At 37.6% G+C, this 115343-nt stretch carries 86 protein-coding genes, 4 tRNA genes and 6 rRNA genes (2 of these 96 cut by a window edge); 49 read left to right on the top strand and 47 right to left on the bottom strand.

Going from position 1 to position 115343, the window contains the following annotated elements; translation table 11 throughout:
- The 4 genes in view from LF887_RS23335 to LF887_RS23320 are tightly spaced (at most 16 nt apart) and all read left to right on the top strand, a layout consistent with a single transcriptional unit that may run on beyond the window.
- A protein-coding gene (locus tag LF887_RS23335) for an NHLP bacteriocin system secretion protein (RefSeq protein WP_236856631.1) crosses the window boundary here: on the top strand, positions 1-280 show its final stretch. 983 nt of this gene lie to the left of the window's left edge; only the last 280 of its 1263 coding nucleotides appear in the window; its start codon lies off the left edge, out of view; the stop codon is at positions 278-280.
- Positions 281-295: 15 nt separating this feature from the next.
- Positions 296-2488, top strand: coding sequence for an NHLP family bacteriocin export ABC transporter peptidase/permease/ATPase subunit (locus tag LF887_RS23330; RefSeq protein ID WP_236856630.1), 2193 nt, complete (start codon positions 296-298; stop codon positions 2486-2488).
- A 6-nt stretch (positions 2489-2494) separates the two neighbouring features.
- Complete coding sequence (locus LF887_RS23325; protein ID WP_236856629.1) at positions 2495-5407, top strand: NHLP bacteriocin export ABC transporter permease/ATPase subunit; 2913 nt, start codon at positions 2495-2497, stop codon at positions 5405-5407.
- Between the two features lie 16 nt (positions 5408-5423).
- On the top strand, positions 5424-6515 hold the full coding sequence (locus tag LF887_RS23320) for a DUF7005 family protein (protein WP_236856628.1): 1092 nt from the start codon (positions 5424-5426) through the stop codon (positions 6513-6515).
- 9 nt (positions 6516-6524) lie between these two features.
- Here LF887_RS23320 and LF887_RS23315 read toward each other — a convergent pair whose 3' ends face one another.
- Together LF887_RS23315 and LF887_RS23310 are read right to left on the bottom strand one after the other, a co-directional pair.
- Positions 6525-7271, bottom strand: a complete 747-nt coding sequence (locus tag LF887_RS23315; RefSeq protein WP_236856627.1) for a ThiF family adenylyltransferase — start codon at positions 7269-7271, stop codon at positions 6525-6527.
- A gap of 146 nt (positions 7272-7417) precedes the next feature.
- Positions 7418-8413 carry a helix-turn-helix transcriptional regulator gene (locus tag LF887_RS23310; protein WP_236856626.1) on the bottom strand — a complete coding sequence of 332 codons (996 nt, stop codon included), beginning with the start codon at positions 8411-8413 and terminating at the stop codon, positions 7418-7420.
- Positions 8414-8511: 98 nt separating this feature from the next.
- Here LF887_RS23310 and LF887_RS23305 point away from each other — a divergent pair, with 98 nt between their 5' ends.
- Positions 8512-10896: a TonB-dependent receptor gene (locus LF887_RS23305; RefSeq protein ID WP_236856625.1), complete on the top strand. Its 2385-nt coding sequence runs from the start codon at positions 8512-8514 to the stop codon at positions 10894-10896.
- Complete coding sequence (locus tag LF887_RS23300; RefSeq protein ID WP_236856624.1) at positions 10897-12066, top strand: PepSY-associated TM helix domain-containing protein; 1170 nt, start codon at positions 10897-10899, stop codon at positions 12064-12066.
- 205 nt (positions 12067-12271) lie between these two features.
- Here the strand turns inward: LF887_RS23300 and LF887_RS23295 are convergent, their stop codons facing one another.
- Entirely contained in the window at positions 12272-12901 is a 630-nt protein-coding gene (locus LF887_RS23295) for a helix-turn-helix domain-containing protein (RefSeq protein WP_236856623.1), read from the bottom strand.
- Between the two features lie 122 nt (positions 12902-13023).
- On the opposite strand from LF887_RS23295, the gene LF887_RS23290 reads away from it, so the two are divergent.
- From LF887_RS23290 to LF887_RS23200, 19 genes are all read left to right on the top strand, one after another.
- Positions 13024-13419: a YbjN domain-containing protein gene (locus tag LF887_RS23290; RefSeq protein WP_236856622.1), complete on the top strand. Its 396-nt coding sequence runs from the start codon at positions 13024-13026 to the stop codon at positions 13417-13419.
- Positions 13420-13438: 19 nt separating this feature from the next.
- Entirely contained in the window at positions 13439-14140 is a 702-nt protein-coding gene (locus LF887_RS23285; RefSeq protein WP_236856621.1) for a PspA/IM30 family protein, read from the top strand.
- A 3-nt stretch (positions 14141-14143) separates the two neighbouring features.
- Positions 14144-14800: a hypothetical protein gene (locus LF887_RS23280; RefSeq protein WP_236856620.1), complete on the top strand. Its 657-nt coding sequence runs from the start codon at positions 14144-14146 to the stop codon at positions 14798-14800.
- A gap of 116 nt (positions 14801-14916) precedes the next feature.
- The gene (locus tag LF887_RS23275) at positions 14917-16938 is read left to right on the top strand and encodes a flotillin family protein (protein WP_236856619.1); all 2022 of its coding nucleotides are present in this window, start codon (positions 14917-14919) and stop codon (positions 16936-16938) included.
- A 200-nt stretch (positions 16939-17138) separates the two neighbouring features.
- Positions 17139-21941: a DNA repair ATPase gene (locus LF887_RS23270; RefSeq protein ID WP_236856618.1), complete on the top strand. Its 4803-nt coding sequence runs from the start codon at positions 17139-17141 to the stop codon at positions 21939-21941.
- 292 nt (positions 21942-22233) lie between these two features.
- Complete coding sequence (locus LF887_RS23265) at positions 22234-23634, top strand: T9SS type A sorting domain-containing protein (protein WP_236856617.1); 1401 nt, start codon at positions 22234-22236, stop codon at positions 23632-23634.
- A 213-nt stretch (positions 23635-23847) separates the two neighbouring features.
- Positions 23848-24216 (top strand): hypothetical protein, encoded by a 369-nt coding sequence (locus LF887_RS23260; protein ID WP_236856616.1) that lies wholly within the window; start codon positions 23848-23850, stop codon positions 24214-24216.
- Positions 24217-24258: 42 nt separating this feature from the next.
- Entirely contained in the window at positions 24259-25674 is a 1416-nt protein-coding gene (locus tag LF887_RS23255) for a PLP-dependent aminotransferase family protein (protein ID WP_236856615.1), read from the top strand.
- 15 nt (positions 25675-25689) lie between these two features.
- Positions 25690-26169 (top strand): GNAT family N-acetyltransferase, encoded by a 480-nt coding sequence (locus LF887_RS23250; RefSeq protein ID WP_236856614.1) that lies wholly within the window; start codon positions 25690-25692, stop codon positions 26167-26169.
- Between the two features lie 325 nt (positions 26170-26494).
- The gene (locus LF887_RS23245) at positions 26495-27202 is read left to right on the top strand and encodes a response regulator transcription factor (RefSeq protein ID WP_236856613.1); all 708 of its coding nucleotides are present in this window, start codon (positions 26495-26497) and stop codon (positions 27200-27202) included.
- 3 nt (positions 27203-27205) lie between these two features.
- Positions 27206-28609: a sensor histidine kinase gene (locus LF887_RS23240; RefSeq protein WP_236856612.1), complete on the top strand. Its 1404-nt coding sequence runs from the start codon at positions 27206-27208 to the stop codon at positions 28607-28609.
- Between the two features lie 316 nt (positions 28610-28925).
- Entirely contained in the window at positions 28926-29420 is a 495-nt protein-coding gene (locus LF887_RS23235) for a hypothetical protein (protein WP_236856611.1), read from the top strand.
- Positions 29421-29448: 28 nt separating this feature from the next.
- Entirely contained in the window at positions 29449-30276 is an 828-nt protein-coding gene (locus LF887_RS23230; RefSeq protein WP_236856610.1) for a YoaK family protein, read from the top strand.
- Positions 30277-30595: 319 nt separating this feature from the next.
- Positions 30596-32383, top strand: a complete 1788-nt coding sequence (gene mutL / locus LF887_RS23225) for a DNA mismatch repair endonuclease MutL (protein WP_236856609.1) — start codon at positions 30596-30598, stop codon at positions 32381-32383.
- Between the two features lie 5 nt (positions 32384-32388).
- Positions 32389-33117 (top strand): rhomboid family intramembrane serine protease, encoded by a 729-nt coding sequence (locus tag LF887_RS23220; RefSeq protein ID WP_236856608.1) that lies wholly within the window; start codon positions 32389-32391, stop codon positions 33115-33117.
- A gap of 9 nt (positions 33118-33126) precedes the next feature.
- Positions 33127-34119: an endonuclease/exonuclease/phosphatase family protein gene (locus LF887_RS23215; RefSeq protein WP_236856607.1), complete on the top strand. Its 993-nt coding sequence runs from the start codon at positions 33127-33129 to the stop codon at positions 34117-34119.
- Positions 34120-34193: 74 nt separating this feature from the next.
- Positions 34194-35165, top strand: coding sequence for an endonuclease/exonuclease/phosphatase family protein (locus tag LF887_RS23210; RefSeq protein WP_236856606.1), 972 nt, complete (start codon positions 34194-34196; stop codon positions 35163-35165).
- 4 nt (positions 35166-35169) lie between these two features.
- On the top strand, positions 35170-35532 hold the full coding sequence (locus tag LF887_RS23205; protein WP_236856605.1) for a hypothetical protein: 363 nt from the start codon (positions 35170-35172) through the stop codon (positions 35530-35532).
- Between the two features lie 25 nt (positions 35533-35557).
- Positions 35558-35971 carry a hypothetical protein gene (locus LF887_RS23200; RefSeq protein WP_236856604.1) on the top strand — a complete coding sequence of 138 codons (414 nt, stop codon included), beginning with the start codon at positions 35558-35560 and terminating at the stop codon, positions 35969-35971.
- A 76-nt stretch (positions 35972-36047) separates the two neighbouring features.
- On the opposite strand, the gene LF887_RS23195 is transcribed toward LF887_RS23200, so the two are convergent.
- The 16 genes from LF887_RS23195 to mraZ form a co-directional block, all read right to left on the bottom strand.
- A complete protein-coding gene (locus LF887_RS23195; RefSeq protein ID WP_236856603.1) occupies positions 36048-37601 on the bottom strand; it encodes a GH3 auxin-responsive promoter family protein in 1554 nt (517 codons plus the stop codon).
- A 105-nt stretch (positions 37602-37706) separates the two neighbouring features.
- Complete coding sequence (locus LF887_RS23190; protein ID WP_236856602.1) at positions 37707-38117, bottom strand: BrxA/BrxB family bacilliredoxin; 411 nt, start codon at positions 38115-38117, stop codon at positions 37707-37709.
- Between the two features lie 451 nt (positions 38118-38568).
- Positions 38569-39015: a GatB/YqeY domain-containing protein gene (locus tag LF887_RS23185; RefSeq protein WP_236856601.1), complete on the bottom strand. Its 447-nt coding sequence runs from the start codon at positions 39013-39015 to the stop codon at positions 38569-38571.
- A 90-nt stretch (positions 39016-39105) separates the two neighbouring features.
- Positions 39106-41022, bottom strand: a complete 1917-nt coding sequence (ftsZ, locus tag LF887_RS23180; protein ID WP_236856600.1) for a cell division protein FtsZ — start codon at positions 41020-41022, stop codon at positions 39106-39108.
- Positions 41023-41112: 90 nt separating this feature from the next.
- Complete coding sequence (ftsA, locus tag LF887_RS23175) at positions 41113-42498, bottom strand: cell division protein FtsA (protein ID WP_236856599.1); 1386 nt, start codon at positions 42496-42498, stop codon at positions 41113-41115.
- Positions 42499-42582: 84 nt separating this feature from the next.
- Positions 42583-43554: a cell division protein FtsQ/DivIB gene (locus LF887_RS23170; RefSeq protein ID WP_236856598.1), complete on the bottom strand. Its 972-nt coding sequence runs from the start codon at positions 43552-43554 to the stop codon at positions 42583-42585.
- A 64-nt stretch (positions 43555-43618) separates the two neighbouring features.
- Positions 43619-44977, bottom strand: coding sequence for a UDP-N-acetylmuramate--L-alanine ligase (gene murC / locus LF887_RS23165; protein ID WP_236856597.1), 1359 nt, complete (start codon positions 44975-44977; stop codon positions 43619-43621).
- A gap of 76 nt (positions 44978-45053) precedes the next feature.
- A complete protein-coding gene (gene murG, locus LF887_RS23160) occupies positions 45054-46151 on the bottom strand; it encodes an undecaprenyldiphospho-muramoylpentapeptide beta-N-acetylglucosaminyltransferase (RefSeq protein ID WP_236856596.1) in 1098 nt (365 codons plus the stop codon).
- A 61-nt stretch (positions 46152-46212) separates the two neighbouring features.
- Positions 46213-47451: an FtsW/RodA/SpoVE family cell cycle protein gene (locus tag LF887_RS23155; protein WP_236856595.1), complete on the bottom strand. Its 1239-nt coding sequence runs from the start codon at positions 47449-47451 to the stop codon at positions 46213-46215.
- A gap of 75 nt (positions 47452-47526) precedes the next feature.
- Positions 47527-48852, bottom strand: coding sequence for a UDP-N-acetylmuramoyl-L-alanine--D-glutamate ligase (murD, locus tag LF887_RS23150; protein WP_236856594.1), 1326 nt, complete (start codon positions 48850-48852; stop codon positions 47527-47529).
- An 87-nt stretch (positions 48853-48939) separates the two neighbouring features.
- A complete protein-coding gene (mraY, locus tag LF887_RS23145) occupies positions 48940-50181 on the bottom strand; it encodes a phospho-N-acetylmuramoyl-pentapeptide-transferase (RefSeq protein WP_236856593.1) in 1242 nt (413 codons plus the stop codon).
- A gap of 38 nt (positions 50182-50219) precedes the next feature.
- Entirely contained in the window at positions 50220-51680 is a 1461-nt protein-coding gene (locus LF887_RS23140) for a UDP-N-acetylmuramoyl-L-alanyl-D-glutamate--2,6-diaminopimelate ligase (protein WP_236856592.1), read from the bottom strand.
- 56 nt (positions 51681-51736) lie between these two features.
- Positions 51737-53728 carry a penicillin-binding transpeptidase domain-containing protein gene (locus tag LF887_RS23135; protein ID WP_236856591.1) on the bottom strand — a complete coding sequence of 664 codons (1992 nt, stop codon included), beginning with the start codon at positions 53726-53728 and terminating at the stop codon, positions 51737-51739.
- Positions 53712-54077: an FtsL-like putative cell division protein gene (locus LF887_RS23130; protein ID WP_236856590.1), complete on the bottom strand. Its 366-nt coding sequence runs from the start codon at positions 54075-54077 to the stop codon at positions 53712-53714. The genes LF887_RS23135 and LF887_RS23130 overlap by 17 nt, the downstream gene beginning before the upstream one ends.
- Before the next feature lie 66 nt (positions 54078-54143).
- Entirely contained in the window at positions 54144-55037 is an 894-nt protein-coding gene (rsmH, locus tag LF887_RS23125) for a 16S rRNA (cytosine(1402)-N(4))-methyltransferase RsmH (RefSeq protein WP_236856589.1), read from the bottom strand.
- 47 nt (positions 55038-55084) lie between these two features.
- Positions 55085-55543, bottom strand: coding sequence for a division/cell wall cluster transcriptional repressor MraZ (gene mraZ, locus LF887_RS23120; RefSeq protein ID WP_236856588.1), 459 nt, complete (start codon positions 55541-55543; stop codon positions 55085-55087).
- 272 nt (positions 55544-55815) lie between these two features.
- On the opposite strand from mraZ, the gene LF887_RS23115 reads away from it, so the two are divergent.
- The 3 genes from LF887_RS23115 (at position 55816) to LF887_RS23105 (ending at position 57706) form a co-directional block, all read left to right on the top strand.
- Positions 55816-56577, top strand: coding sequence for an alpha/beta fold hydrolase (locus tag LF887_RS23115; protein ID WP_236856587.1), 762 nt, complete (start codon positions 55816-55818; stop codon positions 56575-56577).
- Positions 56578-56640: 63 nt separating this feature from the next.
- Positions 56641-57264 (top strand): ribosome biogenesis GTP-binding protein YihA/YsxC, encoded by a 624-nt coding sequence (gene yihA, locus LF887_RS23110; RefSeq protein WP_236856586.1) that lies wholly within the window; start codon positions 56641-56643, stop codon positions 57262-57264.
- On the top strand, positions 57257-57706 hold the full coding sequence (locus LF887_RS23105; RefSeq protein WP_236856585.1) for a GNAT family N-acetyltransferase: 450 nt from the start codon (positions 57257-57259) through the stop codon (positions 57704-57706). Before yihA ends, LF887_RS23105 begins: the two co-directional genes overlap by 8 nt.
- 128 nt (positions 57707-57834) lie before the next feature.
- Here the strand turns inward: LF887_RS23105 and LF887_RS23100 are convergent, their stop codons facing one another.
- The 12 genes from LF887_RS23100 to LF887_RS23045 form a co-directional block, all read right to left on the bottom strand.
- Complete coding sequence (locus LF887_RS23100; protein ID WP_236856584.1) at positions 57835-58734, bottom strand: hypothetical protein; 900 nt, start codon at positions 58732-58734, stop codon at positions 57835-57837.
- Positions 58735-58742: 8 nt separating this feature from the next.
- Entirely contained in the window at positions 58743-60083 is a 1341-nt protein-coding gene (locus tag LF887_RS23095) for a beta-carotene 15,15'-monooxygenase (RefSeq protein WP_236856583.1), read from the bottom strand.
- A gap of 6 nt (positions 60084-60089) precedes the next feature.
- Positions 60090-60497: a hypothetical protein gene (locus tag LF887_RS23090; RefSeq protein WP_236856582.1), complete on the bottom strand. Its 408-nt coding sequence runs from the start codon at positions 60495-60497 to the stop codon at positions 60090-60092.
- Positions 60475-60909: a DUF6804 family protein gene (locus LF887_RS23085; protein ID WP_236856581.1), complete on the bottom strand. Its 435-nt coding sequence runs from the start codon at positions 60907-60909 to the stop codon at positions 60475-60477. The genes LF887_RS23090 and LF887_RS23085 overlap by 23 nt, the downstream gene beginning before the upstream one ends.
- Before the next feature lie 55 nt (positions 60910-60964).
- Positions 60965-61471: an SH3 domain-containing protein gene (locus LF887_RS23080; protein ID WP_236856580.1), complete on the bottom strand. Its 507-nt coding sequence runs from the start codon at positions 61469-61471 to the stop codon at positions 60965-60967.
- 60 nt (positions 61472-61531) lie between these two features.
- On the bottom strand, positions 61532-62812 hold the full coding sequence (locus LF887_RS23075; protein ID WP_236856579.1) for a hypothetical protein: 1281 nt from the start codon (positions 62810-62812) through the stop codon (positions 61532-61534).
- A gap of 15 nt (positions 62813-62827) precedes the next feature.
- Positions 62828-63898, bottom strand: coding sequence for a type I restriction endonuclease (locus tag LF887_RS23070; protein ID WP_236856578.1), 1071 nt, complete (start codon positions 63896-63898; stop codon positions 62828-62830).
- Positions 63899-63901: 3 nt separating this feature from the next.
- On the bottom strand, positions 63902-64240 hold the full coding sequence (locus LF887_RS23065) for a YegP family protein (RefSeq protein ID WP_236856577.1): 339 nt from the start codon (positions 64238-64240) through the stop codon (positions 63902-63904).
- 130 nt (positions 64241-64370) lie between these two features.
- Positions 64371-65036, bottom strand: coding sequence for a response regulator (locus tag LF887_RS23060; protein ID WP_236856576.1), 666 nt, complete (start codon positions 65034-65036; stop codon positions 64371-64373).
- Between the two features lie 119 nt (positions 65037-65155).
- On the bottom strand, positions 65156-65818 hold the full coding sequence (locus tag LF887_RS23055; RefSeq protein ID WP_236856575.1) for a DUF5932 domain-containing protein: 663 nt from the start codon (positions 65816-65818) through the stop codon (positions 65156-65158).
- Positions 65819-65828: 10 nt separating this feature from the next.
- Positions 65829-67505, bottom strand: coding sequence for an ATP-binding protein (locus tag LF887_RS23050; RefSeq protein WP_236856574.1), 1677 nt, complete (start codon positions 67503-67505; stop codon positions 65829-65831).
- Positions 67506-67580: 75 nt separating this feature from the next.
- Positions 67581-67763: a hypothetical protein gene (locus LF887_RS23045; protein ID WP_236856573.1), complete on the bottom strand. Its 183-nt coding sequence runs from the start codon at positions 67761-67763 to the stop codon at positions 67581-67583.
- A 332-nt stretch (positions 67764-68095) separates the two neighbouring features.
- Between LF887_RS23045 and LF887_RS23040 the strand changes: the two genes are divergently transcribed.
- Positions 68096-68902 (top strand): hypothetical protein, encoded by an 807-nt coding sequence (locus tag LF887_RS23040; RefSeq protein ID WP_236856572.1) that lies wholly within the window; start codon positions 68096-68098, stop codon positions 68900-68902.
- 74 nt (positions 68903-68976) lie between these two features.
- On the top strand, positions 68977-70755 hold the full coding sequence (locus tag LF887_RS23035; protein WP_236856571.1) for a metallophosphoesterase family protein: 1779 nt from the start codon (positions 68977-68979) through the stop codon (positions 70753-70755).
- An 84-nt stretch (positions 70756-70839) separates the two neighbouring features.
- On the opposite strand, the gene LF887_RS23030 is transcribed toward LF887_RS23035, so the two are convergent.
- Positions 70840-71916: a phosphatidylinositol-specific phospholipase C1-like protein gene (locus tag LF887_RS23030; RefSeq protein ID WP_236856570.1), complete on the bottom strand. Its 1077-nt coding sequence runs from the start codon at positions 71914-71916 to the stop codon at positions 70840-70842.
- Positions 71917-72248: 332 nt separating this feature from the next.
- Here LF887_RS23030 and LF887_RS23025 point away from each other — a divergent pair, with 332 nt between their 5' ends.
- From LF887_RS23025 to LF887_RS23015, 3 genes are read left to right on the top strand one after another with little or no spacing between them, the layout of a single operon-like run.
- Positions 72249-74918: a SusC/RagA family TonB-linked outer membrane protein gene (locus LF887_RS23025; RefSeq protein ID WP_236856569.1), complete on the top strand. Its 2670-nt coding sequence runs from the start codon at positions 72249-72251 to the stop codon at positions 74916-74918.
- A 56-nt stretch (positions 74919-74974) separates the two neighbouring features.
- A complete protein-coding gene (locus tag LF887_RS23020) occupies positions 74975-75292 on the top strand; it encodes a hypothetical protein (RefSeq protein ID WP_236856568.1) in 318 nt (105 codons plus the stop codon).
- Positions 75293-75304: 12 nt separating this feature from the next.
- The gene (locus tag LF887_RS23015; protein WP_236856567.1) at positions 75305-77065 is read left to right on the top strand and encodes a RagB/SusD family nutrient uptake outer membrane protein; all 1761 of its coding nucleotides are present in this window, start codon (positions 75305-75307) and stop codon (positions 77063-77065) included.
- Positions 77066-77167: 102 nt separating this feature from the next.
- Here LF887_RS23015 and msrA read toward each other — a convergent pair whose 3' ends face one another.
- From msrA to LF887_RS22965, 10 genes are all read right to left on the bottom strand, one after another.
- Positions 77168-77722, bottom strand: a complete 555-nt coding sequence (msrA, locus tag LF887_RS23010) for a peptide-methionine (S)-S-oxide reductase MsrA (protein WP_236856566.1) — start codon at positions 77720-77722, stop codon at positions 77168-77170.
- A 289-nt stretch (positions 77723-78011) separates the two neighbouring features.
- Positions 78012-78980: an ROK family protein gene (locus LF887_RS23005; RefSeq protein ID WP_236856565.1), complete on the bottom strand. Its 969-nt coding sequence runs from the start codon at positions 78978-78980 to the stop codon at positions 78012-78014.
- A gap of 79 nt (positions 78981-79059) precedes the next feature.
- The gene (locus tag LF887_RS23000; protein WP_236856564.1) at positions 79060-80271 is read right to left on the bottom strand and encodes a PepSY-associated TM helix domain-containing protein; all 1212 of its coding nucleotides are present in this window, start codon (positions 80269-80271) and stop codon (positions 79060-79062) included.
- 51 nt (positions 80272-80322) lie between these two features.
- On the bottom strand, positions 80323-82437 hold the full coding sequence (locus LF887_RS22995) for a TonB-dependent receptor (RefSeq protein WP_236856563.1): 2115 nt from the start codon (positions 82435-82437) through the stop codon (positions 80323-80325).
- Entirely contained in the window at positions 82437-83636 is a 1200-nt protein-coding gene (locus LF887_RS22990) for a PepSY-associated TM helix domain-containing protein (RefSeq protein WP_236856562.1), read from the bottom strand. Before LF887_RS22990 ends, LF887_RS22995 begins: the two co-directional genes overlap by 1 nt.
- Positions 83637-83675: 39 nt before the next feature.
- On the bottom strand, positions 83676-85835 hold the full coding sequence (locus LF887_RS22985; protein WP_236856561.1) for a TonB-dependent siderophore receptor: 2160 nt from the start codon (positions 85833-85835) through the stop codon (positions 83676-83678).
- A gap of 36 nt (positions 85836-85871) precedes the next feature.
- Complete coding sequence (locus LF887_RS22980; RefSeq protein ID WP_236856560.1) at positions 85872-88055, bottom strand: TonB-dependent siderophore receptor; 2184 nt, start codon at positions 88053-88055, stop codon at positions 85872-85874.
- A 151-nt stretch (positions 88056-88206) separates the two neighbouring features.
- Entirely contained in the window at positions 88207-91281 is a 3075-nt protein-coding gene (gene secA, locus LF887_RS22975) for a preprotein translocase subunit SecA (RefSeq protein WP_236856559.1), read from the bottom strand.
- Between the two features lie 124 nt (positions 91282-91405).
- Entirely contained in the window at positions 91406-91627 is a 222-nt protein-coding gene (locus LF887_RS22970) for a DUF2795 domain-containing protein (RefSeq protein WP_002662059.1), read from the bottom strand.
- 136 nt (positions 91628-91763) lie between these two features.
- The gene (locus LF887_RS22965) at positions 91764-92792 is read right to left on the bottom strand and encodes a GDP-mannose 4,6-dehydratase (protein WP_236856558.1); all 1029 of its coding nucleotides are present in this window, start codon (positions 92790-92792) and stop codon (positions 91764-91766) included.
- A 90-nt stretch (positions 92793-92882) separates the two neighbouring features.
- Here LF887_RS22965 and LF887_RS22960 point away from each other — a divergent pair, with 90 nt between their 5' ends.
- Positions 92883-93680: a DUF2797 domain-containing protein gene (locus LF887_RS22960; protein WP_236856557.1), complete on the top strand. Its 798-nt coding sequence runs from the start codon at positions 92883-92885 to the stop codon at positions 93678-93680.
- Positions 93681-93717: 37 nt separating this feature from the next.
- A complete protein-coding gene (locus LF887_RS22955) occupies positions 93718-96372 on the top strand; it encodes a hypothetical protein (RefSeq protein WP_236856556.1) in 2655 nt (884 codons plus the stop codon).
- A gap of 113 nt (positions 96373-96485) precedes the next feature.
- Here the strand turns inward: LF887_RS22955 and LF887_RS22950 are convergent, their stop codons facing one another.
- The gene (locus tag LF887_RS22950) at positions 96486-96836 is read right to left on the bottom strand and encodes a hypothetical protein (protein ID WP_236856555.1); all 351 of its coding nucleotides are present in this window, start codon (positions 96834-96836) and stop codon (positions 96486-96488) included.
- A gap of 174 nt (positions 96837-97010) precedes the next feature.
- Between LF887_RS22950 and LF887_RS22945 the strand changes: the two genes are divergently transcribed.
- The 12 genes from LF887_RS22945 to rrf (LF887_RS22890) all read left to right on the top strand — a co-directional run bounded on the left by LF887_RS22945 (position 97011) and on the right by rrf (LF887_RS22890) (position 110503).
- Positions 97011-97205 (top strand): hypothetical protein, encoded by a 195-nt coding sequence (locus tag LF887_RS22945; RefSeq protein ID WP_047379954.1) that lies wholly within the window; start codon positions 97011-97013, stop codon positions 97203-97205.
- A gap of 120 nt (positions 97206-97325) precedes the next feature.
- A complete protein-coding gene (locus LF887_RS22940) occupies positions 97326-98372 on the top strand; it encodes a PA0069 family radical SAM protein (protein ID WP_236856554.1) in 1047 nt (348 codons plus the stop codon).
- Positions 98373-99124: 752 nt separating this feature from the next.
- Positions 99125-100641: ribosomal RNA gene (locus tag LF887_RS22935) — 16S ribosomal RNA — on the top strand.
- Between the two features lie 204 nt (positions 100642-100845).
- Positions 100846-100919, top strand: a tRNA-Ile gene (locus tag LF887_RS22930).
- Between the two features lie 87 nt (positions 100920-101006).
- Positions 101007-101080: transfer RNA gene (locus tag LF887_RS22925), tRNA-Ala, on the top strand.
- Between the two features lie 203 nt (positions 101081-101283).
- A 23S ribosomal RNA gene (locus LF887_RS22920) occupies positions 101284-104039 on the top strand.
- Positions 104040-104180: 141 nt separating this feature from the next.
- Positions 104181-104288, top strand: a 5S ribosomal RNA gene (gene rrf, locus LF887_RS22915).
- Positions 104289-105339: 1051 nt separating this feature from the next.
- Positions 105340-106856, top strand: a 16S ribosomal RNA gene (locus tag LF887_RS22910).
- Between the two features lie 204 nt (positions 106857-107060).
- Positions 107061-107134 (top strand) — tRNA-Ile (locus LF887_RS22905).
- Between the two features lie 87 nt (positions 107135-107221).
- Positions 107222-107295: transfer RNA gene (locus LF887_RS22900), tRNA-Ala, on the top strand.
- A gap of 203 nt (positions 107296-107498) precedes the next feature.
- Positions 107499-110254 (top strand): 23S ribosomal RNA (locus tag LF887_RS22895).
- A 141-nt stretch (positions 110255-110395) separates the two neighbouring features.
- Positions 110396-110503: ribosomal RNA gene (gene rrf / locus LF887_RS22890) — 5S ribosomal RNA — on the top strand.
- Together the 16S, 23S and 5S rRNA genes with 4 tRNA genes alongside form the textbook arrangement of a ribosomal RNA operon.
- A 552-nt stretch (positions 110504-111055) precedes the next feature.
- Here rrf (LF887_RS22890) and LF887_RS24495 read toward each other — a convergent pair.
- Positions 111056-111217, bottom strand: a complete 162-nt coding sequence (locus LF887_RS24495; protein ID WP_410680559.1) for a bacteriocin-like protein — start codon at positions 111215-111217, stop codon at positions 111056-111058.
- 227 nt (positions 111218-111444) lie between these two features.
- On the opposite strand from LF887_RS24495, the gene LF887_RS22885 reads away from it, so the two are divergent.
- Positions 111445-111717, top strand: a complete 273-nt coding sequence (locus LF887_RS22885) for a hypothetical protein (RefSeq protein WP_236856553.1) — start codon at positions 111445-111447, stop codon at positions 111715-111717.
- An 80-nt stretch (positions 111718-111797) separates the two neighbouring features.
- On the opposite strand, the gene LF887_RS22880 is transcribed toward LF887_RS22885, so the two are convergent.
- A complete protein-coding gene (locus tag LF887_RS22880) occupies positions 111798-112748 on the bottom strand; it encodes an isopenicillin N synthase family dioxygenase (RefSeq protein WP_236856552.1) in 951 nt (316 codons plus the stop codon).
- A gap of 84 nt (positions 112749-112832) precedes the next feature.
- Between LF887_RS22880 and menD the strand changes: the two genes are divergently transcribed.
- Entirely contained in the window at positions 112833-114509 is a 1677-nt protein-coding gene (gene menD, locus LF887_RS22875) for a 2-succinyl-5-enolpyruvyl-6-hydroxy-3-cyclohexene-1-carboxylic-acid synthase (RefSeq protein WP_236856551.1), read from the top strand.
- On the opposite strand, the gene LF887_RS22870 is transcribed toward menD, so the two are convergent.
- Both LF887_RS22870 and LF887_RS22865 read right to left on the bottom strand, forming a co-directional pair.
- Positions 114506-115132, bottom strand: a complete 627-nt coding sequence (locus LF887_RS22870) for an aminotransferase class IV (protein ID WP_236856550.1) — start codon at positions 115130-115132, stop codon at positions 114506-114508. The genes menD and LF887_RS22870 overlap by 4 nt on opposite strands.
- Positions 115116-115343, bottom strand: partial view of an aminodeoxychorismate synthase component I gene (locus LF887_RS22865; RefSeq protein WP_236856549.1) — the end only. It continues 750 nt past the right edge of the window; only the last 228 of its 978 coding nucleotides appear in the window; the start codon falls outside the window, past its right edge; it ends in the stop codon at positions 115116-115118. The genes LF887_RS22870 and LF887_RS22865 overlap by 17 nt, the downstream gene beginning before the upstream one ends.

Here is a 115343-nt window from a genome sequence, read left to right as displayed (position 1 = left end):
CTATGTCTCAGATTTCCCCATTACCCAGCAGGGAATGATGACTTCTGTGAAAAATGATCAGTTGGCCAAAGGATTATTAGCTTCAGGACCTCTGTTTGAAGTTCATGTAGAATTTGAAAAAGATCCTAATTCCTATAGTGGTTATAAATGGACTTCCGCCAAAGGGCCCAATGTTTCCATAAAAGAAGGAACTTCCTGCAATGGTAAGATTACAATAAATCAGGAACCGCCTGCTACCATTGTAGTTCCAGCGTTTAAAAAATTCTTTGATCTGTACTAAAATTGAATGTAAAAGATGGGTAACAAAACAAACTTTGTGATAGAAAAACAAGCAAGACCTGTAAAAGTTCCTACAGTTTTGCAGATGGAGAGTGTAGAATGCGGAGCCGCGGCATTGAGTATTATCTTAGGCTATTTCGGTAAATTCGTTCCCTTAGAGAAGTTGAGAATTGCCTGTGGAGTTTCCAGAGATGGGTTAAAAGCAACCAATGTCATAAAAGCAGCAAAAGAATATGGGCTGGAAGCAAAAGGATATGCCAAATCTATAGAAAAAGTAATGCAGGTCAAGACTCCGGCTATTATTTTCTGGAATTTTAATCACTTTTTGGTTTTAGAAGGCTTTACAAAAAATAAAGTATATCTGAGTGATCCGGCTCAGGGAAGATATCAGGTTACCCATGAAGAATTTGATGATGCCTATACAGGTGTTGTACTTACTTTCGAGCCTGGTGAAAACTTTGAAAAAGGGAATGAAAAAAGAGGACTGATGTCTTCTTTGGCGTCAAGGGTATCCAATTCCAAGTTGAGTATCATCTATCTTATATTGGCCAGCCTTTTTTTGGTTATTCCGGGATTGGTCATTCCGTCATTCATCAAAATCTTTATAGATAAATATTTGATCAACGGCTATTCAGGTTTTGTGATGCCTTTATTGCTGATTATGGGAGCCGTTCTGATAGTTAATTCTGCTTTGGTTTATATCCAGCAGTACTATCTTCTGAAATTGGAAACAAAATTGGCACTTACAACCTCCAGTAAATTTCTATGGCATGTATTTCATCTGCCCATTGCCTTTTTTACCCAACGGTATAGTGGTGAAATAGGAAATAGGGTTTCTCTGAATGATAAAGTTGCCAAGCTCTTAAGTGGAGATCTTGCCAATGCAGCCCTCAACATTATTGTCGTTATTTTTTATGCTATTTTAATGTTCTCCTATGACATTCCTCTGACCTTAATAGGAATATTTATGGCTGGCATTAATGTGGCCGTTTTAAGATACGTTTCCACAGCAAGAAAAGATGGTAACAGACGCTTAAGTAACGAAAATGGTAAATTGCTGGGAACCACCACATCAGGGATCAGTATGATAGAAACCCTGAAAGCTTCCGGAAGAGAAAATGATTTCTTTACCAACTGGATAGGATATCTGTCAAAAGTAATGAATGCTCAGCAGGAGTTAGGCTGGTTAACGATTAAGCTGAACGCAATCCCGCCACTTGTTACTTCCCTTACAACAACATTGATTTTAGGAGTAGGAGCATTAAGAATTATGGATGGAGAAATGACTCTTGGGGCTCTTGTAGCTTTTACCTATCTGATGAGTAACTTCATATCACCTGTTAACCAATTGATTTCTGTGGGGACCATGCTGCATGAAACTGAAAGTGATATGAACAGAATAGATGATGTAATAAACTATGAAGTAGATGATCAGTTTAAAGAAAATCAGGAAGGTGAATCCGTAGTTAGAGAAGAGATGAATAGTAAGTTGGTAGGCTATTTTGAAATGCGGGATGTTACATTTGGATACAATACTACAACGCCAGCCCTTATAGAAAATTTCAACTTAAAACTGAAGCCGGGGAGCAGAGTAGCTCTCGTAGGAGGATCGGGAAGTGGAAAGTCAACAGTCGCTAAAATAGCTTCAGGCTTATACAAACCCTGGAAAGGAGAGATCCTGCTCGACGGAAAAAATAAAGAAGAAATCCCAAGAAATGTAATTACTGAGTCATTAGCAGTGATTGATCAGGAAGTTCTTATTTTCAATGGGACCATCAAAGAAAATATATCCTTTTGGGATGCTACCATATCAGACAAAAGTATCATACAGTCTGCAAGAGATGCCGCCATTCATGATGTGATTGCCGCTAGGAATGATGCATATGACAGTACTGTTCTGGAAGGAGGGTCTAACTTTAGCGGTGGGCAGCGCCAGCGTCTGGAGATCGCAAGAGCATTGGCAACCAACCCTTCAATCTTAATAATGGATGAGGCAACCAGCGCACTAGACCCTACTGCTGAAAAGACGGTGATGGACAATGTCAAAAAAAGAGGCTGTACCTGCCTGATTGTAGCCCACAGACTAAGTACCATTATAGACTGTGATGAAATCATTGTAATGGAATACGGAAAAATAGTGGAAAGAGGAACCCATCATGAACTGATGAAACAAAATGGGGTCTACTCCAAATTAATTGAAACAAAATAAAATGCCATGCCTGTAAAAGAAAAGATATATATAAATGTTGAAAATCCTTTTACCCTGAATGATACTGACAAGTTTTGGATGGTACTTTCCGGTGAGGTAAATGTATTTTACACTAAAATAGACGAAAGCGGTAACTATTTGATTCCCTTAAAGCACTTTTATACCGTGCAGAAAGGAGAGATCTTATTTAGCTTGCTGACAGAAACCGCTACAGAAAATAACACAAGACTTATTGCGTTTTCAAATGATGCAAAACTATTGCCTATTGATAAAAGCAAACTCCTTGAGATGGATCATTTCTTTCTGAAGAATATGATGAATCAGTGGATTTCCAAAACCACTTCTGTAGTATGCAATGGCAACAGCCCAAGAGTTTATAAAGCTTTGGATGAGTATAAAGTGACCCTGTTAGAAAAAAACAGCATTGCTTTCCCTTCCAGTGGGATCAACTGGGTGCATATCCTGAAAGGAGAAGTCAATATTTATGCGGAAAGTACTAATATCAGCTATGATAAACTTCCCGGCTTTCTTACCCCTGTATCAAACAAACTATGGATAAAATCATTAAGTAATGATACCGAGATAAAAGTATTGAGTACAAGAGAGGTTCTTCAGGATGAGATCTATTTTTTACTTTCATTAACGAAGCTGGAAGAACATTTTTACACTCAGCTCAATGCGATTATAGATACTCAGAAACTGGAAGAAAGTAAGCATTTCCAGGAAAAGCGGGTAATAGAAGAAGAGAGTATTAGAAGTACTTTACAGAAAATAAGATCCATTGTAGCAGGCAATAATGAGAACACATATGCTAAAGCATCACAAATCTCCAATAGGAAGAATGTTCTTTTTTCAACCTGTCAGTTAATAGGAGAGCAGTCCGGCTTTAAAATGGACGAGCCTAAACACATAGAATCCTACGAAAATAGCGTTACCAATCAGCTTTATGCCATCGCAAAAAGTTCCAGAATACGAATTCGTAAAATAATTCTGAGAGGAACCTGGTGGAAAGAAGAAAACGGACATCTACTGGCATTCACCAAAAAAGATAAAACTCCTGTTGCTTTATTACAGGCGACCTCCAGCAGTTATATATTAAAAGACCTGTCAACCGGAATAGAAACAATCATCAATAATGAGATCGCAGAAACATTGGAACCTATAGGCTACATGTTTTTCTCAGGATTTGACGGGAAGATGACTTCCGTAAAAAAAGTAGCAAACTTTGCCATAAAGGGAGTAAAGAAAGACGCAAAAGTGCTTATACTAGCTGCTTTGGCAGGAAGTGTGATCGGTTTGCTGGTCCCTATATTGTCGGGAATGATGTATGATGACGTTATTCCTACAGCAGACAAGTCACTTCATACAGAGGTTTTTACCATTATGGTAATGATCGGTCTTGTCACAGCGGGATTACATCTCGCTCAGGGAGTATTACAATTAAGAGTAGAAACCAAGTCCAGTATCAATCTTCAGGCCGGCGTTATGGATCATATGCTGAGACTGCCAGTTACTTTCTACAAAAAATTTAGTGCAGGAGACCTTACAAACAGGGTGTTAAGCATAAATACAATACGTCAGATTGTTTCAAGCACCTTGATGACGGCAGTACTGAGTGGAGCATTTTCTTTTGTAAACCTTGGCCTTCTCTTTTATTATGACTCTAAATTGGCATGGATTGGAGTATGTTTAGGACTTATTGCTGTTGTTTTTATGATTACGATTGGCTGGCTTAAGCTGAAGTATGATAGAGAAGTATCTAAATATCAGGGAGAAATACAGGGGTTTCTGTTTGAATTTTTATCGGGGATTTCCAAAATAAGAATAACAGGAGGAGAAAGAAGAATCTTTACCCTTTGGGCTGACAAATTTTCTAAGTTAAAAAAATTAGGATTTGTCTCAGGAAGCTATCAGAACTTTGTTGAAACATTTAATGCTTCCTATCCTCTTTTGACAAGTATATTCTTTTTTTCTTTTCTTTATTATACCGTACTTAATTCCGATACAGCTACAACAATGCTGACGGTAGGAGCATTTATGGCATTCATTACGGCGTTCAACCAATTTTTGGGTGACAGTTTACGATTAAGCATGGCTTTGATTACTTCACTGAATGTGATCACTTTATATGAAAGAGTAAAACCTATTTTAGAAGAAGAAACAGAATCTGCAGACCAGAGCGTAGATCCGGGAGAACTCGCAGGAGATATCGAAATGAATTCTGTTTCATTCAGATACAACGAAGACCAGCCTTTAGTCCTGAATAATGTTACCTTTAAAATTAAGCCCGGCGAAATGGTTGCTTTTGTAGGTGCTTCCGGATCAGGGAAATCTACCATTATGAGACTGCTTTTAGGATTTGAATATCCCGAGCTGGGATCTATTTATTTCGATGGCGACTCTTTTGACTCTATGAACAAAGAATTGGTAAGAAGGCAGATAGGAGTAGTATTGCAAAACGGATCACTGATGTCAGGAAGTATTTACCAGAATATTGTAGGAAATTCAGAATTGACGTTAGATGATGCCTGGGATGCCGCCAGAATGGCAGGTATGGAAGAAGATATTAAACAAATGCCTATGGAAATGCACACGGTGGTAAGTGAAGGAGCAGGAACATTTTCAGGAGGGCAGAGACAGCGTCTGATGATCGCCCGTGCCATTGTTCATAAACCAAGATTACTGTTTATGGATGAGGCAACCAGTGCATTAGATAACAGAACCCAGAATATCGTTTCAGAAAGTTTGGATAAACTGCAGGCAACCCGTATTATCATTGCTCACAGATTAAGCACCATTAAAAATGCAGACCGTATCTATGTGATGGATAAAGGAACTATCGTAGAAACAGGCACTTATGAAGAGCTGATGGAGCTGGATGGTCTTTTCTCTCAATTGGCAAAAAGACAGATTGCTTAGTGCTAATATGAAAAAGATGGACGCATTGAAACAGGACAATGAACTTGAAACGTATTTTCAAAATAAATTTTCTTCAGAAGATATCAGTACCATATCCTCTGAAGAAAATTCTTGTGTAAAGTTTTGGGAAAACTACCTGGAAACTGGAAACTTTAGCGCATTTCATATTCTAAAAAACTTTTATCCTCAATTATGCTTTCCCATACAAACAGACATACATAAGACAGGAGACTATATCAATGCTGTTTTGAAAGGAAAAGATTCATACAGAACTCTGGAAGAAAAATTGGAACTGAACGATGCGGCTGGCTTAAAAATCAAAATACATAATAGTATTGCAGGAACAATCCCTGTAGTTTCAATAAATGACAATGACGATTTTACCACCCTCGTACAGAGTTTTCTCCATAAAAATAACCCAGCGCCAATACCCCAGTCTATGGGGGCTTTTCTGGCCAGTGGAATAAATAATTGGGCCAGAATTCATAATTTAAAAGAAAAGTGGATCGTAAATAACCCTCTGGGAAACTGGAACAGTGAATTCTCTGAAAATATTCTGCCCAATCCGGAAATGTACAAAGATAAAATCATCGTATTAAGTACAAAACCCTACAGCAATGTTCCCGCAGATCAATTAGGCCTTTTGCAGGAGAAATGGACGGCCTGTTCCTACACAATAAGACTGGAACATGAATGTACACATCTGTATACCTTAAAAAGATACGGGTCAGCTTCCAATAATCTACATGATGAGCTTATAGCCGATTATATCGGAATATGCAAAGCTTTTGGAAGATACAACAAAGAATGGATGCTTGCATTCATGGGCCTGGAAAACTATCCTCACTATAGAGAAGGAGCAAGATTAGAGAATTACCTTAAAAATATACAGATACATGAAGATGATTTCCAAAAGCTGACAGACACTATTAAAAATGCCATTGAAACCATTGCCCGCTTCGATGATGAATTGGGCCCTATAAAATCAGATAAAGATCAAATTGCGAGAATAGAATCCCTTTGCGAAACAGATCTTATTGATATAGCCTCCCAAGAGGGAGGCTATATGCTGGTGACGAAGTATAATGAAAAGGTTTTAAAAAGCTGATAAACTATTTTAATCAATAGTTGTTAAATAAAATTCCGGGAACTTTCTTATAGGCTTATTGGTCGCAATATTGAACGCTATCTTTACACAGCTTGCAGCACCCAGAGAAGAAGCAATAGCCAGCTGAGGTGGCGGAAGCCGTTTATTTTCGTTGAGATACTCATCAACGATATCTTCCAGCCATTTCTGAGGATGCCCCCAGTATCTCATGTGGCTGGATACATATTGTACAACACTCACCTCATTAAAAACTTCCTCATCTTTCTTTAAAGATTCTAATCCCATGCTTTCAGAGATTACCATAACCAGTGCGCCCCAGCCCAGATTATAAGGGTGTAGAACAGGAATATTCCTTTCCTGGCATATTTTGTCGAAAATAATCGGAATATCTGTGGAGAAGTCCAGAGCATTGATAGCAATGTCATGCTCTCCAATAATCTCCGACACATTATCCTGATTGATGAATTCGCTGTGGTACTTTATATTGGCATTTGGATTAATGCTTTTCAGCCGGTGGTATAAAGTTTCTGCTTTATAAGAAGAGATATCCTGATACGTATAATTTTGCCTGTTAAGATTAGACTGTTCAATAGTATCCCCATCTATCAGTGTAATGTTCTCAAAGCCAAAACGTAAGGCGCATTCCGCAATATTACTGCCAATACCGCATCCGGCTAGTAAAATAGAAAAATTTTTAATAATATTCTGTTCTTCTTCTTTTACATACAGCCTGTTTCGGGAATATTGCTCTTCCATTATTTTTAATTTATTACAAAAATAGAAGGATGCTCCATAATTGGGACTACACAAAAGTTTAGTTTTTATGATGGAATAGCAAAATAAAAGGAAAGTAACTGCTTTTAACACTTGACGTTTTCCTCAGGAACTAAAAAAAGGAATTCTTACAATAAATTTTTCTTACGATAATAACTAGGGCCTACTCCCATTTCGTTTTTAAAAGCGACACTAAAGGAAGATGGAGAAGCATAACCAAGATGATAGGCAATTTCTTTGATCGAAAAGTCAGCATTTTTCAGTAAATAGAGTGCTTCTTTCATTCTGAGTTTGGAAGCATAATGGAAAACACCCTCTCCGAACAATTCCTTAAATCCGGTTTTTAATTTAAACTCATTAATCCCAAATTTCAAAGAAAGCTGTTCTATTGTATAAAATGATTTCAGATTTCCTTCTACAAACTCTTTTACTTCCATCAGTTTGTGGATCTCCGTAGTACTTATAGACGTTTTGCTTTTCGGTGAGGTCGCCTCTTCTTCACTTTTTGCAAATTCGAAAATGAGTAGTAATAGGCTTAATATCCTGCTTTTGATATAATAATCCCGGTAAAAGCCCTCCAAAGTACATTTTTTTATCTCCAGCAAGATGCTCATCATCTGTGGAGTTATTGGAAGTCCTTCAGGGAAAAGGCTGGCAGATTTCTCCCGGTCTATTTTCCTGATAAAATCTTTTAATGCATCACTATTCTCTGCTAACTGATGAAAATAATCCTTGGCCACATAGATATCCAGGTTTTTATAACAGATTTCTTTTTGAAAATAAATTTCAACATCAGAATTCCCCTGGGTAAAGTAAATATAATGGTGAAACAGCTTATATTCTCCAATTCGTCCATTTACAGAATCTCTGATAACCTCTGAGCCGTCAAGAAAAAATGCGAGTTCTATATATTTTGACTCATCAGTACAGAATTTCATTGTATAGTCTTCATCATACGTAGATTTATACTCTTTTACCAGAAACTCATCTCCCTTATATAATGTAAGAGTTTCGAATGTTCCTACATCGTTAGTAAAGATTTCAGGCACTCCATTTCTGTGATCTTCACCAAAGAAGTCTAAAATTTGCCTCGCTATTGCATGGTCCGGTACGATCTCTCCCAAATTCTAAAGTATTAATCCCAAGCTCAAAAGTGTTTCCTGATGACAACACTTAATTTTGCCACCGTAAATTTAATTAAACTAATTCTAAATAACAATTTATGAAGAAGAACAGGCTTCTTTTCTCAGCATTATTATTTCCAGCTGCCATGTGGGCACAAAGTACAACACAGATTACCGGGAAAGTTTTTAATTCACAAAAGCAGCCCGTAGCGTCTGTGAAAGTCATTCTGAATAACGGAGAAGCAGAAACCTATACTGATGAGAACGGGATCTACAAATTCAATAATATGCCTGCTGGAAATTATATTCTTCAGGTAGATGATCCGGATGTGGCGAAAACCTATTCCTTTACCCTGAAAGAAAATGAAAATATTAGCCATGATTTTACACAAACTACAGATACTTATCAGATTGTTGGGGTAAATGTTATTGCAAATAGAAAAACCATACCTTCTTCTACTTTAAGATTGGGAGAAAACCTGCTCGTTACACCTCAAAATATTCAGGTGATTGATCAGCGTCTACTGAATGATCAGCAGATTCTGACAACAGCAGAAGGACTTAGCCGTAATGTAAGCGGAGTTCGTACCATTACCCATCAGGAAGAAGGAAGTGTAGGGATAGCAGTGAGAGGTTTTTCGGCTTCCAATCTTCGGAACGGAATGGATGTGAGCGGAAGCTTCGGGCCGCTTCGTGAAGATATGGCCTTCGTAGACCGTGTAGAATTTGTAAAAGGTCCTGCAGGTTTTATGATGGGAAATACCCAGCCGGGAGGGTTCTATAACATTGTTACCAAGAAACCGGTAGGAAGAGAAAAAGGAAACGTTCAGCTCACATTGGGCAGCAACAGTCTTTTCCGTGCCGCAGCAGATATCGAAAAAAAACTGAGTAAAGATGGTAAATTCTGGGGAAGACTTAACGTTATGGGAACCAAGAAGGGGTCATTCCAGCAATATGTGGAGCACGAACAATATGTGATCAATCCGTCCTTTAAATACATTGCCTCAGAAAATACCAATGTGACGCTGGAATATATATTATCCCAGAATAATTTTCAGGGAGGGTTCTCCAAATATGTATATGGAATAGAGGGTTTCAAAGAATTGAAAAGATCATTTTCATTCTCAGATCCCATTATGGACCCTACCCGTTCATGGGAGCATAATATCTACGGAACGATTAATCATAACTTTAATGATAACTGGCTGATCACGGGTCAGTTTGGGTATGTTCGTTCCCAGATGCAGGGAGAATCACTATATGCAAAATACAACACTATTGCTCTGGCTGATAATCCTGTAACAGGAAGGAAAAAAGGTGATGTAGACCGTGGGATCAGCGTTAATGATGCTTTGAATACCTCCACCATAGGTCAGGTATTTACCCGTGGAAAATTTTCAACAGGAAATATCAACCATAATATCCTTGCGGGGATAGATATGGGCAAAAAATTCTATGTAGCTGACTGGTCTGCGCTTCCACAGAATGTAGGACCTGTATTTAATATTTATAATCCGGTTTACGGTAATCTGAAAAAATCTGATCTTCCTGTGTATGACCGTTCTCAATCACTTCGTGAGCGAGGGGCCAATTATATTACAGATTATTCTTATACTTCATTTCATTTGCAGGATGAAGCCCGTTTTCTGGAAGATAAACTAAGAGTCGCCGCAGGATTCCGCTATACTTCTACTTCAAAAACCAGTGCTGCAGACAAAGGAGCAGAAGTTAAAAATACAGCGGTTACACCAAGAGTAAGCATTACAGGGCTGATAACCCCAACATTTACTCTATATGGATTGTACGATGAAAGCTTTCAGGAACAAACAGGAAAACTTCTTAATGGAAGTACGGCAGATCCTTCTTTTGGGAAGAATACAGAAGTTGGAGTAAAGAAAACCTGGTTCAACGGACAGCTGATGACCAATCTTACCTTCTATCATCTTACTAAAACCAATATGCTTACCTCTGCCGGAGTTGACAATCCGGGGCTTTTTGAACAATCAGGAAAAAGCGTCTCTAAAGGAATTGAATTTGACCTGAATGGGAATATCAGCAAAAATTGGAGTATCCTGCTTAATTACGCTTATACAGATGCTAAAGTGACAGAAGATAATGACCCTAAAAAAATAGGAGGGATGCTTTATGGAACAGCAAAGCATATTACCAACGCGTGGATCAAATATACAATTGCTAAAGGAGATCTGGAGGGGCTTGGCTTCTCTTTCGGTTATGAATATCAGGCCAAAAGAGCAGCATGGCCGGTAGTAACAGATCACCCTTATCTGCCGGATGATTACTTTACCCTGGATTTGGGAGTTTCTTATAAAAGAGACAGTTATCAGATTTCATTCCTCGTGAACAACCTTACAGACCGTTATAATTATGTTGGATTTTATCCTGGAGCATGGGGATATACCCACTACGGATGGCGTGCTACCAATCCGATTAACTTCAGACTGAATCTTTCATATAATTTTTAAATGAGTACCGGAAAATCCAAACCCAAAAAGAAAAATAACCGTAGTTTGTTCTACAGAATATCGGCCTGGCTGCATTTGTGGCTGGGGCTGTTTTCCGGAATTATTATTGTTATCATTTGTATTACAGGAGTTACATGGTCTTTTCGGGATGAGATCAAAGACTGGCTCAATCCTGACTTGAAAATTGAAGCTGCTCCGGGAAAACCAATGGCTAATCCTGCTGAACTTTACCTCACTGCTAAAAAACTTTACCCTGATCAGGAGATCTCGTTTATATGGCGTCCTACAGGAAAAGCAGCTATGGTAGGGTTTGGCAAAAGAAATCCCGGCTATGTCCTTCATTTGGATCCTTATACCGCCGAGGTGATCCGCAAACCAAGCTTTAAAGAAGAATTTGATTTCTTTGAATGGACTTTAAGGGGGCATCGCTTCTTGTGGCTGCCTTCCGAAATTGGCAGGCCGGTGATCAATTATTCCACCTTTATATTTTTTATCACCTTGCTGAGCGGATTAGTCTTATGGTGGCCAAAGAAATGGACAAAAGCAATGCGAAAGCAGAGCTTCTCTGTAAAATGGGACGCCAAGATCAAAAGACTGAACTACGACCTTCATAATGTTTTTGGATTTTATACCCTCATCATTCTTTTGGTAGTCTCTATGACAGGAATGTATTATGGGTTACCCTGGTTTAATAAGTTTCTTTATTTTACAACTTCTCTGGGCAAAACGGCAGATAAAGAACGTAAAGAATTAAAAAATATCACTTCCTATCAACCGGAAAAATTACCGGAATCCATATTGCTGGCCTGGGAAGATGCCATAGGAAGAGTAGAAGCAAAAGGATATTACCTTTCTGTTCCTAAAGATTCTGCAGAAACAATAGGCATTTACTTATATCCTTCACACCGTAAGTTTTACGATCTTCAGAGTTTCAGTTATGACAGAAATACGGGGGTGAGGCTTATTAATAATTCCGCATATGCCGCTCCATTTGAAAAGGCAGATTTTGCTACAAAGGTTCAGAAACTTAATTATGACCTTCATGTAGGATCAGCGCTTGGGGGAATTTGGGGAAGAATTTTATACTTTTTCATCACCATTATAGGGGCTTCTCTTCCCATTACCGGTTTTATGGTATGGTGGTTTAAGAAAAAGAAGAAAGGAACCTGACCTTATTTTAAGGTCCTGATTTAAAGCTTTTGTGAACGGTTCCTTATATAGAATTGTTAAGTTAGTTAAGTGTTTTTATCTCAATGGATTATGTTTTGTTGGCGTAGTCAGAACAGACAGGTTGTGAAAACAGATAACAACTATAAAAGACCTCTCAGTTATCGTTAATTGAGAGGTCTTTATTCATTTATAATGATCAAAAAATCTAGTCTTTTTTGATTTTGCTCTCCAGATATTTCAGACGCTCAAAAATATCTGCAAAAATATTCTTTTCGGCAGTAGAAACATATCCTACAATTTTATAAAGATCCTTTTCATTAGCTGTCAGATTCTGAAGCTCAGAAGCATATTGCAATTGCCCTTGAATATAGACCAAAAGATTATTGACAGGGTCTTTTTTCAGATCTGTTTTGTTCAGGAACAAAATATCTCCATATTGATACTGAGGCAAAAGTTTTGCTTCCGGAGTAAATTCATACACCATATCCACGGATGCTAATATTTTTTGCACAATTGCCGCGCCTGGAGTATCTTTTTCTAATTTATCTTGAGTTGCCTTGCTGTTTTGAATGGCTAATTCCGGGAACAGCATAAGCTGATCAATATCAGAAACACTTACTAACTGGTTTACCTGAAGCGTTTCAGTCAGTAACTTATCAAGATTAAGGTTGAAATGATTAGCTACCTTTAATATAGTTTCGATTTTTGGTTCGGCACGCCCTTCTTCATAAGAGCTTATTACACCTCTGTTGAGATCAAACAAGTCAGCAAATGCCTTTTGGCTCAGCCCTTTAACCTGTCTTATTTTCTTAATATTAGTTCCAAAGAAGCTCATCTTGTCTAATCGTTTTTGCAAATATAGAGAATCTGAAACAAATTATTGCTAATTATATTTGCAATTTGAGAATTTTATGCTATATTTGTGTAGAAGAAAATTGAACACAAAAACCAGCCATCATGAAAAATCAACTATTTAGAACGGTCAAAGAGTGGCTCTTAGATTATGAATTTAACATCACGTTGGAAGACGAAGCTCAGAGAATCTTAATTATTGAAAAAGAATCCAACGGGATAAAAAATATGATCCTTATTATATCAGATTCCATTCTGATCATGGAGCAGTTTCTTTTCGAAATAAAAAATCCATCCGAAAAAACATTCCTCAGACTGCTTCAGAAAAACAGAGATATTGTACACGGAGCATTTGTTTTGGATATTACCGGAAGGCGGGTTATTTTCAGAGATACCCTTCCAACCGATAATATGGCACAGAATGAGGTGATGGCATCCATCAATTCACTGGGAATTCTGGTAGGAGAGTTTACCAATGAAATGCTTGAAATGAGTAAGTAATTCACAAAAGATATTTAAAATGAACATTTTTAAAAGATTATTAACAATCGGAAAAGCAGAGGTCCATTCTGTGATAGACAACTTTGAGGACCCCATCAATTTAACAGAACAGGGAATCCGTGAAATGAAAGAACAGCTTTCAAAAAGCATTGAAGCCCTTGCTCAGCTTAAAGCATTGGCCATTCGTAAAAAGAATGAAGCCGAAACAGAAGAGCAAACCGCTGATGACTATTACAATAAGGCCATTGTAATCATTCAGAAAGCAGAAAAAGGTGAGGTAGAATCTCAGGAAGCAGACCGCCTTGCCAAAGAAGCGCTGAAAAGGCAGACGGCTTCACAGGAAAGAACCTCTGAACTGCGAAAAGAACACGAAAAACTTCATGGCGAATGTGAAAAGATGCAGGGAAACATTAATCAACTGAAATCAGGCATTACCAAATGGGAAAATGAGCTGAAAACCCTTAAGGCAAGAGTTCAGGTGAGCGAAGCAACGAAAGATATCAATCAGCAAATGACCCAGATGGATACCGGAAGCGCAGTGAGCATGCTTGAGAAACTAAAAGATAGAGTTGTACAACAGGAAGCCTTAGCGGAAGCCTATTCTGATCTTTCAAAATCAGGAAAGAGTATTGATGAAGAGATAGATGCCATTGTAAACAACAACGACTCCGCAGCTGAAGAAGCTTTAAACAGATTAAAAGAAACACTTAAAAAAGGCTAATATATGACCTTTCAGGAATTTTTGAATGTAGCATTTTCTCCGGTGAACACCATATTGAGTGTTCTTCTTGGACTCTCGGTGATCTATTGGTTATTTACCATACTTACAGGATTGGATATTGATGTGGGTATTCATTCTGATCTGGATGGCGGTGCAGATGTTCACACTCCGGAAGGGCATTTTCATGCTCCGGAACATGATCCTGCTGCATGGATGCACTTCCTGAAGTTTCTTAATCTTGACATTGTTCCGGTAACTTACTTCCTTACGTTGTCGTTACTGGTGACATGGCTGGCCTCATTTTATCTGAATTATTTCATTCCGCTTCCTACATGGGCAGGGTTATTGGCTCTGTTTCCAATGATGATTGCCGGAATGCTGATTACGAAAATGGTTTTGAAACCCCTAAATCCATTTTTTAAAGAGATTAATCATAAAGGAGAGTTGTCATATGCTTTTCTGGGAAGAGAAGGGCGATTGAAATCAAGTATCCAGGATGATAAAATAGGAATGATGGAAGTCTTTATCGGAAGCGATCCTATGACGCTGATGGTGAGAAGTAAAGACGGAACAAAACTGGAACACGGAACCCGTGTAATGATCGTAGATGAAGAACCCGAAAAGAGAATTTACTACGTTCAGCAGTCGATGAGATATTAAAAACTTTTAACCATGCTTTCTTTATTTTTAATCATGCTGAACTATATTTTGGAAATTTTTTTCCAATATTTTTAAAATAAAAAAACACATTCATATATCAATAAACTTATAAAACTATGAACTTACCATTAATTGCAGGAATTATAATTATAGCAGTAGCATCAATCGGATTGATTTTCTGGATCTTATCGATGTATAAAAAGACCGTTCAGGGAATTGTTATCTTAAGAACAGGATATGGGGGTACAAAAGTATTCTTTAATGCCGGAATTGTAATTCCCATCATTCACCGTATGGAATCTATGGATATTTCGGTGAAAAAACTGGAAATATCAAGAGAAGGAAGAGCAGGGCTGATCTGTAAAGACAATATGAGGGCTGATATTCAGGTAGCCTTCTTTATCCGTGTCAACAAATCGGTGGACGATATCATCAATGTTGCCCAGACAATCGGATGCCAGAGAGCTTCTGATGCCCAAACTTTAAGAGAACTTTTTGAAGCGAAATTTTCTGAAGCTCTTAAAACGGTAGGAAAGAAATTTGATTTCACAGAACTGTATGAAGCAAGAAGCGAATTTCGCCAGGAAATCCTTGATATCATAGGGACAGACCTGAACGGATATGTGCTGGATGACTGTGCAATAGATTACCTTGAGCAGACCTCTATTGATAAGCTGGATAAAGATAATATTCTTGATTCTGAAGGGATTAAGAAAATAACCGAACTTACTGCAACACAGAATATTAAAGCCAATCAGGTTCGTCGTGATGAAGAAAAAACGATTACGAAGCAGAACGTAGAAGCCCGTGAAGCCATTCTGGAGCTTGAAAAACAGTTAGCAGAAAAACAGGAATCTCAAAAAAGAGAAGTTGCCAATATTAAAGCACGTGAGAATGCCGAAATTTTAAAAGTAGAAGAAGAAGAGCGTCTGAGATATGAGACTGTTCGTATTGCTACAGAAGAAAAGCTACAGATTGCAGAAGAAAATAAACTCCGTCAGGTAGTCATTGCCGCTAAAAATAAAGAACGTGCTGATCTTGTAGAAACGGAAAGAGTATTAAAAGACAAAGCTCTTGAAGCTACAGAAAGAGAAAGAATTGTCTCTCTGGCACAGATTGAAAAAGAAAAGGCAATAGAGCTGGAGAAGAAAAGTATTCAGGATGCGATCCGTGAGCGCCTGACGATGGAAAAAACAGTGGTAGAAGAGCAGCAGGGAATCAAAGATCTTGAAGCTTTCAAAACAGCAGATAGAAACAAGCAGGTAGAAATTACCATAGCCACTCAGGAAGCAGAGAAAAAACTGATTGAAGAAACAAGAGCCGCAGAGTCAAGAAGATTGGCCGCTGAAAAAGATGCACAGAAATATGTGATTGAAGCACAGGCAAAAAGAGATGCTGCTGAAAAAGAAGCTGAAGCACGTAAGATTATAGCAGATGCTAAGGCGAAAGAAGAAGCTACTGTAGGATTGTCTGAAGCGCAGGTAATGCATGCTAAAGCAGATGCTGCAGAAAGACAGGGTATTGCAGAAGCAAGTGTGATTGAGAAAAAAGCTGATGCCAATAAAAAAGAAGGGATTGCCCAGGCAGAAGTAATCAAAGAAAAAGCATTGGCAGAAGCAGCCGGAATCACTGAAAAAGCCGAAGCAATGAAGAAACTGAACGAAGCTGGAAAAGACCACGAAGAATTCCGTCTTCAGCTGGCAAAAGAAAAAGATGTGGAACTTGCGCAGATCGCTATCCAGAAAGATATCGCAGAAGCCCAGTCTATGGTATTGGCTGAAGCCTTCAAAACTGCAAAAATTGATATCGTAGGAGGTGACAATACCTTCTTTGATAATGTAATACGTCAGGTTTCTGCAGGAAAAGGATTAGACAAATTTATCGGCCACAGCGAAAATGCACAGCTTGTAAAAGAAAACCTTCTGGGCAATGGTGAAAACATCATTGGAAAAGTGATGGGAATGGTAGATAAATACAAAATCTCTTCAGAAGATATCAAAAATATGAGCATCGCATCTCTGATATTTAAATTGAACGGAGTAGCCAGTCAGCAGGAAAAAGGAATTCTGGAAAAAGCTATGGATATGGCCAGACACCTGGGAGTGGAGAACAAACCGGTGAATAACAATCACGTTTAACGGGACAATACTTTGATGAGGATCAGGACTTATTTTATAATTAATAAGCAGCAGATTTATTATCAATAATATGAGAAACCTTATAGATCCTAAAAATCTGTAAGGTTTACATCACAATAACAAAAAACCATCGGACTCACTCAGGTTTTACACAAAGATCTGCTGTCATACGGCAGATAATGACAACTTAAATAAAAACGATGTCAGAACAACTTAATTCAGGAACTTACGAGATTATTCAAAATCGTCTGAATGAGCAGAAGAATGACCTTATCCAAAGACTTCAGCAGCTTAATGAAAGCCGTAAAAATATATTTGGAGGCGTAGACTTCTCTCTTATTGCCAACGAAAGAATTTCCACAGACCACAGCTGTATTGCCAAGGATATTTATTCTCTGGGTAATCAACTTATATTGGGTTCTAATGCTCACCTTGGCCTTCAGACTGAAATTAATATCTCGGATGTTTTTTCAATATATAAAATCAATAACAACAGGTTTGAACCTCAGGACTATGCATTGATTAATGATGAGGTTTTCATTGATGAATTTAAAAACCTCTACAAATATTACAGAAACACCTTCTTTGCCAGATTTACCTTTACAGAAAACTATCTGTATATGGTTTTTCAGCTTTCAGAAAGTACCACCGATATCAAGGCATTCAAATGGCTCATTAAAGAAAATCAGCTCATCTATGTAGATTCCAGAAGCGCTTCAGAAACCTCATATCCCCAGCAGCATGCCTTCGTATGGACAAGAGCTACAAGAGATATGCAGCGCTCAGGAAAACATCCCCATATTTCTCTGGCAGATAAAGTCTTTGTAGAAAGTATAGGTGGAGATATAACCATTAAAGTAGAAGATAATACCGATACAGGAAAAGGAATTTATTCCGAAGATGTTATTCATAAAGATCAGAACCTGGATGATGCGGAAATCTACTTCTGCGATCTGGATAATCTGGTCTTGTTTAAAATAAAACCCTACCAGGAAACAGAACGCTATTTCATTTATAACCATAAAGAAAAGACTGTTTCCAGAGCTGATGCACTGAAATATTCAGGATTGCTGCTGCCGGAAAGTCAGGGAGTATTATTCTCCAACGGATATGCTCTGCAGACGGGTGGCTTGAAAGTTATTTCTCAAGATCAGAACAGGCTCTACTACTTGAAAACAGTTATAGAGCCGAATGGTGAGAATTTTTTATACGTTTTCTATGATGATAAAACGAACAATTATCAGCTGATTTCCTATAATATTATTACTCAGACCATAGAAACACCGATTCGGTGCAGTGGGTTTACCTTTTTAGATAATGGTAAGCTGATCTACCTTCGTGAGAGTATTGAAACAACGAAAAACCACCTTGCCCAGATCTGGCAGACCCCTTTTTCCAAAGAATTGCTGCCTAATGCTGAAAAAACAGACAGCTTACTTTATAAAATAGGGAACAAAGATATTGTAAGGGTGATGGCTGAAAGCCAGGAGCTTATAACGCTGTTGAGTAAAAAAGATTCTTACAGCGGGCTGTATAGTGATATTGTAAAGCTTGCCACCTTTATCCTCGATACTTATTACTTTCTGGGTGAAGAAGAAGTTGAGAAGCTGGATCAGCCATTGAAGGAGATAAGAGGGATTGCCCATTCTGCGATCAATGAATATGAAAAGGTTACTGAACAGAGAAGAAATACAGAAGAAGCCTTAGAAAAAATCAAACATGCCTGTGAGAAAATCCTGGATGATACGAAAAGGCTTCATTATTCTCAGCTTACGGAATATATTGATGCCCTTTCGCAGATCAGAGCTTTAAGAGGAGAAGTTACAGGAGGCAGAGAGCTTAAATATGCTGATGCTGTATTGCTGGATACACTGGAAAAATCCCTTGCAGAGCGCTATACAGAACTTTCGAATGCCTGTGTAGATTTTCTTTTGCAGGATCAGGCGCTGCTTCCTTATGAAGAAAGAGCAAACAAAATATCAGAAGAGATCATTGCTTTGCAAAAAGCAGTTGATGCGAAAATCATTGAGGAGAATATTAATATATTGTCCGGGCAGCTGGAGCTGTTAGTAGATATTGTTAATAATCTTAAAATAGAGGATACTTCCCAGTCTACCCAGATCATTGAAAACATTTCCCTGATCTTTGCGAGGCTTAATCAGGAAAGACTTGAGCTTGGCAAAAGGAAAAGAGAGATCTCCGGAAAAGAACTCGCCTCAGATTTTCAGGCACAGATCACCTTATTCGATCAGTCTGTTATCAATTTCCTGGAACTTTCCCAGACCCCTGAGAAGTGTGATGAATACCTCACCAAACTTTCCATTCAGTTGGAAGAAATGGAAACAAAATTTATCGATTTCGAAGAATTTATCCAACAGATTGGGAATAAAAGAGAAGAGGTTTACGGGCATTTTCAGAATAAGAGAGTACAGCTTACAGAATCAAGAAACAAAAGAACCCAGACTCTTTTTGATGCTGCACAGAGAATCTTGAAATCCATACAGACCAAAGCAGAATCTTTTGACTCTGAAAATGAGATCAATGGCTATTTTGCATCGGATCTGATGGTAGAAAAAGTAAGAGACTTTTCAAGACAGCTTGCAGAACTTGAAGATTCTGCCAAATCTGAAGAAATTCAGACCCTTCTTAAAACTTCCCAGCAGGAAGCCGTAAGAAAACTAAAAGATAAAAAAGAGATCTATATTGATGGGGAAAACATCATTGCTTTAGGAGATTATAAATTTGCTGTCAATCAGCAGAAGCTGGATCTTACCCTTGTGCTGAGAAATGCACAGTATTATTATCATCTTACAGGAACAAGCTTCTATGAACCTTTGAACTTCAATACAGCAGACGAGTTCAAAGAAGTCTGGAATCAGGAGTTTGTTTCAGAAAACATAAAGGTGAAAAGGTTTGAATACCTCGCCTGGAATGTTTTTTCATCTCATAAAGAAAATGCTACAGAACAGCAGAACGAAAAGGCTGTACAGGAATTTACCGCAAGGCATTTTGGAGAAGGACTTGTAAAGGGAATTCATGATCAGGATGCACAGACTATTTTAACAAAGCTTCAGCAAATGTACAATGAGCTTGGACTGATGAGGTTTACAGCACAAGAAAGGTCATTGGGACAGCTTTTCTGGTTCTTTATGGAGAATGAAAGAAAAGAATATTATAACAGACAGTTTGAAGCTGCTGCTATTATTTCCCAATCGTTTGCTTCGAAAGAAGGATTTGAATATTTAAGCAGGGAATTGGCAAACGATATGAAGGCTTTTGTATCGGCACATGCTTTTTTTACCGAAGTAGATTGTATCAATGCTGCTCTATATCTGAAACAGGAGGACAAAGAAAACTTCCTGATTTCAGAAAAAGCGGCCACTTTATATGGTTTATTTTTGAAAGAGCTGAAAGAAAAAGGTAAAGATCTTGAATTTATTACCCAGTTGCAAGCTATGTATCAATTTCCTTCTGCGTGCTATTATATTGCTGAAAGTGCATTACAGGCATTTGACGCTGAAGCTGAAAGGAATGTCATACAGGAAACTGCAGGATTTATTATTACCCAGAAGTTTGATCCCAAAAATATCAAACGAACCTCTTATGAAGTGATACTAAAAGAATTGAAATCACTTGAAAAGGACACAGAATACCATCTTAACTATTTCGAATTTGTATCAAGGCTGAGTCATTTTAATACCGTTATAGTTCCAAAATATAAACGTCTTCAGGAATTGAAATACAGCTGGGTAGACGAAAAGAAAAAAGCATTGAAGCTGGATACTTTCAAGCCGCAGATATTAAGTTCGTTTGTCCGAAACAAACTGATCAATGATGTTTACTTTCCTTTAATAGGGGCTAATCTTTCAAAACAGCTGGGAACAGCGGGTTCAGATAAAAGAACAGACAGGATGGGAATGCTTCTTCTGGTATCTCCTCCGGGATATGGAAAAACTACCTTGATGGAGTATATGGCTGAACGTATGGGGCTGGTTTTCATGAAGATCAACGGCCCTTCACTAGGGTATGATATTGTTTCCACAGATCCTTCAGAAGCTAAAAATGCAGGGGCGAGACAGGAACTTGAAAAATTGAACCTCGCACTGGAAATGGGCGACAATGTAATGCTGTACCTGGATGATATTCAGCATTGTAACCCGGAATTCCTCCAGAAATTCATATCTCTTGCCGACGGGCAGAGAAAAATAGAGGGAATTTACAATGGAGAAAGTAAAACCTATGATTTACGTTCCAAAAGATTCTGTCTGGTGATGGCTGGAAATCCTTACACAGAAAACGGAGAAAAGTTTAAAATACCGGATATGCTGGCTAACCGTTCAGATACTTATAATCTGGGAGAGATATCAGGATCAAAAACCGACCTTTTTGACCTGAGTCTTATCGAGAATGCCCTGATGTCTAATGAGTATCTGACCAGACTGACCCACCCGGGAATGGAAAATCTATATGAACTCTATGAGTGTGTTGTAACAGATAATCCGGCAGATCATCTGAAGGGGAATTTCAGTTCAAACGAAATATCAGACTTCAGAGCAGTATTGAAAAATACCATTAAAGTAAGAGATATGGTTTTGAAGGTGAATAAAGAATATATTTCTTCCGCAGCGATGTCCGATGATTATAGAAATGAACCATCATTCAAGCTGCAGGGGTCTTACCGTAATATGAATAAACTTATCACACAGATTCAGCCTATTCTGAAAAAAGATGAGGTAATACAGATTGTATTAAACCATTACCAGAATGAGTCTCAAACCCTTACAACGGGAGCCGAGGCGAATATGCTGAAGCTTAAAGAGCTCTTTGGTACACTTTCCGAAGAAGAAACAGAACGCTGGAATGAAATCAAGAAAACATTTCTGAAAAATAAAACCTTAAAAGGTTTAGGAGAAAATGACAGAATGTCTCAGATTGTAGCTTTACTTGCACAGTTCGGTGATGGGCTGGAAGGTATTAAAGAAGCTTTAAAAAGAGTAGAATAATACTTTTAATATCATATAAATACTTTCAAACAGGCTGCTTCATACTAGGGAGCAGCCTGTTTTCTATTTCAAATCATGTCTTATATCCATGGGATCGGCTGATATAAGGGATGTGGAAACAGGCTCCTCCTTATTTGATAATAAACAAATTGTATAAAATAAATTTATTGGAATACTTTACACTAAAAATTAAAAAATTATAAATAAAATAATACAAATATTTATTAATTGTTAATTTAAACAACCGTTTTTCATATATTTGATTAATATAACCATGTAAAATCATATAATCATGAGGAAAATTTATTTTTTCTTGCTGTTGCTGGGTGCCTTACAGCCTGCATATTCACAAGCTAACTATTGTGTAAAAGATATTTCTATCACTAACAGTACAATTTCAATTTTCACTACTAACGGAGAAGTTTATACCTGGGGTGTTAATGATTATGGACAGGTAGGTACAGGAAGCACGCAGCTGCAAAGTTCTCCGTATTTACGTCCTGTAACACCAAATTTTGGTTCTATTTATCATTCATTAAGCCATACATTAGGATTAACTGATAATGGGAAGATATATGGGTGGGGTAGAAATACGAGGGGGCAGGTAGGAAATGGAACAATTACAGATATTTATACCCCTGTACAGATTGGTTCTGATACAGACTGGAAAAAAATGGTAGCAGGCCTCGCCCATACTATTGCGCTAAAAAATAATGGAACGCTTTGGGGATGGGGAAATAATTCTGCCTGTGAGCTCAGTATAACCTCTCCCAATCCATATCCTAATCAGTACTTTTCTCAGCCCGTCCAGATCAGTACAGACAACAATTGGATAGATATAACCGCAGGAGGGAGCAGAACTTTTGCGATCAAAAGTAATGGGACTTTGTGGGCAAGAGGTAGAAACGTACTTAATAGTCTAGGTCTTCAGTATGCTGAAAATGTGTGTGTTACAAACTTGTCTCAGGTGGGAACAGATACAAACTGGAAAAAAGTGGTGACCTCTTCTTTAGGTGATTTTACCCTTGCTTTAAAAACTAATAATACTTTATGGGGATGGGGTGACAATATAGCGGGTGGAGTAGGAAGTGGTACAAGTGTGCTTGTGCAAACCCCTGTACAGATAGGCACAGATACCTGGAAGGAGATCGCAACCGGACAGACCTATTCTGTTGGTGTTAAAAGTGACGGAACCTTATGGCAATGGGGAGAAGGATGCTGGGACAGCACTATCAACGTAATAGTCCCAACCAGTTCTCTTTCTCCGGTACAAGTGGGTAATGATTTTGATTGGGAAAAAGTATATGCGGGGCATTGTGTTTCAATTGCTCAGAAATCAGATGGTTCTGTTTGGGCATGGGGCGGGTATGGATACATTTGGAATAACGGAGCAGCTACTTCATCGGCACAGCCCCTCCTTATTTTTCAGTGTCCCAGAGCTTCTACTTCAGAATCGGCATATGAGTTATCTGATATTATTTTATATCCAAACCCTGCTTTTGATCAAATTTCATGGGCACAAAATATTTCAATTGAAAAAGTTACTATTTACGATATGAGTGGAAAACTGGTGCTATCACAAAGTGTGTATGCAAAGTCTGTCAATATTTCAAGTCTTACTACCGGAACTTACCTGATCAAATTAGAGTCTAAAGAAAAACAGATTTATAATTCAAAGTTTCTTAAAAAATAATGTTCTTTTTTTATTTAATGTAAATAATATCAATATTTTAAAACACTTCAAACAGGCTGCTTCATACTAGGGAGCAGCCTGTTTTCTATTTTAATGAAAGACGAGTTGTTTCCAGCCGATCAAATAATTTCTGTAACCATAATATTGTATACTTCTGTATCTGTGTCTTAATGAGGATACTTCATAATTTTGTTTAGCTAAAGAAGAAATAATATGGAAACAGTTGCACAACATCAGGAGATTCTTCAATATGCTGAAGCCTATATTTCAGACATATTGATGCTGAAAAATATTTTCCTGCAAACTCACGATGGGAAGAAAGTAAATCAGAATTTCGGACTTCCTTTTCTCTTGGCTAAAAAGGAAAATAAGACCATTGCATTTGCGAGTCTTGTCATGAATGGGAAAGGTTTGATCACTTTTAAGATTTATAACAAAATGGAAATGACGGATACAGAGATGGAAATTTTTTTTGCCCATACCGAAGTTTGTTTTAAAAAGAATAATAGCCCGAATTTCCGAAATCCGGAACAGTTGAAAAGCAGTATCAGCAGAATGGTAAGCTGGCTGAACCTTGAATAAAACAGGGATGAAAGTTGTACATTTACTTAAAACCATCATTTAATGTCTAAGGATGTCCTGTACCTTAAAATAGCAAACTCTGTCACAGAGCAGATTAAAAACGAAACATTACAGTTTGGAGACAGGCTGCCTTCACTCAGAAGCGCCCAGAAGCTGTACAATGTAAGTCTTAATACAGTAAAACAGGCCTATATGGAGCTGGAAAGCCGTTCCCTTGTAGAGTCACGTCCCAAATATGGATATTACGTAAGCCAGACCTCTCAGAGGAAACTAGCACTGCCTTCTATAGCCCAAATGAAAGTTTCAGAAGGTGAAAATACACCTGAAGACCTTATAGGAAAAGTATTTGGTACAATTGACGGAACGGATGTTACCCAATTTGCATTGGGAATTCCCGGAAAAAGCCTCCTTCCTGTGGCGAAGATGAAAAAATGTATGATTGATGTGGTGAAAAGGAAAAATGATAGCGGAACCAACTATGAGCCCGTACAGGGAAGTGAACAGCTTCGCCGCGAAATTGCCAAGTGGGCAATGGTGATGGAAGGAAAGATTACAGAAGATGACCTGGTGATTACTTCCGGGGCAATGAATGGGGTATACAATTGCCTGATGGCAGTCACCCAGCCCGGAGATTCTGTGGCGGTAGAAAGTCCCGTTTATTTCGGGATCCTTCAGGCTATCCATTTATTAGGATTGAAAGCTGTGGAAATTCCCACCCATCCTATTACGGGAGTAGATCTGGATAGTTTGAAAAAAGTGCTTCCGAAGCTTTCTGCATGTTGTTTTGTAGTGAATTATAACAATCCATTAGGGTTCCAGATGCCTGATGAAAACAAGAAAGAACTCGTGAAAATGCTTACCGAGCATAATGTCCCTCTGGTTGAAGATGATGTCTACGGAAATATTTATTTCGGTGCGGGAAGACCAAAACCTTGTAAATTTTACGACGAAGCAGGTATTGTAATGTGGGTAGGCTCAGTCTCCAAGACCCTGGCTCCCGGATTTCGTGTGGGCTGGGTGGCTGCGGGAAAGTTTAAAGAGAAAATTATCCGTCAGAAGCTGGTTCAGACGGTTTCCAGCCCGTCTTTGTTTTCAGATGTAATTGCTGACTTTCTTGCCCATGGAAGATATGATCATCATCTGAGAATGTTCAGAAAAAAGCTGTATGCCAATTATCTTCAGATTCAGAAGTCTGTAAACCTGTATTTTCCGGATAATACTAAGATTTCTGAACCAAAAGGAGGATTTATGCTTTGGCTGGAGCTGGACAAGAGAATTTGTACGGAAGACCTGTATGATGAAGCAGTAAGCCAGAAAGTAAACTTTGCACCCGGAAGAATGTTTTCACAATATAATCAGTACCAGAACTGTATGCGTCTGAACTATGCGCTGGAATGGACAGATCGTGTAGAAAGTGACTTGGAGAAACTGGGAAAAATGATAAAAAACAAAATTTAATAAACCTTAAGGACAATGAATGATATCAATAATGAAGTGAAAATTATAGCGTATGAACATCAGTATAAAGAAGCTTTCAAGACGTTAAATGAAGAATGGATCAAAACTTTTTTTGTAATGGAAGCAGGTGATTATAAATTGCTGGATCATCCTGAAGAGCAAATTTTAGAAAAAGGAGGGTATATTGCTTTCGCATTATTAAATAATGAACCCGTGGGAACATGTGCATTGGTGAAGGCTGGTGATAAACCTCTTACTTTCGAACTCTCAAAGATGGCAGTAAGCCCCAAAGCGCAGGGAAAAAAAATTGGATATCTGCTGGGAAATGCATTAATAGGGAAAGCGAAAGAGCTCAATGCGCAAAAAGTATTTTTAGAAACCAATTCTATATTAGTTCCTGCAATTAAATTGTATGAAAAGTTAGGATTTAAGCATATTCCGATTACTGATGCCGGATATGATAGGGTAGATGTACAGATGCAGTTGGATTTGTAATAAGTTGAAAAAATGCTTTTTTTAAGCGCAATAATAGGATTTTAAAAGGCAGGGAATCCACAAATTATTTTATTAGTGCATTCCTTGCCTTTATAATATAAGTTTTATTTCAGATAAAATATGTGTGTTAGTTTGTTGATTTTCAGTTGTGTTTTTGTATTTTCGATTCGTTAGATCGATGATTGGTTTCAAGTCGGGACTTTAAATTTTGAAAACGCAAACAATCCATTAGCAGGTTTCTTTTTTGTGGTTCTTAGCTGTCTTTTTCAGCTTTCCTCTCTCCAAGAAAAATTTTCCTATTTTTGTGAAACTCCTTATTTCATTTATGAAAAAAATTATTCTTATCGAAGATGAAACCAGTGTAGTTTCTTTTATTAAAAAGGGCCTTCAGGAAAATGGCTATGAAGTATCTGTGGCTTTTGATGGGCGTACAGGTGTACAGCTGGTACAGGCTAATGATTTCGATATGGTAATTTTGGATATTATGCTGCCGGAAATGAATGGGCTGGACGTCTGTAAAGAAATCAGGAAAACCAATGAGAGTGTTCCTATTTTATTTCTGACAGCCCTGGGATCCTCTGAGAATATTGTGCTTGGGCTGGAAAGTGGTGGTGATGATTACCTGGTAAAGCCATTCAAATTTATTGAATTGGTAGCCCGTGTAAAATCACTGTTGAGAAGAAGCCTCGGAAGTAATCCGCAGGAAATTGTAGAACCTGAACCGGATAATGAATATGTCTTTCAGTTTTCGGATCTGACAGTTAATGACTATACTAAGAAAGTAACCCGCGCCGGAGAAGATATTACGCTTACTTCTACAGAATATAAACTGCTGTTATATTTTCTCAATAATCCGGAAAAAGTAATCTCCAGAGCCGAAATTTTAGATGCTGTTTGGGGAGTAAACTATGAATTGGGAACCAATGTGGTGGATGTTTATGTCAATTATTTAAGAAAAAAACTGGATCATCAGGATGATAACAAACTGATTCATACCGTGATAGGAATGGGGTATGTTCTGAAAAAGAGTTAATGGATGTTTAATAAAGTGATTACAAATCAGACCAAAACGATGGTGCTTTTAATGTTGGTTTTCACCGCCATTATTCTCCTTTTCAGTGGGTTGGTCTATTTTTCAATCGTTAATTTCTCACATCAGAGGTTTTATGAACTTCTAAAGATCCGGACAGCAACCATTGTTCAGATCGAAAAAAGCAAAGACCATCTGGACCTTCCGGAAAACTATATTCTCAGCAGCCTGAATGATGAGGAACTTCCCATGGAAAAAGATTATGTTTTTGCCGTTCCTACAGATTCCAATTTTAAAAAAATATCCCAGGAAGTTCATATTCCCGATTATTTCTTTAAAAAGATCATCAAAGAAGGCGAATCCAATTACAATGACAAAGAATTCTATTATATAGGACAGAGTTTTAAATATGATGACAAAGACTATATAGCGATTGCTTCTGCCAAAAACCATTATGTAGTCTATTATCTGGGGTTTTTGAAAAGAACGCTCATCACCTGTATTGTGCTTTCCCTGTTCTTCAGTATGATCTTTTCTTTTTATCTCTCTAAAACATTATTTAGACCCATCTTGAAAATTACAGGAAAAGTAAAGGAGATAAGCTCAGAAAACCTTCACCTGAGATTGGAATCCCAGCCGGACAATAAAGAGCTGAATGAACTGGTGGATACTTTCAATGATATGCTAAACCGTATAGAAACCTCTTTTGAAACCCAGAATCACCTGATCGGAAATGTATCGCATGAATTGAGAACCCCGTTAACGTCCATTATGGGAGAGGCTGATGTGGCACTTTCTATCAGCAGAACTGCAGATGAATATAAAGAAACCCTGGAAATCATTCTGGATGAGGCTGAAAAGTTAGACAAAAAGATCAAGGCTTTATTAATGATTGCGCAAACCGGATTCGACGGGAAAATCCAGAAAATGGATAAAGTAAGGATTGATCAGTTACTGTGGGATGTTATTGAAACACTTAGAAAAATCGATTCCAGGAATAATATTTATCTGGATATCAGTATGCTTCCTGATAATCCTAAAAAACTGAAAGTGCAGGGTAATGAGCAGCTTCTGCATCTGGCAGTTGCCAATATCATCAGTAATGGCTGTAAATATTCTAATTTCCAGCAGGTTAAAGTTTCTCTCGGAGCTACCGATACAGATGTTTATATTATTGTAAAAGATAATGGAATCGGAATTCCGGAAGTAGAGATGAATAAAATCTACGATCCGTTCTTCAGGGCATCCAATACAAACAATTATGAAGGTTATGGAATTGGGCTTCCATTGGCAAGGAACATCGTAAGAATGCATCATGGCGAATTGATCGTGAGTTCAAACCAAAACCTCGGTACCACCGTACAGATGCGCTTCCCAAATTTCTATAGTACCCAGAGGGAGAATGTTTAATCGGTAAAAAGACCGTTTTATTTAATCATTTTGGTTATTTATTTGTCTTAAATGAACACTGGCTTTTTGCTTTTCCTTTATTCTCAAACAGGATACATTTCATTAATACAATAGGACTTACATAAAAATCTTATGGAGCAGATTCATCCATTTGTTCCTTTTCCTTTTTTACACATATTAAGTCCTCTTAACAATTTTCTAATCTCATTTTAATCTCTTTAATCACATTTTAATTCCATTCCAAAGATCCTCTAATCTGGTCGTTCTAGTTTTGTATCATCAAAAAAGATCAACACAATACAAAATAATAAAGAATATGGCTAAAACAATTTTAATTGCAACAGATTATTCTCTTGAGTCATTGAATATATTGAAAAAAGTGCTTAAAGGAAAAGATGCATCAGGAGATCAGAATCAATATAACATCCTTCTTACTTCAGGATATGATTCGGGAGATTCTATCAGAGATCTTTTATTCAATACCAAAACATCAGTTTTCAACAAGATCAGACCGGCAGAATTCTGTGATGCGTATGGAATTATTAAAAATAAATATCCCCACCTGATTAACAAAATCACCTGCGATGTTTTCACAGGAAGCTTTCAAAGAACATTCAATCAGTATGTAAAAGCTGAAAATATAGAAGAAGCCTATTATTCTTCATCTATTAAAAGCAAAGGAAAAGGAAAGTTTGACCTTATTCCTTATATCAAAAAAAGCAAAGAACTGCAGTCTCATGACATCACAGTAGAAGCAAGAGAAAAGCTTCCGGAAAGAGGAAGGCTGGCAGAGATCTTTGTAGAGGTCTAAAAGTGAATATAATTTAAAAAGATTAAAAATGTTAAGAAATTATAGTAACAGCAGGACACTGGGAGACAATATAAGATTGGGGACGCTGACTGCATTTACTGCAGGTACTATAAATATAGCATCCTTATTAATATTTCTCTCATTTACGTCAAATGTAACAGGACATTACGCTATTTTGGCCGCTGAGATCAGCAAAGGAAACTGGGCACAGGTTGGAGTAGTGGGAGTATGGATATTTTTATTCTTCTTCGGAAGCTTCCTGTCCAACTTTATTGTTATCAATTTTAATAAGAAAAGTAAATATTTTGCCCATTCGATGCCCATTGTACTGGAGATTATATGTCTTCTTTTTGTAGGAGTATACGGACAGCTTTATTACCAGAAAACATTGGCAGAAACCGAGTACCTGGTAGCCCTTATGTTATTTGCAACAGGACTTCAGAATGGATTAACGGCAAGTATATCAAACTTTTCTGTAAAAACAACCCACCTTACCGGAACTACAACCGACCTGGGAATTCTGGTGTCTATGTTTACCCAGAAGAGATATAGAAAAAACGGAGAGCTGATTGGAAGAGCAAAACTATTGCTGAGCATTATGATTTCCTATGTATTAGGTGCTGTATTTTCAGGATTGACCTATTACTATCTGGAATTCAGAGTCTTTTATGTTATCAGTATCTGTCTTCTGATCGTGATCGGATATGATGCTTATAAAATTCATATACGGCACTTCAACACAAAATACAGGTACAACAGGATTTATAGAAAACCAAACCTTTTTGCTTACCTCTATGAAAAGATCCATGGAATACCTAAAAGAGAAAAGAAAAGAAAACTTGTTTTTGATGAGTGATTAAATAAGAGTAAATCACTATAATTTTTGTATAAACTAGCTGTGAGCACCCTTATTTTATGATGGAATAGGGGTGTTTTTTTTGAAAATTAACTCCCAGATGGCTGAACTGTTATTATTTTATCTCCTTTTCAGGTAGGCAAAAAAGCCTGCCTCGTAATTAAATAAAGATTGTTGCTAAAGCCCTTCATTACAAACATTAAAAAAACCTGATGGGGATAAATAGGGTAAAATTGTTGATAATTAAATATTAAAACCCGGTTTTAATATTTTAATTCCCGTTTTCATTGACTATTTTTGTAAGTTGATTTACGTTTTTATGTCAGATATTATTCAGCTTTTACCGGATCATGTAGCTAACCAAATTGCAGCGGGAGAGGTGGTGCAGAGACCTGCATCCATCGTGAAGGAACTTTTGGAAAACGCTATAGATGCAGATGCTACAAGAATTGAATTGATCATCAGGGATTCCGGAAAAAACCTTATACAGGTGGTGGATGACGGGAAAGGGATGTCTGAAACAGATGCAAGAATGGCATTTGAAAGACATGCCACATCCAAGATTAAAGGAACGGAAGATATCTTTAAAATTGCAACAAAAGGGTTTCGCGGGGAGGCCTTGGCTTCTATTGCAGCAGTCTCTCAGGTTGAACTGAGAACGAAGCAGACAGCAGCGTCCATAGGAACCAATATTTATATCGAAGGCGGGGTTTTTCAGTTTCAGGACCCAATTCAGACAGCAGAAGGGTCAAACTTTTTGGTTAAAAATCTTTTCTACAACGTTCCTGCAAGAAGGAAGTTTTTGAAAAATAATAATGTAGAATTCAGACATGTAATTGATGAATTTCAGCGTGTTGCACTTGCGCACGAAGGACTGGAGTTTTCATTATTCCATGATGATGAGCCTGTTTTCAGACTGAGAAAAGGAAGTCAGATGCAGCGTATTGTGGATGTTTTTGGAAGAAAACTGCAGCCGCTTCTGATTCCTATCAAAGAAGATATTATCTGGTGTAAACTTCATGGCTTTGTTGCAAAACCTGAAGGAGCCAAAAAATCAAGAGGAGAGCAGTTTCTTTTCGTAAACGGAAGATATTTTAAAAGCCCACATTTCAATAAAGCAGTACAGGAAGCTTTTGAGGGGCTGCTTCAGCCCGGGTATGTGCCTTCGTTTTTTCTTTTTCTGGAACTTGATCCGGAGAAAATTGACGTTAATATTCATCCCCAGAAAACAGAAGTAAAGTTTGAAGATGAACATCTTATTTTTGCATTGCTTCGCTCTACTATCAAAAGATCACTGGGAATCTATAATGTATCTCCAAGTCTTGATTTTGACAGAGATCCTGAATTGGACGAGATGATGAACAAGCCTATTCCTAGTAAAGGAAACGGGGGTGGAAGCGGTATTATCAAAATGCCTGAAATCATCGTAGACAAAGATTATAATCCGTTTCTGGAAGAAAAAAATGTGCGTCCTGAAGAAATTCAGAACCTTACAGAAATGTACCATCAGAATATTACAGCAGAACCTTCAAAAATTAACTTGTTTGAAGATGAAGATTTTGATGAAGATCTGATGAGACTTCCCAACGGATACTGGCTTTTCAATAAGGGTGATATGACGCTAATGCTGGATCTTGGAAGAATGCACAGATTACTGGTGGCAGAAAACAATAAATCTACCAGAAAATCAAGCACCAACAGTCATGCACTTCTTTTCTCTCTGGAGTATCATATGAATGAGATCGAAAAAAATAAATACAATTCGATCAGAAAATATCTTCCGGAGCTTGGGTTTGACATGAAAATTGCTCATGAAAGTGTATTGAGAATAGATTCGCTTCCTGAAGGATTGAAAGAAACACAGGCAATGAAGTTTCTGGAGAACCTTTTTGAGATCCTGGAATATAAAACCGAGGACGAGTTTATGCATTATTACCATAATCAATGGAATAAAATGCAGTCTAAATCAAGATTTGACTTTATTTATAAAAAAGATGCGGAACAAGTTATCAAAGACTTTACAGCATTAGGCTTTCCGGAATTTCTGCCGGATGGTAAAAGATGCTTCTATGAAGTTCCGTTTAATGATTTTAAAAACAAATTTTAAAAAATATGTTTAACAATATACCGCCGATTACACGAAATATTATCATTATTAATGTAATAGTATTCATTGTTACCTCTTTACTTGGAAATCAGGTTATTGGTTATCTTGCTGGTTTTTATCCTTTTTCACCATTCTTCCACTCATGGCAGATTATAACCCATATGTTTATGCATGGGAGTATTATGCATATTTTATTTAATATGTTGACGCTCTTCAGTTTTGGTCCTATTCTGGAACAGACATTGGGAGATAGAAAATATTTGATACTTTACTTTGCAAGTGGTTTAGGAGCCTTTTTCCTTTTCAATCTATGGAATTTTGTAGAAGTTCAGAATATTTCCAATGAATTACAACAGTTGGGTTTAAATGTGAGTGCATACCTGTCCGGTGCAAGTGTAGAGTTTTCTGGAAGTGCTGATTCTGTTCTTAGGCAAAAAGAGCTATTAGGAAACTTAAAAGATATTGTGGCAACACCTATGGTGGGGGCTTCAGGAGCTATTTTCGGAATTGTAGCAGCATTTGCAACCCTATATCCGGATTCTAAAATCGGAATTATGTTTATTCCGGTTCCTATCAAAGTAAAATATCTGTTACCCATTATTGTTGTGGTTTCCGTATACCTGGGCGTTTCCGGAAACGGAGGGGGAATTGCTCATCTCGCTCACGTAGGTGGGGCTCTGGTCGGCTGGCTGCTGGCAAGAATATGGAAAAAACACCTTTACAGATTCAATTAAGAGTATATTGTGAAGATTTTTCGGCTCATACTACTGATCCTGCATCTGGGAATTCTGTTTCTGGTACTGTGTACTTTATTGAATGCTTACATTCCACCTAAAATTTTTCCGTGGTTTAATCTGCTTTCTTTAGGCTTCCCGATTCTTATTACTCTATATATTGTCTTAACGGTATTTTGGGTGTTAAGCTGGAAAAAAAGAGCCTTTGTATTCATGTTTGTGGGTTTGTTGTTTTTAAATCCTGTAAAACGCTGGGTTAATTATTCCTCTGATATAAAAAAGAGATCAGATCTTAAAGTGTTGTCTTTCAATACCAGAACGGGAGTGTATAAGAGGCAGGAAGTTGCTGATTATCTGAAATCTCATAAAGCAGATGTTGTTCTTTTGCAGGAAGATTCCGGAAACGGATATGAGTTTGAAGGTTATGATAAAATAAGCACCCCGGTAGGTCTTACGATTCTTACAAGGCATAAAATCATCAGTAAAAAAATTATAGATCCGCAGGTGGATGGTTTAGGATCTCCTGCTTTACAGGCGGACATCCAGATAAATGGTATAGTGTATCGGTTTATTGACGTTTATCTTGAGCCGTTCCGGTTTGAAAAAGAAATGATAAAGCTTGACGGAAATACTGATGCTGATGAAGAAAAGGTAAAAGATATTGTGAAAAAGCTTATTCCTACCTTTAAAAAACATCAGGATCAGGTCACACTGATCAGACAATTGGTAGATGACTCTCCATATCCTGTTATTTTAGCCGGTGATTTCAACTCAGTTCCGAATTCTTATGAATATTACCACTTATCCGAAGGGCTTGAAGATGCATTTCTGACTTCTGGAAAAGGAAGTGCTACCAGTTTTCATGATTATAAATTTCCAATCAGGATTGATTATGTATTTTCTTCAAAAGCATTGCATGCTGTTTCCTATGAAGTAGACCGCTCTGTCAGTCTTTCAGACCATTATCCGGTCATTGCAAAATTTTCAATAGAGAATAAATAATCACAAAAAGAGTTAAATTTTAACTCCTTGGTAGGGTTTTTGCTTAAAAATATCCGTACCAAGACCGTTTTTTCATGAAGTCGAATCAGATATTACTATTTATACATATCGCTGTGGGTGTTTTGCTGTTGTGCACACTCGGGAATGCATGGGTTCCGCCTAACCTTTTGGGTAGCCTTAACCTGCTTTCTCTAGGCTTTCCCTATCTGATGGCGGCACACTTGATTCTTACCGTGGTTTGGATCATTAAAAGACAGAAAATAGCTATTGCTTTTGTCCTGGGGACCTTTATATTCTACAATCCAATCCGTCGATGGATCAACTTTTCTCCCAAAACAGATAATGAAAAGACAATACGAGATATAAAAGTACTTACTTTTAATGTGAAATATGGAGAATATGGCTGGGATAAAGTAAAGAACTATATCAAAGAGCAAAATGCTGATATTATCCTGGTTCAGGAAAAAGATACCAATCGTGCTTTAAAGCAGGACCTTGTAAAATATCCTTCTGTTATTCTTAAAACAAAACATAAAATTGTAAGACAGGCCCAGCTGATTGATGAAAAAGCAAGAGGGAATTCCTTCTATGCTGATGTGGATATCAATGGGAAGATTATCAGAATTGTAAATGTGTACCTGGAGCCTTTCAGGCTTCATAAATCAATGTTTACAAAACTGGACGCTTTAGGTTTTGGTAATGTTTCTACTTTGCTTTCACATATGACTCCCACTTTTCAGGCTCATGAAGAGCAGGTAAAAAGAATCAGAAAAATAGTAGACCTTTCACCTTATCCCGTTATTTTGGCCGGCGACTTCAATTCCGTTCCCAATTCTTATGAGTATTACAACCTTGGGAAAGACCTTCAGGACGCCTTTTTGGTTGCAGGAAAAGGGAGTGCAAGCAGTTTTCATGATTATAAAGTGCCGTTGAGAATTGATTATATTTTTACTTCAAAATCAATCATCCCCTTAAGCTATAAAGTAGATCATTCTGTGGAATTATCGGATCACTATCCTGTAATTGCAGAATTTCTGCTAAATTAGTTCCATGAAAAATTTACTGTCTGCGATTTTTATTTTTACAATCCTTTTTTCTGCCTGCTCAAAGAAAGAGTCACCGGGTTTTAGTGCTGAACAGGACGTCAAAATTTATTATGATACGATGGCTGTTGATTCTTTTTCTACGGGAGCTATTACGGTAGATATTGCCCGCAAGATAAGAATGTCATCACCACAATATCAGGATTCTTTAAAACAGGCTAAAAAGGTTCAGGAGGAAGAAAAAAAGCTAAAGGCAGAACTTGAAAAGGAAAATAAAGCCAAGTTGGAAGAGGAAAAGAAAAAAACAGAGGCTGAAAAGAAACAAAAGACTTCGGAAACGCCTGTTCAAAAAGAAACCAAAACAGAATAAACCAAACTTTTTTAAAATATAAAATATGAAAAAGCAAATTATCGCAGCTTTAGTGATCTCTGTATTCACCGTTGCATGCACAAAATCCACAACAAAGTCAGAGCAGATAGAAAATGCTGACGGTTCGGTGACCACTACTACCACTACTGTTACGGAAACTCCTTCTAATTTGGTTGATTCTTCTAAAGTGAATAAAGCAAAAGAAGATGTTAAAACAAAAGTAGATGAAGCCGGTAACAAAATTGACGATGCGGCTCAGAAAGCGAAAGATAAGATTGATGCTACAGCAGATAAGACCAAACAGGATCTTCATAAGGCCGGGCAAGACATCAAAACAGAAGCTGACAAAGCAGGGAAAGACGCAAAGGAAGCGGCTAGGAAAGGAGCTTCAAAGATAGAAGATGCGGCTAAAAAAGTAAAAGAAGATTTAAGTAAATAAAAGAAAACCGCAGTAATTCTGCGGTTTTTGTTTTTATGTAGTGGTGGATAATCCGACATTTTGGAAATGCCGGATTTTAGCCATTCTGATTTTTATATATTTCAATATCCACGGTCCCTTTATTTAATTCCAGTAAAGGATCAATATATTCTCTGTCGTTGCTTAACCTTGGAACCTTATTCTGGCCGCCAAGCTTTCCTTTGGACTCCAGCCAGTTGTAGAATAAATTCTGCCTTGCAATGTGAACAATAGGCCTTCTGAGCGTCATATTATTATATCTTTTTGCTTCGTAATCAGAATTGATGGTTTTCAGATGCTGATCAAAACAATCAACAAAGCTTTCCAGGCTATCCGGATGCTGGCTGAACTCAAAGATCCATTCATGGGCACCTCCTTCATTTTCTTTCATGAAAACCGGAGCTCCCGTAAACTCTGTAACAAGTGCACCCGTAGCTTCACAAGCCTTAGAAAGTGCAGATTCTACATTGGTGATCATCAGTTCTTCTCCGAAAGCATTAATATAATGCTTCGTTCTCCCTGTGATTTTTATTCTGAAAGGATTGGTGGAGGTAAATACTACTGTATCTCCAATGAGGTATCTCCATAATCCGCCATTGGTAGTGATCACCATAGCGTAGTTTTTTCCCGTTTCCACATCCTCAAGGCTTACCACTTTTGGATTGGAATGATGAAACTGATCCATTGGAATAAACTCGTAGAATATACCGTAATCCAGCATCAGGAGCATTTCATCACTATTGGATCTGTCCTGTATACCGAAGAACCCTTCAGATGCATTGTAAATTTCGTAGTAATTGATGTTTTTTCCAATGATCTGTCTGTATTGCTCCCTGTAGGGCTTGAAACTGATTCCACCGTGAAAAAACACCTCTAAATTCGGCCATAGCTCAGAAATACTTCCTACGTTGGTTTCTTTTAAAACTCTTTGCAGAAGAACCAGCATCCAGCTTGGAACTCCAAGAATGCTTCCCACATCTTCATTCTTTACTTCTGAAGTGATGGCTTTTAGCTTACTTTCCCATTCAGACATCAGGGAAACCTTTTTACTCGGGGTGGTGGTAATTTCTACCCAGAAAGGAAGATTATCAATTAAAATGGCAGACAGATCCCCAAATTTGGTATTGAAATCTGCATACAGTTCTGAACTTCCTCCCAGGCGGAGATTTTTATTAGTGAAAAGCTGATTTTCAGGATGATTGTTGGCATAGATGGATACCATATCCTTTCCGGCTTTCATATGACAATACTCGAGGCTTTCTGCTGAAATAGGAATAAACTTACTTTTAGCATTAGTAGTTCCTGATGACTTGGCAAAATGTTTAATAAGTCCTGGCCAGCTTACATCTTTATATCCCTGCCTTGCTCTTTCAATATAAGGTTCAAAATCTTCATAAGTGACTATCGGAACTTTATTTTTAAAGTCCTGATAGCTTGAAATAGAGTTGAATCCGTACTGTTTGCCATATTCTGTGTCTTCCGCATGAAACAATTGTGAAAATAAGATTCCTTTCTGTGTTTCAATAGGATGATCCATGAAATTCTGTATCTGATCAATCCTTTGACGGATGAACCAGTTGACTACGGTATTGAAAAGTGCTTTGGTTGCCATTCCAACAAATATAATGATATTTGAATTTTCTGAGAATTTTTTCTGGGATTAAATAAAAAAACCGTTACAAAATAAGTAACGGTTTGATATCTAAGGTGTTGTTTATTAACAATACTCGTCGTAAGCAGCTTGAAGGTTTGCTGCAATAGCTCCTGCAGGGTTTCCTTCAATGTGGTGTCTTTCCAGCATGTGAACCAATTCTCCGTCTTTGAAGAGTGCCACACATGGAGAACTTGGAGGGAATGGAGCAAGGTGTTTTCTTGCTTCAACTACTGCCTCAGTATCAAATCCTGCAAAAACAGTTGTTAAATGATCAGGCTTCTTGTCTCCGGTTAAAGAATACACTACTCCCGGTCTTGCAGCTCCCGCAGCACATCCGCATACGGAGTTGATCACTAATAATGTTGTGCCAGACTGTTTTAAAGCATCTTCTACCTGAGCAGGGCTTGTTAAGTCCTGGAAACCTTTATCTGTAAGCTCTGCCTTCATTGGCATTACTAAATCTGTTGGATACATATATTTTGTTTTTTTTATCTGTACAAAGTTACACAATTCTTTACGTTTAGTCAATATATAATAACTATCAACGGTTTAGTCATATAAAATTAACCAAATGTTAATAGTTCAACAATATTCATAAAAATGTGAATTAAGATTAGGAATAATGAAATATATTTATTAAATTTGAAATGATTCTGAAAAACAAACGACCATGAAAAAAACATTTAAGGCTTTCCCTCGAGCAATCAATCACTTAAATGCTGTTTGAAAAATGAAGTAAATTTATTCTTTTTTTCAGTTTTGAATCAAACTGAATAACAAATTTTAATATCCAAAAAAAGCGAAGCCCGGAACTGAAAAGTTCCGGGCTTCTAATCAAATCGATATGCAAAGGTTGAATATCCTTAACGAATGGTATGAGATCTTTATCTGCGGGCGCAAGATTACTCCTGAGGCCCGGATCTCATTATGAAAGGAGCTTTTTAACCATCTCGGAAATACTTTTTCCGTCAGATTTTCCGGCCAGCGCTTTTGACGCTGCTCCCATTACCTTCCCTAAATCTTTGATAGATTCAGCTCCGGTTTCAGAAATAATATTTTTAATTTCTGTTTCTAATTCTTCTGCAGAAAGCTGTTTTGGTAAAAACTTCTCAATCACTTTCATTTGTGCATCTTCTACTTCAGCAAGATCTTGTCTTCCTTGTGCAGTAAACTGCTCGAAAGAGTCCTTACGCTGCTTGATCATTCTCTGAAGAATGGCAATTTCCTGTTCTGCGGAAACTTCAGCGCCTCTGGCTTCAGTTTTTAAAAGAAGAATTTGAGATTTTACGGCACGAAGAGAATCCAGAGCTACCCTGTCTTTCTCTCTCATAGCTGTTTTTATAGCTTCACTGATTATATTTTCTAAACTCATGTTGTCTTTATTAGTATTAGCTTAAAAAAGATTAATGTATTGATGTAAAACCATTAATACATTTTACATCAATACATTAATACACTTATTTTAGTCTACATCTTTATTTAAAAATCTGTTTTCTCTGATTTGCATGGATCCATTGTTGTCAGACAGATAAGTGTTGATATTCTGGTCTGAAGCATTGTTTCCGTCAATTGAAATATTTTTTCTTTTGAAAGCAGGAATAGATTCAAACTCACTCGTACTGTCAAAGCTCTGATAACGTGAATTGAATTCTTTTAGTTTATTTCTTCTTTCAATAACTCTGTCCTGATCGATCGTTTTGTTCACGAAAGTGAATTCTGATTCTTCAGTTTTTGGAGTCTCAATTTCTGTTCTGCTTTCAAAAGCGGGTTTTGTTTCAACTTTGGGTTCCTCCTGTTTCTGATAGAAAGTTTCAATCTTTTGAGCAGGTTCAGCTACAGCGCTTGCTGGTGCATTAAACTCTGCCTTTGGCTGTCCAAAATCAGTTTTAGGCTCATTTCTGGTTGGCTCATTGACAAAAAAGCTGAATTCAACAGGTTTCTGTTCTGAGAAAGAATTGTTGAAAGTGCTTCCAGACTGAGGTTCATCTTTCTTATTGTCAAAATCAAATTTGAAAGACTGAATTTCAAGATCATTTGGATCTTCATTTTCTTCATCAACAGAGAATAAACTGTACGCATCCTGCTCGCTTTCTTCTTCATTTCTCCAGCTCTGCTCAGGGGTGTTTAGTGCATTATCCTCTTTATCAGAGAATTTTATTTCTCTTTTGATCTCCTCTTCCTCAATAATCATTTTTTTTTCAATAGAGGTCACCTTGAACTGTTGAGTATCATGGTCTTCATCATCTAATCTGAAATGATTGATTCTATTGGTATCGTAGGTTGTTTCCGGAGCAATCTCTCTTTCTTCTCTTGTTTTAAAAGGAGAAGATTTTGGAGACTCAAAGCTGTCATTAAGACTGATTCTTATTTTTTCTGTAGGACCTGAAAACTTTTTGTTGTCATTAGAGAATCCTGTTGCGATAACAAGAACACTTACAGCATCCCCTAGTTCTTCATCAGCACCTACCCCAAAAATAATATCGGCTGTATTTCCTGCCTCTTTCTGGATATGATCCATGATGATACCGATTTCGTCCATGGTAACTTCTTCAGCACCACTTCTGATCAGTAACAGGACATTTTTGGCACCTGTAATCTTATTATCATTTAATAATGGAGAATCAAGAGCTTTTCTTACTGCTTCTTCAGCCTTATTTTCACCTGAAGCAGTTCCTGTAGACATCAGAGCAGTTCCTGAATTCTGAAGTACAGATTTAGCATCTCTAAAGTCAATGTTTACATCAAAGTAACCTGTAATAACTTCTGCCATACCTTTCGCGGCATTTGCTAAAACTTCATCGGCTTTTGAGAAGCCCTGTTTGAATCCAAGGTTTCCGAACTGCTGTCTCAATTTATCATTGTTGATAACAATTAATGAGTCAACATTATTTTTTAATTTTTCAAGACCGTTTTCAGCTTGCTCCAGTCTTCTTTTTCCTTCGAAGCTGAAAGGGACAGTCACAATACCTACTGTTAAAATCCCCATGTCTTTTGCTACTTTAGCAATCACGGGAGCCGCTCCGGTACCGGTACCACCACCCATTCCGGCAGTGATAAACACCATCTTGGTGTTCTGGCCCATGGCTGCTTTGATATCTTCAATACTTTCAATAGCTGATTTTTCCCCCACTTCAGGGTCTGCGCCAGCCCCCAGACCTTCCGTAATGGAAGTTCCTAGCTGAACTTTATTGGCAACGGGGTTATTGTCAAGTGTCTGAGCATCTGTGTTACAAACCACGAAGTCTACCCCGTGGATACCTTTTTCGTACATGTGCTTCAGAGCGTTGTTACCACCGCCCCCTACACCGATTACTTTTATGATGGATGAATTTCCTTTTGGTAAATCAAATGAAAATCCTTGTGTACCTATATTTTCCATAACTATACTTTTTATAATTATAATTGATAATTGATTAATGATCATTGATAAGGAAAAGATCATTTATCGCTTATCATTCTCATTTATAATTTACTCTACTTCTTCAAAGAATTTTTTTACTTTTTCCATAAGCGACTGCCCGAATGTCAGTTTAGCTTTTCTGTTTTGCTGCTTTTCCTTTTCAACAGGCTGCTGCTCCTGAACGGGTGCTGTCTGTTGAACCGTTTGGGTAGTTTCCGCCTGTGCAGTAACTACTTCCGGCTTAGGCTGCTCAATCTCAACTTCTTCCACGTCATCAGCATTCTGCTTTTTATCTCTGATCTTTAAACTCTCCATCAGTAACCCAATAGAGGTAGCAAATTCAGGGCCTTTCAGGTACTGATTTTTATCGTTGGCGATATATTCATTAGCAAAACCGATTCTGCTGTCAAAACCTGTGGTATAATTCGCCAGTTGACGCAGGTGTTTCAGATTTGAACCACCTCCTGTCAGAACAATTCCGGCAATCAGCTTTTTCTTTTGTTCAAAGGCACCATACGCTTTCAGCTCGGTATTTACCATTTCCAGAATTTCTTCTACTCTTGCATTGATGATCTGTGCCAGAGTTTTTAAAGAAATTTCCTTGTCTGGTCTTCCGTGAAGTCCGGGAATTGTTACAAAAGTACTGTCTTTTTCCAATTCGGGAACAGCCGAACCAAATTTTACTTTCAATTGTTCAGCATGTTTCTCAATAATGGAACAGCCTTCTTTTATATCTTCAGTAATAATCCCGCCTCCGTAAGGAATAACACAGGTATGACGGATGATATTATCTTTAAAGATAGCAATATCAGTAGTACCGCCACCAATGTCAACAATGGCTACACCGGCTTCTTTTTCTTCTTTTGTAAGAACCGCTTCTGAAGATGCCAATGGCTCCAGGGTAAGGGCCTCCATTTCCAGCCCGGCTTCGCGAACACATCTTGCAATGTTTCTGATGCTGCCCATTTGGCCTACTACAACATGGAAATTAGCTTCTAAACGTTTTCCGTGCATCCCGACAGGTTCCTGAATTTCACCTTCGGAATCCACTTTATATTCTTGAGGAAGTACATGGATAATTTCTTCTCCAGGAAGCATGACCAGCTTCTTGACCTGGTCTTTTAACGCTTCAATGTCATCGTCTGTAATAAATTTATCCGGATGTTCACGCATAATATAATCGGAGTGCTGCAGAGAACGTATGTGTTTTCCTGCAATACCTACCGTAACCTTGCGGATAGGAACTCCAGCACTGGATTGTGCTTCGGATACTGCAGCCTTGATTGAATTAATGGTTTGCGAAATATTATTCACAATCCCTTTATGAACACCAAGACTTTTAGCTTTTCCTACACCGAGAACTTCTATCTTCCCGTGTGCATTCCTTCTTCCGACAATCGCGACTATCTTCGTTGTCCCGATGTCCAGACCTACTGAATACTCTTGATTTTCCATTTTTTATATCGATTTGATTTTTTCTACTTTTTCCATTATCAGGACCGGTCCTGTTTTATATTAAATTGTCTTTTAGAGACTCTTTTATTCTATTTTAACCTTGGCTTTCGGCTTTGGTTTGGACGGTGCCGGGGCCTTTGTTTTTTTCTCTGTTTTTTTTGTTTCCTTAGTATGCGTTTTTTGTTTTGTACTTTCCTTGGGTTTTGCTGATGAGGAATTTACTTTTTTTTCTTCAGCTATCTTTAGCTTAGTTTCTGTTCTCTTCATTCCCTGAGCAGGTATCTTCGCCAGTTCCAGCTTTCCAGCTTTTAAAATACTGTCGTTTTCCTTAAAATAAGGGTTTAAAGTCGTTACAATCTGGTTCTGATATTTTACAGAAACCATACTGTATTTTTGAGGATCCTGATAGACCAAGTATTTTTCTACAAAAGTTTTAAATCCTTTTACTTTAAAATCAATGTTTTCCAGATCTCCAATTTCTACTCTGTAATTCCCTTCGCTTGTCAGAAGGCTGTAACTGTCTTTGCTTTTTGAAATTCCAATAAAGTATTTTTTGCTGAAATCATCTTTATCGATCTTTTCTACCAGCTCTGCCAGTTTTTTATATTCTTCAGGCTGTACATTTCCTGTTACCAGCATACAAGGGTGAGAATAGGTCCTTGAAATGGGAAACTCAGTTCCTCTTTCATCTACATAAAAATCTTTTCCATCTTTATTGAGCCTGAAAACAGGAACTCTCTGTTTGATATCCAGATTCAGTTTTCCGTTTAAGTTCAGATAGACATTGGCACTATCAACTGCCGGCAAAGAATTGATCTTTTTTTCTAAGGCAGGGATATTCAGTTCTCCTACTTTTCCCGAAGGGTTTTCTCTTCGGACGATCTCTCGAATGTCTTTTTCATCCACAAAATAAACCGGAGTTCTCTCGCTCATTTTTACAGAAATTTTATTGTCTGTAATCTGCTCATTGCTGAATCTCTTCAAAGAGAAACTCAGTAATAATCCAAGGATGATTACAGTGACAACAATTTTTAATATTCTGTATTTATTTTTCATACTTTTTTGTATTCATGTATTGATGTAAAATGTATTCATGAATACGTTAATACATTATTACTTTTTACAATTCACTTATCCACTCACAGATAGGGTCATACAGGGTGTCTATATTCCCCGCACCTACTGTAAGGAGGATATCAAAATCTTTTTCTTTTATTTTTTCAAAAGCATCTGATAAATTGGATACTTCCTTTTTCTCTAATGTTACTTTTTCTAAAAGCCAGTTTGAAGTGATTCCTTCAAAATTCTCCTGAAGTTCTCTTGCAGGATAAATATCTAGTAAAATCAATTCATCAGCTTTACTTAAGCTTTCTGCAAATCCGTCTGCGAAATCTCTTGTTCTGCTGAACAGGTGTGGCTGGAAAGCTACCAATAGTTTTTTATCAGGGTAAAATGTTTTAATTGAACCCATTACGGCATTGATTTCTGTTGGATGATGAGCATAATCATCAATATAAATTTTACCGTTTTGATAAATATGTTTGGTATATCTTCTTTTAATTCCTTTAAAATTGGCAATTGCTTTTTTCAGCGTATCAAAATCTGCGCCCAAATTGCGAAGAATAGCCAGTGCTACCGTAGCATTTTCAACATTGTGGATTCCAGGGATCTCCCATATGAAATCTTTTATTGTTTCTGTTGGGGTATGGAAGTCAAAATAAATTTTATCATGGTCCATACGCAGGTTGTCAGAATAGTAATCAGCAGGCTCGTTTACGGCATAAGTTCTATGAGGTCTGCCTATGTCAATTCCTTTTCTTACAAATAGCTGCTGATCTTGCGGAACCAATGCTGCAAACTCTCTGAATCCTTCTTCAATATGACTTTTATCTCCATAAATATCCAAATGGTCTGCATCTATAGAAGTCACTACAGCCCAGTCCGGGGAAAGGCTTAAGAAGCTTCTGTCATACTCATCAGCTTCTACGACGGAATAAGTTGAACCATTATATAGAAAGTTGGATTTAAAATTTTCAGAAATACCACCTAAAAAGCATGAGAAAGGAAGATTGGCTTCTTTACATAAATGAGCCACAAGGGTAGACGTTGTTGTCTTTCCGTGAGTTCCTGCTATTGCAATACAGTCTGTATTTTCTGTAATTAATCCTAAAACTTTAGCACGTTTCAATACTTCAAACTGATTTTCATTGAAATAATCTAATATACTCAGCACTTTGATAGCGGGGGTGTAGATGACCAATGTGTCCTCTTTCTGAAGAGACGTGATTCTTTCATCAATATGATCTTCAAAAACAATATCAATACCCTCCTTCATCAGATTCTGAGTGAGTTTAGTATTGGTTTTATCGTATCCCAATACTTTTTTCCCGGATGCATTGAAATAGCGTGCCAATGCACTCATTCCGATACCTCCGATTCCAACGAAGTAAAAAGTCTGATATGTCTGTAAAATATTCATTTATTTCTTTTGTATTATTGTATTCATTTAAAATGTACTGATTATTTTTCGTTACTTCATTTTACGATGATACTTTTTACATTAATTTAAAAATTTCGTCCACAATCTCTTTTGCAGCATCAGGCTTGGCAAAATACTTCAGATTATCGGACATTTCTTTTCTTACACTTTCGTTTTCGCAGATATCTGATAATGTATTCCAGAATTTTTCCTGCATTTCAGAGTCTTTTACCATTCTCGCTGCATTTTTGTCTACAAGGTTCATGGCATTTTTAGTCTGATGGTCTTCCGCTGCAAAAGGGAATGGCACCAGGAGAACCGGTTTCTTTGCGACTGCCAACTCTGAAATGGCAATGGCTCCAGCTCTTGAAACAATCACATCGGCAGCAGAATAAGCCAGCTCCATGTCTTTGATGAATTCACGGATCTGAATATTGGTGGTGTCAATGTCTTTTGTTTCGTCTAAAATATTTTTATAATCAAGCTTTCCTGTCTGCCAGATCAGCTGATAATCTTTATCTGCAATTTCTTTTAAATGGGTTTTCCAGGCATTATTTAATGTTCTGGATCCTAAAGAACCACCTACGGATAAAATGGTAAGCTTGTCTTTACTGAGTCCCATTTTTTCTTTTGCCAGATCAGTTTCCTGCATTCCCGAAACAATAACTGAACGGATCGGATTTCCCAGAAATTTTATTTTTTCAGCCGGAAAGCCTTCTACTTTTGGGTAGGCTGTAAAAACAGCTTTTGCTTTCTTGCTTAAAATTTTATTAGTTACCCCTGCGTAGGCATTTTGTTCCTGTATGAAAATCGGAATTCCCATTTTGCTTGCTTCATAAAGAGCAGGTCCGCTTGCAAAACCTCCTGTCCCAACTGCAAAATCGGGAGCAAAACTTTTAATGATTCTTTTTGACTTAGATAAACTTTTCAGAATTTTGAAAGGTAATCCTAAGTTGGATAACAAGTTTCCTCTGTTGATTCCGGCGATATCAATTCCTTCTATTTTGTAGCCAGCCTGAGGAACTTTTTCCATTTCCATTTTTCCGTTGGCTCCGATGAACAAAAACTCTGCATCAGGAAATCTTTGCTTGATTTCGTCTGCAATGGCAATGGCAGGGAAGATATGTCCTCCTGTTCCTCCGCCTGATAGTATTATTTTTAACTTTTTGTTCATTTTCTTAATAGGACTGCGTCCGATTTTTTTTGTTAAATCGTCTTTTTGAGACTCTTTGATATTATGCGATATCGTTTATCTCTGCTATACTTTGTTTTTTTCCCATTCCTTCTTCATCATAAATCTGAATTCTGGAACTTATATTTAAGATAATTCCTAACTGTAAATAGGTCACCAGCATGGAGGTTCCTCCGTAGCTTATCAATGGCAGTGGCTGTCCGGTTACCGGGATAAGATTCACTGCAACGGCAATGTTTACGGAAAGCTGTATAAAAATCATTACCCCGAGACTGAGCACGAGGAGTGAGCCGAAGAATGCCGGCATTTTACTGGCAATCATTACAATCCGTATCATCATGATCAGGTACAAACTGATCAGAAAAGTGGCACCAATTACTCCGTATTCTTCTACAATTACAGCGAAAATAAAGTCGGAGGCAGACTGTGGAAGCATTTGCTTTAAGGCACTTTTTCCGGGTCCCATTCCTGTAATTCCACCATGTACAATTGCGGCTTTGGCCTGCATTACCTGATAATTTTTGGCTTTGATGCTTTCGTCATCGCTATCCGTTGTTTTTGCTTTACTTGATGTAAATGTTTCGATACGGCTCATCCATGTATGTACACGGTTCCCTCCGATCATATTGGTGTTTAAAGCAATTAACAGGAAGAATACGATGGCCACAAATGATGCGGAAATAAATCCTGCAATATACTTCCAGTGTAGCTGTCCTATAATCAGAACAATGACTGAAACCAGCAAAATCATTAAGGCGGTTGACCCGTTGTCTTTTGCTACCAATACGAAAACAAGCAGGATAGGCCCGAAGATATACATGATGTTCTCTATCGGAAGCCTCTCTCTTGTTATCTTTTTGGTCAAATATCTGCACAGATAAATGATCAACATTAAGAATGCAAATGATGAAGGCTGGAATGAAATTGGTGTACCCGGAATTTTAAGCCATCTGGAAGCACTGGCTCCGTCAATGGTTTGTCCGGTAAACATGGTGACTATCAATAGAACAATCATCAGCCCAAGCAGAATACTGCTGAGCTTTCCTATATATTCATATTTTACAGTCCCTACCAGTCTCATGATTCCAAGACCCAGGACTACAAAGAACATATGCTTGATAACGTGACCGGTAGTGGTCCCGTTATTGACAATATATTCCAGATTTGAACTTGCAGAATATACAGGGAAAATAGAGAAGATGGAAATCACAAGGATGACCATCCAAAGTACTTTATCGCCCTTTAGAAACTCAAATCTGCTTTCTGTGTTCTGTTCGTCCATAATATTGTATTCATGTACCGATGTAAAATGAATTCATGAGTTACACGCTCATTAATACATTAGTACTTTTTACATTTATTTTAATACTTGTTCTTTAAACTGACGCCCTCTGTCTTCATAGCTTTTGAATAAATCAAAGCTTGCACAGCATGGAGAGAGAAGAACTGTATCTCCTTTTTTAGCGAGTGATTTTGAAATTTTCACTGCTTCTTCCATGCTTGAGGTATCATATATAAATTCTTTCTTGTCTTTAAAGAAATCTATTATCTTCTTGTTGTCAATTCCCAGACAAACAATTGCCTTTACTTTTCTTTTGACTAAATCTTCAATCTCGGTATAGTCATTCCCTTTATCCAACCCACCCACAATCCATACGGTTGGGGTTTTCATACTTTCCAGAGCATAGTACGTTGCGTTGACATTGGTTGCTTTACTGTCATTGATGTATCTTACACTGTCAATTTCAGTAACCAATTCCAATCTGTGTTCAACAGCCTGGAAGGTCATTAATGAATGTCTGATGCTCTCATTATTTATTTTTAATATCTTACCGGCAATAGATGCAGCTAAGCTATTGGCTACATTGTGGTTTCCAAGGAGAGATAATTCTTCAACTTTCATTGAGAATTCATCTTTCATTTTTACCACAATCTGATCGTCATTCACAAAACCTCCTTCAGGTAGTTTCTCTTTGGTAGAGAAAGGAACCATTTTAGCCTTTATTTCAAGTTTTTCAAGAAGATTTTTACTCATTTCATCATCCTTGTTATAGATGAAGAAATTGTCATTTTCCTGATTTTCAGTGATTCTGAATTTTGCTAATGCATATTCTTCATAGTTGTAGTTATACTGATCCAGATGATCTTTTGACAGATTCAACAATAAAGAAATATAAGGTCTGAAATTCTGAATGTCATCCAGCTGGAAAGAGCTTACTTCCAGGACATAATATTCATGGTTTTCATCAGCAACCTGTTTTGCAAAGCTGTATCCGATATTTCCACCCAGGCCTACGTTTAATCCGTCATTTTTCAGGATATAGTAGATCAGGGAAGTGGTTGTTGTTTTACCGTTACTTCCTGTAATAGCGATAATCTTTGCGTCTGTAAATTCAGAAGCAAATTCAATTTCAGAAGAAAGCCGTATTCCTTTCTCATGAATTTTATGGATAATTTCTGCCTTTTTAGGAATTCCCGGGCTTTTTACAATCCAGTCGGCATTTAAAATTCTTTCTTCGGTATGGTTTCCTTCTTCAAATTCAATTTCATGATCAGTAAGGAACTGCTTATAGTCATCCTTAATGGCTCCTTTATCTGAAAGAAATACTTCCAGACCTTTCTTTTTAGCCAAATAAGCAGCGCCGCATCCGCTTTCTCCACCTCCTAAAACAACTAATTTCATATTTAATCTTTTTTGTAAAATGTAAAATGTAAAACATATAATGTATTGGTGTCTTTTTACATTAATATTTTTTACTTTTCACAAAAATTATCTCATTTTCAGTGTGATCAGACATACAATTGCCAGTATTACGCCAATGATGATCATTCTGTTCACGATTTTACTTTCGTGGAACCCTTCTTTCTGATAATGATGGTGTAATGGTGACATTTTGAATAGTCTATTGTTCTGGGCATATTCTAACCCGTATTTTCTTTTTCTGTATTTGAATACCCAAACCTGCAGAATCACAGAGACAAGTTCAATTAAGAAGACTCCGCACAGTACAGGAATTAGTAATTCTTTTCTTAAAATAATTGCTAAAACAGCAATGACACCTCCCAGCATTAAGCTTCCTGTGTCTCCCATGAAAACCTGAGCCGGATAAGTGTTGTACCAGAAGAATCCGATAACTGCCCCTACCATTGCTACTGCAAAAATGGTGGTTTCGCCCATATTCGGGAGGAACATAATATTGAGGTAGTCTGCAAAGATGATGTTTCCGGAAATGTAGGCAAAGAGGGCCAGTGTGAGCAGGATGACTGTACTGGTTCCGGCTGCCAGCCCGTCTATTCCATCGGCTATATTCGCTCCGTTTGAAACGGCTGTCACAATGAAAATAACAATAGGGATAAAGACAATCCATGCCCATTCGTGGGCATCTTTATCATTCATCCAAAACAAAATTCCGCTGTAATCGAATTCGTTATTCTTTGCAAAAGGGACTGTGGAAACGGTAATTTTTTCAGTAGGCATAAAGTTCTGCTCTACATTGTTCCTGTTCACTACTTTTGCATCTGCATATTTTCTTTTTACAGTGATATCGGGATGGAAATACATTGTAATTCCGACAATTAATCCTAGACCAACTTGTCCTACAACTTTGAACTTCCCGCTGAGACCGTCTTTATTTTTCTTAACTTTTTTCAGATAATCGTCTACAAAACCAATAGCCCCCATCCATAGCATCGAAACCACAAGTAAAACGATATACACATTGGTGATCCTGGTAAATAACAATACCGGAATAATGGTTGCCAGAATAATAATAAGACCTCCCATAGTAGGAGTTCCTTCTTTCTGCTTTTGACCATCCAGTCCAAGGTCACGTACCAATTCTCCCATTTGTTTTGTTCTCAGATAATTGATGACTCTTTTTCCGAAAACAAGAGCAATAATGAGTGAAAACAGTACAGCCATTCCGGCACGAAAGGAAATATATTTAAGCATTCCCAGTCCCGGAACATGAATTCCATGGTTAGTTAGATATTCGTATAGATAGTATAGCATAGTTTCAATTGTTAATAATGATCAGTGATAGTTTTATTTTACTTACTCATTAATTTCCAAAGCTCATTAATTACTTCTTTGTCATCAAAATGATGTTTCACACCATTTATCTCCTGATAGTTTTCGTGGCCTTTTCCGGCAACTAAAACAATATCTTTAGGTTCTGCAAACTTTATCGCCATTTTAATGGCTTCTTTTCTGTCCGGAATTGAAGTGTATTTGCTGAAGTTTTGAGGTTCAACGCCTGCTTCAATTTCTTTAATAATCTGTGCCGGATCTTCTGTTCTGGGATTGTCTGAAGTGATGATTGCCAATGTTGACTTTTTAGTGGCAATATTCCCCATTTCAGGTCTTTTTGAGTGATCTCTGTCGCCTCCACATCCAAAAACAGTGATCAGTCTTTCATTTTTTGTTCTGATATCATTGATGCTGTCCAGTATATTTTCTAATGCGTCTGGAGTGTGTGCATAATCAACGATAAAGAAAATTCCTCCATCAGATTTCATGGTCTCAAATCTTCCTGAAACTCTCTTCAGCTTACTCATAGCCTGAAGAATTTCATCCTGTTGGAAACCAAGTTCAGTAGCAATTCCGAATACCAGTAATAAGTTATATGCATTGAACTTACCTGTCAGAGTAGTCCAGAACTCTTTTCCGTTGAAGTTCAGCAGCATTCCGTTGAAATCTACTTCTAAAAGTTTGCCGTGGTAATCTGCTATTGTTTTCAAAGCATATGATTTCTTTTTTGCTTTGGTATTCTGAAGCATTACGTTACCGTTTTTATCGTCTACATTCGTGATGGCGATGGCAGTATCATCTAATTGATCGAAGAATCTTTTCTTTGCTTTTAAGTATTCTTCAAATGTTTTATGATAGTCTAAATGATCGTGAGTAAGATTAGTGAAACCTGCTATATGGAAATGTAACCCCTCGATTCTGTTTTGAGCGATTCCGTGAGAACTTACTTCCATGAAAGCAAATTCACATCCTTTCTCTACAGCTTCTGCTAAAATCCTGTTGATAGTGATAACATCAGGGGTGGTGTGAGTAGCGGGAATGATTTCTTCTCCTATTCTTATTTCAACAGTTGAAAGTAAAGCAGAGTCATAACCTAAGTTTTTGAAGACATCAAAAAGCAGGGTAGCCACAGAAGTCTTTCCATTAGTTCCTGTAACGCCTATCAGTTTCAATTTCTGAGAAGGATTTCCATAGAAGTTGGACGCTAAGTGACCTAAAGATTTAGATGAATCTTTTACTTTTATATAAGTTACATGTTCAGCAAAAGTTTCGGGAAATTCTTCACCAACAATGGTAGTTGCTCCTTTTTCAATAGCCGAAGTGATGAATGAGTGACCATCCACAACTGTTCCTCTCATAGCGATGTAAAGAGAGTTCTCTGTAACTTTTCTGCTGTCAATCACCAGCTCAGCAACCTCACGGTTTGTATCACCGTGGATTTCTATTACTGGGATTCTGTTTACTAATTCTGTTATTATCATTTTTATCAATAGAACCTTGTTCTATCTTTTTTTTATCGTCCCTCAGGGACTATGTTTTAATTCTGCAGAGATAAATAAATTCTCTGGTTTTTACTTATTGTTGTGCCTTCTAATGGGAATTGCTCTTTGATTCTTCCTACTCCTTTATAGTCGACACGGTATCCCAGGTTTTCCAATTGCGGGATTACATTTTTACCGATTAATCCTACTACGTTTGGCATCTGCTTATCGTTTACTGCTACTTTTACATTAGGTTCTACCATTTTGCTCAGGTTTACCTTTTTGTCTACGAGCATTTCTTTCTCAATGTTTTGAGGCGTTTTCAGGAATGTTTTTCCTGCAATTTCTTTAAATACCGGTGCTGATACGGGACCTCCATAAAATCCTATTGCTGTATTGGGCTCACTCACCATTACATAGCAGGTATATTTGGGCGCATCTGCCGGATAAAATCCTGCGAATGAAGCTCTGTATTTCATAGGACCAGGCAGCCAATATTCGAATCTTGCGGTTCCTGTTTTTCCTGCCATTTTAAGGTTCGGAGTAAAAATACTTCGTCCCGTTCCTTTTTCTACAGCTTTAGTCAGAGCACTTGTCATCATTTTAATGGCTTTTTCTGATGCCATTTTATTAACCATTACTTCTGGTTTAGCGGTATACATTACTTTTCCGTCTTTCATGATTTTATCTATGAATAAAGGCTTAAGCATTTTTCCTCCGTTGGCAACTCCGTTATAGAAAGTGGTCAGCTGTAATAGGTTTATATTGGAAGAATATCCATAAGAAATAGAAGCCAATGTTGCTGCATTCCATCTTTTGTTTTGTGGCGTTACGATCTTCGGTTTTGTAATTCCGGGAAGCTCGATATCCATCTTATCGAATAATTTCCATCGTTTCAGGTGATCAAGGAAAATCTGTGGCTTTTCAGCATAATATTTTGTGATCAGCTTTGAGGTTCCTACGTTACTGGATTTGGCCAGTACATCACTGATGTCATAGATTCCTCCACCGTGTCCGTCGGAAATTCTCTGTTTGGCATATACCCAAACTCCGTTTCCTACATTTACCGTTGTATTCTCATCAATAAATCCATCATCCATTGCCGCTAAAAGCGAAATGGTTTTAAAAGTAGATCCCGGTTCGATATTATCTTTTAAGGCATAATTGTAAGAGTCTTCGTAATCTCCGGATTCTGTTCTTCTTAAATTAACCAGAGCACGTACTTTTCCGGTTTCAACCTCCATTACGATTACAGTGCCGTGTTTTGCTTCAAAATTAATAAGCTGTTTCTCCAAAGCAGAGTGTGCAATGTCTTGAATTCTAAGGTCTAATGTGGTGTAAACATCTTCTCCGTCCACAGGTTCCTTAACTTTCCAGAAGTCGATTGGCTTCCACTGGGAAGAATTGATTCTTTGCTCCAGTCTTTTGCCGTCAGTACCTGTCAGATATTTTGAAAAAGCTCCTTCCAGTCCGGATTTAAGTTCTCCATTATCAATACCGATTGTACCGGCTCCGATTTCTGAAGTAGCAAGCTCTCTTTTGTAGTTTCTGTCAACAATAAACCCTCCTTTGTTTTTTCCTCTTTTGAAGATCGGGAACTTTCTGATTCTGTCGTATTCGTCAAAATCAAGTCCTTTTACAAGGGTGTAATATTGGTTTTTCTTTTTCTTCTGTTCGTCGAACTTCTGTCTGAATTCTCCTCTTGATTTTCCGAACATTTTGCTCAAAGAATCTGTCAGGGCACCAATATTATTACTGTAGACCGTGTCCTTCATAGTTTTGAAGTCAAGGTAGATGTCGTAACGCATTACAGTGGTAGCCAGAATAGAACCATCTGAAGCAAAAAGATTACCTCTGGCAGCCTTTAAAGTGGCTTCCCGGTAATTTTTATTAATGTAATCATCTTTGATTTCCTGGACATTGGTGTTCTGAAGGATTACAATCCTTGCCAAGAACATTACAAACACGCACAAAGCTACCACTGCGAAGAGGTAGCCCCATCTTAACGTTTTTTTACGTTTATTGTCGTATTCATTTTGCTTTTGCATCTGTACTGTCCAGTTTTATTAGCAATTTATGAGGGTGGTTTTCCAGGGTCATTAATGAATCCCGTGCTACCTCTTTCCCCAACTCTGATTCCATTTTTACTTTTATCAGCTTACTTTGGGCGTAAGCGTTTCGTGATTTGTATTCTTCCGTCTCTTCTTTTAAGGCGTTTACAATTCTGATTTTTTTATTGACGAGATGGTTCGTATATATCATAGCCATCATCAACACAAACAACAAGAGAAAATACCTGTAATGTATTTTGATCTCATCACGATTCAGAAAATTTCCTTTTATAATGTCTATAAAAGTGAGTCTCTTCTGGGGGCGATTTGTTGTTCTTTTTGCCAAGTTATTGTAAGGGATCGACAGTTGACGGTTGATAGTTCATATCATTTATCAAATATCGTTTACCATTTATATTTTTATTCCTGTTCTCATTTTAGCACTTCTTGCTCTTGAGTTTTCCTCGATTTCCTGGTCATCAGGAATGATCGCTTTACTCTTTACCAATTCGAATGCCTTTTTATAGTTACCATAGATGTCTCTTGCCGGTTCTCCTTCAAACATGCCATTTTTCAGGAATCTTTTTACCAGGCGATCTTCCAGAGAGTGGTAAGAGATTACTACTAATCTTCCTTCCGGTCTTAGAACATTGTAAGCCTGAACAAGCATTTCTTTTAATACTTCAAGTTCCTGATTCACTTCAATCCTTACTGCCTGAAAAAGCTGCGCATAGAATTTATTAACCTTATGAGGAGGAATATAGCTGAAAAGCTTTTTCAAATCCTCTGTGGTTTCTATGGTTTTTGTTTTCCTGTGATGTACAATCTCTCTTGCCAGTTTTCTTGCTTCTCTTAATTCTCCGTAGTGGTAAAAAATATCAGCCAGTTCTTCTTCTCCATACTCATTAATTACTCTTTTGGCATCCAGCCCCTGCATAACATTCATCCTCATATCTAAAGGAGCATTGCTTCTTGTAGAAAATCCTCTGTCTGCTTCATCAAACTGGTGAGAAGAAACTCCCAGATCAGCCAAAACACCATCAACCTGCGAAATTCCATACATCAGTAATGAGTTTTCAAGAAATCTGAAATTCTGATTAACTAATGTAAATCTGGGATCATCAATTGTATTTTTAAGTGCATCCAGATCCTGATCAAAGCTGAACAGTCTTCCTTTGTCTGAAAGTCTGCTCAAAATTTCCTTTGAGTGTCCTCCACCTCCAAAAGTGCAGTCCACATATATTCCGTCAGGATTCGTCACCAAATCATCTACACTCTGCTTCAACAAAACGGGGTTATGATACATGCTTAATTGTGTTTTTTATTTAATAAAATTATTAATAACCAATACAGTTATTCTTCATCGAAAGCTCCCATTACATCTTCAGCCAGGCTTGCAAAATCAGTCTCATTGGTGGATATTACCTCTTCGTAGGCTTCTTTATCCCAAATTTCAAAGAGTTCTCCTGCGCTGGTGATCACAATATCCTTCTGAAGATTTGCGAAATTCGTCAGGTCTTTGGAAATCTGTAATCTTCCTGCATTATCCAATTCAACAGTTTTTACTCCTGCCGTAAACATTCGTATGAAATCAGCATTCTTTTTTATGAATCTGTTCAGTTTATTAATTTTGCCCATCAGTTTGTCCCACGCATTCATAGGATAGACTTCCAGACAGGGTTGGAACACAGCTCTTTTGACTACAAATGCCTTGTCTTCGAAGTTCTCCATCTGTTTGATTAAAGATGAGGGAACTTTTAAGCGGCCTTTGTCGTCAATTTTGCACTCATATGTTCCAATGAAATTTTTCATTTGGGACAAATTTATATAATAATTTCCAAAATTTCCCACTTTTTCCCACTTTTTGACTCAATGTTAATAAGTTTTATTAAAGATTGAATTTAAATAATGTAAAATACTGGTATGTAGAGACTTGTTAAAAGTGGTATTTGAGGCATAATAAAGTCGTTTTGAAAAAAAAAGTTAAAAAGGGGAATATTATATTATTTTTATCTTAAATTAGGATAATCAAAATTTTTTTGAGGTTTAATTTGTATTTTTGCAGAGCTTTATTAAGGCGTTTTATGATATTTAGTACAAAAAAAGAAAAGAAATATTCCTATGTAGAGGCGGGAGAAGGACATCCATTAGTGCTATTGCACGGGTTAATGGGTGGTTTGAGTAATTTCGATAAAATGGTAGATTTTTTTTCGGATAGAGGTTTCAAAGTATATGTTCCTCAATTGCCGATCTATGATCTGCCGGTACTCAATACGAATCTTACCACTATCGCAAAATATATAATCAAGTTTATAGAAAGTCATATTTCAGGTCCTGTGAGCATTGTAGGGAACTCAATGGGAGGTCATGTAGGACTTATTCTAACTTTGGCAAGACCGGATTTGGTGAAAAATCTTGTCCTGACAGGGAGCTCTGGATTATATGAAAGAACTTTCGGAGACAGTTTTCCAAGGAAAAATGACCGATCTTATATCAGAAAGAAAACAGAAGAGGTTTTCTATGATCCAAAGATTGCGACAGAAGACCTTGTAGATGAAGTTTTTGGAGTGGTGAATGACAGAATGAAAGGAATAAAAACGGTGATGCTGGCCAGAAGTGCCATCAAACACAACATGTTGAACGATCTTCCAAAGATAGTGACACCTACCTGTCTGATCTGGGGAAAACAGGATAATGTAACTCCTCCGGAGGTGGCAGAAGATATGCACAAGTTTATTCCCAATTCAGATTTATTCTGGATTGAGCACTGTGGGCATGCAGCCATGATGGAGAAACCAGATGAATTCAATGAAATTCTATATAACTGGATAAAAGATAAAGTTTAAATACATAATAAATAACCATTAGGAGCTTTTCTTAATGGTTTATTTTTCTAAAATACATTCAAAATGATTATTAAGACAGCAGAGTTTGTAAAGAGTAGTGGAAAATGGCAAGAATGCCCGGAACCTAATATTCCCGAATATGCTTTTATTGGAAGGTCTAACGTAGGAAAGTCATCACTGATTAATGCTATGATGAATCATAAAGACCTGGCTAAAACTTCGCAAACCCCAGGAAAAACCCAGCTGATCAATCATTTTTTAGTGAATGAAAACTGGTATCTTACTGACTTACCGGGATATGGATATGCAAAGGTTTCCAAAGTTCAGCGTAAAGATTTTGAAAAACTGATCACCAATTATATTCTGAACAGAAGAAATCTGGTGAACCTTTTTGTTTTGGTAGATTCAAGACATAATCCGCAGAAGATTGATCTGGAATTTATTCAGTGGTGCGGAGAAAGCGGAGTTCCGTTTTCAATTGTTTTTACTAAAGCAGATAAACTAAAGCCAAATGTAGTGATCAAAAATGTTGAGGATTATAAGACAGAACTTCACAAGAGCTGGGAAGACCTGCCGGAGCTTTATGTTACCTCAGCAGAAAAGAAAGAAGGAGGAGATGAAATTCTGAATTTTATACAAAAAACAAACGATTTTTTAATCAATAATAATGTAAGTTTCGATGAGTAATATGATATGGAAAATCAAAACTTTTGATGAGTTTACGGTTCCTGAACTGTATTCAGTATTGAAGGCTCGTATAGATGTTTTCGTTATCGAACAGAACTGCCCATATCCCGATCTGGATAATTATGATCAGAAAGCGGTGCATATCTGGGCAGAAGAAAATGGAGAGGTTCTTGCCTACTGCCGTGTTTTTGACAAGGGAATAAAATTTGATGAAACTTCAATAGGGAGAGTCCTTACGACAGAACAGGGAAGAGGAAAAAGCATAGGGAAACAATTGATACAATATGCGGTGGAAACAATAGAAAACCGTTTTCATACTTCTGAAGTCAGAATTTCAGCACAGGATTATCTGTTGAGATTTTATGGAGGTTTTGGCTTTGAAGATACGGGTAAAAAATATCTGGAAGATAATATTCCGCATACGGAAATGATCAGAAAATAAATAAAAGGTATCTCATACGGGATACCTTTTTTATATCTACCGGAAAGCAAACGTAGTGAAAACACTCAAAAAGAAAAGGTGAAGAAAAATTCTTCACCTTTAATGATAGTATATATGGAGTGTGTTTTTTATTTTCCAGTGATTATTTTAAGTATAACAGGCTCCAGATTGGATGGAAGGTCAGCTGATTTTATCTGATATTTCTTTATTTTCATGTCTTTAAACCAGTTTTCCCAATATTCTTTGATGACCCCTTCTTCAAAAGGATTGCCTTTTTCAGGATTAATTCCGAGTACGATGACTTCAAGGTTACTTAAGTCTTCATTCGCCTTTACAAAACCATAGCCATTTTTTTCAATGACTTCTTTAAAATCGGAAGCAGTCAGATTATTGGCTTTTATGAGTTTGGTTGTTAAATAAGATGTTCTTTGTTTGTTATCTTTTTTTTCTTCAAACCTGGTATTTTCATGATACATATATCCGTCTGTCAGAATGAACAGAATATTTCTTTTATCTTGTTTTATACAATAATCATTGACTTTATTTTTAAAAAACTCCCAAATATCAGAACCTACATACTTTCCGTCTTTGATGGCAGACTGATAAATATTTAAAGGTAATTGTGAATATTTTTTATCCACGGAATCAAAATAATCTCTTGGAGTATTTTTATTAAAAGAAACTTTAAGGCTTTTCGTGAAATCATTTATTTTGGGATCAGAGGGCTCAGGATTGAAGAAAACCTGCATCTGATCGTCATAAGTGATGATTTTCTTTGATTTGATATGACTTGAAAATCCTTTTTCAATGGCTTTGATATACTCTGTGTCCCGTTGGAAATACTGCATGGTAGGGTTTGGATTCGTTCCAGGATCAATTCTGTCTGATAAATCAATTAAAATACTGACATTAAGGTTGTTTGGGTCAACAACGATTGAGTCTTTTTTTTCTTCATGGGTCCCTTCATTTTTGTTTTTGCAGCACGAAGCCAACGAAATAATCATTAATAAATAGAATATCTTTTTCATAATATAAGTTATAATGATGATAAGTACACTAGATTTTGATTGTCAGAGTTGGCTCCTACAGCTTCCAGGTTGGTATTGTATGTTGAAATGCAGTCGTCAATCATGGTTTGTTTTTCCGTTTTTGAAACCGCAATTTTCTCTCCGATAAAAGTAACCCAGCCCTGAACATATTCCGAAGCATACAATTTGTAATCTTTGGTAGGAATGATGACTCCGTCTATAATATTCTGAAGCTCTTCTATTCTTCCCCGGGTTTTAATCATCAATTCTTTTGTGTTTCCTATACTGGCGATGATTTCTTCGATTTCTTTTTTAAGGACATTGATCTTTTCCTGAAAGAACTCAGCTTTTTTCTGTCTGATTTCCTGTTCGTTTTTGATCTTATCTTTTTCACGGTGTTCTTTCATCACAAAATCGAAAACAAGCCCCCAAATGATATAGACAATGAATCCTGCGAAAATAATTCCCCAAAACTGTATTTGGGTAAAAGCTATTTTAAGATTAAATGGCAGAGATTCAATAGTTTTATTTAGTTCATATAATTTTGACTCAATTTCATAAGCCAAAATACAGTCGAAAATAAAAGTCACAATAAATAATAAACCGAGCTTGATGTAATTTGCCCTCGTTTTATTCTCCCAAAACATGTGAATCAAATAGCCTAATCCAAGAAATACAAACGGAATCAAGGTAACAAAGGCGCCTTCAATAACTCCCTCGTTCCAAGCTTTGCTGAGAGCTTGTGCATCCAAAACACTTTGAATGACGGTGCTTTTTGCATCAAAACTTTTAAAAAAAGCGGAATAGGATGTTGAGATATAGAATGTGAGGAGATACAGGCTTATTGGAAGCAGAAGAAGAGCGCCAATCCAGAATTTTGCAGATGCTCCTCGTGAAGCTTTGACATTATATTTTTCCGGGTTTCTTGGAAGATCAATGATCTCAGCTTTTAAAGCTTCAATAATGCGTTGATGGTTTTCAATTTCTTTATTCTTGGTTTTTAATTGCTCATCTTTGGTTTCCTGGGAAACAATGAAAGCTTTGATCTCCGTTTCCCGATTTTTCTGTTCATTCACATATGCTTCTTTAAGCTTTGTCTGCTTTTCAACCATTTCCTTTTCTTCATTTTGGAATTTTGAATAAACGGCATCCAGGCAGATGGATAGGGTAGAATGGTTTCCGCTGGTTCGTGAACTGTCTCTGTATCCAGATTCGTGATAGGTTCTTTTCCGGCTTTCTTCTAAAGAATCATCGTTCGGAATAACTTCATTTTTAGGAAGCTGTTCCTGCTTGGGTTCTATGGGAGCGGATTTTAATTTGAATAAATTTTTTATACTGATGGTATCCATGATGAGTTAATTTTTTAGTTCATATAAGATTTCGTTCTTGTTCTTTCCGATTTGTACGGATTCGATGAGATAATCTACAATGGCCGTTACATTTTCTTCCATAAAACCAAACATCAGGACATATTTTTCCATTGCTGAATATTCGTTAGGAGCAACAATTCCGTCTGCCCACACCATTACTGTAAGATCATATAAATAGTCAATCTTTTCTTCAATAGTTGTGGGAAGCAAAGATTTTAAATTGATTGGATTCATAAGGATTTCATCAAGATTTTTAGAAGAGATCCCTTTTTCTTCTGCCAGTTTATAGAGCATCTTTAACTCCAGGGGGCTGAAGTCGTCATCACATATGGCCATTTGGTAAAGCCTCAAAAAATGCGCTTTAAGATTTTCAGTGATTTGAATGTTTTCCATGGTTGGATTCGTTTTCTTTTGGTTTTTTAGGATTAATAATAATATCCCGGGAATGAAATCTCGGCTGAGCAGGGTAGGCTGAAGTTTTCTCTGGAGTTTCTATGACTTCTTCTTCTTTTTTTTCCTCTGATTTTTCGGCAAAAGCTATCAGCAGAAAAAGAATCCCGGTTATGATATCAATGGGAATCCATATGCTTTTTCTATAAAGATAAATAGGAAAAACAGGGTTGAAAAGAATGAGAATGCATAAGAAAATTAAGCTGAAATAATATTGTTTAAATCGTACAGCATTGTATAAAACGAGTAATGCCCCCATCGAGATAAGAATTCTCAAAATAGTATAGTATTCTATGGGAAGTCTGAAAATAGCCACGAAACAGCTGATAGCACATAAGGTAAGAAAAGGTTTCATGGTGAGAATTGTTCATTTAAAAATAGACCTGAGTTCATAATATTCTGTTTTTGAGTTATTTCAAATCTTTATAATATACATAACCTACTTTTCCGTTTTTTCCTGCCTGTACTTTATACCAGGAATCTTGTTTGGATAATTGCTTTAGTTCTGTGTTTTTTGGAACTTTTTCTATGATTTTAGAACTTAGAGAAGGCTTTTCATAGATATAGGTAATTGCTGCTCCTGCAAAATAGCGGTTGTTGGTATTGATGTTGATTTCATCAATCCGAATTTTCGGAGAACCATACGATTGGTTTTTTTTAGTAGAGTGTGAACCATTGGTAGTTGTAGATTTACTTTTCTTTGAGGATGATTTATTGCCGGAAGAATCACCTTTGCAAACACCGCAGCTCCCACCGGAAGAGCAATGCGCACAACCCGAGCAGTTGGAACAGGCACGGCACGATGAAGAACCGGTACACCTTCCACCGTGATCAGGGCTTTCGGATCCGGAAATACTGAAAGATCCGGCAGTAAGTGTACCAATGCATAAAATGAGTATAGAAATGAACGTTTTCATGGTTATTTAATTTTGGTTATATATTAGTTTTCAACCGGTGTTTTTACCTGGATACCTTCTTTATGAGATGCTGATAAAATTGTAATTCATAGAAATCTCTTTCATTGCCTGTACTTTTATATGATCATTCACCTTTCCGTATTGTCTTATAGAGCTGGATAGCCCTGTTGTCAGTACTTCTGCTTCACTTTTGCTCAGACGTAATAGATAACTTTTATTTTGGACTATTAATTCGAGGTTTCCCCGCTGAAATTCGTGAGAGATTAGCTTATTAAATGGTATTTGAAAGCTTTTCCCTCCTGCGTTGAAAATGATTCTTGAACTGGTTAAGAATAAAGTACCAGAGTATGTTTTTCTTACTTCCTCTTTTACGGGACGATATCTGCCGCCACCCACTCTGGCATTCACTCCTTTTGTTATTCTGAAAGAAATACTGGAACTGGAGCGGGAATATCCTGCATGAACTATTTTGTTTTCAATCAAAGTGGCACTAAACTGCAAATAGCCTGTTTCATCTCTAATTAATGTGATAGGAGGATTATAAAGAACAGGAAAAATCCCATGATCTAAATTCCATAATAATTTGGAACGTTCAAGCTTTCTGATTTTTTTATCAGAGAGAAATGTTTTGATATTCTGATGGTCAATTTTCAAATCACGGGTAGTTTGTACCAGTTGGGTTTCCTTCGAGGGAGAAAGACGGCTGTCTGAAACTTTTTCATCCAATATTTTATTAAATATTAATACAGCAGTTTTCTGTTTAATGGCCTCGGTTTGAGGCAATGGAAACTGAAGGAAAGCTGCGATAGTCGTAATCTGCTGATTCTCGGCATCTGTCAGTACATTATTTTCATAACATTTCTGAATTAGAGCACTGACTGTTCTTTCTGCAATTTTCTTTTTTTCAAATGAGATTTGTTCGTCAGATAAACTGAAATAGAGCTTAATTTGATTCAGGGCCAGGATTTCACTCTGTGTGACATGAAAATCTGAAACAGCTTTACATAAAGTCTTATAATAAATTCTTCTCCCTGCTTTACTTTTTTGCTGATCACTTACAGGTTTGGGACTGTTTATCACATTTTGTTCATAAATGGGTAAAATGGTCTGAAGGTTTGAATAATCTATGGTTTTTAAAAGTTTATTCGTGCCATCAATATCTATACTAGCCACTTTGGTAAGGATAAACGTACAGGTAAAAGGAATTGAAAATAATCCCAGAACAAACATAATTAATGAGGCAATAAAGTTCTGTTCGGTCAATAAGCCTACGGAGATTATAAGAAATACAATACCAAAGCTCCATCTTAAAATTCTCACAAAAAGTAAAAGAGTTTTCATGGTTATTAGTTTTTGTTAGTTGTAGATCTCTAAGGTTTTATGGAGTTCTTCTTTGAAATTATATATTTCATCCAGATTATTCAGTAATACTTTTTCTCCGGCATCTTTACCATTGTGAAATGTTTCCAAATATTTGTTGGCCGTATTAAAATGTAATCTGCAGATGGGTTTTCTGTTGTTATCATCCAATAAAATTCCGAAATAAGATAAAGTATCTCTGTGGGCAATTCTTGCAGAAGGTATTTTCTCTCTTAAAATTGCTTTTACAATTTGAAATCCTTCAAGCTCTTCTTCTGTTGTTACGATTTTAGAGTCATTATTTTCATCAATGGGTACTGATGTTTTTACGTCGTCTTCTCTTTTTTCTATTTGTTCATTAATACTCAGTGCAGATTTTAAACGGAAACTAATTGACTCATTAATAGAAGTGGTTAAAGCTTTTTTAGCATATTCTTTGAAAGAGACCATTCTGTTTGCTGTCAGGGGCTTCTCAAAGAAACGGTTTACCAATAGCTTTACCAATTCATCAGACGGATTTTCGATCTCTTTTTCGAACTCTTTTCTAATGGCCTTGATATATTTTAAGGCTTCAGCTGAATCTAAGATACTTTCAAGATTATAATCTTTCTTCGTGAAGCTTTCCAGAATTTTAATAGAACTGTCTTTTAAATCTTCAATATTGATGGTGAAGAAAGGTTTTTCATCCATAACATTCGGCTTTTCCAGATCTGTGTAAAAGTTGTATACAATACCATTGGTTAAAACTCCGAATCTTGTTTTCGAAACATGATAATATCTGTGAAGCTGCGAATTGTGAGCATCGGCACTTTCTTTCCAATGTTTACATTCAATAATAAAGATAGGTTCGTCATTATTTTTGATCACGTAGTCTACTTTTTCGCCTTTCTTTGTTCCTATATCACAGATATATTCAGGAACTACTTCTGTGGGATTGAAAATATCATAGCCCAGAATCTGTATGAAAGGCATCACAAAGGCATTTTTTGTAGCTTCTTCTGTACTGATTTGTTCCTTCAGGCCTGTTACTTTTTGATGCAGCTGTTCGAGTTTAATTTTAAGATCCATGTTTTAGTTTTTTAAAGTTTCATCAATGATTTCTGCAGTTGAAGCATTCGATTTTACAGAAGCAATTCCGTTCTCCATTCCTGATTTTGAACTGTACATTTGACTGTTTCCAATAATTTCTCCATTTCTTGCCTTTAAAACGAAATAGTCTTTTCCGTTCTTTGCCACTCTTTTGTCATATCTTGAAAGATCCTGAGAATTAACTTTTACAGATTCGATTCCTTTTTGACAAGATGCCTTCTGAACATAGCCTTCGCTGGTTAAAATAATTTCGCCATTTCCGGCTTTTAGATTAAATTGATACTCTTTGTTGATTCTTTGAGTGATGATAAATTTTCCCATGATTGTTTTTATTTAACAGTCCAAAAATATGAGCATTAAATTTTGGTTCTTTACGGAAAACCGTAAAACGGGCAAAAAATAAAAAAACCTTTCAAAAAAATTGAAAGGTTGTAAGTGAAACGAATTGTTTTTATATAATCCCTATATCCTTGCAGAAGGCTACCAGCTGCTCGTTGCTGTTTACTTCAAGATCTTCTTTCAGACTGTTTAATCTTTTCTCAACGCTGCTCAGGCTGGCTGGTTTAATATTTCTCTCTTCGAGATGGACAGGAATGTTTTTTTGTAAGATTCCTTTAGAAAGGAGAGAAACAAGTGTAATATCATATGTCGAAAATTCATAGTTATTGAACTTTTTCATATCTTGTTTCAGATCAAAAGATAAATAATTTTCGCCAATGTATACATAGGCAATCGATTTTTTTAAATCTTTTGAATCATTTCTGGCCTTACGAACATAACCATTAACCTTATAATCTGAAAAAAGATTTTCTATGACGCCTGTTTTATGTTCAGCAGAAAATACGATGATTTTCAAATTAGGCTGTATCTCTTTTGCTTTCTTAATAAGGTCTTTTCCGTCTTTAAGATTCTGCTCGTGATGGTCATCCTCATAATAAAGATCTGTAATCAACAATTCGTAAGGATGTTCTTCCCGTAAAGCTTTCTGTATTTTTCCTATGGCGTCATCACAATAGTATACATAATCTACCTGGGGGATATTCAGATCCTCAAGGGTTTTCTGAACGGAAATATTGATGCTTTCATGGTCTTCAGCAATTAAAACTTTTTTGAACATGGTTATACGATTTAATTAAAAAAATTTGGTTAAGACCTCAAAAATATATTCATTTATCAATTAAATATTACGGTTTCACGTAAATAGAGCGAAAAAACTGATCTTTTTGACAGGTGTGATCAGATGAGACCAATATCTTTGCAGATTACAATCATCTCAATATTGTTTTTTGCACCAATGCTGTCCCGGAGCTCATTTAATCTCTTTTCAATAGATCTGATACCGTAAGGCATCATTCGATGCTCTTTCAGATAAGTACTTATTTCACTTTGTTTGTTCCCTTTAGCAAGGAGCTCAAGCAATTTGATATCATACATATCAAACTCAGAAGAAATATGGCGCATTGTATTCACAACTTCCTGAGGAATAACGGTCTCTCCATTAAATATTTTCCGTATTGTGCTTTTGAGATCTTGTCCGTCACGTCTTGCCTTGCTGACAAAGCCGTTAATCTTATATGTTTTGTAAAGATCGTCTATTTTTTTTGCTTTCTTTTCTACAGAAAAAACGACGACTTTTAAACCAGGCTGAATTTTTTTTGCTTCAAAGATAAGTTCCTGCCCTGTGCAAAGCTTCTGGGGAATGTGATCTGTGTCAAATGACAGATCAGCAATCAGCAAATCGTAAGGGTTTCTCTTCTCTAAAGCTGTTTTGATTCTGCTTATGGCTTCATCACAATACATTACATAATCAAAATCAGGGATATTTAATTCTTTTATCGTGCTCAGGATTCCCTGGTTCATTATTTCCTGATCTTCAACGATTAAAACTTTTTTGAACATGGTTAAATGCTTAGGAAGTAGGGAATGAAAGATTTATCTTCAGTCCTTTTTCAATTTTCGTGTCAAAAGTAATAGTTCCGTTAATTGCTTCAATACGGGATGCCGCATTACGTAGCCCATTTTTATAAATAAGATCTCCGGAAATTCCTATTCCATTGTCTTTGTATTGAATATCAAACATATTGTTTGTTTTTTCAAATTTAACAGCAACATGACTGGCTTGGCTATGTTTTTTCATGTTCACCATCAGTTCGCGAATCATTTGGTAAACTTCATCTTTTACTGTAGCAGAAATAGGTTCCCAAATCGCAGGACTGTTTCCAGCTGTAAAGGTTTTTACCGTATCATTATTGAAGGAAGCGATAAGTTCAGAAATCACTTTGCTAAACTCTTTTTCTTCGCCAATTTTATCATAGGAAATATCTCTTGACTTTTCATAAACAAACTCAAGTTCATCCAGAGCTTCTTCTTTATCAAAATCAGCTTGGTTTTCAATTTTTGTCATGACCTGGTAAATACCGTTGGCGACTACATCGTGAACTTTTTTAGAGACTTTTAACTGCTCCTCTTTCAGCCTGTTGTCTGATTCTAACAGCATTCTCTGTTTACGTCTTTTAAACCACGCTATTCCACTGATTATAAGCATTAATGACCCTACACTTATACTAAAAATTAAAATACGCTGTTTAGTTATCTGATATTCTTTTTGGTTGATATCCTTTTGGAGTGTTAGATTTTTTGTCTTATTTTTCTCTGTTTCATAGCGTATCAAAGCAAATTGATTCTTAGCTTTTTTTCTCGCAGTATCAAGGCTATCATTACGTTCTTGATAAATTTTAAAAAAGGCTTTACTTTTTTCGGGTGATTCTAAAAGAATTAATTTTTGTAACGCCTCAATCTCATCATCTGGATTTTTGATTTCTTTGGCAAGTGCATACATTTTTTCTGAATGGAATAATGCTTTTTTAGGCTCTTCCTTTCTATATGCATCTGCTAAATGAGAATGACTTGATATTTGTCCATATAAATCATGCTCTTGAATTCTAATACGTAACCCTTTATTGAACTCTTCAATGGGATTATATTCAGAATTCTGAAGCCATCTTGTTCTTGCCTGGTTTGTAATTATTCTTGCAAGTAATGTTTTGCTTTGAGGTGGATTTTTTAAAATAGAGGAGTAGGTCTGCAATGCATTTTTATAGTCTTTCATCTGCCGGTACGCATTGCCTTTATTATTAATGCATGTTTTTTTTTCATCAGAATTTTCTGAGAATTTTATAGCCAGATTATAAAACCGTAACGCATTTTCACTTTCTTTCAGATTATAACTGGTAATTCCAAGATTGTTATAGTTTGATTTTATATAATAATAGTTTGCCGGATTTTTTTCATCAAAATATTTAATAGCTTCTAAGGATGTTTCCTGGCTTCCAAAATTATCGCCAAATTGTTCTTGAATAATAGCCATATTAATCAGGCATTTACCAGCTCCTATACTATCATTTTTTTGCAGGAATAAATCACGGGCTTTATCAAAATAGAGAAAAGCATTATTTAGCTGATTACGATCTCTGTAATCAAAAGCTTTATCATAAAATGTATTGGATAAATCATGTTTACCAATAGGTATTTTATCTTTAGAACATGATAGAATAATCAGACAAAATAGAAAAAAATAAGGTTTCAAAATTATTTGTTTTGCCGAATTTAAAAAAAAATCAGCGGAATACTTTATATTCCACTGATTATAAATCTACCTTTCTTATTTTTTGGGAGGTAGCTGCCCGTTGTCTCCGCTGGTATCACCATCACCATCTGTAGGGTCTGTCGGCCCGCTCTGCGTTTGCGCTGTTATAGTTATAGGATTGTTATCATTTGTTGTTACTGTATTGGCATTATTATTTGAGAATGCTAAGCTGAATAACATTAATATAAACTGGATCATCTTCTTTAAAATTTATAATTTGGGCATTTCTGTAGTTGCCAGTGAAACCGATCACAGGTAGAGCTACACGAATAAAAAATTTGAAGCGCTTCTAAATTTTGGGAAGTGAACCTTCAAAAACGGAGGAGAAACATCTGCTTCCCAACCCGGAGTTTTCCTCCGTTTTATCTGGTGATTTTTGAAATCAGGGTTTTGATTTTTTGTTCCTGATTTCTTTTACAAATATCCGATAGTGCGTTGTCTTATGTAAGACAGCGAATGGACAAGCAAAACTTTGTAAAATGTTGTTTTTTACGGAAAACCGCAATTATAGTGTCTAAAATGTGTCTAATTTGGACAGTACATTAATCCATTATCGAAATTGTATGTTTGAGAAGAGAAAATTGCTCATAAAAGCAGCATATAAAACCGCAAAAAAAGAACTTGGAATTGAAACAGATAGTTATAGTACTGTATTTGATTTTTTAAGTCAGAAACTAGAAGAGAAATTTGAGTCTTCCAAAGATGGAAGAACTTTTGTGAGATATTATAAGAGATTAATAAATGAAAATGAAGACTATCTCATTGATGCTATTACTTTAGATCAATTAAGTTGGTACGTGGGCTATGAAAATTTTATAGATTTTTCTGAGAATTATATAATTAGAAGAGATCATGGAGAGACTCAGATAGAAATGAGAATTGGAAATGATGAAGATTCTTTGTCGGAAAGGCTTTCTAAAATAATTATAAACATTACGAATACACCTGCTTTCAATATTCCGCAGATGGCAAGAAACGGAATGGGAATAGGTGCGATTGTTTTAATTTTATTTACAAGTTTAAATGGCGGGTTAAGAATACCTGAGAAAAATGATCGATGTATGTATTGGGATGGGGATGAATATAAACTAACATCTTGTGACGATAAAAATCCGAAGCATCAGTTATTACCAGCTGATACTGTCAAACTAAAATATTTTAAAAAAATTACCAGACCAGATACTTTGACAGTAGAAAACGGATTGGGTAACTCCTGGTATACGAAGTATGATAATGTGGTAGAGTTTTTTACAATGGATGGGATAAACCCTGATAATGGTAAAAGTCTAAGAGATGCAACGAGACATATGATATTAACTTATGGAAAAGGAGAATAACTTTCCTTCACAATAATTTAAAACTCACTTAAAACAATTCTACATCGATTCCCTTAATTTCGCTTTATTTTAAGATGAATAAGGGAATATTATCATTTTTACTTTTCAGTTTCTCTCTGTTGGCGGGTCAGCAAAAACCTGTACAGATTGCCTTTCTTTCCGATGTGCATTTTCAGGACTTATATGGAAGCTTTTCGGATCATGATTTTGAAGGAATTGTAAATCCTAAAAACGGAAAATCAACTATTTTAAGGACAATGGATTCTCAGCTGCGCTCCACAAGGGTTTTCAATGAGAACTATTTTGCTTTTCTAAAAGCATTAGATGATATTGCGGCAAAAGGAATAAAAATTGTTGCAATGCCAGGGGATTTTTCGGATGACGGACAGGCTTATAACCTTCGGGGTCTTCATAAAATATTAGATCAATACCACCGGAAATATGGGATAAAATTCTATTTAACACCCGGAAACCATGACCCTGTTGGTCCATTCAGAAATGATGGAGGGAAAGATGATTTTCTTGGAAAAGAGGGGAGGCCTTTAGGAATTTACAGTAAAGAACATATCGGAAAATCGGTTGATAAGATCATTACAAAAGATATTGCAGAATCCGGTTATCTTGAAATTTTGAATGAATTGAAAGGATTTGGATTCTATCCCCAGAAAGAGGATTTGTTTTGGAGTACTCCGTTCGATCATGTATCATTTAAAAATTATTCATACAAAAAAGCTTTACAGTCTGCTGAATATTCCAGAAGAATGTATGACGTTGCAAAAGGTTTTTCTGTTCCGGATTTAAGTTATGTGGCTGAGCCAGTGAAAGGAGTATGGATGATTGCTATTGATGGGAATACTTACATTCCGAAAAACATAAATGAAAGTCCCCAAAACACTTCCAATTATAAAGGAGCAGCCATCGGCTATAATAATGTACTGACGAACAAAAAGCATTTGATCCAGTGGGTAAAAAAACTTGCTGATGAAGCTAAAAGAATCAACAAAACACTGATTGCCTTTACCCATTATCCGATGATAGATTTTAATGACGGAGCTGGGCATGATATTAAAAATGTATTGGGTGAGAAAAAATGGCAGTTGGAACGCGTCCCTCAGGAAGATGTTGCAAAAGTATTTGCCGAAGCCGGTCTGCAGATTCATTTTGCCGGACATATGCACATCAACGATACAGGAATAAGAAAATTTGGAGATCATTTCTTAGTAAATGTTCAGGTTCCTTCGCTGGCTGCCTATTTACCAGGCTATAAAATTCTTACACTTACATCTCCTGATAAGATGGAGGTTCAAACCGAAGTTTTATATAATGTTCCACACTTCGATGACCTTTTTCCTTTATATGAGAAGGAATATCATGCTTTAGAAAAGGAGGACAGAAATATTATATGGAACAGAGAGATACTTAAAGCGAAATCTTATCACGAGTTTATGCTGTTTCACTTGCAGGAACTTGTACGGTTGAGAATGATTCCTGATGACTGGTCTGAAGATTTTATTAAAAAAGGGAGAATGCTAAACGGTAAAGATCTGCTTTTGCTTGTTCAGGGCTCAAATTCATCAATGGATACAGATGAATTCCGCGATTGGACGTTTGATGATCTGTTGTTTGATCTTTATAAATTTCAATCTGCAGACGAACTGGCAAAGAAAGATATTCCAGCAAAAAGATGGCAGCAGTACCAAATCCTGATTAGGCTTTTTGACCATAATGAATCTAAAGACCCTTTCATCATTCAATTGAAATCTGTTTTCAGAATTCTTTCTTTGCTTTCCAGTGGAGATCCCTCAGATCATTTTGAAATTGACTTTAAAAAACAAGAAATAAAAAGGCTGTAATATTATCAGGTTTATTTTTGAAGGCGTACCGGATGATTATGATTAAAAAAGCAGCTTTTACTTAATATGAAAGATGTTTTATAATTATTTACCAGTGACAGGATTCTTTCTTTCATAAATGTTATTCTCAAAACTGATTTTATAATCCGACTTAAAAAGTTGGCTGGGCTTATAATAGTCTGTGGTAATTATTTGTGCGCCGCTTTCCTTTGCTTTTTCAAATCTTGAATAATCTTTGTTTCGGGCTTCCATCGTATCAGCATCAGCTCTTGTACGGACAATATAACCTTGTTTTACAAGCTTTTTTATTTCAGTAATATCTTTTTTCGGTTCGTTCATGAATAGTACAGCAGATTCGGATGTGCCGGGAGTAGAATTGGTAAAAATCATTCTTCCTTTTAATGATGGATGCCCTTTGATGTACAAATCTCTGTTCTCGCTGTTATTATCCAACACGAAAAGGAATTTACCTTTCACATCTTTCAATTTTGGCCAGTTCTTGTTTAAAATAGCTTGGTTCAGTGTTTTGTAAGACCCTCTAATGTCATCCGGAGTGATTATTTTATCTTTTCCTAAATATTCTGCCAGTTCATTATCCAGCTCGTCGAAAAGTTTTGAGGTATAATGTTCAGGCTCTGTTCCAAATATATTTGCTTTTCCGTCTTTCGGTTCAAGGGTAATGAAAACAGGCGTATGATCAGGATGCTTATCAGACCATTCCTTCAGATCTTTCAAGCAGTCTTCTAATGTATAATACCAGGTTTGATAGTCTATATCTGTAATATGGATCATTTTATAGCCTGGCTTTGTCATTTTATTTTCAGGATCAAAAGGTTCAGTCGTTTTTACCAGATCCAAGATTTTCGGATGGGCATATTTCCCCCCTCTACTGTCAGCATAAACGTCAATTTCCAGATTTCTCAACCCCAGGCCCAATTGTTGGGGAATAGGCATATGTTCGTATTGAATCTTCGGTAAAGAGTTTAGAGAATCTTTCTTTGATAAATAGCTGTAAACCTCCGGAAGAATGGCTTTCTTATAAGAATTGTGTGAACCAATTACCTGAATTTCATTAAGCTTTACATTGTTAAGGTTTTGAGATTGTGACCAGAGAAGGTTTAATGAAGATAAATAGATACCCAGGAAAGCTGCCTTTTTCATTACATCAGATTTTATAAATGCGAAATTACTGACTCTTACTTTTCGATGGATTATATATTATGTTAAGTCTTTTTTAATATTTTGTAAATGAAGAAAAATACAGCATTATAAGTGTCTACTAATCAGTTGTATTTTATTGTCTCATTTTAAGATATTTATATTTTATTGATTTTAAGATAATATTATGTTAAAATAGATTTGAAGCATATCCTTTTACTTTGTATGCCGAAATAAAAACTAACGATTGCCTGAAAAGAAAACCACTGTTGCGGGAACAACAGCGGCTTTTGGAATAAGCAATGTAACATCTTGCAATTACTTTACTTATTGATATGTACCACAAAATTAATTTTTTTAAGTTTAAAAAGCTAATTCCGATTGCACTCATTTTTCTGGTTTCCAACCAAGCTGATGCCAAAGGATTTACAGTAAGCTATCCTGTTTTTTCGCAGGTGAATGAAACTATTTCCGGGAATGTAACGGATCAGGAAGGATCTCCAATAGAAGGGGCGAAAATTACCGTTGTAGAAACGGGAGCTACCGCTGCTACTGACGGATCCGGAAACTTTGCAATTTTGGCAAATATCGGCCAGACGCTATCCATTTCTTATGACGGATATGTACTACAGATGGTGAAAATCTCGGGGACTTCGGTTTCTGTAAAGCTACAGTCTAAAAAAGCGGCAACTTCCATTGAAGAAGTAACGTTAGTGGGCTATGGTACCCAGAAAAAATCTGACCTTACGGGAGCAGTAAGCCAATTGAAGGCTGAGAATTTCAAAGAGGGAATGAATATTTCTGTTGATAACCTGATGCAGGGGAAAATCGCAGGTGTCCGTATCGTTCAGTCTAGCGGTGAACCGGGAGCAGGAGTGAATGTTTCCATCAGAGGTATCGGTTCCATCAGGAGCGGAAGTACCCCTCTATTCGTTGTAGATGGTGTTCCTTTGAGTAACGATGCAGTAAGTGCCACAGGTCCGAATATCGGCTTAGGAAATGCACAGGCCAAGAACCCGTTAAACTTTCTGAATACAAGTGATATTGAATCTATCACTGTTTTGAAAGATGCTTCAGCAGCAGCAATTTATGGAGCAAGAGGTTCAAACGGTGTTGTTCTGGTGACTACAAAAAGGGGGAAGAAGGGAGAGCCCCTGTTTACCTATGATACGTATTTAGGATTTTCTTCTGTAATCAAGAAATTGGATTTATTGACGGCTAATGAATACAGAGCAGCGGGTATTGACAAACTGTATGATCACGGTGGGAATACTGACTGGCAGGATGAAATTTACAGAAATGCAGTTTCATCAAATCACTCGGTATCATTTTCAAAATCTACAGATACAGGGAATTATTTTGCCTCTCTTTCACATATGGATCAGGATGGTATCGTTCTGAACAGTAATTTTAAAAGAACAACCGCCCGTTTGAATGCGGAAGAATCTTTCTTTGATAATAAACGATTAAAAATCAAACTTAATCTTACGGCGAGTGACATCCATGAAACGGGAATTCCCAATGGAGCTAATGCAGGTTCCGATGGTCAGGTCATTATTCACGCTTTAATGGCGAACCCAACACGTTCTGTGTATGATCAGAGTGGAAATTTCACGAACTTTAATATGCCCGCACACTACAATCCGTTGTATTTATTGAGTGTTTATAACGACAAGACCAATACATTCAGAGTACTGGGAAATACAGAGGCTACGCTGAGAATTTTACCTGGGTTGAATTATAAATTCAATTTGGGTATTGATAAATCAATGTCAGAAAGAAAGACCACCATGTACCCGAATTTAACTGACAGAACACCGGCAGGGCTATTTGTTCAGGCTAATTTTCAGTCTTATAACGTCCTTTTAGAGCATTATCTGACTTATGATCTTAGCTTAAATAAACATAATTTCAGTCTTCTTGGGGGATTCTCATATCAGAAATTTAAGGCTACCGGAACTTATTATGGCGTAAAAAACATTGCCAAACAGGGGGTAGGAGTTCCACCGGATATTAATCCAGGGTCTTCAGGAGATCCAATTATTCCGGCACCAGGATACGCTCAGGAAAATGAACTACAATCGTATTTCGGAAGGGTGAATTACAATTTTGACAAAAAATATTTATTAACTGCTTCTATAAGAGCTGACGGTTCTACAAGATTCGGTAAAAATAATAAATACGGATACTTTCCTTCTGTGGCTGTGGGCTGGACAATTTCTAATGAAAACTTCATGAAAGGGATCCAGATGATCAATGAATTAAAATTAAGAGGAAGCTGGGGGCAGACCGGTAATCAGGAAGTTCCTAATAAAATTACTCAGGCAAGTTCTGCTTTATCTCAGGCTGCAGGATATTATTTATATGATAATCTCAATCTGGTCAACGGAGTGGAGGTGTACAGAACACCAAACCCTGATCTGAAATGGGAAGTGGTAGAACAAACCAATATTGGTGTAGATTTCAGCTTATGGAAAAATAAACTTTACGGATCATTGGAATATTATAATAAGACAACAAAAGATCCGATTCTGAATATTCCCTCAGGGCCATTAAGTTTAACACCAACTGTCTGGAAGAACGTCAATGCACAGATCGTTAATAAAGGTTTTGAATTCTCCTTAGGAGCAGAGATTATCAAAAACGAAAATTTCACATGGAACTTTGATGTTAACGGAGCAACTGTAAATAATGTTGTTAAAAATCTTCCGGTTTCACAAGTGTTATCAGGGGAGATTTCAGGTCCGGGATTTTCCGGAGTAACTGCCAATATCTACAAAAATGGCTATGAAGCGGGATCTTTCTATATGTATCACTATTTGGGAATAGATGCTAACGGAAAATATATTTACGAGGATGTAGACGGAGACGGAGTAATAGGTCAGAATGATAAAAAAATCTTTGAAGGGGCCATACCCAACTTTACGTTCGGAATCAATTCTTATATGAAGTACAAGAAGTTTGATTTTGCATTTTCATTCATTGGGCAAACGGGGGGTATTTAGTAAATAATACAGCGTTAGATTTAAATATCAATAGTCTGGCTTCAGACAGAAACGTTTTGAAGAATTTTTATGATTCAGGAGCAAGCTTTACAAACCAGCCGCAGCTGTCTTCTTTATATCTTGAAAAATCAGACTTTATCCGTCTGAATAATGTGAGACTGGGATATACTTTTGACATAAGCCAGCTAAAATTCCTGCGAAGTATAAACCTTTATGTAAGTGCACAGAATCTGTTCACCATTACGAGTTACACAGGTTATGATCCGCTGGTGGATACCAACAAGCAGGTAGGAGGGAATCAGTCTTTAGGAATTGATTATACAACATATCCTTCTGCTAAAACTTTTATTTTGGGAGCAACTGTTAAATTTTAATTTAAAAAAATCATGAAATCTAATTTTCTAAATATTAATAAAATTGTATTATCTCTTGCAGCACTTGCTTTAATAGGGTGTACAAATCTGGACGAGAAAGTGATTGATGAGGTACTGGGTTCTGAAAATGCAGATCCTGAAGCTTCTCTGGCTGCAGCCTATGGACAGCTTGGTGACGGAACCTTTGTAGATCACGGGAGTGTTTTTGCCTTGCAGGAATATTCTACTGATGAAGCATTGCTTCCAACAAGAGGGAGTGACTGGGGAGATGGAGGAAAATGGAGAGCGATGCACGAGTTTACCTGGGATTCTAATAATGATGTTATAAAAACAACGTGGAATCAGCTGAACTTTGGGATGGCAAAATCTTTATATGCCATTGGAAGTATCAATAAAAGTAATATGAATAACAAACCTTTGTTTCTGGCAGAAGCGAAAGGGTTATTGGCATTGTACACTTACACTACTTTGGATCTTTTTGGGCAGGCTCCTTACAAGAACCCGGATAATGCAAATGCTCCCATTGAAATTAGAAAAGCAGACACAGCAATTGATGGCCTGATTACAGAAGTCGAGGGGCTTATTCCCAATTTAGCAGATCTGAAAACCCAGAATACCCATGCCGGAAGATTTACAAAACAGGCGGCCTATGCATTATTGGCAGATATGTACCTGAACAGAGCCGTTTTAAAGAATAAAACTGCGGGTACGTTCAATTTTACAGAGCAGGCCGTGAGTGGAGGAGGTAATGATATGGATAAAGTAATTAAGTATTCTGACTTATTGATTAATGCTGGAATGTTTAGTTTGGAATCTAATTATTTCCACAATTTTGATATCAATAATGATACAAGTAAAGAATTGATCTTTACGATCGTTCAGAAGAAAAATTCAAATAGAAATGCAGATAATGACCTGGCCTATATGTCTATGGAAAGAAGCCAGAAACCATCTCCTGATAACAGGGGAACAAATGCATCTTGCATCACTCCTGAGTTCTATAATTCCTGGAATGGGAATTTTAATGACCCACGTTTTCAGAGACACTACCAATATGATGATGGTACATGGTTCAAAAATGATGGTATGGATGTAAGCGTACCTTCAACAAGCAAAGTGGAAGGTACAGGAAAGCCCTGGTTCCATTTCAACAGAGGATTGCAGGTTGGGCAGCAATACGGTCCCAAAATTCTTTCAAGCGGAAGTTTTGATATGACATCAGACGGAAGAATTAAAGTATATAAACTGTTTACGGAAAAAACACCGACACTTGCTGCCGATTTTACTCCTGAACTGAATTTTGATAATCCTTCGGAAGCCGTATTTACACAGGCTCAGATCAACAGAGGGGTAAGAAACTTCAAATTTGAATTTGACCCCGGATATGCTAATAACGGAACAAGCGGAATGGATGTCCCTCTGTACAGATTAGGAACAATCTACATGATGAGAGCAGAAGCATTTTTCAGAAATGGAAATGTAGCAGCAGCATTGGCAGATGTAAATAAACTGAGGACAAGCAGAACACGTGAAGCATTATACAACAGTGCTCCCGGTGTTGCCATTGCCTCTCTGGATGCTAATACTTTGTTTAAAGAATCAGGATATGAGCTGTATTGGGAAATGTACAGAAGAAAGGCGATGATCAGATTTGGGAAATTTGATTTGGCCGGAACTGCCAAATCAGCTTCTCAGCCTTACAGAAGAATCTTCCCGATTCCTCAGTCAGCGATTGATGCCTCAAAAGATTTCACACAAAACCCGGGATACTAGTTATCTTCATATAAAACGATTATTTTTTGCGCAGACAAAAGCGAAGAGATTTTTCTCCTCGCTTTTGTTATTCTTATACGTTTTAATGGTAATAATACTGAACTATTCAGCATTCAGCATTCCCAGTTCTCCGTAATATTTTTTAAACTTCTGGATTTTAGGGCCTACTACAGCGCTGCAATAAGGTTGTGTAGGATTTTCATTGTAATATCCCTGATGATATTGCTCTGCGGGCCAGAATTTTTCAAACGGTGCTAATTCTGTTACATAGGTTCCGGGCCATCTTCCTGAATCCTGAGATACTTTTACAGCTTGTTCTGCTTTTGCTTTCTCCGCATCATCTTTATAATAAATAACGGAGCGGTATTGCGTTCCGATATCATTACCTTGTCTGTTCAGCTGAGTAGGATCATGAAGGAAGAAGAATACATCCATCAATTGCTCATAGGAAATAATAGCCGGATCATAAGTGATCTGTACTACTTCTGCATGTCCTGTTTCGCCGGTGCAGACTTCCTGATAAGTAGGATTGTCTTTATGCCCTCCCGAATATCCGGAGACTGCAGACTTTACACCTTTCAGCAGGTTAAAGCAGCTTTCTACACACCAGAAACATCCGCCACCGAAAGTGATTTGCTCTAAATTATTGTTGTCCATTTTTGGTAATATATTGTTTTATTATTTTTTTCAGCATCAGAAGATGATCCGGAAAAACAGATCAAAAGTAAGAAAAACCTGATGGATTTTCATACGAATCTTACGAATTGTTCTCATAGATAAGACAAATGATAACGGATCAATGAAAATAGAAAGGCAGTGCCAAACGTGAACTCAAGTGATGTCTTATAGATAGAGACCGGTAAAAGGATTTATAGAGTCATGGCTGAAATAAAAAAGAGGCTTTCCCATTACGAGAAAGCCTTCCTTGTGTATTATGTCGGATCAGTTATTTTTCCCAAACTAAAGCACTTGCTCCAAGAATAGCAGCATCTGCTTCGTCAAGCTCACTGAATACCAGTTTTACTTTATTTCTGAAAATAGGAAGAAGGTTTCTTTCCATATGAAGCTTCGCAGGCTTTAAAATAAAATCTCCGGCTTTGATTACTCCTCCGAATAAAAGGATCGCTTGCGGAGATGAGAACATTACAAAATTAGCTAATGCTTCACCCAGTTTTTGGCCTGTATATCTGAAAACTTCAATGGCAATTGGGTCTTCTTTTAGAGCACATTCATATACTGTCTTAGAATTGATTTCGTCCTCAGGATATTGGTTCAGCATAGATTCAGGGAATTCTGCCCTCATTTTCTTTGCTGTAATTGTAATTCCTGTTGCCGAAGCGTAGGCTTCCAGGCTTCCTTCAGAACCCGTACTCCAGTGTTTTCTTCCACCTGGCTTCACGATGGTGTGTCCCAGTTCTCCTGCAAAACCGTCATGCCCGTAGATTAAACTTCCGTTGGCAATGATTCCGCTGCCTACCCCTGTTCCTAAAGTGATCATGATGAAATCTTTCATTCCTCGTGCTGCTCCGAAAAGCATTTCTCCCAAGGCTGCTGCATTAGCATCATTGGTAACTGTACAAGGCAGACCGAATTTTGCCGTCATCAGTTCGGCAAAAGGAATCACACCTTTCCAGGGTAGATTGGGAGCCAGCTCTATAGTTCCCTTATAATAGTTTGCATTGGGTGCCCCTACTCCAATTCCGTCAAAGTTTTTTTCAGATCCATGCTTTTCCATCAAAGGAAATACATGATCATATAAAGCATCGATAAAATCTTCTACTTTATCATAAGCATCGGTTTTGAGGTTTCCTTTATCCAGAACTTCTCCACGGTGGTTTACGATTCCGAACTTGGTATTGGTCCCGCCGATGTCAACTCCAAGGGCAACTTGTTTTGATAAATCTATTAATGACATTTCTATTATTAAATTCTAAGCTCTAAAATTATAAAAAAGATTGTATTAATGGATTATTAACTAGGTTTTATTTAAAAGATTAAGCCGTTTTTACCGTTTTTTTCTTTTTTCTTCCCCACCAGATCAAAAATCCGGTTACCGGAAGTGAGGCACAAATAAGACTTACAATGAAAGCAATAATCTTGGTAGGAAGCCCCAGAATAGCTCCTACGTGAATATCATAATTGGCATTTACTACCTTTTCTCCAAAGTTTTTGTCTTTGGGATCATGGGTGTGAAGCAGTTCTCCGGAGTTTTCATCAAAAATAAGGCTGCTGCTTTTATGATAAGAGTAGGAGAGATGCTTTACATATACCTCAAAGTTCGGGTGCTCATGATCGTCCATATGCTCGTGGCCTAAATCTATGGCAAAACCGTAGGAATCCGGATACTTTTCCTTTACAGTATTGATGATCTTGTCTAGTGTTCCTTCCGTTCTTAGCTCAATAGGTGCCTTTGTTTTAATGTGAGAATAATCAGGATATTTTGTTTCTCCGCCTGAGAAGACTACATATATCATTGCCTGAACCACAAAGAACGCATAGAATAGGCCGGTAACAGAAAAGATTAAGGCAAAGATAGACGCATAAAAACCCAGTACATTATGAAGGTCATAGTTCTTTCTTTTCCAGCTTTTGATATTTTTCCATTTGAAGCCGAAACGCTGCTTTCTGGCTGCTTTATTTTTTGGCCACCATAAAACAATTCCCGTGATCAGCATAATAACGAAGATAATAACCGGTATTCCCACTACATAAGTTCCCCAGTCCTGCTTGAGAAGGAAGCTCCAGTGGATCATTTTTACAATATTGAAGAATCCGTTTTTCTCATCATACACCCGAAGTACTTTTCCTGTATAAGGATTTACATAGGCCTGTTTGTAGATTGGAAATTCATCAAAATAATTCCAGGAATCCGTATTGTGCTCATACCAGAAGAACATATAAGACATTTTCTTATCTATAGGAATATTTACCCAGTGAATAGGGTATTTTTCTTTTACCTGTTCTGCAACAGCTTTTTCCATAACTCTGATAGGAAGAATCTGCTTCTGGTCAATGTTCTGTTCCTGATGATAAATGACATCTTTACGGGTAATATTTTCTACTTCATCTTTAAATACATACAATGCTCCCGTAATAGAGATAATAAAGATGAGGAATCCGATGCTCAGTCCAAGCCATAAATGTAGTTTGGCCGACCATTTTTTAAAGAATCCCGGTTTCTTTTTATGATGATGATTTTTCTTCATATTCAAATTGAATCTTAAGCAAAGATAAACTTTACTCTTTATTTAGTTTAATTAAAATTTATATTCAATCATAAATGTTCCTCTCATTCCCAGAGCATTAATATAGTCGCTGTCTCTTGCTGACCACCATGCAATGGAAGGCTGATACACTTTATTGAATATGTTTTCAATACCCAAAGAAACTCTCCAGTTATGGTTTACTTCATAGCTTGATTTAAAATTAAAAACAGTATAGTCTGGAACATATCCTTCACCATAGGCATAAAGGCCTGTTTTTGCATTCGGGTCAAATCTGTTTTGTTTAAAAGAATGAAGCATGTCAAGCCCGATTGATAAGGCAGGAATTGGTTTCCCCTGAATATAAGCAAGCACTTTAGGAGCTGAAATTCTGCTGTTATTGATCTTCGTAGAGTAATCTCCGTCATCTTTTACAGAAGTGATTCCTTCCATCCAGCTGTAACTTCCACCGAACTGAACCCACTTTACCGGAGTAAAATGTAAGAAACCTTCAACTCCATATACGATTTCCGGTGATCTCTGAATCATTAATGCACGGTCCGGACTCTGTACGAATGATGCCCCCAGTTTAGAAGTACTCACATAAGAAGTTAATTCATAATTTAACCAGCTTGCAAGCTGTCCTGCTGCCCCAAATTCATAGTTGTTGACAATGATTGGCTTTGTTTCAAGATTCTTAATAGTTTCAGAAGTTGAGGTTCTTAAGATTCTTCCCAGCTCATTGATAGAGTAGGCCTGTGAAAAGCTTCCGAACAGATTAATATATGGCTCAATATTGTAACGCACTCCAATGTTTCCTACAAGGGCATTGTAGCTCAAATTTCCTCCTGCTACAGGAATACTTTTTGTAAATGTTCCGTCACTTTTAACTACAGAAAGGGTATTGAAATCATCTACGTTGACTTTAATATTTTCATAACGAAGACCTCCTTTAATGGTCAGCTTCTTGAACAGGTCAATTTTTGCCAGTAAGAAAGGCGCTATGTTGGTCATAGTCATGTTCGGAGTCCAGAACCTACCGTCTTCCAGCTTCTGTACAGTATTGTCATTCAGGATATCTGCTCCGTAAATAATTTCGGCCTGTGAATTGTGAGTATTCCAAAGCTGGGTGTCAAAATTAAACCTTGCTCCCATCTTTTTGGAAAGAACATTAGACTGCCCGCCATTAAAAAAGGTATCACTATACCCGTAAACCGTTTTAAAATCCTGATAATAAAGGTTAATATTTAAAGAAGTTCCGGCAAATAGATTTTTATTGTCGTAACTTACTCTGACGTTGTGGTTTTTTGGTGTTCCCTGAGGAGTTGTTTCCAATCCTTTTCCTAGTCCTTCTCCTATGGTAGGGGTGACGCCGTATCTCCCTGTTTTTAATCCTAAATTCAGGTTTGATTTTGAAGAATAGCCGATATAAGAAGCTTCAATTCTTTGGTTATCATTGATATCATACCCTAATTTCAACATTCCGTTGTAATTATCCATTTTTGCAGTACTGTAAGTAGGGCTCAGCATGATACCATCCGCGTCTTTCATATAACCCGTCCTTTCATAAGCTAAGGAAAGGGTATAGTCAAATTTATTGACCTTTCCTGACAAAAGCTGGCTGGCTCTTACTCCTAAAGTACCACCATAAGGCTGCCCGGTAAGACCAATCTGTGAAATTCCTGATATTTTCTTATCCGTTTTACTTCTTTTTGTAATATAATTGATAATACCACCATCTGCTCCGTTTCCATAGATAGATGATGCTCCTTTTATTACTTCAATTCTTTCAATGGCTGATGGATCAATGACTCTTACGTCTCTTGCTCCGTTTCGAAGTGGAGTAGACTGAGGAATACCGTCAATCAAAACCAAAACCTGGCGCCCTCGTAACGTCTGCCCCGTGTTAGAAGTCTGTCCGGAATTGGTTCCTAAACTGGGAACAGTATATTGCAGAATACTCGTAATATCTGAGTTGACCGTCAGCTGAGACTGAATCTGTTTTTCCCCTACAATTGTGATGGAACTTGGAACTTCTTTTATATTTTCCTTTTTCCTTGAGGCGGTCATAACTACTTCTTCAACATTTTTGGTCTGTAATGTATCTTTAACCTGAGCGAAAACGGTAGTAGTTCCTAAGCAGGCAGCTGATAAAAGCACTTTTTTCATTATATTTTCTTTCCTTGTTTCTTTCTTTTTCCCCACCAGATCAAAAATCCGGTGACAGGGAGTGATGTGCAGATGAGGCCGGCAATGAACCAGATGATTTTTCCAAACAGTCCAAAGTAGGAGCCTGTATGAATATCATAATTGGCATTGGCGTATTTTTCTGCGTTGTTCAGTTGCTGATGAGGTTTATTGGCTAGTAGTTTTCCTGAGTATTTATCAAAAGTCAGCAGGTTTCTCTCACTGAATCTTCCGTCTTGCCCATAAATGGAAACAGGGAGGTTTTTAAGTTCCTTCCCTTTTTTAGTTTTTCCGTTTAAAGATATTCTGAAACTTGATGAACCTGCATATAATTTTTCAGTCTGGGAAGCGGCAATATCAAAAATGGCTTCATTCTTCACCATTAATGAGTCCGGTGATTTGAGCTCTTTTTCCTTAGGAAGATCCAGAGAACCGGATAATACAACGTTGAACGTATTTTTCACATAAGGATAAGCGAAATAGATTCCGGTAACGCTCAGCAGTAAGGCAATAAATGAGGCATAGAATCCCAGTACGTTGTGAAGATCGTAGTTTTTACGTTTCCAGTTTTTCACATTTTCCCAGGAGAACCAGAATCTTCCTTTTCTGGCATTTTTATTTTTAGGCCACCACAAAATGATTCCTGTAATGAGCATGAAAATAAAAAGTACGGTTGGAATTCCTACAACATATTTGCCCCAGTCGGAATTCAGGAGAAGACCCCAATGAATGTATTTTAAAATATTAAAAAAATCATATTTCTCATTGTAAATACCAAGAATCTCTCCGGTGTACTGATTGACATAAACCTGTTTGTTGATGAGTACTTCCTGAAAGTAATTCCATCCCTTTTTATTTTTTTCATAATATAGGAAACGATAGGATTTACTTTTGTCTAAAGGAATTTCAACGGAGGTTAAAGGATACTTTTCATTAAGCTCCAGACTTACTTTCTCCCGAAGCAGATTAATTGATAAAGGTTTTGCTCCGGGGTCTCCCTGCTTTACATAAATAGCCTCCTTACGTAAGCTATTCTGTACTTCATCCTTAAAAACATATAAAGTCCCTGTAAGAGAGACTATAAAAACAATAATACCAACGGACAAGCCAAACCACAGATGTAGTTTGGCAGACCATTTCTTTGTAAAAGAAACTTTCTTTTTATGATGCTTTTTTCTCATAGCAAAAAGTTAACCCCTTGTGGGGCTAACCTTTGATTTTTAAAATTTATAAGCTAATGATAACCTGAAATTCCTAGGTGCTTCAGCCTGATAGTAATATCCTCCTCTTTGAGTGTTATCAGCCATAGTGAAATTAATACTACTTCCACTATACAAATACCTGTTAAAGACATTGAAGACATTTAATCCTACTCTGAACTTGGCATTTTCCCATGATAATCCGGCATCAAACTTCAAATAGTCGTTCATTTGCAACGGCGCATTGGTACTTCCCCAGTTCCAGCTGCTTCTTCCACCTAGGAAAGTTCCTCCGAAACTTAGTCCGAAACCTTCCAGTTCACCTTGTGTGAATGTATAATTTAACCAACCGTTGATAGTATGTTTAGCATATCCGGGAACCAGTTCTCCCTTTGTTGCTTTAGGTGTGGTCTCCGTAAATTTGTTTTCTGTAAAAGCGTAATTGAAGATCGCATTGAACCCTCTGGTAATTTCTCCTTTAAGGTCAAATTCTACTCCCTGTACTCTAGTTTTACCTAAGAAAATAGAGAAAACGCCGGTTGGATCACTTGGGTCGTTGGTAATCGCATTATTCTTATTAATGTTATAAAGGGATAAAGTCGTATTCCATTTCCCATTGAACCAGTCTCTTTTGAACCCAATCTCCATGCTGTTCCCCGTAATTGGTTTAGCAGTAGTTCCATCTCTGAATAGTCCTGACTGAGGAGAAAAGGCCTGGTCATATAATGCATAAGCAGAAGTATTGTCATCAATAGAATAGCTAAGCCCAACGCGTGGTGTTATTCTGTTGGCTTCTGTTTTCGTTCCGTAGCTGTTTTCTTTTACGTTTGTATAACGTGCCGCAACGGTTAATCTTAAAGCATCATTTAAGAATCCTAATTCATCCTGTAAATATAATCCTGTGTATTCCTGTTCAATAGTACCATAAGGAGTGGCTCTCTGTAATAAAGATTTTCCTTCAGTATCAAATTTTGGATATCCTGCACTAGGAGGTGTATAAGAAGTAGCATTCAGGTCGAATGGATTTTTCTCAGTATCCAAGGGTCCGCTTTTTGACCAATCAGCCAGATATTTTTTTGATCCCAAGTCAAGACCCGTTAATATTTTGTGTGATACCGGCCCTGTTTTGAAGTATCCATTTAAAAATACCTGTCCGAATTTCATAATATTACTGGCTTCCCAATAATTTAATGTTCTGATAAACTGTGTTTCTGAAATGAATTTTCCTGGCCAGATATCGCTTCCCATTGTATATTCGTTTACATAAGTAAGCTGAGAAGTCAGTTTCCAGTTTTCATTAAATTTATGCTGTAAATTTACATTAATGGTATTATTGGTCACATTGGTTGGGTCAATACCTGGATCAGTTACTGTATATTCAGCAGGTTTTTTCCCATAGCCTTCAAAGCTGTAAACATAGGCCGATCCTACTTCAGACATTTTAGCTTTCTGATAAATATACTCAGCAACTAAAGTAGTCTTATCTGTAAGTTTTACTTTTAATGAAGGATTAATGATATAACGATCATTGAATTCATAATCTCTGAAGCTCTTTCTGTTTTGCGCCATCAAATTTAGTCTGAAAGCAACTTTATCCGTTATTTTAGTATCAATATCAGCCTCTCCTCTGTACATATTGTAACTTCCCAGTGTAATTTTTGCTGAACCGTTCAAAGAATTTCCGGTAGGTTTTTTAGTCACGATATTATAAATTCCGCTAGGCTCTCCATTAGACATTAAGAACCCGGATGGACCTTTGATGAATTCTATATGGTCTACAAAGCTCATGTCTTCACTTAACGGGCCCCAATTTGAAGTTACGTTTACTCCATTCATAAAAGCAGCAGCTCTGGAGCCTCTCATGTTGACTCTGGTGTACATGTCTCCCCAGTGCTCCAGCCTTTGTGCTCCGGCAACATTTCTTAAAACACCATCACTTAGGGTAGTTACCTGTTGGTCTTCCAGCGCTCTATTGGTAATGATGGAGATGTTTTGTGGAATCTTAATCAAAGCTTCATCCAGACGAAGAGAAGATGATCCTTCCTTTTCTACATATTTTTTATAATACCTTCCGTTGACAATAACTTCTTCGATATCATTAGATTTGATAGTATCTTTTTTTTCTTGCGCAAAAGTTAACATAGTGGTTAATAATGCAGCTCCTATCGTTATTTTTTTCATTGTTTATAGAGTCAAGTTTTGATTTATTTTTTATGCTTAAAACTTATAGGTAAGAGTACCTACTGCATTGATAAGCCTTTGAGGATTTGCAGTGGTGTATCCTATCCAGTAATGCTGATTGGTAAAGTTGTCCACTTTTACCCCAATTCTGAATTTTTTAGCATCATAATATGCGCTGGCATTCAGAACGACATAGGATGGTAAAGAGAAAACACCGTCTGCAGAGTTATAGATTTTATTTTCGCTGGCATAATTTCCACCAACTCCAAAACCTAATCCTTTAAGATTTCCGTCCAGAAACTGATAGCTTGCATATAAATTTGCTAAATAAGGAGATCCCGAAGTATTAGGTCTTCTATCCAGCACAGCCTGGTCAGCTTTGGTATATTTTGAGTCGTTATAACTGAATCCGGCAATTACTGTAAATCCTTTTACCAGATAAGCATTTAATTCAAGTTCAACACCTTTGCTTACAATAGTACCGTCCTGTATTTGTGCACGAGGGTTATCAGAAGGCGTACTTCTTAGAACATCTTTTACCTGAATATTATAATAACTTAAGGTAGAGGATAATTTTCCGTTAAACAGGCTTGTTTTGATCCCTCCTTCCACTTGATTAGCCTGCTCAGGAACCGGAGTTCTCGTAGTTCCTGATGCATCCACATAATAATCAAGGTTTTTGAAACTGTTCTGGTAATTTCCAAAAATGGAAAACTTGTCTTTTACCACTTCATACACAATTCCTAATTTTGGAGAGAAAAACGTCTGATTCAGTTTTTTTCTTTCTTCAGAATCTGAAGCACCAGTAATTCCTGGTTTGTTTGTGAAATTATCCACTCTTAATGCCATTAGTACATTAAGATTATTAGTGATATTTAGTACATTGGAAATATAAACTGCATAGTTTTCCTGAATCCCTTTTATAAGATAAGGACTTTCATTTCCTGCCATGGCGTTATATTTTTCCTGAAGAGCCGTGCCATTGAAATTGGTATAATCAAAACCAGCTTGATGCAAAGGAACAGGAATAGAATTTCCACTTGCATCTCTGTCAAAACCATTCACATCATAGAAATTCTGATTATTATTTACCCTTAAATAATCAAACCCTACAACAACTCTGTTTCTTAGGTTTCCAATGTGAAAATCTCCATTGAAGTTTTGTTGAAAATTGAGAGATTTTTTTCTGCTGTCTCGTGTAGATTGATCACTTCTATACATGCTGCTGGCATCATCGCCCATAAAATATAAATAGGGCATAAATCCGTTAGAATAACTGGACGATGTACTAAAATTAGTAGAGGAAGTAATAGAATTTGAAATCTTATAGTTGACCTGGCCAAAGAAGTTGATGCTTCTTCCGGTATTGGTAAGGTCTTTTCCTAAATAGGAGTCTTTATAATCTAAATTTAGATCTTTGATATTGTTAACCTTTTGCAGGTAATTCCCTGAATAAAAGAAAAAGGTCTGATCACTCATGTTCTTCATTTGAAACAACTCCATATCAAGGTTGATGCTTAATCTGTCAGTTGGTTTATAGCTTAAACTTGGAGCAATAGCTAAGTTTCGTCTGAATCCTTCTGTCTGGAAAGTGCCTTCGTTTGTATAGGCAGAATTCAGGCGGAATAACAGTTTTTTATCCTGTGTAAGAGGGGTGTTGATATCTACTGCTGCTCTGTAGGTGTCATAGCTCCCTCCAGATAAGCTTACATTTCCTCCGAAGGTTTCATAAGGCTTTTTGGTTACCCTGTTGATGACTCCTCCATAGCTTGAAAGCAAACTCCCGAATAATGTTCCTGATGGCCCTTTAAGAACTTCTATTTTTTCAAGATTAATGGCATCTATAGTTCCTGTTACAGCTCCTAAAACTCCATTCCTTAAAGAGTTGGCAGATACAAAACCTCTTAAACTTACATAAGCTCCGCCGTCACCGGCTCTTCCATTAGAAGTCCACATGGTCTGCAGACCGGGAATATTTTTGAAAGCATCATCCGCAGTATAAATTCCTTGATTTTCTAAAATGGTCTTGTCAATACTTGAATAAACTTGTGGATTTTCAATAGCCTTTAGGGGCATTTTATTTGAATATTCACTGTCTTTTTTTATATAAGAGTTAATGATAATTACTTCATCAATGCCTTTAGTCTTGATTGAGTCTTTCTCTTGAGCAAAGGCCAAAATTGAGCCCAGCATAGAAGCACAGATCAGTACATTTTTCATGAAAGTCAAATTTTCTGCAAATATATTATTTTTAACTATTCTAAATAAATAATTAAATTGATATTTATCATAAAATTGTTATACACTGGATAACAAAAACCCGCTCCAGTCAATGCTGAAGCGGGTTTTGTATGATTATATTAAATTTTTCTTATGCCGGAATTTCTCCTTTGTATAAGAAAGAGATAATCTCTTTGTTCAATTTATCCATCATTTCACTGAATAAGTGGAAAGATTCCTGCTTGTAAATGACAAGTGGGTCTTTCTGTTCGTAAACAGCCCCCTGAGAAGATCTTCTCAAGTCATCCATTTCACGAAGGTGAAGTTTCCAGTTTTCATCGATGATTGATAAGGTGATATTTTTTTCAAAATCGTTCACCAGGCTTTCACACTTCGTATCGTAAGCTTCTTTTAAGTCAGCTACAATAGTCATTGTTTTGTGTCCGTCTGTGAAAGGAACCTGAATCATTTTGAACATTGAACCTTGATTTTGGTAAACATTCTCAATGATTGGGAATGATTTTTCTTTCAATAGGTTCAGCTTCATTTGATAATCTTCCTGTGCAGCTTTGAATAGAATATTCGTTAAGTCCTGAACCGTTTTATTTCCAAATTCACTTTCAGAAACCGGAGATTCCATTGTGAACGTCTTGATGATCTCGTATTCGAAATCTTTATAATTTCCAGTTGCCTTTCCTTTCGTAACGATAGAATTGGAAACATCGAAAATCATATTTGTAATATCATACTTCAGGTGATCTCCAAATAGAGCATTCTTTCTTCTCTTATAGATTACGTCACGCTGCTTGTTCATTACGTCATCATACTCAAGCAGTCTCTTTCTGGTTCCGAAGTTATTTTCTTCTACTTTTTTCTGAGCTCTCTCAATAGATTTACTGATCATAGAGTGCTGAATTACTTCACCATCCTTGTGACCCATTCTGTCCATCATTTTAGCAATTCTTTCAGAACCGAACAAACGCATCAGGTTATCTTCAAGAGACACATAGAACTGAGAACTTCCCGGATCTCCCTGACGTCCCGCTCTACCTCTTAGCTGTCTGTCAACACGTCTGGAATCGTGTCTTTCAGTACCGATAATTGCTAAACCTCCTGCTTCTTTTACTTCTTTAGAAAGCTTAATATCCGTACCACGACCTGCCATGTTGGTTGCAATGGTTACAACTCCCGGCTGTCCTGCTCCTGCAACAATTTCAGCTTCCTTCTTGTGAAGTTTTGCGTTCAATACCTGGTGCGGGATTTTTCTTAATTGAAGTGCTTTTGAAAGCAATTGAGAGATTTCAACTGACGTAGTACCTACAAGTACCGGTCTTTTTTGTGCTGTTAATCTTTCGATCTCTTCAATTACAGCATTGTATTTTTCTCTATTGGTTTTGAAAACCAAATCTTGTTTGTCATTTCTTAAGATAGGACGGTTGGTTGGAATTACCACAACATCTAATTTGTAGATTTCCCAAAGTTCCCCAGCCTCTGTTTCTGCAGTACCGGTCATCCCCGCAAGCTTGTTGTACATACGGAAATAGTTCTGAAGCGTAACTGTTGCAAAAGTTTGAGTTGCTGCCTCAATTTTTACATTCTCTTTTGCTTCGATCGCCTGATGAAGACCGTCAGAATAACGACGTCCCTCCATGATACGTCCCGTCTGCTCATCAACAATTTTTACTTCACCATCAATCACCACATATTCATCGTCTTTTTCAAATAATGTATATGCTTTCAATAGCTGGCTCATTGTGTGAACACGCTCAGATTTTTCAGCAAAGTCAGAGAAAAGTCTTTCTTTAGCTTCAAATTCTTCTTCCTTAGATAAATTTTTAGCTTCTACTTCAGCAATTTCAGTTCCGATATCAGGAAGTACAAAGAAGTTCGCATCAGAGTTACCCTGAGACATATATTCAACACCTTTGTCTGTAAGATCTACCTGATTGTTTTTTTCTTCGATTACAAAGTAAAGATCTTTATCTACAATCGGCATATCACGGTTGTTATCCTGCATATACTGGGCTTCAGTTTTCTGAAGCAATGCACGGTTTCCGCTTTCCGATAGGAATTTGATTAATTGTCTGTTTTTTGGAAGACCTCTGTAAGCCTGAAGTAATTTAAACCCTCCTTCTTTGTTATTTCCGGCAGCGATTAATTTCTTGGCTTCATTGAAAATAGCAGAAACAGTTTTCTTCTGTACTTCAACAATTCTGTCAATAGAAGGTTTAAGAACATCAAATTCCTGTCTGTCACCCTGAGGAACCGGACCTGAAATAATTAATGGAGTTCTTGCATCATCTACCAATACGGAGTCAACTTCATCCACGATAGCAAAGTTCAATTCTCTTTGTACCAATTCTGAAGGTGAAGTTACCATGTTATCTCTCAGATAATCGAAACCGAATTCATTATTCGTTCCATAGGTAATATCTGAGTTATATGCTTTTCTTCTTCCATCTGAGTTCGGCTGGTGGTTATCAATACAATCGATAGACATACCGTGGAACTGATAAAGAGGTCCCATCCATGCGGAGTCTCTTTTAGCAAGGTAGTCGTTTACCGTTACAACGTGTACTCCTCTTTCCGGAAGTGAATTTAAATAAATAGGTAATGTTCCCACTAAGGTTTTACCTTCACCGGTTGCCATTTCGGCAATTTTACCACTGTGAAGAATAATACCTCCGATAAACTGAACATCATAATGGACCATATCCCAAACTACAGGAGTTCCGGCAGCATCCCATGAGTTTTTCCAAACAGCTGTGTCTCCCTGAATTTCAACGAAATCTTTCCCCATAGCAGCCAGTTCTCTATCCCAGTCACTTGCTGTTACACGGATTTCACCATTCTGAGCCCATCTTCTTGCCGTTTCTTTTATCAATGCAAAAGCTTCGGGAAGAACCTGAATCAGAACTTTCTCTTCAATTTCGTACGACTCTTTCTTTAAAGACTCAATTTTTGAAAAAAGAGCTTCTTTTTCGTCAACATTGGTTGAGTTTTTTATCTGCTCTTTTATCTGTTCTATTTGAGCTGTGATATTGCTTGTTGCAGATTTTATATTCTCTTTAAACTCAGCAGTTTTTTGTCTCAAACCATCATCCGACAATTGTTGGATGTTGGGTTCTACAGCTTTGATTTTTGTTACAACTTTTTTTACTTCTTTTAGGTCCTGCGCTTTTTTGTCTCCCAAAAACCCTTTAAGAACTTTGTTTAAAAAACTCATAAATTTTTTGCTTTATGCTTAATGCAAGATGCTTTAAGCGTTTTAAATGACACGCTTATCGTGTAAATTAATATATAAAAGTGCAAAAAAGCTCTAAGCACACAGCCTAAAGCTTATCGCTTTATTAATATTCGTCCTCGTTCCAAAGGAAGTCCTCATCGGTAGGATAGTCACTCCATACTTCCTCAATAGATTCATAAATTTCTCCTTCATCTTCGATTGCCTGAAGGTTTTCAACTACTTCCATAGGTGCACCAGTTCGGATTGCGTAGTCAATAAGTTCTGCTTTTGTCATTGGCCAAGGTGCGTCACTTAGATATGAAGCTAATTCTAATGTCCAGTACATAATTTTCTAATTTTTTGCAAAAGTATAAAAATAGGTTGTATAATAAACTTTTTTATACTTGATTTTCAATTCTTTTTATAATCTTTTCTTATAAATGACTTTCATCAACTGCATGACAGCTATGTCAGTAATTTACTTATTGTCGTTTTCTCAAAAACCATTCCACAAATTTTTTTATGCCATTTTGGAAGTCTGTGTGGGGCTGATACCCTATTAAAACCTTTGCTTTTGTAATATCTGCATTGGTTTTTGTGACATCTCCCGGCTGCATTGGCAGAATTTTTTTTGTGGCAGTTTTTTTCAGGGCCTCTTCAATGGCCGATACCATTTCACATAAAGTGATCACCTGGTTTTCACCCAGATTAAGAATCTCGTACACCCCGGAATTATTTTCCAGATACACTATAGATTTCGTAATTCCATCAATAATGTCATCTATATAAGTATAATCTCTGGCAGTATTTCCGTCACCATAGAAAGGAATCTCCCGGCCTTCTGAAATAAGCCTCGTAAATTTATGGATCGCAAGATCTGGTCTCTGCCTTGGACCATACACGGTAAAGAACCGAAGTTGGATCATATCTATATCATAAAGCTTATGATAAACGTGACCCAGTATCTCTCCGCTTTTTTTAGTGGCCGCATAAGGTGAAATAGGATTGTCTACATTATCTGTTTCTACAAAAGGGGTATTTTCGTTATTTCCATAAACACTTGAAGAAGAAGCGCAAATAAATTTTTTGATATTAAAATCTTTACAAAGTTCCCAAAGGTTCATCGTACCTCTTACATTAACTTCTTCATATTCTAAAGGCCTTTCAATAGAAGGACGAACGCCGGCCAGTGCTGCCAGATGAATAACCATATCTATAGTATGGCTTTTAAATATATTTTCTAATCCTTTTTTATCTCGGATATCCTGATAATGAAGGGAATATTGATCGGAGTGGGAGAGGGAAATTAAATGTTGGATATCAGTCTCTTTATCAGAGAATTCAAAATCCGAAATTTTGCCAATTGACTCTAAAGTATTTTTAATTTTTACCTGATAGCCGTAAAAATTATCAAAATTGTCAATGTTTATGACAGAATGTCCATTTCTTAATAATTGTTCAATTAAATGAGAACCAATGAACCCACTGCCTCCTGTTACAAGGTAAGTCATCTGTGATTTTTTATTAGTGCAAAAATATAAATTTTACGTTTTGAAAATATAATCATTAAATTTACTTAAAAAAGTAATATAAATTATAATATGCAGTTTCAAGGGCAAATTTTAAAAATGACAAGCTACGATGCTAAGCCAATTCAATATTATCTCAATCTGTCGGGTGACCTTATCCATATGAACGAGCTGATAGGGAAGGAGCTAAGTATAAAACATACGGGTTTCCAATGTGTAAACTGTGGCGAAAATAAGCCAATCTACAGAATGGGATTTTGTAAAAATTGTTTTTTTGAAAGTCCTTATGCCAGTGATACCATTATCCGTCCGGAGCTTTCTACAGCACATTTAGGAGTAGCAGAACGCGATTTGGAGATTGAAAAACAAATCCAGCTCCAGCCTCATACCGTTTATCTGGCTTATACAGGAGACGTTAAAGTGGGAGTGACCAGAAATACACAGATTCCTACAAGATGGATTGATCAGGGTGCGACTTTTGCATTGCCTATTGCAAGAACAGAAAACCGTTATGAAGCAGGAATGATAGAAGTTGCCTTAAAAGAACATTTAGCAGATAAAACCAACTGGAGAAAGATGTTACAGGATGATTTCGAAGGAGAAATTGATCTTGCAGATTTCAGACAGAAAATAAAAGAATACTTCCCTGGAGATTTTCAGAAATTCTATAGTGAAGGAGAAGAATTGTGGAAGTTTGATTACCCTTTTCAAAAACCGGAAAAAGTAACTTCATTTACCTTAGACAAAAAACCTGAATTTACAGGAAAATTAGTTGGGATAAAAGGACAGTATCTCGGATTTGAAGGCGGAAACTTTATTAATATAAGAGGACACGAAGGATATTTAGTCGAACTGGAGACAAAAAATTAGTATCACCTTGATCAGGTGGCAAACCAAATCACATAATATGAAAAAATGGGCTAAAAGACTATTGATAAGTTTTGGAATCTTAGCGGGAATTCTTCTCACTTTGAATTTTGGACTGAATATATGGCTTAAAACCCAGCTTCCTGAATATATCAAGAATAATACAGATTATAAAGTATCCTATAAAACGCTTGATGTAGACCTCACAACAGGAAATATCTTATCCGCAGGGATATCTATTAATAGTAAAGACCCTAAAAATATTGATGTCGTTGGACTGCAGGGAACTATTGATACCCTAAAAATCAGCCGTATTGGTATTTATGATGCTGTTTTTAATAAAAGAATAAGCTCTTCTGATCTTTTGCTGGCAAAACCTAACTTAAACATTATCCTTCCAAGACCCGCAGATCATAAGACCGGAAAGAAAAAAAGCCCATTTTTATTTGAAAATATAAGAATTAGTGATGGGAAGATTGCTCTTTTCAGGCATACAAAACAAAAATTTCTGTCGGTACAGCAGCTAGATCTCTTTGTAGAAAATCTGCAGATGACAGAAGAATCTGTAGAGAATAAACTACCGGTCATTTTTGACAGTTATAGTATTAAAGGGAAAAGCTTCTTCTTTAGACCGAACGGCATTTATGCGGTTACAATCAGTACCATCACCACAGAAGACGGGCAGATGTCTGTGGATAATTTTAAACTGATTCCGCTTTTGTCTTTTGCCCAATTCAAAAAGTTTTACCCTCAAAAAACGCAGTTGTTTCAATTCACAATTCCTAAAATGGATTTCAAAGATGTGATATTGAATAAAAATAAAATTTCACTTACCAATGCCGAATTTAAAAACCCTGTTTTTACATTATACAAAACGGATGTCAAAATTAAAAATTCTGGCAAAAAATCAGATTTTGAAGTTGATCTAAAAAATATTAAGCTTAATAATGCGGTTGTTCAAATCAATAAACAGGACGGAAGCAAACTTTTATCCGCGGGAAATCTTAATTTGAATATCAATCAGCTGATATTTAATAAAGAAACCTCAGAAAAAATAGTTCCCATTGAATATAAGGACTTTACATTTTCCGGAAAGAATATAGAATATGCGGGACGCCAGAATATATCTGTGGGAAGCATTGCTCTAAAGCCGACAAATGGAGAAATTCGTGATATTATGCTGACTCCGGGCTCTTCCGGAGAAGAAAAAAGATCAATAGGTCTTAGAACCGGTCATATTGCATTTAATATTAATAAATTAGAGTTTATTGATAAAAAACTCAATCTGGATATTAAAGACGTTCTCGTGGAAAATGTAAACGGAACAATCAAAGCAGGGCCGGAAAAGCAGAATAAAAAGCCTCAGGCAGGATTTATAAACTCTTTGATCATCAGGAAACTTTCATTGAAAAATTCAAATATTACTTACGATAAAGAAAAGGAGCCCCTTGCTTTTCATGATCTGAATGCTACATTTAATCAAATTGAAGCTACTCCAAAACCTAATAATCAAGGGATTTCCTTCAAAATCAAAGACTATTTTCTGACAACACGCAACTTTGCTTACAAAACACAGTTTTATAATATGAGTGTTGGACTTTTAAAGTTGAATAAAAATAAAGTTCAGATCAATAATTTTACGATGAAGCCTACCGTTTCGAGAGCAGAATTTATCAAAATGATACCTGTAGAAAGGGATCTCTATGATTTGAAGGCTGGAGAAATCACTGCGGAAGGAAATTGGGATCTGTTTTCTCACCATAAATTTATTAATGCTTCAAATGTCACGATACAATCTGCAGATGCCAATATTTTCAGAAGTAAAATTCCAAAAGATGACCCTAAAATAAAGCCGCTTTATTCAAAAATGCTTCGTTCCGTCAAAGTTCCAATGACGGTTCACAATCTGGATCTTAAAAATTCAGTTTTAGTATATGAAGAAGATACTCCTGAAAGTATGGGACCCGGCAAACTGACGTTCAGTAAATTTAATATGAATGTCAAAAACCTTAATTCTGCCAAAACAAAAGGAAAGCCTACAAAGGTTGATATTAGAATCAATTGCTCATTTATGAACCTGTCGCCTCTTGCTGTAAACTGGAGCTTTGATGTTGCAGATCATAATGATAACTTTGCCATTTCGGGGAAGACGTCCAATCTCCCTGCTGGCGGCATTAACCCTTTTATCAGGCCCTATCTTCACGTGACAGCCACTTCTGGGACCATCCAGGAAATGCTTTTTAATTTTAAAGGAAATCCGGCAGGATTACATGGAACATTCAATCTCAAACATAAAGATTTGAAAATTGCAGTTTTAAATAAACATAACCATGAAAAGAAAGGACTGTTAACCGCTGTAGTCAATGTTTTTATAAAATCAAATTCGGGGAATTTTCCTGAGGCAGTTGATGTAGAAAATGTAGAACGTGATCCCACTAAATCATTCTTTAACCTTTTCTGGAAAGGAATAGAACAAGGGTTAAAGAAAACGCTTATTGGAATAAATGTTGAAAAAACAGAGAAGAAAGTAAAAAATGTGGTCTCTTCTGTAAAAGAAATGAAACAGTCTGTCAAAGAAATCAAACAGGAAATTAAAAATAAAAAAGCCGACTCAAAACCTGGAGAAGAGAAAAAAGAAAAGAAAGGATTTTTGAATAATATCTTTAAACATAAAGAAACCCCACAAAATGAATAATCTTTTAAACCATTAAGAAGTGATGAAATGAATAATCTTAGCCAGCGTAGGCAAGATTTTATTTTATTAAAACAAGCCCAATGGTTTAAAAAATTAACATAGCTGTTGATGGTTTAAAATTTGAATTCATCACTTTCCAAAACCTGAATTTTTCTTAAAAATTCATCGAATTGCTCTCCCGGATAATTGCTGTCAGCTCCATAAGAATCTATAATCATCCCACGATTTCCCTCATTGTCCTTTACAACGTACAGAACAGCGTTGTCATCGGGATTACTATCTCCTTCAAAGCGATAAGTCTTCAATATTGTCAATTCAGAAGGCTGATAAATTTTCTCAGAATTTTCAAACTTCATTTCACAGTCTTTGTTCATTCTGAACTCCCTGTGTATTCCTCTCTCAGAAAGCGTTTTCATTACTTGGCTTAAAGTGGTCATTTGGTCAAAGTTTCCGGGATTTTCCATAATACTATTTTTAGTGATGAGTACAATAATTAAACCATTGCTTTTGTAAACCTAAGAAAAATAATGAATTGTAACTTTCTTAAAAATAAAGTTTAATGTTAACAAAATTTATAATTCAGGAATCGAAAATAGGTACACTTTTTGCAATACCTACAACAATAAATCAAAGAAAATATGAAAAAAGAAGTTGGAGTTTTACTGGCAGGAGGAGTAGGTCTTTTGGCGGTATTAAGTTTAATAAGTATTAAAAAAATTTTGACTAAAAAAGACAAAAAATATAGTGATTCCTATTCGGATTATCACAGACACTTTGATGAAAAAAACCAGGAAGATGAAACTCATGGAGTTGAATTCTATGCGCTGAAGTAGTAAAAAAATATATTAATTATGTTTAATCCAACACTTTTTAAGTGTTGGATTTTTTTTTGGAAAAACTTTAATGTTAAAACTCATTATTTTATAAAAATTCCATTATAATTTTACAGCAGAATGCAAAACAAAAATTTCATAAAAGGTCAGGGAGCTCAGCGGAACGTTACCAATCGTTTCGAAAGATATACCTATGAGCCTGACGATGAAGATTTCGAAACAGTGAAGACTTCATTTACTGAAGTTTTTCCAAAAACAATTGTCAATCAGGTTAAAAGCGAAGATCTCCCGATGGAATATTCTATGAACCCCTATCAGGGATGCGAACATGGATGTTCTTATTGCTTTGCAAGACCCACCCATGAATATTGGGGATATAGTGCAGGAATTGATTTTGAAAGGAAGATCATGATAAAAAAGAATGCTCCGGAACTTTTAGAGAAATTTTTTCAAAAACGTGGATATCAGGCTGCTCCAATTTTGCTGTCAGGAAATACAGACTGTTATCAGCCTGCAGAACGAAAATTTGAAATTACCCGAAAATTGCTTCAGATGTGTCTTGATTATAGACATCCCGTGAATGTGCTGACAAAAAATGCTTTGGTATTAAGAGATCTTGATATTTTGAAGCCAATGGCAGAACAAAATTTAGTTTCAGTTTCATTAAGTATTCCTACCATTAATGAAGAACTTAGGATAAAGATGGAACCCAGAACAAGTTCGGCAAAGAATAAGTTAAAAGCTATAGAAATACTATCTGAAAATAAAATACCTGTTCATGTCATGGTTGCTCCTGTAATTCCCGGGCTAAATAGTAATGAACCTTTGAATATATTAAAATCAGTCTCAGATGCCGGTGCTTTAGGGTTTGGATATACTCTCATTCGGTTGAATGATACTGTGGAGCCGGTTTTTGTAAATTGGATTGAAGCGCATTTTCCAGACAGAGCACAGAAAGTTCTGAACCTGATCCGTTCCATGAGGGGTGGGAAGCTCGGAGATAAAAGATATTTTGAAAGACAAAGAGGAGAAGGGAATATTGCTGAAATGATTCATACTACTTTTAAAATAGGGAGAAAGAAGTTTTTTAGCGAAAAAGAATTTCCTAAGCTTTCTATTGCAAACTTTACAGGAAGCCGTGACCAGCAGCTAAGACTGTTTGATTAAATCATCTTTTCTGAAATGTAATCTATAGTATAAGGAACAATATTTGTGAAACCTATAACCATTCAATAGGTTGGGTTTTAGGACGACATCATAATACTTTCTGACTCCTTTCGGACCTTTCTAAAATCTAAATGCATATCAAAAATTTGTTTTACTATATATAATAACGTGTACCCTTTATTGCTAATTTTCCAGCTTTACCCATTGCTTTTTCATTTATTAAACTTTTGTTTAAAATTTTTCTCCCTGCCTTCCAGTCGTTTAAGGTTTAATATTACGCGAAAGTAAACTTTATGTTAAATAAGTTTGCTGTGTAAGGTATAAGTTTCTATCTTTGCCCCACTGAAAAACGAAAGGGATTCGGTAAGCGCAGAAGGGCTTTTAGATAAGCAGAGACAGTATACTTTAAATAGAGAAGATCTGGAAATAAACTTTAAAATTTTAGATAATAAAATTTGTGAGTTAAAAAGAAGTTCTTATCTTTGCAGTCCCAAATAGGGGAGCGCAGGAGTATCGTGATTGAGGTTAAGGAAGGGAGTTAAGGTTACTTAAAAAACTTTAAATTTTTCTTTCAAAACATTTGGTCATAACGAAATAAAGTTTTACTTTTGCACTCGCAAATATGGAGCGCCACTGACAGAATAGAGTGCTTCATTAAAAAGCGGAAGATATAAAGATCATTGACATACAATATAACAACCAAGTAAGGAAAAAACTAAAGCGTCAAAACTTTGAGTGAGTCAGACAAACATACAATGGAGAGTTTGATCCTGGCTCAGGATGAACGCTAGCGGGAGGCCTAACACATGCAAGCCGAGCGGTATTGTTTCTTCGGAAACGAGAGAGCGGCGTACGGGTGCGGAACACGTGTGCAACCTGCCTTTATCTGGGGGATAGCCTTTCGAAAGGAAGATTAATACCCCATAATATAAGAGACGGCATCGTTTTTTATTGAAAACTCCGGTGGATAGAGATGGGCACGCGCAAGATTAGATAGTTGGTGAGGTAACGGCTCACCAAGTCAACGATCTTTAGGGGGCCTGAGAGGGTGATCCCCCACACTGGTACTGAGACACGGACCAGACTCCTACGGGAGGCAGCAGTGAGGAATATTGGACAATGGGTGAGAGCCTGATCCAGCCATCCCGCGTGAAGGACGACTGCCCTATGGGTTGTAAACTTCTTTTGTATAGGGATAAACCTAGATACGTGTATCTAGCTGAAGGTACTATACGAATAAGCACCGGCTAACTCCGTGCCAGCAGCCGCGGTAATACGGAGGGTGCAAGCGTTATCCGGATTTATTGGGTTTAAAGGGTCCGTAGGCGGATCTGTAAGTCAGTGGTGAAATCTCACAGCTTAACTGTGAAACTGCCATTGATACTGCAGGTCTTGAGTGTTGTTGAAGTAGCTGGAATAAGTAGTGTAGCGGTGAAATGCATAGATATTACTTAGAACACCAATTGCGAAGGCAGGTTACTAAGCAACAACTGACGCTGATGGACGAAAGCGTGGGGAGCGAACAGGATTAGATACCCTGGTAGTCCACGCCGTAAACGATGCTAACTCGTTTTTGGATTTTCGGATTCAGAGACTAAGCGAAAGTGATAAGTTAGCCACCTGGGGAGTACGTTCGCAAGAATGAAACTCAAAGGAATTGACGGGGGCCCGCACAAGCGGTGGATTATGTGGTTTAATTCGATGATACGCGAGGAACCTTACCAAGGCTTAAATGGGAAATGACAGGTTTAGAAATAGACTTTTCTTCGGACATTTTTCAAGGTGCTGCATGGTTGTCGTCAGCTCGTGCCGTGAGGTGTTAGGTTAAGTCCTGCAACGAGCGCAACCCCTGTCACTAGTTGCCATCATTAAGTTGGGGACTCTAGTGAGACTGCCTACGCAAGTAGAGAGGAAGGTGGGGATGACGTCAAATCATCACGGCCCTTACGCCTTGGGCCACACACGTAATACAATGGCCAGTACAGAGGGCAGCTACACAGCGATGTGATGCAAATCTCGAAAGCTGGTCTCAGTTCGGATTGGAGTCTGCAACTCGACTCTATGAAGCTGGAATCGCTAGTAATCGCGCATCAGCCATGGCGCGGTGAATACGTTCCCGGGCCTTGTACACACCGCCCGTCAAGCCATGGAAGTCTGGGGTACCTGAAGTCGGTGACCGTAACAGGAGCTGCCTAGGGTAAAACAGGTAACTAGGGCTAAGTCGTAACAAGGTAGCCGTACCGGAAGGTGCGGCTGGAACATCTCATTTTAGAGCGTCTTTAGACGATAAACAAAATTAGTATCGCAAGATACATGCACTTACTTAAAGCGAAGCTTTAGTTTTTTATTTGGTTGCTATATATATAATAATACAAAACCCACTAGAAATTAGTATAGGGATTGAGAGAGACAAGGATGAAGATAAAAGAGTCAGTTAATCTGGTATCTGTTATCTGAATTTAGTCTGACAGACAGTCTCGTAGCTCAGCTGGTTAGAGCGCTACACTGATAATGTAGAGGTCGGCAGTTCGAGCCTGCCCGAGACTACTAATTAAAAAGACGGGAAGATGAAAGAGCCAGGAGGCAAGATGTAAATCTTGAATCCAGCATCTTTAATCTCTTAGTCTACTAGAGGGGGAATTAGCTCAGCTGGCTAGAGCGCCTGCCTTGCACGCAGGAGGTCAAGGGTTCGACTCCCTTATTCTCCACAGTTTTGGATGACTGATTTAAAAGTTACGAATGGAGCCAAAAACAACATTTGTTCATCAGTTTGAAGAGAAGACATTAAGATCATTGACATTAACGGTAAAGACATCACAAAGAGATAACCGAGCACTTTCGAGTGCCGAGTTTATAAAAATATCGATAAATTTAATTTATCAAAAAATACTGAACTAATATAATTATTAGGAAAGAAATCGTTAAGGGCGTATGGCGGATGCCTAGGCTTTCAGAGGCGACGAAGGACGTGGTAAGCTGCGAAAAGCTGCGGGGATTGGCACACACGAATTGATCCGCAGATGTCCGAATGGGGCAACCCGGCTGGTTGAAGACTAGTCACCTCGTAAGAGGAGCAAACCCGGAGAACTGAAACATCTAAGTACCCGGAGGAAAAGAAATCGAAGAGATTCCGTAAGTAGTGGCGAGCGAAAGCGGATTAGCCCAAAAGCTGATATATGTTTAATAGAATGTTCTGGAAAGAACAGCCGTAGCGGGTGATAGCCCCGTATATGAAAGGCATATTTGAGTGATAAATGAGTAGGGCGGGACACGTGAAATCCTGTCTGAATATGGGGGGACCATCCTCCAAGGCTAAATACTCCTGAAAGACCGATAGTGAACAAGTACTGTGAAGGAAAGGTGAAAAGCACTTCGAATAGAAGGGTGAAATAGAACCTGAAACCGTACGCCTACAAGCGGTCGGAGCACCTATATGGTGTGACGGCGTGCCTTTTGCATAATGAGCCTACGAGTTAATTTTACTAGCGAGGTTAAGGTATTAAGTACCGGAGCCGGAGCGAAAGCGAGTCTGAATAGGGCGTATAGTTAGTAGGATTAGACGCGAAACCTTGTGATCTACCCATGGGCAGGTTGAAGCTCTGGTAACACAGAGTGGAGGACCGAACCGGTTGACGTTGAAAAGTCTTCGGATGACCTGTGGGTAGGGGTGAAAGGCCAATCAAACTGGGAGATAGCTCGTACTCTCCGAAATGCATTTAGGTGCAGCGTCGATGTTAAGTTTATTAGAGGTAGAGCTACTGATTGGATGCGGGGGAGTCAAATCCTACCAATTCCTGACAAACTCCGAATGCTAATAAATGTTCGTCGGCAGTGAGGGCATGGGTGCTAAGGTCCATGTCCGAGAGGGAAAGAACCCAGACCAACAGCTAAGGTCCCCAAATATATGTTAAGTTGAAGCAACGCGGTTGGACTGCATTGACAGCTAGGATGTTGGCTTGGAAGCAGCCATTCATTTAAAGAGTGCGTAACAGCTCACTAGTCGAGCGGTCCGGCATGGATAATAATCGGGCATAAACATATTACCGAAGCTATGGATTTGTATTTATATACATCTGGTAGGAGAGCATTCTATTTGCGCCGAAGCAGTACTGTGAGGTATTGTGGAGCGGATAGAAAAGAAAATGTAGGCATAAGTAACGATAAAGCGGGCGAGAAACCCGCTCACCGAAAGACTAAGGTTTCCTCAGCCATGCTAATCAGCTGAGGGTTAGTCGGGACCTAACGCGAACCCGAAAGGGGTAGTGGATGGACAATGGGTTAATATTCCCATACTTGCTCACACTAAAAAGGGGACGGAGTGCCGTACTTACTGGAGACTGACGGAATAGTCAAGGCCTAGCCTTCGGGCGAAGCTGCTGTAGGGAAAGTGCTTCCAAGAAAAGCCGAAGTGAAGCAACCCGTACCAAAACCGACACAGGTAGTCGAGGAGAGAATCCTAAGGTGCTAGAGTGAATCATGGTTAAGGAACTAGGCAAAATAGTCTCGTAACTTCGGGAGAAGAGACGCCATCAGCAATGGTGGCCGCAGTAAAGAGGCCCAGGCGACTGTTTATCAAAAACACAGGACTCTGCAAAATCGAAAGATGCAGTATAGGGTCTGACACCTGCCCGGTGCTGGAAGGTTAAGGAAGGTGCTTAGCGTAAGCGAAGGCATTAACTGAAGCCCCAGTAAACGGCGGCCGTAACTATAACGGTCCTAAGGTAGCGAAATTCCTTGTCGGGTAAGTTCCGACCTGCACGAATGGTGTAACGATCTGGGCACTGTCTCAACCATGAGCTCTGTGAAATTGTAGTCTCGGTGAAGATGCCGAGTACCCGCAATGGGACGAAAAGACCCTGTGAACCTTTACTATAACTTCGTATTGACTTTGAGTAAGTAATGTGTAGGATAGGTGGGAGGCTTTGAAGCAGGCACGCTAGTGTTTGTGGAGCCAACGTTGAAATACCACCCTTTACTTACTTGGAGCCTAACTTCTGTATGGAAGGACATTGCGTGGTGGGTAGTTTGACTGGGGTGGTCGCCTCCAAAAGAGTAACGGAGGCTTTCAAAGGTACCCTCAGCACGCTTGGTAACCGTGCGTAGAGTGTAATGGCATAAGGGTGCTTGACTGTGAGACCTACAAGTCGATCAGGTGCGAAAGCAGGACATAGTGATCCGGTGGTTCCGTATGGAAGGGCCATCGCTCATAGGATAAAAGGTACTCCGGGGATAACAGGCTAGTCTCCCCCAAGAGCTCACATCGACGGGGAGGTTCGGCACCTCGATGTCGGCTCGTCACATCCTGGGGCTGGAGAAGGTCCCAAGGGTTGGGCTGTTCGCCCATTAAAGTGGCACGCGAGCTGGGTTCAGAACGTCGTGAGACAGTTCGGTCTCTATCTATTGCGGGCGTTAGATGTTTGAGAGGGCTTGATTCTAGTACGAGAGGACCGAATTGAACAAACCTCTGGTGTATCAGTTGTACCGCCAGGTGCACTGCTGAGTAGCTACGTTTGGAAGAGATAAGCACTGAAAGCATATAAGTGCGAAACTCGCCTCAAGATGAGACATCTTTTAAGGGTCGTTGGAGATGACGACGTTGATAGGCTATAGGTGTAAAGACAGTAATGTCATAGCCAAGTAGTACTAATTACCCGTAGATTTATAGCCTAATATGGCGCACGGAAGTGCAGCAAGGTTACCTCTTTGTGAAAGTTTTTATCGATAAACCAGGTAGCAGATGTTGGCTATTAGGAAGCAGGATAAGCCTGCAGCCTTTTACCTCTAACCTGCAACCTTATATACCTTCTTTAGGGTGGTTTTAGCGGTGGGGCTCACCTGTTCCCATTCCGAACACAGAAGTTAAGCCCACCAGCTCCGATGGTACTGCGAAAGCGGGAGAGTAGGTCGCCGCCAGTTTTTATTTTATTTTTAAAAATCCTTTATCATAACGATAAAGGATTTTTTTTGGTATCTATATGATCTAATCTAGTCTAATCTAATCTAGTCTAATCATAATCTATATCAACCGGGCTAAAGCCCGCTTCTATTGAATAAGGATAGTCTTTCTTATAACTCCTTCCTTATGATCACAACACATTTATATTTATTCTCAACTTTCAACTTTCCATTATCCATTTTCAACTCTCAATTTTTCATTCTCAGCTCTCCATTATTCATTGTAGATTCCTACGCAATAATAAAGACTGCAGATAGGCGCTAATGACTCCGGAACCCTCATTCTCTACCCTCAATCAATCATTCTCAACTTTCAACTCTCCATTTTCCACTATTCACTTTCCATTCTCCATTGTATTTACTCTAGAATACCCAAAGCATTTTTACCACTTATTTATAAACTTAAGCATTTACGATATAGATATGTAGGCCCTCACTTCCCTCTGTATAATTATCAACACTCATTGTGGATAACTCTAGGATTCTTTTAAAGCCCTTTGTGTAAGATCTTTATGGTTATATTTTTCCACAAAAAGGAATCTATTTAAACTTTATGTTAAATAAGTTTGCTGTGTAAGGTATAAGTTTCTATCTTTGCCCCACTGAAAAACGAAAGGGATTCGGTAAGCGCAGAAGGGCTTTTAGATAAGCATAAACAGTATACTTTAAATAGAGAAGATCTGGAAATAAACTTTAAAATTTTAGATAATAAAATTTGCGGGTTAAAAAGAAGTTCTTATCTTTGCAGTCCCAAATAGGGGAGCGCAGGAGTATCGTGATTGAGGTTAAGGAAGGGAGTTAAGGTTACTTAAAAAACTTTAAATTTTTCTTTCAAAACATTTGGTCATAACGAAATAAAGTTTTACTTTTGCACTCGCAAATATGGAGCGCCACTGACAGAATAGAGTGCTTCATTAAAAAGCGGAAGATATAAAGATCATTGACATACAATATAACAACCAAGTAAGGAAAAAACTAAAGCGTCAAAACTTTGAGTGAGTCAGACAAACATACAATGGAGAGTTTGATCCTGGCTCAGGATGAACGCTAGCGGGAGGCCTAACACATGCAAGCCGAGCGGTATTGTTTCTTCGGAAACGAGAGAGCGGCGTACGGGTGCGGAACACGTGTGCAACCTGCCTTTATCTGGGGGATAGCCTTTCGAAAGGAAGATTAATACCCCATAATATAAGAGACGGCATCGTTTTTTATTGAAAACTCCGGTGGATAGAGATGGGCACGCGCAAGATTAGATAGTTGGTGAGGTAACGGCTCACCAAGTCAACGATCTTTAGGGGGCCTGAGAGGGTGATCCCCCACACTGGTACTGAGACACGGACCAGACTCCTACGGGAGGCAGCAGTGAGGAATATTGGACAATGGGTGAGAGCCTGATCCAGCCATCCCGCGTGAAGGACGACTGCCCTATGGGTTGTAAACTTCTTTTGTATAGGGATAAACCTAGATACGTGTATCTAGCTGAAGGTACTATACGAATAAGCACCGGCTAACTCCGTGCCAGCAGCCGCGGTAATACGGAGGGTGCAAGCGTTATCCGGATTTATTGGGTTTAAAGGGTCCGTAGGCGGATCTGTAAGTCAGTGGTGAAATCTCACAGCTTAACTGTGAAACTGCCATTGATACTGCAGGTCTTGAGTGTTGTTGAAGTAGCTGGAATAAGTAGTGTAGCGGTGAAATGCATAGATATTACTTAGAACACCAATTGCGAAGGCAGGTTACTAAGCAACAACTGACGCTGATGGACGAAAGCGTGGGGAGCGAACAGGATTAGATACCCTGGTAGTCCACGCCGTAAACGATGCTAACTCGTTTTTGGATTTTCGGATTCAGAGACTAAGCGAAAGTGATAAGTTAGCCACCTGGGGAGTACGTTCGCAAGAATGAAACTCAAAGGAATTGACGGGGGCCCGCACAAGCGGTGGATTATGTGGTTTAATTCGATGATACGCGAGGAACCTTACCAAGGCTTAAATGGGAAATGACAGGTTTAGAAATAGACTTTTCTTCGGACATTTTTCAAGGTGCTGCATGGTTGTCGTCAGCTCGTGCCGTGAGGTGTTAGGTTAAGTCCTGCAACGAGCGCAACCCCTGTCACTAGTTGCCATCATTAAGTTGGGGACTCTAGTGAGACTGCCTACGCAAGTAGAGAGGAAGGTGGGGATGACGTCAAATCATCACGGCCCTTACGCCTTGGGCCACACACGTAATACAATGGCCAGTACAGAGGGCAGCTACACAGCGATGTGATGCAAATCTCGAAAGCTGGTCTCAGTTCGGATTGGAGTCTGCAACTCGACTCTATGAAGCTGGAATCGCTAGTAATCGCGCATCAGCCATGGCGCGGTGAATACGTTCCCGGGCCTTGTACACACCGCCCGTCAAGCCATGGAAGTCTGGGGTACCTGAAGTCGGTGACCGTAACAGGAGCTGCCTAGGGTAAAACAGGTAACTAGGGCTAAGTCGTAACAAGGTAGCCGTACCGGAAGGTGCGGCTGGAACATCTCATTTTAGAGCGTCTTTAGACGATAAACAAAATTAGTATCGCAAGATACATGCACTTACTTAAAGCGAAGCTTTAGTTTTTTATTTGGTTGCTATATATATAATAATACAAAACCCACTAGAAATTAGTATAGGGATTGAGAGAGACAAGGATGAAGATAAAAGAGTCAGTTAATCTGGTATCTGTTATCTGAATTTAGTCTGACAGACAGTCTCGTAGCTCAGCTGGTTAGAGCGCTACACTGATAATGTAGAGGTCGGCAGTTCGAGCCTGCCCGAGACTACTAATTAAAAAGACGGGAAGATGAAAGAGCCAGGAGGCAAGATGTAAATCTTGAATCCAGCATCTTTAATCTCTTAGTCTACTAGAGGGGGAATTAGCTCAGCTGGCTAGAGCGCCTGCCTTGCACGCAGGAGGTCAAGGGTTCGACTCCCTTATTCTCCACAGTTTTGGATGACTGATTTAAAAGTTACGAATGGAGCCAAAAACAACATTTGTTCATCAGTTTGAAGAGAAGACATTAAGATCATTGACATTAACGGTAAAGACATCACAAAGAGATAACCGAGCACTTTCGAGTGCCGAGTTTATAAAAATATCGATAAATTTAATTTATCAAAAAATACTGAACTAATATAATTATTAGGAAAGAAATCGTTAAGGGCGTATGGCGGATGCCTAGGCTTTCAGAGGCGACGAAGGACGTGGTAAGCTGCGAAAAGCTGCGGGGATTGGCACACACGAATTGATCCGCAGATGTCCGAATGGGGCAACCCGGCTGGTTGAAGACTAGTCACCTCGTAAGAGGAGCAAACCCGGAGAACTGAAACATCTAAGTACCCGGAGGAAAAGAAATCGAAGAGATTCCGTAAGTAGTGGCGAGCGAAAGCGGATTAGCCCAAAAGCTGATATATGTTTAATAGAATGTTCTGGAAAGAACAGCCGTAGCGGGTGATAGCCCCGTATATGAAAGGCATATTTGAGTGATAAATGAGTAGGGCGGGACACGTGAAATCCTGTCTGAATATGGGGGGACCATCCTCCAAGGCTAAATACTCCTGAAAGACCGATAGTGAACAAGTACTGTGAAGGAAAGGTGAAAAGCACTTCGAATAGAAGGGTGAAATAGAACCTGAAACCGTACGCCTACAAGCGGTCGGAGCACCTATATGGTGTGACGGCGTGCCTTTTGCATAATGAGCCTACGAGTTAATTTTACTAGCGAGGTTAAGGTATTAAGTACCGGAGCCGGAGCGAAAGCGAGTCTGAATAGGGCGTATAGTTAGTAGGATTAGACGCGAAACCTTGTGATCTACCCATGGGCAGGTTGAAGCTCTGGTAACACAGAGTGGAGGACCGAACCGGTTGACGTTGAAAAGTCTTCGGATGACCTGTGGGTAGGGGTGAAAGGCCAATCAAACTGGGAGATAGCTCGTACTCTCCGAAATGCATTTAGGTGCAGCGTCGATGTTAAGTTTATTAGAGGTAGAGCTACTGATTGGATGCGGGGGAGTCAAATCCTACCAATTCCTGACAAACTCCGAATGCTAATAAATGTTCGTCGGCAGTGAGGGCATGGGTGCTAAGGTCCATGTCCGAGAGGGAAAGAACCCAGACCAACAGCTAAGGTCCCCAAATATATGTTAAGTTGAAGCAACGCGGTTGGACTGCATTGACAGCTAGGATGTTGGCTTGGAAGCAGCCATTCATTTAAAGAGTGCGTAACAGCTCACTAGTCGAGCGGTCCGGCATGGATAATAATCGGGCATAAACATATTACCGAAGCTATGGATTTGTATTTATATACATCTGGTAGGAGAGCATTCTATTTGCGCCGAAGCAGTACTGTGAGGTATTGTGGAGCGGATAGAAAAGAAAATGTAGGCATAAGTAACGATAAAGCGGGCGAGAAACCCGCTCACCGAAAGACTAAGGTTTCCTCAGCCATGCTAATCAGCTGAGGGTTAGTCGGGACCTAACGCGAACCCGAAAGGGGTAGTGGATGGACAATGGGTTAATATTCCCATACTTGCTCACACTAAAAAGGGGACGGAGTGCCGTACTTACTGGAGACTGACGGAATAGTCAAGGCCTAGCCTTCGGGCGAAGCTGCTGTAGGGAAAGTGCTTCCAAGAAAAGCCGAAGTGAAGCAACCCGTACCAAAACCGACACAGGTAGTCGAGGAGAGAATCCTAAGGTGCTAGAGTGAATCATGGTTAAGGAACTAGGCAAAATAGTCTCGTAACTTCGGGAGAAGAGACGCCATCAGCAATGGTGGCCGCAGTAAAGAGGCCCAGGCGACTGTTTATCAAAAACACAGGACTCTGCAAAATCGAAAGATGCAGTATAGGGTCTGACACCTGCCCGGTGCTGGAAGGTTAAGGAAGGTGCTTAGCGTAAGCGAAGGCATTAACTGAAGCCCCAGTAAACGGCGGCCGTAACTATAACGGTCCTAAGGTAGCGAAATTCCTTGTCGGGTAAGTTCCGACCTGCACGAATGGTGTAACGATCTGGGCACTGTCTCAACCATGAGCTCTGTGAAATTGTAGTCTCGGTGAAGATGCCGAGTACCCGCAATGGGACGAAAAGACCCTGTGAACCTTTACTATAACTTCGTATTGACTTTGAGTAAGTAATGTGTAGGATAGGTGGGAGGCTTTGAAGCAGGCACGCTAGTGTTTGTGGAGCCAACGTTGAAATACCACCCTTTACTTACTTGGAGCCTAACTTCTGTATGGAAGGACATTGCGTGGTGGGTAGTTTGACTGGGGTGGTCGCCTCCAAAAGAGTAACGGAGGCTTTCAAAGGTACCCTCAGCACGCTTGGTAACCGTGCGTAGAGTGTAATGGCATAAGGGTGCTTGACTGTGAGACCTACAAGTCGATCAGGTGCGAAAGCAGGACATAGTGATCCGGTGGTTCCGTATGGAAGGGCCATCGCTCATAGGATAAAAGGTACTCCGGGGATAACAGGCTAGTCTCCCCCAAGAGCTCACATCGACGGGGAGGTTCGGCACCTCGATGTCGGCTCGTCACATCCTGGGGCTGGAGAAGGTCCCAAGGGTTGGGCTGTTCGCCCATTAAAGTGGCACGCGAGCTGGGTTCAGAACGTCGTGAGACAGTTCGGTCTCTATCTATTGCGGGCGTTAGATGTTTGAGAGGGCTTGATTCTAGTACGAGAGGACCGAATTGAACAAACCTCTGGTGTATCAGTTGTACCGCCAGGTGCACTGCTGAGTAGCTACGTTTGGAAGAGATAAGCACTGAAAGCATATAAGTGCGAAACTCGCCTCAAGATGAGACATCTTTTAAGGGTCGTTGGAGATGACGACGTTGATAGGCTATAGGTGTAAAGACAGTAATGTCATAGCCAAGTAGTACTAATTACCCGTAGATTTATAGCCTAATATGGCGCACGGAAGTGCAGCAAGGTTACCTCTTTGTGAAAGTTTTTATCGATAAACCAGGTAGCAGATGTTGGCTATTAGGAAGCAGGATAAGCCTGCAGCCTTTTACCTCTAACCTGCAACCTTATATACCTTCTTTAGGGTGGTTTTAGCGGTGGGGCTCACCTGTTCCCATTCCGAACACAGAAGTTAAGCCCACCAGCTCCGATGGTACTGCGAAAGCGGGAGAGTAGGTCGCCGCCAGTTTTTATTTTATTTTTAAAAATCCTTTATCATAACGATAAAGGATTTTTTTTATCTATATGATCTGATCTAGTCTAATCTAGTCTAATCTAATCATAATCTATATCAACCGGGCTAAAGCCCGCTTCTATTGAATAAGGATACTCTTTCTTATAACTCCTTCCTTATGAGAACAACACATTTATATTTATTCTCAACTTTCAACTTTCCATTCTCCATTTTCAACTCTCAATTTTTCACTCTCAACTCTCCATTATTCATTGTAGATTCCTACGAATTATCATCCATTTTTCTACTGGTCTTATGACATAATTAAGATGACTTTTTATAGGTAACCTATAAAGCCGAATTTAGGCTAATATTTGGCTTATTATAAAGATTACTTATCATTGTAGCAAAAACCTACTGTTAAGCGAAAATAGAGCTTGCGTTTGATTGTATAGTGATGCTGTTTAAGACCTACGATATTAAGGATATATTCAGAGATTGGATTTTATTAAAAAAGAAAACCGTTCCAAAGGAAACGGTTTTTTGTTACATTTTGATGTTCAATGTTTACATATCACTGTTAGTGTCCGGGCATTTGAAATCATCGCTACAACCAGCGCATACAACTGTACCATTACAATAATACATACAGAACTCTGGTTCAGGAAGTGTAGCTCCTCCAGAAATGTTTTTTAACTGGCCTTTTCTTAGTTTTTTTAAATTTTTCATATTGTTTTAATTAAAATTTTGATAGTAAAGTAAAATTACTTAAAATATTTTTAATTAAACAAAAGATTTTATGTTAAATAGTAAAAAATAACTGGAATATTAATTACACGCTGGCAGAGTTGTAAGTTTTATTTTAATTATTTGAGTCATAACAAAATAAATATTAATTTTAGTACAGAGCTATCCTAAATGGCTCATAATATAAAAAATACTAAAAATCAAAAACTATGAAAAACTTTAAGAAACTTTCCAGAGAAGGTAGGAAAGGAATTATTGCCGGAGTTAACTTTCCTGCTAATTGTATTGAAGGAGGTGGACCTGAAGAAGGTGGCTGCTCTGTAGGGAATATATGTTCTGGTGGAAAATGCGTGCCTTACGATGGAAATCCCGGAGGAGGGGGAGGAAACCCTGGTGGTGGAGATGTATATACCTGTATCTGCCCTTGGGGGACTTTTACACAATCTACTCCTTGTCCGGAATTTTATTGTATAACAGGATAGAATAAAAAATAGTCAATAATTAATCTTGCTGCTATCAGAAGATAACATTCAAACCAGATCAATTATTGACTATTCCAGTATTATTTCTTAATCAAGCCTAGCTCGATCAGTCTTTCATGTAAAAATTCTCCTGCAGTTGTATCTTCATACAATTTTGGATTGTTTTCATCTACACAGTTTTCAAGCGCATTTAAAGACATTGCACTGACAGGATGCATAAAGAAAGGAATTGAATATCTTGAAGTTGTCCACATTTCTCTTGGTGGGTTTACCACTCTGTGAATCGTAGATTTCAATTTGTTGTTGGTATGTCTTGAAAGCATATCTCCAACATTGATCATCAATTCATCTGGTTCTGCAATAGCATCAATCCATTCTCCATTGTGATTCTGTACCTGAAGACCTTTACCCTGTGCTCCCATTAGAAGCGTAATAAGGTTAATGTCTCCGTGCGCTGCTGCTCTTACCGCATCATCCGGTTCTTCAGTGATTGGCGGATAGTGAATAGGTCTTAAGATAGAATTTCCTTCTGCGATTTTGTCGTCAAAATAAAACTCATCTAAACCAAGGTGAATGGCTAAAGCTCTTAGCACATACTGGCCGGTTTTCTCAAGCATTTGGAATGCTTCTTTACCTACCTCGTTGAATTTTGGAAGCTCGTCAACGATTACATTGTCCGGATACTCAGTTTTGTACTTTGAATCATCAGACACATATTGTCCGAAGTGCCAAAACTCTTTTAAGTCTCCTTTTTTGAAACCTTTTGCCGTTTCTTTACCGAATCCTACATAACCTCTCTGGCCACCAATTCCTGGAATCTCATACTTCTTTTTAGTTTCCACTGGTTGTTCAAAAAAGTTTTTTACCTCTCCATACAATTCATCTACTAGGTTGTCATCAAGAAAGTGGCCCTTTAAGGCAACAAAACCAATTTCTTCATAAGCTTTTCCGATTTCATTTACAAATTTCTGTTTGCGTTCCGGGTTGTCCGAAAGGAAATCACGCAGGTCTACACTAGGTATTTTATCCATTTTTAGAAATTTACGAACAGCAAAATTACATTTTTTTTAAATTAAATGATTTTAAAATCATTATTTATAAGTTAAATTTGCTGTATGAAAAAATATTCTTCTAAGAAAAGTATCCAAATACTTGCACATCTTCTTCAGCAGTACGGAATTGCAGACATCGTGATTTCTCCCGGTTCAAGGAATGCTCCTTTGGCGATTCACTTTTCGGAAGTGGATAGTTTTAACTGTTACAGTATTGTAGATGAAAGAAGTGCTGCTTTTGTAGCAATGGGAATGGCAAAAAGCGTGAAAAAACCTGTTGCAATTACCTGTACAAGCGGATCGGCTGTGGTTAACTATTACCCGGCGGTTACAGAAGCATTTTATCAGAATATTCCATTGTTGGTACTGACGGCTGACAGGCCTACTGATTTTGTTGATATTTTTGATGGACAGACTATTAGGCAGAAAGATGTTTTTCATCAGCATTCATATGGTGATTTCCAGCTTTTGGAAGACAGCCAGGAGAATGCAGAAGATATTAATTTTGATACCATTAAAAAAGCGATTGAACTCTGCTTTGAAAAACAGGGCCCGGTACATATTAATATTCCTTTAGAGGAACCTTTATACGAGTTGGTTTCCGAACTTCCGGCTTTTCCAACCGTAGAAAAGACAATTAAACATAAAGAGTACGAAATTCCCTCAAATCTGGTTGCAGAATGGAATACTTCTCAGAGAATATTACTTTTGGTAGGGACAAGAGATTATAGTCCTGAATTGGAAAACCAATTGACTCAGCTCGTGAAAAACCATTCAGTGGTGGTATTAAGTGAAGCTAACTCCAATTTGTACCATGAAAAGTTTTTCAGACATATAGATCGTTATATTTTTAATTTCACTGAAGAGGATTTTAAGACGTATGCTCCTGATTTATTAATTACAGTGGGCCAGAATGTAGTTTCAAAAAAGGTAAAGCAGTTTTTGAGAAGTGCAAAACCTAAGCAGCACTGGCATTTGGATGAAGTTTGGCAGCCTGATACTTATTTTTCTTTAACCGAAAAAATTGAAGTTAAGCCTGAAGTTTTCTTTTCCAAACTATTGAAATTTATCAATCTTGAACCAAGACCTTATTACAACCTTTGGGATGTGCTAAGGGATAAAAAAGATGCGAAACATGAACTGTTTTTAAATAGTGTTGAATTCTCGGATTTTTATTTTTTCAATAAGGCATCACAGACAATTCCCGAGAACTATAATATTCATTTTACCAACTCTTCAGCAATCAGATATGCGCAGCTGTTTGATTTTGGTAAAAGAAAAATGTACTGTAACAGAGGAACGAGTGGAATTGACGGTTCAACGTCCACTGCTATGGGCTTTGCTATTAAAAATGCCAATCCTACTTTGTTAATTACAGGAGATTTGAGTTTCTTTTATGACATCAATGGCCTTTGGAATCAATATATCCCTCCCTTTGTAAGGATTATGATCTTCAATAACGGGGAAGGAAATATCTTTAAGATTATTCCGGGACCAGGAAATGCCAATCCGAACACCCTGGATGAATTTATCGCTACAAAACACCGTAAAAATGCTGAACATCTGGCTAAGCATTTCGGATTCTCCTACATTAAGGTAGAAGACGAAGTGACATTAGACAGGGTACTGGAGAATTTTTTCAAACCGGGTCCACAACCAAAAATTCTGGAAGTAAATACGTCTGGAAAAAACAGTGCGGATATTCAGAAGGCTTACTTTAACTTCATGAAAGAAAGCTAAAGGTCAAGATATTCTTCATTTCCGGGTAGATTGACTATTCTGTCAATAGGATAAATAAACATATCATCGAAATCATTTAAAGCATTAATGATTTGGAAGTGGGTAAACTGCTTTATATTCTGTAAAGTGATCTCTGCTTCCTTTATTTTCTTTTGCTTTAAAAGATGCTGTCTCTGTACCCCATTCAAAAGATAAGTGGTTGGAGTAAACCATTCTCTGCCTTTTAAAAATAAAATGTTTGAAAAAGAGGTATCTGTGATATGATTGTTTTTGACAATGATGATCTCTTCTGATTTTGATTTCATCTTCATTTTATCAAGTTCCTTCCGGTCTTCAAACTTAAAAGAGTAATCGAAGCTGTTATTTTCTACCAGCTGAAAATCCTGGATTTCAGGAATGGCATAGGGGATCATCTGCGTGCGGATTTTTTTATCCAGATCGTAAGCGATTCTTAATTTGAAAAGTCCGTCTTCATCATGCTGTAGGTTTTTGTATATTTTACCCAGATCAATGGAATCTTCTTTTCCAAAATGGGAAAATGTTTGATTCACTCGTTTTTGATGTAGGTCTAATAGAAAAATTTCCTGATCTTCTACTTTAATGCTTTCAATGAATTGGGACATAAATTTTATTTTTCATTTCCTGATATTCGTCTTCTAGTTTACTCATGTGCGTTATACCGCCTCCGCTTTTGAAATAAAGTTGATTTCCTTCTTTTTCAATATAGCGTATCATTACACAGCTGTCGAGATTTTCACCATCAAACCAGCCGCAAACTCCTGTATAGTATCCTCTTTCATATCCTTCAGCATCTAAAATTATTTCCAGCGTCTT

Source organism: Chryseobacterium sp. MEBOG06, assembly GCF_021869765.1.
GTDB lineage: Bacteria > Bacteroidota > Bacteroidia > Flavobacteriales > Weeksellaceae > Chryseobacterium.
The sequence above is the reverse complement of the archived record's forward strand: the minus strand, read 5'-3'. Positions and strand labels throughout refer to the sequence as shown.

Bases quoted from the DNA above. Each gene is read 5' to 3' on its own strand.
- LF887_RS23330 (WP_236856630.1), top strand. From the start codon at position 296: ATGGGTAACAAAACAAACTTTGTGATAGAAAAACAAGCAAGACCTGTA.
- LF887_RS23325 (WP_236856629.1), top strand. From the start codon at position 2,495: ATGCCTGTAAAAGAAAAGATATATATAAATGTTGAAAATCCTTTTACC.
- LF887_RS23320 (WP_236856628.1), top strand. From the start codon at position 5,424: ATGGACGCATTGAAACAGGACAATGAACTTGAAACGTATTTTCAAAAT.
- LF887_RS23315 (WP_236856627.1), bottom strand. From the start codon at position 7,271: ATGGAAGAGCAATATTCCCGAAACAGGCTGTATGTAAAAGAAGAAGAA.
- LF887_RS23305 (WP_236856625.1), top strand. From the start codon at position 8,512: ATGAAGAAGAACAGGCTTCTTTTCTCAGCATTATTATTTCCAGCTGCC.
- LF887_RS23300 (WP_236856624.1), top strand. From the start codon at position 10,897: ATGAGTACCGGAAAATCCAAACCCAAAAAGAAAAATAACCGTAGTTTG.
- LF887_RS23295 (WP_236856623.1), bottom strand. From the start codon at position 12,901: ATGAGCTTCTTTGGAACTAATATTAAGAAAATAAGACAGGTTAAAGGG.
- LF887_RS23290 (WP_236856622.1), top strand. From the start codon at position 13,024: ATGAAAAATCAACTATTTAGAACGGTCAAAGAGTGGCTCTTAGATTAT.
- LF887_RS23285 (WP_236856621.1), top strand. From the start codon at position 13,439: ATGAACATTTTTAAAAGATTATTAACAATCGGAAAAGCAGAGGTCCAT.
- LF887_RS23280 (WP_236856620.1), top strand. From the start codon at position 14,144: ATGACCTTTCAGGAATTTTTGAATGTAGCATTTTCTCCGGTGAACACC.
- LF887_RS23275 (WP_236856619.1), top strand. From the start codon at position 14,917: ATGAACTTACCATTAATTGCAGGAATTATAATTATAGCAGTAGCATCA.
- LF887_RS23270 (WP_236856618.1), top strand. From the start codon at position 17,139: ATGTCAGAACAACTTAATTCAGGAACTTACGAGATTATTCAAAATCGT.
- LF887_RS23265 (WP_236856617.1), top strand. From the start codon at position 22,234: ATGAGGAAAATTTATTTTTTCTTGCTGTTGCTGGGTGCCTTACAGCCT.
- LF887_RS23260 (WP_236856616.1), top strand. From the start codon at position 23,848: ATGGAAACAGTTGCACAACATCAGGAGATTCTTCAATATGCTGAAGCC.
- LF887_RS23255 (WP_236856615.1), top strand. From the start codon at position 24,259: ATGTCTAAGGATGTCCTGTACCTTAAAATAGCAAACTCTGTCACAGAG.
- LF887_RS23250 (WP_236856614.1), top strand. From the start codon at position 25,690: ATGAATGATATCAATAATGAAGTGAAAATTATAGCGTATGAACATCAG.
- LF887_RS23245 (WP_236856613.1), top strand. From the start codon at position 26,495: ATGAAAAAAATTATTCTTATCGAAGATGAAACCAGTGTAGTTTCTTTT.
- LF887_RS23240 (WP_236856612.1), top strand. From the start codon at position 27,206: ATGTTTAATAAAGTGATTACAAATCAGACCAAAACGATGGTGCTTTTA.
- LF887_RS23235 (WP_236856611.1), top strand. From the start codon at position 28,926: ATGGCTAAAACAATTTTAATTGCAACAGATTATTCTCTTGAGTCATTG.
- LF887_RS23230 (WP_236856610.1), top strand. From the start codon at position 29,449: ATGTTAAGAAATTATAGTAACAGCAGGACACTGGGAGACAATATAAGA.
- mutL (WP_236856609.1), top strand. From the start codon at position 30,596: ATGTCAGATATTATTCAGCTTTTACCGGATCATGTAGCTAACCAAATT.
- LF887_RS23220 (WP_236856608.1), top strand. From the start codon at position 32,389: ATGTTTAACAATATACCGCCGATTACACGAAATATTATCATTATTAAT.
- LF887_RS23210 (WP_236856606.1), top strand. From the start codon at position 34,194: ATGAAGTCGAATCAGATATTACTATTTATACATATCGCTGTGGGTGTT.
- LF887_RS23205 (WP_236856605.1), top strand. From the start codon at position 35,170: ATGAAAAATTTACTGTCTGCGATTTTTATTTTTACAATCCTTTTTTCT.
- LF887_RS23200 (WP_236856604.1), top strand. From the start codon at position 35,558: ATGAAAAAGCAAATTATCGCAGCTTTAGTGATCTCTGTATTCACCGTT.
- LF887_RS23195 (WP_236856603.1), bottom strand. From the start codon at position 37,601: ATGGCAACCAAAGCACTTTTCAATACCGTAGTCAACTGGTTCATCCGT.
- LF887_RS23190 (WP_236856602.1), bottom strand. From the start codon at position 38,117: ATGTATCCAACAGATTTAGTAATGCCAATGAAGGCAGAGCTTACAGAT.
- LF887_RS23185 (WP_236856601.1), bottom strand. From the start codon at position 39,015: ATGAGTTTAGAAAATATAATCAGTGAAGCTATAAAAACAGCTATGAGA.
- ftsZ (WP_236856600.1), bottom strand. From the start codon at position 41,022: ATGGAAAATATAGGTACACAAGGATTTTCATTTGATTTACCAAAAGGA.
- ftsA (WP_236856599.1), bottom strand. From the start codon at position 42,498: ATGGAAAATCAAGAGTATTCAGTAGGTCTGGACATCGGGACAACGAAG.
- LF887_RS23170 (WP_236856598.1), bottom strand. From the start codon at position 43,554: ATGAAAAATAAATACAGAATATTAAAAATTGTTGTCACTGTAATCATC.
- murC (WP_236856597.1), bottom strand. From the start codon at position 44,977: ATGAATATTTTACAGACATATCAGACTTTTTACTTCGTTGGAATCGGA.
- murG (WP_236856596.1), bottom strand. From the start codon at position 46,151: ATGAACAAAAAGTTAAAAATAATACTATCAGGCGGAGGAACAGGAGGA.
- LF887_RS23155 (WP_236856595.1), bottom strand. From the start codon at position 47,451: ATGGACGAACAGAACACAGAAAGCAGATTTGAGTTTCTAAAGGGCGAT.
- murD (WP_236856594.1), bottom strand. From the start codon at position 48,852: ATGAAATTAGTTGTTTTAGGAGGTGGAGAAAGCGGATGCGGCGCTGCT.
- mraY (WP_236856593.1), bottom strand. From the start codon at position 50,181: ATGCTATACTATCTATACGAATATCTAACTAACCATGGAATTCATGTT.
- LF887_RS23140 (WP_236856592.1), bottom strand. From the start codon at position 51,680: ATGATAATAACAGAATTAGTAAACAGAATCCCAGTAATAGAAATCCAC.
- LF887_RS23135 (WP_236856591.1), bottom strand. From the start codon at position 53,728: ATGCAAAAGCAAAATGAATACGACAATAAACGTAAAAAAACGTTAAGA.
- rsmH (WP_236856589.1), bottom strand. From the start codon at position 55,037: ATGTATCATAACCCCGTTTTGTTGAAGCAGAGTGTAGATGATTTGGTG.
- mraZ (WP_236856588.1), bottom strand. From the start codon at position 55,543: ATGAAAAATTTCATTGGAACATATGAGTGCAAAATTGACGACAAAGGC.
- LF887_RS23115 (WP_236856587.1), top strand. From the start codon at position 55,816: ATGATATTTAGTACAAAAAAAGAAAAGAAATATTCCTATGTAGAGGCG.
- yihA (WP_236856586.1), top strand. From the start codon at position 56,641: ATGATTATTAAGACAGCAGAGTTTGTAAAGAGTAGTGGAAAATGGCAA.
- LF887_RS23105 (WP_236856585.1), top strand. From the start codon at position 57,257: ATGAGTAATATGATATGGAAAATCAAAACTTTTGATGAGTTTACGGTT.
- LF887_RS23100 (WP_236856584.1), bottom strand. From the start codon at position 58,734: ATGAAAAAGATATTCTATTTATTAATGATTATTTCGTTGGCTTCGTGC.
- LF887_RS23095 (WP_236856583.1), bottom strand. From the start codon at position 60,083: ATGGATACCATCAGTATAAAAAATTTATTCAAATTAAAATCCGCTCCC.
- LF887_RS23090 (WP_236856582.1), bottom strand. From the start codon at position 60,497: ATGGAAAACATTCAAATCACTGAAAATCTTAAAGCGCATTTTTTGAGG.
- LF887_RS23085 (WP_236856581.1), bottom strand. From the start codon at position 60,909: ATGAAACCTTTTCTTACCTTATGTGCTATCAGCTGTTTCGTGGCTATT.
- LF887_RS23080 (WP_236856580.1), bottom strand. From the start codon at position 61,471: ATGAAAACGTTCATTTCTATACTCATTTTATGCATTGGTACACTTACT.
- LF887_RS23075 (WP_236856579.1), bottom strand. From the start codon at position 62,812: ATGAAAACTCTTTTACTTTTTGTGAGAATTTTAAGATGGAGCTTTGGT.
- LF887_RS23070 (WP_236856578.1), bottom strand. From the start codon at position 63,898: ATGGATCTTAAAATTAAACTCGAACAGCTGCATCAAAAAGTAACAGGC.
- LF887_RS23065 (WP_236856577.1), bottom strand. From the start codon at position 64,240: ATGGGAAAATTTATCATCACTCAAAGAATCAACAAAGAGTATCAATTT.
- LF887_RS23060 (WP_236856576.1), bottom strand. From the start codon at position 65,036: ATGTTCAAAAAAGTTTTAATTGCTGAAGACCATGAAAGCATCAATATT.
- LF887_RS23055 (WP_236856575.1), bottom strand. From the start codon at position 65,818: ATGTTCAAAAAAGTTTTAATCGTTGAAGATCAGGAAATAATGAACCAG.
- LF887_RS23045 (WP_236856573.1), bottom strand. From the start codon at position 67,763: ATGATCCAGTTTATATTAATGTTATTCAGCTTAGCATTCTCAAATAAT.
- LF887_RS23035 (WP_236856571.1), top strand. From the start codon at position 68,977: ATGAATAAGGGAATATTATCATTTTTACTTTTCAGTTTCTCTCTGTTG.
- LF887_RS23030 (WP_236856570.1), bottom strand. From the start codon at position 71,916: ATGAAAAAGGCAGCTTTCCTGGGTATCTATTTATCTTCATTAAACCTT.
- LF887_RS23025 (WP_236856569.1), top strand. From the start codon at position 72,249: ATGTACCACAAAATTAATTTTTTTAAGTTTAAAAAGCTAATTCCGATT.
- LF887_RS23015 (WP_236856567.1), top strand. From the start codon at position 75,305: ATGAAATCTAATTTTCTAAATATTAATAAAATTGTATTATCTCTTGCA.
- msrA (WP_236856566.1), bottom strand. From the start codon at position 77,722: ATGGACAACAATAATTTAGAGCAAATCACTTTCGGTGGCGGATGTTTC.
- LF887_RS23005 (WP_236856565.1), bottom strand. From the start codon at position 78,980: ATGTCATTAATAGATTTATCAAAACAAGTTGCCCTTGGAGTTGACATC.
- LF887_RS23000 (WP_236856564.1), bottom strand. From the start codon at position 80,271: ATGAAGAAAAATCATCATCATAAAAAGAAACCGGGATTCTTTAAAAAA.
- LF887_RS22995 (WP_236856563.1), bottom strand. From the start codon at position 82,437: ATGAAAAAAGTGCTTTTATCAGCTGCCTGCTTAGGAACTACTACCGTT.
- LF887_RS22990 (WP_236856562.1), bottom strand. From the start codon at position 83,636: ATGAGAAAAAAGCATCATAAAAAGAAAGTTTCTTTTACAAAGAAATGG.
- LF887_RS22985 (WP_236856561.1), bottom strand. From the start codon at position 85,835: ATGAAAAAAATAACGATAGGAGCTGCATTATTAACCACTATGTTAACT.
- LF887_RS22980 (WP_236856560.1), bottom strand. From the start codon at position 88,055: ATGAAAAATGTACTGATCTGTGCTTCTATGCTGGGCTCAATTTTGGCC.
- secA (WP_236856559.1), bottom strand. From the start codon at position 91,281: ATGAGTTTTTTAAACAAAGTTCTTAAAGGGTTTTTGGGAGACAAAAAA.
- LF887_RS22970 (WP_002662059.1), bottom strand. From the start codon at position 91,627: ATGTACTGGACATTAGAATTAGCTTCATATCTAAGTGACGCACCTTGG.
- LF887_RS22965 (WP_236856558.1), bottom strand. From the start codon at position 92,792: ATGACTTACCTTGTAACAGGAGGCAGTGGGTTCATTGGTTCTCATTTA.
- LF887_RS22960 (WP_236856557.1), top strand. From the start codon at position 92,883: ATGCAGTTTCAAGGGCAAATTTTAAAAATGACAAGCTACGATGCTAAG.
- LF887_RS22955 (WP_236856556.1), top strand. From the start codon at position 93,718: ATGAAAAAATGGGCTAAAAGACTATTGATAAGTTTTGGAATCTTAGCG.
- LF887_RS22950 (WP_236856555.1), bottom strand. From the start codon at position 96,836: ATGGAAAATCCCGGAAACTTTGACCAAATGACCACTTTAAGCCAAGTA.
- LF887_RS22945 (WP_047379954.1), top strand. From the start codon at position 97,011: ATGAAAAAAGAAGTTGGAGTTTTACTGGCAGGAGGAGTAGGTCTTTTG.
- LF887_RS22940 (WP_236856554.1), top strand. From the start codon at position 97,326: ATGCAAAACAAAAATTTCATAAAAGGTCAGGGAGCTCAGCGGAACGTT.
- LF887_RS24495 (WP_410680559.1), bottom strand. From the start codon at position 111,217: ATGAAAAATTTAAAAAAACTAAGAAAAGGCCAGTTAAAAAACATTTCT.
- LF887_RS22885 (WP_236856553.1), top strand. From the start codon at position 111,445: ATGAAAAACTTTAAGAAACTTTCCAGAGAAGGTAGGAAAGGAATTATT.
- LF887_RS22880 (WP_236856552.1), bottom strand. From the start codon at position 112,748: ATGGATAAAATACCTAGTGTAGACCTGCGTGATTTCCTTTCGGACAAC.
- menD (WP_236856551.1), top strand. From the start codon at position 112,833: ATGAAAAAATATTCTTCTAAGAAAAGTATCCAAATACTTGCACATCTT.
- LF887_RS22870 (WP_236856550.1), bottom strand. From the start codon at position 115,132: ATGTCCCAATTCATTGAAAGCATTAAAGTAGAAGATCAGGAAATTTTT.